The sequence below is a fragment of the Streptomyces amakusaensis genome (assembly GCF_039532665.1).
Taxonomy (GTDB): domain Bacteria; phylum Actinomycetota; class Actinomycetes; order Streptomycetales; family Streptomycetaceae; genus Streptomyces; species Streptomyces amakusaensis.
This window is the reverse complement of record NZ_BAAASB010000007.1, coordinates 113,621-227,077: the sequence shown is the minus strand read 5'-3', so window position 1 is coordinate 227,077 and position 113,457 is coordinate 113,621. Positions and strand designations below refer to the sequence as shown.

The 113,457-nt window shown below is 71.4% G+C and carries 103 protein-coding genes and 2 pseudogenes (2 of these 105 only partly in view); 62 read left to right on the top strand and 43 right to left on the bottom strand.

What is annotated here, in order from left to right; all coding sequences use genetic code 11:
• The 4 genes and pseudogenes from ABD371_RS15035 to ABD371_RS15020 form a co-directional block, all read right to left on the bottom strand.
• On the bottom strand, window positions 1-756 hold the 5' portion of the coding sequence (locus ABD371_RS15035) for a catalase (protein ID WP_344476932.1). The gene continues 708 nt to the left of window position 1, outside the view; the window shows 756 of its 1,464 coding nt (coding positions 1-756); its start codon is at window positions 754-756; its stop codon lies off the left edge, out of view.
• A gap of 145 nt (window positions 757-901) precedes the next feature.
• Window positions 902-2,777 (bottom strand): annotated as a pseudogene (locus ABD371_RS15030) (SpoIIE family protein phosphatase).
• A 345-nt stretch (window positions 2,778-3,122) separates the two neighbouring features.
• Window positions 3,123-3,803, bottom strand: coding sequence for a cytidylyl-2-hydroxypropylphosphonate hydrolase (fomD, locus tag ABD371_RS15025; RefSeq protein ID WP_344476930.1), 681 nt, complete (start codon window positions 3,801-3,803; stop codon window positions 3,123-3,125).
• Window positions 3,804-3,847: 44 nt separating this feature from the next.
• Window positions 3,848-5,245: a class II fumarate hydratase gene (locus tag ABD371_RS15020; RefSeq protein WP_344476928.1), complete on the bottom strand. Its 1,398-nt coding sequence runs from the start codon at window positions 5,243-5,245 to the stop codon at window positions 3,848-3,850.
• A gap of 177 nt (window positions 5,246-5,422) precedes the next feature.
• On the opposite strand from ABD371_RS15020, the gene ABD371_RS15015 reads away from it, so the two are divergent.
• Window positions 5,423-6,964, top strand: a complete 1,542-nt coding sequence (locus ABD371_RS15015) for a ricin-type beta-trefoil lectin domain protein (protein ID WP_344476926.1) — start codon at window positions 5,423-5,425, stop codon at window positions 6,962-6,964.
• A gap of 60 nt (window positions 6,965-7,024) precedes the next feature.
• Here the strand turns inward: ABD371_RS15015 and ABD371_RS15010 are convergent, their stop codons facing one another.
• A complete protein-coding gene (locus ABD371_RS15010; protein WP_344476924.1) occupies window positions 7,025-8,692 on the bottom strand; it encodes a fumarate hydratase in 1,668 nt (555 codons plus the stop codon).
• Between the two features lie 186 nt (window positions 8,693-8,878).
• On the opposite strand from ABD371_RS15010, the gene ABD371_RS15005 reads away from it, so the two are divergent.
• Both ABD371_RS15005 and ABD371_RS15000 read left to right on the top strand, forming a co-directional pair.
• Window positions 8,879-9,556, top strand: coding sequence for a DUF1707 SHOCT-like domain-containing protein (locus ABD371_RS15005; RefSeq protein WP_344476922.1), 678 nt, complete (start codon window positions 8,879-8,881; stop codon window positions 9,554-9,556).
• A gap of 153 nt (window positions 9,557-9,709) precedes the next feature.
• The gene (locus tag ABD371_RS15000; RefSeq protein ID WP_344476921.1) at window positions 9,710-10,063 is read left to right on the top strand and encodes a WhiB family transcriptional regulator; all 354 of its coding nucleotides are present in this window, start codon (window positions 9,710-9,712) and stop codon (window positions 10,061-10,063) included.
• A gap of 78 nt (window positions 10,064-10,141) precedes the next feature.
• Here the strand turns inward: ABD371_RS15000 and glpX are convergent, their stop codons facing one another.
• Entirely contained in the window at window positions 10,142-11,170 is a 1,029-nt protein-coding gene (gene glpX, locus ABD371_RS14995) for a class II fructose-bisphosphatase (RefSeq protein WP_344476920.1), read from the bottom strand.
• Window positions 11,171-11,330: 160 nt separating this feature from the next.
• On the opposite strand from glpX, the gene ABD371_RS14990 reads away from it, so the two are divergent.
• Window positions 11,331-11,879, top strand: coding sequence for a DUF4245 domain-containing protein (locus ABD371_RS14990; protein WP_344477234.1), 549 nt, complete (start codon window positions 11,331-11,333; stop codon window positions 11,877-11,879).
• Window positions 11,880-12,007: 128 nt separating this feature from the next.
• Here the strand turns inward: ABD371_RS14990 and ABD371_RS14985 are convergent, their stop codons facing one another.
• From ABD371_RS14985 to ABD371_RS14970, 4 genes are all read right to left on the bottom strand, one after another.
• The gene (locus ABD371_RS14985; RefSeq protein ID WP_344476918.1) at window positions 12,008-12,598 is read right to left on the bottom strand and encodes a malonic semialdehyde reductase; all 591 of its coding nucleotides are present in this window, start codon (window positions 12,596-12,598) and stop codon (window positions 12,008-12,010) included.
• A gap of 141 nt (window positions 12,599-12,739) precedes the next feature.
• Window positions 12,740-13,000 (bottom strand): exodeoxyribonuclease VII small subunit, encoded by a 261-nt coding sequence (locus ABD371_RS14980; RefSeq protein WP_344476916.1) that lies wholly within the window; start codon window positions 12,998-13,000, stop codon window positions 12,740-12,742.
• A 79-nt stretch (window positions 13,001-13,079) separates the two neighbouring features.
• On the bottom strand, window positions 13,080-14,288 hold the full coding sequence (xseA, locus tag ABD371_RS14975) for an exodeoxyribonuclease VII large subunit (protein ID WP_344476913.1): 1,209 nt from the start codon (window positions 14,286-14,288) through the stop codon (window positions 13,080-13,082).
• 110 nt (window positions 14,289-14,398) lie between these two features.
• Complete coding sequence (locus ABD371_RS14970) at window positions 14,399-15,811, bottom strand: APC family permease (protein WP_344476910.1); 1,413 nt, start codon at window positions 15,809-15,811, stop codon at window positions 14,399-14,401.
• A gap of 109 nt (window positions 15,812-15,920) precedes the next feature.
• Between ABD371_RS14970 and ABD371_RS14965 the strand changes: the two genes are divergently transcribed.
• Together ABD371_RS14965 and ppgK are read left to right on the top strand one after the other, a co-directional pair.
• Window positions 15,921-16,958 carry a 4-hydroxy-3-methylbut-2-enyl diphosphate reductase gene (locus tag ABD371_RS14965; RefSeq protein ID WP_344476908.1) on the top strand — a complete coding sequence of 346 codons (1,038 nt, stop codon included), beginning with the start codon at window positions 15,921-15,923 and terminating at the stop codon, window positions 16,956-16,958.
• 30 nt (window positions 16,959-16,988) lie between these two features.
• Window positions 16,989-17,738 (top strand): polyphosphate--glucose phosphotransferase, encoded by a 750-nt coding sequence (gene ppgK, locus ABD371_RS14960; RefSeq protein ID WP_344476906.1) that lies wholly within the window; start codon window positions 16,989-16,991, stop codon window positions 17,736-17,738.
• A gap of 51 nt (window positions 17,739-17,789) precedes the next feature.
• On the opposite strand, the gene ABD371_RS14955 is transcribed toward ppgK, so the two are convergent.
• Window positions 17,790-18,359: a DUF6542 domain-containing protein gene (locus ABD371_RS14955; protein ID WP_344476903.1), complete on the bottom strand. Its 570-nt coding sequence runs from the start codon at window positions 18,357-18,359 to the stop codon at window positions 17,790-17,792.
• 224 nt (window positions 18,360-18,583) lie between these two features.
• Between ABD371_RS14955 and ychF the strand changes: the two genes are divergently transcribed.
• The gene (gene ychF, locus ABD371_RS14950; RefSeq protein ID WP_344476901.1) at window positions 18,584-19,672 is read left to right on the top strand and encodes a redox-regulated ATPase YchF; all 1,089 of its coding nucleotides are present in this window, start codon (window positions 18,584-18,586) and stop codon (window positions 19,670-19,672) included.
• A gap of 131 nt (window positions 19,673-19,803) precedes the next feature.
• Here ychF and ABD371_RS14945 read toward each other — a convergent pair whose 3' ends face one another.
• On the bottom strand, window positions 19,804-20,067 hold the full coding sequence (locus ABD371_RS14945) for a type II toxin-antitoxin system RelE family toxin (RefSeq protein ID WP_344476899.1): 264 nt from the start codon (window positions 20,065-20,067) through the stop codon (window positions 19,804-19,806).
• Window positions 20,060-20,329 (bottom strand): type II toxin-antitoxin system Phd/YefM family antitoxin, encoded by a 270-nt coding sequence (locus ABD371_RS14940; RefSeq protein ID WP_329583153.1) that lies wholly within the window; start codon window positions 20,327-20,329, stop codon window positions 20,060-20,062. Before ABD371_RS14940 ends, ABD371_RS14945 begins: the two co-directional genes overlap by 8 nt.
• Before the next feature lie 194 nt (window positions 20,330-20,523).
• On the opposite strand from ABD371_RS14940, the gene ABD371_RS14935 reads away from it, so the two are divergent.
• Together ABD371_RS14935 and ABD371_RS14930 are read left to right on the top strand one after the other, a co-directional pair.
• Window positions 20,524-20,805: a type II toxin-antitoxin system Phd/YefM family antitoxin gene (locus tag ABD371_RS14935; protein ID WP_344476896.1), complete on the top strand. Its 282-nt coding sequence runs from the start codon at window positions 20,524-20,526 to the stop codon at window positions 20,803-20,805.
• A complete protein-coding gene (locus ABD371_RS14930; RefSeq protein WP_099889683.1) occupies window positions 20,802-21,056 on the top strand; it encodes a Txe/YoeB family addiction module toxin in 255 nt (84 codons plus the stop codon). The genes ABD371_RS14935 and ABD371_RS14930 overlap by 4 nt, the downstream gene beginning before the upstream one ends.
• A gap of 47 nt (window positions 21,057-21,103) precedes the next feature.
• Here the strand turns inward: ABD371_RS14930 and ABD371_RS14925 are convergent.
• Window positions 21,104-21,390 (bottom strand): annotated as a pseudogene (locus ABD371_RS14925) (Uma2 family endonuclease); the annotation flags it as partial.
• 82 nt (window positions 21,391-21,472) lie between these two features.
• On the bottom strand, window positions 21,473-22,342 hold the full coding sequence (locus tag ABD371_RS14920) for a hypothetical protein (protein WP_344476891.1): 870 nt from the start codon (window positions 22,340-22,342) through the stop codon (window positions 21,473-21,475).
• Window positions 22,343-22,947: 605 nt separating this feature from the next.
• On the opposite strand from ABD371_RS14920, the gene ABD371_RS14915 reads away from it, so the two are divergent.
• The gene (locus ABD371_RS14915) at window positions 22,948-24,531 is read left to right on the top strand and encodes a S8 family peptidase (protein ID WP_344476889.1); all 1,584 of its coding nucleotides are present in this window, start codon (window positions 22,948-22,950) and stop codon (window positions 24,529-24,531) included.
• A 176-nt stretch (window positions 24,532-24,707) separates the two neighbouring features.
• A complete protein-coding gene (locus ABD371_RS14910) occupies window positions 24,708-25,946 on the top strand; it encodes a DUF4190 domain-containing protein (protein WP_344476887.1) in 1,239 nt (412 codons plus the stop codon).
• Between the two features lie 146 nt (window positions 25,947-26,092).
• Here ABD371_RS14910 and ABD371_RS14905 read toward each other — a convergent pair whose 3' ends face one another.
• On the bottom strand, window positions 26,093-27,517 hold the full coding sequence (locus ABD371_RS14905) for a glycoside hydrolase family 18 protein (protein ID WP_344476885.1): 1,425 nt from the start codon (window positions 27,515-27,517) through the stop codon (window positions 26,093-26,095).
• A 247-nt stretch (window positions 27,518-27,764) separates the two neighbouring features.
• On the opposite strand from ABD371_RS14905, the gene ABD371_RS14900 reads away from it, so the two are divergent.
• The 5 genes from ABD371_RS14900 (at window position 27,765) to ABD371_RS14880 (ending at window position 32,930) form a co-directional block, all read left to right on the top strand.
• Window positions 27,765-28,517, top strand: coding sequence for a GntR family transcriptional regulator (locus ABD371_RS14900; RefSeq protein ID WP_344476883.1), 753 nt, complete (start codon window positions 27,765-27,767; stop codon window positions 28,515-28,517).
• Window positions 28,518-28,680: 163 nt separating this feature from the next.
• The gene (locus ABD371_RS14895; protein ID WP_344476881.1) at window positions 28,681-28,863 is read left to right on the top strand and encodes an SPOR domain-containing protein; all 183 of its coding nucleotides are present in this window, start codon (window positions 28,681-28,683) and stop codon (window positions 28,861-28,863) included.
• A gap of 102 nt (window positions 28,864-28,965) precedes the next feature.
• Window positions 28,966-29,379 (top strand): (deoxy)nucleoside triphosphate pyrophosphohydrolase, encoded by a 414-nt coding sequence (locus ABD371_RS14890; protein ID WP_344476878.1) that lies wholly within the window; start codon window positions 28,966-28,968, stop codon window positions 29,377-29,379.
• 187 nt (window positions 29,380-29,566) lie between these two features.
• Entirely contained in the window at window positions 29,567-29,986 is a 420-nt protein-coding gene (locus ABD371_RS14885) for an ATP-binding protein (RefSeq protein ID WP_344476875.1), read from the top strand.
• Between the two features lie 148 nt (window positions 29,987-30,134).
• Entirely contained in the window at window positions 30,135-32,930 is a 2,796-nt protein-coding gene (locus tag ABD371_RS14880; protein WP_344476873.1) for a SpoIIE family protein phosphatase, read from the top strand.
• A gap of 8 nt (window positions 32,931-32,938) precedes the next feature.
• Here the strand turns inward: ABD371_RS14880 and ABD371_RS14875 are convergent, their stop codons facing one another.
• The 6 genes from ABD371_RS14875 to ABD371_RS14850 all read right to left on the bottom strand — a co-directional run bounded on the left by ABD371_RS14875 (window position 32,939) and on the right by ABD371_RS14850 (window position 39,830).
• Window positions 32,939-33,670, bottom strand: a complete 732-nt coding sequence (locus ABD371_RS14875; protein ID WP_344476871.1) for a PspA/IM30 family protein — start codon at window positions 33,668-33,670, stop codon at window positions 32,939-32,941.
• A gap of 50 nt (window positions 33,671-33,720) precedes the next feature.
• Complete coding sequence (locus ABD371_RS14870) at window positions 33,721-35,877, bottom strand: TPM domain-containing protein (RefSeq protein WP_344476869.1); 2,157 nt, start codon at window positions 35,875-35,877, stop codon at window positions 33,721-33,723.
• Window positions 35,878-36,003: 126 nt separating this feature from the next.
• A complete protein-coding gene (locus tag ABD371_RS14865) occupies window positions 36,004-36,774 on the bottom strand; it encodes a succinate dehydrogenase/fumarate reductase iron-sulfur subunit (RefSeq protein WP_344476867.1) in 771 nt (256 codons plus the stop codon).
• Entirely contained in the window at window positions 36,771-38,720 is a 1,950-nt protein-coding gene (locus ABD371_RS14860) for a fumarate reductase/succinate dehydrogenase flavoprotein subunit (protein ID WP_344476865.1), read from the bottom strand. The genes ABD371_RS14865 and ABD371_RS14860 overlap by 4 nt, the downstream gene beginning before the upstream one ends.
• Entirely contained in the window at window positions 38,720-39,541 is an 822-nt protein-coding gene (locus ABD371_RS14855; protein WP_344476863.1) for a hypothetical protein, read from the bottom strand. Before ABD371_RS14855 ends, ABD371_RS14860 begins: the two co-directional genes overlap by 1 nt.
• A gap of 40 nt (window positions 39,542-39,581) precedes the next feature.
• On the bottom strand, window positions 39,582-39,830 hold the full coding sequence (locus ABD371_RS14850) for a hypothetical protein (RefSeq protein WP_344476861.1): 249 nt from the start codon (window positions 39,828-39,830) through the stop codon (window positions 39,582-39,584).
• 336 nt (window positions 39,831-40,166) lie between these two features.
• Between ABD371_RS14850 and ABD371_RS14845 the strand changes: the two genes are divergently transcribed.
• From ABD371_RS14845 to ABD371_RS14765, 17 genes are all read left to right on the top strand, one after another.
• Window positions 40,167-42,704, top strand: a complete 2,538-nt coding sequence (locus ABD371_RS14845) for an ABC transporter family substrate-binding protein (protein WP_344476858.1) — start codon at window positions 40,167-40,169, stop codon at window positions 42,702-42,704.
• Window positions 42,705-43,009: 305 nt separating this feature from the next.
• Window positions 43,010-44,911 (top strand): translational GTPase TypA, encoded by a 1,902-nt coding sequence (gene typA, locus ABD371_RS14840; RefSeq protein ID WP_190124575.1) that lies wholly within the window; start codon window positions 43,010-43,012, stop codon window positions 44,909-44,911.
• An 867-nt stretch (window positions 44,912-45,778) separates the two neighbouring features.
• Window positions 45,779-46,810, top strand: coding sequence for an ABC transporter permease (locus ABD371_RS14835; RefSeq protein WP_344476855.1), 1,032 nt, complete (start codon window positions 45,779-45,781; stop codon window positions 46,808-46,810).
• A 103-nt stretch (window positions 46,811-46,913) separates the two neighbouring features.
• Window positions 46,914-48,710 (top strand): ABC transporter substrate-binding protein, encoded by a 1,797-nt coding sequence (locus ABD371_RS14830; protein WP_344476853.1) that lies wholly within the window; start codon window positions 46,914-46,916, stop codon window positions 48,708-48,710.
• Between the two features lie 122 nt (window positions 48,711-48,832).
• The gene (locus tag ABD371_RS14825) at window positions 48,833-49,810 is read left to right on the top strand and encodes an ABC transporter permease (protein ID WP_344476850.1); all 978 of its coding nucleotides are present in this window, start codon (window positions 48,833-48,835) and stop codon (window positions 49,808-49,810) included.
• Window positions 49,811-49,820: 10 nt separating this feature from the next.
• On the top strand, window positions 49,821-50,882 hold the full coding sequence (locus tag ABD371_RS14820; RefSeq protein WP_344476848.1) for an ABC transporter ATP-binding protein: 1,062 nt from the start codon (window positions 49,821-49,823) through the stop codon (window positions 50,880-50,882).
• 14 nt (window positions 50,883-50,896) lie between these two features.
• Window positions 50,897-52,012: an ABC transporter ATP-binding protein gene (locus ABD371_RS14815; RefSeq protein WP_344476846.1), complete on the top strand. Its 1,116-nt coding sequence runs from the start codon at window positions 50,897-50,899 to the stop codon at window positions 52,010-52,012.
• A gap of 156 nt (window positions 52,013-52,168) precedes the next feature.
• Entirely contained in the window at window positions 52,169-53,164 is a 996-nt protein-coding gene (locus ABD371_RS14810) for a GNAT family N-acetyltransferase (protein WP_344476844.1), read from the top strand.
• Window positions 53,165-53,286: 122 nt separating this feature from the next.
• Window positions 53,287-54,912, top strand: coding sequence for a peptide ABC transporter substrate-binding protein (locus tag ABD371_RS14805; RefSeq protein WP_344476842.1), 1,626 nt, complete (start codon window positions 53,287-53,289; stop codon window positions 54,910-54,912).
• A gap of 75 nt (window positions 54,913-54,987) precedes the next feature.
• Complete coding sequence (locus ABD371_RS14800; protein ID WP_344476840.1) at window positions 54,988-55,911, top strand: ABC transporter permease; 924 nt, start codon at window positions 54,988-54,990, stop codon at window positions 55,909-55,911.
• On the top strand, window positions 55,904-56,881 hold the full coding sequence (locus tag ABD371_RS14795; protein ID WP_344476837.1) for an ABC transporter permease: 978 nt from the start codon (window positions 55,904-55,906) through the stop codon (window positions 56,879-56,881). Before ABD371_RS14800 ends, ABD371_RS14795 begins: the two co-directional genes overlap by 8 nt.
• A gap of 10 nt (window positions 56,882-56,891) precedes the next feature.
• A complete protein-coding gene (locus ABD371_RS14790; protein ID WP_344476835.1) occupies window positions 56,892-57,941 on the top strand; it encodes an ABC transporter ATP-binding protein in 1,050 nt (349 codons plus the stop codon).
• Window positions 57,934-58,974, top strand: coding sequence for an ABC transporter ATP-binding protein (locus ABD371_RS14785; RefSeq protein ID WP_344476833.1), 1,041 nt, complete (start codon window positions 57,934-57,936; stop codon window positions 58,972-58,974). Before ABD371_RS14790 ends, ABD371_RS14785 begins: the two co-directional genes overlap by 8 nt.
• 530 nt (window positions 58,975-59,504) lie before the next feature.
• Complete coding sequence (locus ABD371_RS14780; RefSeq protein WP_190124587.1) at window positions 59,505-59,699, top strand: hypothetical protein; 195 nt, start codon at window positions 59,505-59,507, stop codon at window positions 59,697-59,699.
• 84 nt (window positions 59,700-59,783) lie between these two features.
• Window positions 59,784-60,677, top strand: coding sequence for an N-acetyl-1-D-myo-inositol-2-amino-2-deoxy-alpha-D-glucopyranoside deacetylase (mshB, locus tag ABD371_RS14775; protein WP_344476830.1), 894 nt, complete (start codon window positions 59,784-59,786; stop codon window positions 60,675-60,677).
• A complete protein-coding gene (locus ABD371_RS14770) occupies window positions 60,674-61,111 on the top strand; it encodes a DUF6113 family protein (protein WP_344476828.1) in 438 nt (145 codons plus the stop codon). Before mshB ends, ABD371_RS14770 begins: the two co-directional genes overlap by 4 nt.
• Window positions 61,112-61,414: 303 nt before the next feature.
• Window positions 61,415-63,838 carry a hypothetical protein gene (locus ABD371_RS14765; RefSeq protein WP_344476826.1) on the top strand — a complete coding sequence of 808 codons (2,424 nt, stop codon included), beginning with the start codon at window positions 61,415-61,417 and terminating at the stop codon, window positions 63,836-63,838.
• Window positions 63,839-63,931: 93 nt separating this feature from the next.
• Here ABD371_RS14765 and ABD371_RS14760 read toward each other — a convergent pair whose 3' ends face one another.
• A complete protein-coding gene (locus ABD371_RS14760) occupies window positions 63,932-64,771 on the bottom strand; it encodes a transglutaminase family protein (protein ID WP_344476824.1) in 840 nt (279 codons plus the stop codon).
• 28 nt (window positions 64,772-64,799) lie between these two features.
• Window positions 64,800-65,798, bottom strand: a complete 999-nt coding sequence (locus tag ABD371_RS14755) for a GNAT family N-acetyltransferase (RefSeq protein ID WP_344476822.1) — start codon at window positions 65,796-65,798, stop codon at window positions 64,800-64,802.
• Between the two features lie 115 nt (window positions 65,799-65,913).
• Between ABD371_RS14755 and fdxA the strand changes: the two genes are divergently transcribed.
• Window positions 65,914-66,231, top strand: a complete 318-nt coding sequence (fdxA, locus tag ABD371_RS14750; RefSeq protein WP_190124593.1) for a ferredoxin — start codon at window positions 65,914-65,916, stop codon at window positions 66,229-66,231.
• Window positions 66,232-66,351: 120 nt separating this feature from the next.
• Window positions 66,352-67,449 carry a succinyldiaminopimelate transaminase gene (dapC, locus tag ABD371_RS14745; RefSeq protein ID WP_344476819.1) on the top strand — a complete coding sequence of 366 codons (1,098 nt, stop codon included), beginning with the start codon at window positions 66,352-66,354 and terminating at the stop codon, window positions 67,447-67,449.
• Between the two features lie 70 nt (window positions 67,450-67,519).
• On the opposite strand, the gene ABD371_RS14740 is transcribed toward dapC, so the two are convergent.
• Both ABD371_RS14740 and ABD371_RS14735 read right to left on the bottom strand, forming a co-directional pair.
• Window positions 67,520-67,963: an ATP-binding protein gene (locus ABD371_RS14740; RefSeq protein WP_344476817.1), complete on the bottom strand. Its 444-nt coding sequence runs from the start codon at window positions 67,961-67,963 to the stop codon at window positions 67,520-67,522.
• A gap of 358 nt (window positions 67,964-68,321) precedes the next feature.
• Window positions 68,322-69,245, bottom strand: a complete 924-nt coding sequence (locus ABD371_RS14735; protein WP_344476815.1) for a VldE C-terminal domain-containing protein — start codon at window positions 69,243-69,245, stop codon at window positions 68,322-68,324.
• A 300-nt stretch (window positions 69,246-69,545) separates the two neighbouring features.
• On the opposite strand from ABD371_RS14735, the gene dapE reads away from it, so the two are divergent.
• Both dapE and ABD371_RS14725 read left to right on the top strand, forming a co-directional pair.
• On the top strand, window positions 69,546-70,625 hold the full coding sequence (dapE, locus tag ABD371_RS14730; protein WP_344476813.1) for a succinyl-diaminopimelate desuccinylase: 1,080 nt from the start codon (window positions 69,546-69,548) through the stop codon (window positions 70,623-70,625).
• Between the two features lie 71 nt (window positions 70,626-70,696).
• Window positions 70,697-71,446: an LOG family protein gene (locus ABD371_RS14725; protein WP_344476811.1), complete on the top strand. Its 750-nt coding sequence runs from the start codon at window positions 70,697-70,699 to the stop codon at window positions 71,444-71,446.
• Between the two features lie 60 nt (window positions 71,447-71,506).
• Here ABD371_RS14725 and folP read toward each other — a convergent pair whose 3' ends face one another.
• Window positions 71,507-72,367, bottom strand: a complete 861-nt coding sequence (gene folP / locus ABD371_RS14720; RefSeq protein WP_344476809.1) for a dihydropteroate synthase — start codon at window positions 72,365-72,367, stop codon at window positions 71,507-71,509.
• Between the two features lie 116 nt (window positions 72,368-72,483).
• Here folP and ABD371_RS14715 point away from each other — a divergent pair, with 116 nt between their 5' ends.
• Together ABD371_RS14715 and ABD371_RS14710 are read left to right on the top strand one after the other, a co-directional pair.
• Window positions 72,484-72,855: a DivIVA domain-containing protein gene (locus ABD371_RS14715; RefSeq protein ID WP_344476807.1), complete on the top strand. Its 372-nt coding sequence runs from the start codon at window positions 72,484-72,486 to the stop codon at window positions 72,853-72,855.
• Window positions 72,852-73,442 (top strand): DNA-3-methyladenine glycosylase I, encoded by a 591-nt coding sequence (locus ABD371_RS14710; protein WP_344476805.1) that lies wholly within the window; start codon window positions 72,852-72,854, stop codon window positions 73,440-73,442. Before ABD371_RS14715 ends, ABD371_RS14710 begins: the two co-directional genes overlap by 4 nt.
• 38 nt (window positions 73,443-73,480) lie before the next feature.
• Here the strand turns inward: ABD371_RS14710 and chcB are convergent, their stop codons facing one another.
• Window positions 73,481-74,281, bottom strand: coding sequence for a 2-cyclohexenylcarbonyl CoA isomerase (gene chcB, locus ABD371_RS14705; RefSeq protein ID WP_344476803.1), 801 nt, complete (start codon window positions 74,279-74,281; stop codon window positions 73,481-73,483).
• A 327-nt stretch (window positions 74,282-74,608) separates the two neighbouring features.
• On the opposite strand from chcB, the gene ABD371_RS14700 reads away from it, so the two are divergent.
• The gene (locus ABD371_RS14700) at window positions 74,609-74,776 is read left to right on the top strand and encodes a DUF3117 domain-containing protein (RefSeq protein WP_009997451.1); all 168 of its coding nucleotides are present in this window, start codon (window positions 74,609-74,611) and stop codon (window positions 74,774-74,776) included.
• A 137-nt stretch (window positions 74,777-74,913) separates the two neighbouring features.
• On the opposite strand, the gene ABD371_RS14695 is transcribed toward ABD371_RS14700, so the two are convergent.
• Window positions 74,914-75,615: an O-methyltransferase gene (locus tag ABD371_RS14695; protein ID WP_344477233.1), complete on the bottom strand. Its 702-nt coding sequence runs from the start codon at window positions 75,613-75,615 to the stop codon at window positions 74,914-74,916.
• A gap of 107 nt (window positions 75,616-75,722) precedes the next feature.
• On the opposite strand from ABD371_RS14695, the gene sigE reads away from it, so the two are divergent.
• The 5 genes from sigE (at window position 75,723) to ABD371_RS14670 (ending at window position 80,696) form a co-directional block, all read left to right on the top strand.
• Complete coding sequence (sigE, locus tag ABD371_RS14690) at window positions 75,723-76,490, top strand: RNA polymerase sigma factor SigE (RefSeq protein WP_344476801.1); 768 nt, start codon at window positions 75,723-75,725, stop codon at window positions 76,488-76,490.
• Window positions 76,487-77,443, top strand: coding sequence for an anti-sigma factor family protein (locus tag ABD371_RS14685; protein WP_344476799.1), 957 nt, complete (start codon window positions 76,487-76,489; stop codon window positions 77,441-77,443). Before sigE ends, ABD371_RS14685 begins: the two co-directional genes overlap by 4 nt.
• Window positions 77,444-77,549: 106 nt before the next feature.
• A complete protein-coding gene (locus ABD371_RS14680) occupies window positions 77,550-79,178 on the top strand; it encodes a S1C family serine protease (protein WP_344476798.1) in 1,629 nt (542 codons plus the stop codon).
• Between the two features lie 101 nt (window positions 79,179-79,279).
• A complete protein-coding gene (locus ABD371_RS14675; RefSeq protein ID WP_344476797.1) occupies window positions 79,280-79,756 on the top strand; it encodes a sec-independent translocase in 477 nt (158 codons plus the stop codon).
• Between the two features lie 223 nt (window positions 79,757-79,979).
• Window positions 79,980-80,696, top strand: coding sequence for a hypothetical protein (locus ABD371_RS14670; protein WP_344476796.1), 717 nt, complete (start codon window positions 79,980-79,982; stop codon window positions 80,694-80,696).
• An 83-nt stretch (window positions 80,697-80,779) separates the two neighbouring features.
• Here ABD371_RS14670 and ABD371_RS14665 read toward each other — a convergent pair whose 3' ends face one another.
• Genes ABD371_RS14665 through ABD371_RS14655 form a run of 3 tightly spaced genes read right to left on the bottom strand, consistent with a single transcriptional unit; the run spans window position 80,780 to window position 83,862 of the window.
• Complete coding sequence (locus tag ABD371_RS14665) at window positions 80,780-81,913, bottom strand: Mrp/NBP35 family ATP-binding protein (protein ID WP_344476795.1); 1,134 nt, start codon at window positions 81,911-81,913, stop codon at window positions 80,780-80,782.
• Window positions 81,914-81,955: 42 nt separating this feature from the next.
• Window positions 81,956-82,552, bottom strand: coding sequence for a DUF1003 domain-containing protein (locus ABD371_RS14660; protein WP_344476794.1), 597 nt, complete (start codon window positions 82,550-82,552; stop codon window positions 81,956-81,958).
• A gap of 47 nt (window positions 82,553-82,599) precedes the next feature.
• Entirely contained in the window at window positions 82,600-83,862 is a 1,263-nt protein-coding gene (locus ABD371_RS14655; protein WP_344476793.1) for a magnesium transporter MgtE N-terminal domain-containing protein, read from the bottom strand.
• A 204-nt stretch (window positions 83,863-84,066) separates the two neighbouring features.
• On the opposite strand from ABD371_RS14655, the gene ABD371_RS14650 reads away from it, so the two are divergent.
• Complete coding sequence (locus ABD371_RS14650; RefSeq protein ID WP_344476792.1) at window positions 84,067-84,951, top strand: hypothetical protein; 885 nt, start codon at window positions 84,067-84,069, stop codon at window positions 84,949-84,951.
• A gap of 46 nt (window positions 84,952-84,997) precedes the next feature.
• Here ABD371_RS14650 and ABD371_RS14645 read toward each other — a convergent pair whose 3' ends face one another.
• Window positions 84,998-85,510 (bottom strand): hypothetical protein, encoded by a 513-nt coding sequence (locus ABD371_RS14645; protein WP_344476791.1) that lies wholly within the window; start codon window positions 85,508-85,510, stop codon window positions 84,998-85,000.
• Window positions 85,511-85,557: 47 nt separating this feature from the next.
• Window positions 85,558-86,673 (bottom strand): magnesium and cobalt transport protein CorA, encoded by a 1,116-nt coding sequence (locus ABD371_RS14640; RefSeq protein WP_344476789.1) that lies wholly within the window; start codon window positions 86,671-86,673, stop codon window positions 85,558-85,560.
• 498 nt (window positions 86,674-87,171) lie between these two features.
• On the opposite strand from ABD371_RS14640, the gene ABD371_RS14635 reads away from it, so the two are divergent.
• The 4 genes from ABD371_RS14635 (at window position 87,172) to ABD371_RS14620 (ending at window position 90,190) form a co-directional block, all read left to right on the top strand.
• Entirely contained in the window at window positions 87,172-87,798 is a 627-nt protein-coding gene (locus ABD371_RS14635; RefSeq protein ID WP_344476787.1) for a suppressor of fused domain protein, read from the top strand.
• Between the two features lie 104 nt (window positions 87,799-87,902).
• Entirely contained in the window at window positions 87,903-88,541 is a 639-nt protein-coding gene (locus ABD371_RS14630; RefSeq protein WP_344476785.1) for a DUF6758 family protein, read from the top strand.
• Window positions 88,542-88,653: 112 nt separating this feature from the next.
• Window positions 88,654-89,517 carry a PHP domain-containing protein gene (locus ABD371_RS14625; protein ID WP_344476783.1) on the top strand — a complete coding sequence of 288 codons (864 nt, stop codon included), beginning with the start codon at window positions 88,654-88,656 and terminating at the stop codon, window positions 89,515-89,517.
• Window positions 89,518-89,584: 67 nt separating this feature from the next.
• Entirely contained in the window at window positions 89,585-90,190 is a 606-nt protein-coding gene (locus ABD371_RS14620) for a MarC family protein (RefSeq protein ID WP_344476781.1), read from the top strand.
• Window positions 90,191-90,275: 85 nt separating this feature from the next.
• On the opposite strand, the gene ABD371_RS14615 is transcribed toward ABD371_RS14620, so the two are convergent.
• The gene (locus ABD371_RS14615; protein ID WP_190124615.1) at window positions 90,276-90,428 is read right to left on the bottom strand and encodes a hypothetical protein; all 153 of its coding nucleotides are present in this window, start codon (window positions 90,426-90,428) and stop codon (window positions 90,276-90,278) included.
• Between the two features lie 292 nt (window positions 90,429-90,720).
• On the opposite strand from ABD371_RS14615, the gene ABD371_RS14610 reads away from it, so the two are divergent.
• Complete coding sequence (locus tag ABD371_RS14610) at window positions 90,721-91,554, top strand: NYN domain-containing protein (protein ID WP_229869246.1); 834 nt, start codon at window positions 90,721-90,723, stop codon at window positions 91,552-91,554.
• Window positions 91,555-91,596: 42 nt separating this feature from the next.
• Here ABD371_RS14610 and ABD371_RS14605 read toward each other — a convergent pair whose 3' ends face one another.
• Together ABD371_RS14605 and ABD371_RS14600 are read right to left on the bottom strand one after the other, a co-directional pair.
• A complete protein-coding gene (locus tag ABD371_RS14605; RefSeq protein WP_344476778.1) occupies window positions 91,597-92,451 on the bottom strand; it encodes an alpha/beta fold hydrolase in 855 nt (284 codons plus the stop codon).
• 116 nt (window positions 92,452-92,567) lie between these two features.
• Entirely contained in the window at window positions 92,568-94,736 is a 2,169-nt protein-coding gene (locus ABD371_RS14600; RefSeq protein WP_344476776.1) for a DEAD/DEAH box helicase, read from the bottom strand.
• Window positions 94,737-95,283: 547 nt separating this feature from the next.
• Here ABD371_RS14600 and ABD371_RS14595 point away from each other — a divergent pair.
• Window positions 95,284-96,093 (top strand): ferritin-like fold-containing protein, encoded by an 810-nt coding sequence (locus ABD371_RS14595; RefSeq protein WP_344476774.1) that lies wholly within the window; start codon window positions 95,284-95,286, stop codon window positions 96,091-96,093.
• A gap of 87 nt (window positions 96,094-96,180) precedes the next feature.
• On the opposite strand, the gene ABD371_RS14590 is transcribed toward ABD371_RS14595, so the two are convergent.
• The 4 genes from ABD371_RS14590 to ABD371_RS14575 all read right to left on the bottom strand — a co-directional run bounded on the left by ABD371_RS14590 (window position 96,181) and on the right by ABD371_RS14575 (window position 98,072).
• Window positions 96,181-96,447: a hypothetical protein gene (locus ABD371_RS14590; protein ID WP_344476772.1), complete on the bottom strand. Its 267-nt coding sequence runs from the start codon at window positions 96,445-96,447 to the stop codon at window positions 96,181-96,183.
• A gap of 208 nt (window positions 96,448-96,655) precedes the next feature.
• Window positions 96,656-96,883 (bottom strand): DUF3107 domain-containing protein, encoded by a 228-nt coding sequence (locus tag ABD371_RS14585; RefSeq protein WP_344476770.1) that lies wholly within the window; start codon window positions 96,881-96,883, stop codon window positions 96,656-96,658.
• A 129-nt stretch (window positions 96,884-97,012) separates the two neighbouring features.
• A complete protein-coding gene (locus ABD371_RS14580; RefSeq protein ID WP_344476769.1) occupies window positions 97,013-97,666 on the bottom strand; it encodes a TetR/AcrR family transcriptional regulator in 654 nt (217 codons plus the stop codon).
• Window positions 97,667-97,811: 145 nt separating this feature from the next.
• Window positions 97,812-98,072, bottom strand: coding sequence for a hypothetical protein (locus ABD371_RS14575; protein WP_344476768.1), 261 nt, complete (start codon window positions 98,070-98,072; stop codon window positions 97,812-97,814).
• A 189-nt stretch (window positions 98,073-98,261) separates the two neighbouring features.
• On the opposite strand from ABD371_RS14575, the gene ABD371_RS14570 reads away from it, so the two are divergent.
• The 10 genes from ABD371_RS14570 (at window position 98,262) to moeZ (ending at window position 110,211) form a co-directional block, all read left to right on the top strand.
• A complete protein-coding gene (locus ABD371_RS14570; protein WP_344476766.1) occupies window positions 98,262-99,227 on the top strand; it encodes an alpha/beta fold hydrolase in 966 nt (321 codons plus the stop codon).
• 9 nt (window positions 99,228-99,236) lie between these two features.
• Entirely contained in the window at window positions 99,237-100,655 is a 1,419-nt protein-coding gene (locus ABD371_RS14565) for a DUF3152 domain-containing protein (protein ID WP_344476764.1), read from the top strand.
• 126 nt (window positions 100,656-100,781) lie between these two features.
• On the top strand, window positions 100,782-100,877 hold the full coding sequence (locus ABD371_RS14560) for an Ms4533A family Cys-rich leader peptide (protein ID WP_344476763.1): 96 nt from the start codon (window positions 100,782-100,784) through the stop codon (window positions 100,875-100,877).
• 214 nt (window positions 100,878-101,091) lie between these two features.
• The gene (locus tag ABD371_RS14555; RefSeq protein ID WP_344476762.1) at window positions 101,092-102,816 is read left to right on the top strand and encodes an ABC transporter substrate-binding protein; all 1,725 of its coding nucleotides are present in this window, start codon (window positions 101,092-101,094) and stop codon (window positions 102,814-102,816) included.
• Window positions 102,813-103,796 (top strand): ABC transporter permease, encoded by a 984-nt coding sequence (locus tag ABD371_RS14550; RefSeq protein WP_381733015.1) that lies wholly within the window; start codon window positions 102,813-102,815, stop codon window positions 103,794-103,796. Before ABD371_RS14555 ends, ABD371_RS14550 begins: the two co-directional genes overlap by 4 nt.
• Window positions 103,793-104,782: an ABC transporter permease gene (locus ABD371_RS14545; RefSeq protein ID WP_344476760.1), complete on the top strand. Its 990-nt coding sequence runs from the start codon at window positions 103,793-103,795 to the stop codon at window positions 104,780-104,782. The genes ABD371_RS14550 and ABD371_RS14545 overlap by 4 nt, the downstream gene beginning before the upstream one ends.
• A complete protein-coding gene (locus ABD371_RS14540; RefSeq protein WP_344476758.1) occupies window positions 104,779-106,467 on the top strand; it encodes a dipeptide ABC transporter ATP-binding protein in 1,689 nt (562 codons plus the stop codon). Before ABD371_RS14545 ends, ABD371_RS14540 begins: the two co-directional genes overlap by 4 nt.
• Before the next feature lie 661 nt (window positions 106,468-107,128).
• Window positions 107,129-108,097: an NAD-dependent epimerase/dehydratase family protein gene (locus ABD371_RS14535; RefSeq protein WP_344476756.1), complete on the top strand. Its 969-nt coding sequence runs from the start codon at window positions 107,129-107,131 to the stop codon at window positions 108,095-108,097.
• Window positions 108,085-108,969, top strand: coding sequence for a spherulation-specific family 4 protein (locus ABD371_RS14530; RefSeq protein WP_381733007.1), 885 nt, complete (start codon window positions 108,085-108,087; stop codon window positions 108,967-108,969). Before ABD371_RS14535 ends, ABD371_RS14530 begins: the two co-directional genes overlap by 13 nt.
• A gap of 63 nt (window positions 108,970-109,032) precedes the next feature.
• Window positions 109,033-110,211 carry an adenylyltransferase/sulfurtransferase MoeZ gene (gene moeZ / locus ABD371_RS14525; RefSeq protein WP_344476753.1) on the top strand — a complete coding sequence of 393 codons (1,179 nt, stop codon included), beginning with the start codon at window positions 109,033-109,035 and terminating at the stop codon, window positions 110,209-110,211.
• Window positions 110,212-110,311: 100 nt separating this feature from the next.
• On the opposite strand, the gene ABD371_RS14520 is transcribed toward moeZ, so the two are convergent.
• Both ABD371_RS14520 and ABD371_RS14515 read right to left on the bottom strand, forming a co-directional pair.
• Window positions 110,312-111,892: an alpha/beta hydrolase gene (locus ABD371_RS14520; protein ID WP_344476751.1), complete on the bottom strand. Its 1,581-nt coding sequence runs from the start codon at window positions 111,890-111,892 to the stop codon at window positions 110,312-110,314.
• A gap of 85 nt (window positions 111,893-111,977) precedes the next feature.
• Window positions 111,978-113,457 carry the 3' portion of an alpha/beta hydrolase gene (locus ABD371_RS14515; protein WP_344476749.1) on the bottom strand. It continues 107 nt past the right edge of the window, so only the last 1,480 of its 1,587 coding nucleotides appear in the window; the start codon falls outside the window, past its right edge; its stop codon occupies window positions 111,978-111,980.

Here is a 113,457-nt window from a genome sequence, read left to right as displayed (position 1 = left end):
GATCGCCTCGTGCAGATCCCTGCGGTGCCGGTCCGCGTCGTGCCCGGCCAGCTCGTCCGCCTCCGCCTGCGGGAGGAAGTCGATGCCCTGGTCGGTCTTGAAGTGGTACTTCACCCAGAACCGCTCACCGCCGCCGTTCACCCACAGATAGGTGTGCGAGCTGTAGCCGTTCATGAACCGGTACGACCTGGGGATGCCCCGGTCGCCCATCAGCCAGGTGACCTGGTGGGCCGTCTCGGGGGAGAGGGTCCAGAAGTCCCACTGCATCTCGTTGTTCCGCAGCCCGGTGACCGGATGGCGCTTCTGCGAGTGGATGAAGTCCTGGAACTTCTGCGGGTCCCGGACGAAGAAGATCGGCGTGTTGTTGCCGACCATGTCGTAGTTTCCGTGGTCGGTGTAGAACTTCAGCGCGAAGCCGCGCGGATCCCGCCAGGTGTCCGGGGAGCCCTGCTCGCCGGCGACCGTGGAGAACCGGGCCAGCATCTCGGTGCGCCTGCCCGGCTGGAAGAGATCGGCCTTGGTGTACTGGCTGATGTCCTGGGTGACCTCGAAGAAGCCGTACGCGCCCGCGCCCTTGGCGTGCACCACCCGCTCCGGGACCCGTTCACGGTTGAACTGGGCCATCTTCTCGATCACATAGTGGTCGTGGAGCAGGATCGGGCCGTCGGGGCCCACGGTGAGCGAGTGCTCGTCGCTCTCCACCGGGATCCCGGCGTTGTTGGTCGTGTACGCGACCTTGGGGGATGACTCGGTCACGAGCGTCCTCCGTCCTTGAGGGATGAGGGTGCTGTCGCTTCGGCCGTGTTCCCCAGTCAACGCCGCCGACACGTTGTCGGCAACATTTGAGCGCCGGTGCGGGCTCTCCCCGCACCGGCGCTCACATGTGTCTTTCCGCGGCCTCCTAGGGCCGGGTCGGCAGCTCGAACCAGACGACCTTGCCGCTGGAGAGCCGGGTCGCGCCCCACCTCCGCGCCAGCCGGTTCACCAGGAAGAGCCCTCGCCCGCCCTCGTCGGTGTCCCGCGCCTTGCGCTGTCTGGGCAGCTGCGGGGAGTCGTCACCGACCTCGCAGCGCAGTACGTCGGTCTTCAGCAGCCGCAGGGTCACCGGCCGCTCCGCGTACCGCACCGCATTGGTGACCACCTCGCTGACCAGCAGCTCCACCGCGTCGCTCAGCTCCTCCAGACCCCATCGGGCGAGCGCCCTGCGGGCGAGCCGCCTGGCCCGGCCCGGAGCGGCGTCCTCCGGCTCCAGGAACCAGTAGGCGACGTCACTGGGCGCGATCCCGTCGAAACGGGCCGCGAGCAGCGCGATGTCGTCGTCCCGGTCGCCGGGGCCGAGCATGTCCAGGACGTCGTCGCAGAGCGCCTCCAGCGGCGGCGAGTGGTCCGGGCCGGTGAGCTGGGCGGCCGCGGCCAGCCGCTCCCGCAGCTGCTCGATGCCGGTCCACACGTCCCGCAGCCGGGACTCCACCAGACCGTCCGGTGTACAGCAGCAGGGTCGCGCCCGCCGGAGCGTCCAGCTCCACCGCCTCGAAGTCCACCCCGCCGACACCGATCGGCGCGCCGGGCGGCACCCGCAGCACCTCGGCCCGCCCGCCCAGATGCAGCAGCACCGGCGGCGGATGGCCCGCGTTGGCGATGGTGATCCGGTGCGATACCGGGTCGTACACCGCGTACATGCAGGTGGCCATCCGGTCGGTGCCCAGCCGCTGGGCCTGCTCGTCCAGATGGTGCAGCACCTCCTGCGGCGGCAGATCCAGACCCGCCAGGGTCTGCGCCGTGGTCCGCAGCTGGCCCATGATCGCGGCCGAGGTCATCGAGTGGCCCATCACATCGCCGACGACCAGCGCCACCCGGCTGCCGGGCAGCGGGATCGCGTCGTACCAGTCGCCGCCGACCCGCGCGGTCTCGGCGGCGGGCAGATACCGCGAGGCGAGGCGCACCCCGGTCGGCTGCGGCAGCGAGTCCGGCAGCATGGTGCGCTGGAGCTCGTCCGCGATGTACGCCTCCCGGCCGTACAGCACCGCCTTGTCGATGCCGAGCGCGGTGTGGGTCGCCAGCTGGGCGGCGACCAGCAGATCATTGGGCTCGAACGCGGGCCGGTCGGGCCTGCGCAGGAAGACGGCCGCGCCGATCACCCGGCGCCGGCCGCGCAGCGGAGCCAGTATGGCGCGATGGCCGTTGGGCACCGTACGGTCCGCGCCGAGCAGCTCGGGCAGGGCCGCCCGGGCCGCGGCGGAGTCGCCGAAGACCGGCCGCACCCCGCGCAGCACCTCGGAGAGCGCCCCGCCGGAGCGCACCTCGCACAGCTCGGCGGCCGGGGTGAGGTCGTTGTGCGGATCGATGACCGGGATCGCGGAGGCCGCGCCGAAGTCGGCGATGTCTTCGGCTAAACGCAGCCGGTCGGTACGGCGCAGCCGTAGCACGAACGGCGAGACCGGGCGCTCGTCGCCGACCGGCAGCGGGTCGCGCAGATAGACCAGGATCGCGTCGGAGAAGGTGGGCACGGTGGCCCGGCACAGCCCCAGCACGATCTCGTCCAGGTCTATCCCGCGGGCGATCCGACGGGTGGCGGCGCCGACGAAACGCAGTCGGTCCCCCTCGCGCCGGGCCGTCGCCGCGAGATCCTGGAGATCCTGCGGCGGCCCGTTGGGCGCGGGGACGGCCGGCCCGGGCACGGCCGTGGCACCGGCCGCCTCGGCCCGGGGCCGGGTGCGTTCCTGCGGCCGGGCAGCCAAGGGCTGCCGGCCTTCGTGGGAGGTGGGCTGCTCCGTCACGCGTGGGCTTCCGTCCGTCTGGGCCGGGTGTGCGATGCAAACGCCTCGTGAGGCGGTATACCCGCTCTACGGGTGGCGTCGACAGGGTGGCGGGCATCCGGCACGGCTCCACCCCCTAGAAGTGACTCGTGATGACTTGCGGTCAGATCCGGTGCTGCGCTCAATGATTACCGAACACCTGCCGAACGGCGCAGCCTGCGGACGACGATCCTACGTTTGCCCCCAGGGGGCGTATCAAGAGTCTCACGACGCCGTATACGCCGGAGCGTCTTCCCGTACGGGAGTCGGACATCTTGCGCGGGCCGCCCGGCGGCCCGCCCGGACCCGGCCGGGCCCCGGCACCGCTCATGACGCCAGCCGGGCCGGGACACGGCTCCAGTCCTCGGGCAGCTCGGGCACCCGCCACGAGGGATCGGGCCGCCACTCCTCCCAGCCGTCCGGGAAGGGGCTTTCCCAGGCCCTGATGGCCGCGACCGCCGCGTCGCCCGCCTCCCGCACCCGGCGGGCCTTCTCCGGGCCCATCAGCCCCACCCGCTGCGCCTGCTCGAACTCGTCCTCGTCCCGCCAGAGCCAACTGCGGTCGGGGTAGACCGAGATGTCCAGAAAATGATCCTCGGAGTCCACTCCGCCAGCCCATCGGGTACGAGGCTCCTCCAGGTTGACGTACCAGCTGCGGAACTCCCAGCCGGCGTCCCAGAAGAGCCAGACCGACCACGGCACCCCGGGCCGGGCGAGCTTCAGCACCCCGTTGCCGAACCAGCGGTCCCGCACGATCTTGCGCGGGGCCGTGTAGCGGGTGGCGAGGGGCTGCTGATGGACGGGGGTGCCGTCGGCGAGGACCGGTTTGACGCACTCCGTGCCCGGGGCCATCCACACCGCGAGTATCTCCTCGGTGTCCTGGACAACGGTCACGGGACGGCAGATGTCCACGTGTTCACGCCCCGAGCGGTCCGGGGCATGGCCGCGATAGCGCCAGAGGATGTGGTCCCCCGGGCTCCAGCGTGCGGTGCGATCCGTGCCTGTCATGAGCAGATATTAGGAGTACCCGTCCGTTCGCGCAGCGACGCGGATCACGGGCGCGTCATCCGGAGCACGTCCAGGGCCTGATCGAGCTGCTCCAGAGTGAGGTCCCCGCGCTCCACGTACCCCGATTCCAGGACGACTTCACGGATCGTCCGGCGCTCGGCGAGCGACTTCTTGGCGACCTTGGCGGCCTCCTCGTAGCCGATGTACTTGTTGAGCGGGGTGACCACGGACGGGGAGGACTCGGCGTACTCCCTGGCCCGTTCGACGTTGGCGGTGACGCCGTCGACGGTACGGTCCGCGAGCAGCCGGGAGGCGGCGGCCAGCAGCCGGATCGACTCCAGCAGATTCCTGGCGATCACCGGGAGCATCACGTTCAGCTCGAAGTTGCCGGCCGCGCCGGCGATCGCGACGGTGGTGTCATTGCCGGTCACCTGGGCGGCGACCATCAGCACCGCCTCGGGGATCACCGGGTTGACCTTGCCGGGCATGATCGAGGAACCGGGCTGGAGGTCGGGGAGATTGATCTCCGCGAGGCCGGTGCGCGGTCCGCTCGCCATCCAGCGCAGATCGTTGGCGATCTTGGTGAGCGAGACGGCGACGGTCCGCAGCTGGCCGGAGGTCTCCACCAGCCCGTCCCGCGCGCCCTGCGCCTCGAAGTGGTCGCGGGCCTCGGTCAGCGGCAGCCCGGTGGCGCGCGCGACCTCGGCGATGACGGCGGCCGAGAAGCCGGGCGGGGTGTTGATCCCGGTGCCGACGGCGGTGCCGCCCAGGGGCAGTTCGGCCAGCCGGGGCAGGGCGGAGCGCAGCCGCTCCACCCCGTACCGGATCTGCGCGGCGTAGCCGCCGAACTCCTGGCCCAGGGTGACCGGGGTGGCGTCCATCAGATGGGTCCGCCCGGACTTCACGACCTCGGCGAACTCGGCCGACTTGCGCTCCAGGGCGGTCGCGAGATGCTCCAGCGCCGGGATCAGGTCGGCGGTCACGGCGGCGGTGGCCGCGATGTGGATCGAGGAGGGGAAGACGTCGTTGGAGGACTGCGAGGCGTTCACATGGTCGTTGGGGTGGACCGGGCGGCCCAGCCGCTCGGTGGCCAGCGTCGCCAGCACCTCGTTGGTGTTCATGTTGGACGAGGTGCCCGAGCCGGTCTGGAAGACGTCGACCGGGAAGTGCTCGTCCCAGCGCCCCTCGGCGACCTCGTCGGCCGCGCCGGCGATGGCGTCCGCGATGTCCTTGTCGACGACTCCCAGCTCCGCGTTGACCCGGGCGGCGGCGCCCTTGATCCGGGCGAGCGCCTCGATGTGGGACCGCTCCAGCCGCTGCCCCGACACCGGGAAGTTCTCCACGGCGCGCTGTGTCTGAGCCCGCCACTTGGCGTGCGCGGGCACCCGGACCTCGCCCATGGAGTCGTGCTCGATGCGGTGGTCGTCGCCGGCGTCGGTCATGGCCGCTCTGCCTCCTGGCTGGGTCCGGTACGGGGCGCACCCCCGTACCGAGCTTGAGCATTCGTCGTGACGAGCCTATTCCCATCTTGGCTACCGGCCAGTAAACATCTGGGGTCAACCGATGACGTCAACCGATGAGGCCGGCCGACGCGGCCGGCCGATCGCCGGGGAGGCGCTGTGAGACGCACCGCACGTACCACCGGGCACCGACTTCGCTGTACGGCGGCGGTCGCCGCCGCCGCGCTGACCGCCGGGCTGCTGGGGCTGACGGCCCCGGCAGCCGCCGCCGACGAGGGCGCGGGGAACCCCGTACGGAGCGCGGCCGTGCCGCTCGCGCCCCCGCTGGAGGCGGTGCGCGCCGCCGAGGCCGTGAGGCTGTACGGCAGCCCCGGCGAGCGCCCGCTCGCCGAGCGCAGGACCGCGCTGATCTCGCTCGGCGACAGCGAGATCTCCGGCGAGGGCATCGGCTCCTACGAACCGGGCACCGACGGCCCCGGCAACTGGTGCCACCGCTCGCCCGAGGCGGCGATCCACCGGACCGGGATCCCCGCCGACGTGACGTACAACGTCGCCTGCTCCGGGGCGGACACCGGGAACATCCGCATCGGCGGCGTCCGGCAGTACGCGGACGAGCCGGTCCAGAGCGACAGCCTCGCCGTGAAGGCGCGCAACACCCGCATCAAGATGGTCCTGCTGGTCGCCGGGGCCAACGACGACCTCGAATTCGCCCCGGTGATGACCGACTGCGTCACCCGCTATGTCACCCTCCAGGGGCCCTGCGAGCCGAAGTACGCCGGCGGCTGGCAGGCCCGGGTGGACGCGCTGGTCCCCAAGGTCGAGGCGACCGTCCGCGATCTGCGCACGGTGATGCGGGACGCGGGGTACGCGGACGGCGACTACAAGCTCGTGGTGATGGGCTACCCCAGCCCGATCGGCCCGGACTTCCGCGACAACCCGAACTTCCCCGGCAAACTGATCTGCGGGGGACAGGGGTACGACTCCGACACCGCCTGGGGCCGGAACACCGCCGTCCCCGTCTTCGAGCGCGGAATGCGCCGGGCGGCGGCGGCCACCGGGGCGGTCTACCTCGACAACTCGCGGCTCTTCCACGGCCACGAGGTCTGCTCCGACAACACCTGGGCGCGCGGGCTCTTCATCGACCTCGGCCACTTCCCGCCGGACGAGAACTCCGTCCGCCAGTCCTTCCACCCCAACGCCCGGGGCCACGGGGCCTTCGCCTCCTGCCTCACCCAGCTGTACGCCTCCGGCGCGCGCGAGGCGAGCTGCGCCGACGGCGCGTCCACCGGGCGGGCCGAGCTGGTGACCGGGGCGTGGGACGACCTCTACCGGCCGCTGCGGAACGCCGGGACCGGGGCCTGCGCGGACGTCACCGGCTCGGTGACGCGCAACGGGACGGCCGCGGTGGGCTGGGAGTGCCACGGCGGGCGCAACCAGGGCTGGTGGCACGATCCGGCGCGCGGCTCGATCCACACCGAACTCAGCCACGACCGCTGCCTCGACGTCCCCGGCTCCGACTACCGCGCCGGGGCCGCGCTGATCGTCTGGAACTGCTCCGGCTCCGCCAACCAGCGCTTCCTCGCCTCCGGCGGCACCCTGCGCCCGGCCGACGCGCAGCAGCTCTGCGTCACCCACAGCGGCGCGCGCGAGGCGCTGCGCCTCCAGCCCTGCTCGGGCGGCTCGAACCAGCGCTTCGCCTGAGTTCCCGTCGCTGTTCCCCCGGCCGGGCCCCGGCCGGGGGAACAGCGACGGAGCCCCGCGTCAGCCGAGACCCGGGCCCCGCACCGGGATCGAGGTGAAGGTCGGGGCGGGCGCGGGCTCGGTGAAGAAGTCGTTGCCCTTGTCGTCGACGACGATGAACGCGGGGAAGTCCTCCACCTCGATCCGCCACACCGCCTCCATGCCCAGCTCCTCGTACTCCACGACCTCGACCTTCTTGATGCAGTCCTGCGCCAGCCGCGCCGCGGGCCCGCCGATGGACCCCAGGTAGAAGCCGCCGTGCGCGCCGCACGCGTCCGTCACCTGTCGCGAGCGGTTGCCCTTCGCCAGCATCACCTTCGACCCGCCGGCCGCCTGGAACTGCTCCACGTACGAGTCCATCCGGCCCGCCGTGGTGGGCCCGAAGGAGCCGGAGGCGTAGCCCTCGGGGGTCTTGGCGGGACCGGCGTAGTAGACCGGGTGGTCCTTCAGGTACTGCGGCATCTCCTCGCCCGCGTCCAGCCGCTCCTTGATCTTGGCGTGGGCGATGTCCCGCGCCACGACCAGGGGGCCGGAGAGCGAGAGCCTGGTCTTGACCGGGTACTTGGTCAGCTCCGCCAGGACGTCGTCCATCGGGCGGTTGAGGTCGATCCGGACGACGTCGCCGTCCGTTTCGAGGTGCTCGTCCGTGGTCTCGGGGAGGAACCGCGCGGGGTCCTTCTCCAGCTGCTCCAGGAAGACGCCCTCGGCGGTGATCTTCGCGACCGCCTGGCGGTCCGCCGAGCACGACACCGCGATCGCCACCGGCAGCGAGGCCCCGTGCCGGGGCAGCCGCACCACGCGGACGTCGTGGCAGAAGTACTTGCCGCCGAACTGCGCGCCGATCCCGATCCGCTGGGTCAGCTCGAAGACCTTCTCCTCCAGCTCCTTGTCCCGGAAGCCGTGTCCGGTGGGGGAGCCCTCGGCGGGAAGCTCGTCCAGATAGTGCGCGGAGGCGTACTTCGCGGTCTTGAGCGCGAACTCCGCCGAGGTCCCGCCGACGACGATCGCCAGGTGGTACGGCGGGCACGCGGCCGTCCCCAGCGAGCGGATCTTCTCCTCCAGGAACTTCATCATGGAGGCCTCGTTGAGGACCGCCTTGGTCTCCTGGTAGAGGAAGGACTTGTTCGCCGAGCCGCCGCCCTTGGCCATGAAGAGGAACTTGTACGCGCCGCCGTCGGTCGCGTACAGCTCGATCTGCGCGGGCAGGTTCGAGCCGGTGTTCTTCTCCTCCCACATGGTGAGCGGGGCCATCTGCGAGTAGCGGAGGTTGAGCTTGGTGTACGCGTCGTAGATGCCGTGCGAGAGCGCCGCCTCGTCGCCGCCCGCCGTCAGCACCTGCTGGCCGCGCTTGCCCATCACGATCGCCGTGCCGGTGTCCTGGCACATCGGCAGCACGCCCGCCGCCGCGATGTTCGCGTTCTTCAGCAGGTCGAGCGCGACGAACTTGTCGTTGGACGAGGCCTCCGGGTCGTCCACGATCCGGCGCAGCTGCGCCAGATGGGCGGGGCGCAGATAGTGCGAGATGTCGTGCATCGCCTCGGCGGCGAGCGTGCGCAGCGCTTCCGGCTCGACCTTGAGGAATGTACGTCCGTCCGCCTCGAAGGTGGAGACGCCTTCGGCGGTCACCAGCCGGTAGGGCGTGGTGTCTTCTCCCAGGGGGAGCAGATCTGAGTACGTAAACTCTGGCATCGCGGCCATTCCTCACTCGGCAGACTTGACGGACATAACACATTTGACGGGCTGCGGGGCGGCTTCCAGCGTAGAGCGCGCCCGGCGGTGGGCTGCGGTGAGGTAAGGCTCAGTCGCCGAGGCCCGGGGCCCGGTGTGCCGTGTGGCCCCTGGTCGCGATCTATCGCGTTTCGCTACCCTGGCTCCGTGGACCTCGAAAAGCAGCCCCAGAAGCCTGTCGTCCCCCTGGAGCCCGGCGCGCCCTCCCGTGCTTCCGATGCCCTTCGCGCGTCCGACGCCGACCGTGACCGGATCGCCGACATTCTCCGGGACGCCCTGGCGGAGGGCCGGCTCGATCCCGAGGAGCACTCCGAGCGGATCGACCGCGTGTACCGGGCCAAGACGGTGGGCGAGCTCCAGCCCATCGTCCAGGACCTGCCGGCCGCCCCGGAGGGGAAGAGCTCCGAGGCCTACGCGTACGGCCCCGAGGCCGAGGGGGAGGCCGGCGAGAACCTGGTCGCCGTCTTCTCCTCCTCCGTCCGCAAGGGCCGCTGGCGGGTCGGCCGCCGCACCAACGCCTTCGCCCTCTTCGGGAACATCGAGCTGGACCTCACCCAGGCCCTGTTCGAGCAGCGGACCACGGTGATCAACGCGACCTCGGTCTTCGGCAATGTCGAGGTGCGCGTTCCGGAGAACATCACCCTGCGCGGCAATGGGAACGGGATCTTCGGGAACTTCGAGGTCAGCACCTTGGAGGCGGCCAATCCGGATGCTCCGGTGGTGATCGTCAACGGATACTCGGTTTTCGGAAATGTCGAGGCCCGGCCCAAGCGGGGGCACAGGGTCTCCGACCTCCAGCGTCGCCTGCGCAAATACCTCGGCTGACGGTCGCGCGCTCCGGAGCGGTTTTCGGCCTTGAGCGCCCACGCGCGGTTTCGCGCCCCCGGCGTCTGCGCCACTCAGTGCATAGGAGTGCGTACAGCGGGTAGGGAGTGCTGCATCGTCTCTCGCTCGCGAAGCCGTCGTCAGGAGTAGACCGTGCTGCAACTGCCGTACCAGTCCTTGCAGGTGACCGCTGTTCCGTCTCAGCGTGTCCCCGTGAGGGAAGACCAGGACGGACCCTGGCACGCGGAGGCGGTGTGCCGTCGGGACGAGGCCGGGCTGTTCTTCGCCCCGTCCAAGGAGCCGACGGCCGCGCGGCTGTCCCGTGAGGAGGCCGCGAAACAGGTCTGTGCCCGCTGCCCGGTGATGGTCGAGTGCCAGGAGCACGCGCTGCTCCAGCCCGAGCCGTACGGGGTGTGGGGCGGGCTGACGGCCGCGGAGCGCCGGGTGGTGCTCGCCCGGCGTCGGCGGCGCGATGTCGAGGTCAAGAAGACCCAGTCCGCGGCCTGAGCCGGAACCCCGGCCAGGGGTCGCCCACCGCACTGGGCGACCCCTTTCGTCTGTCGTCGTCCCTTCCGGGCTCGTTCGCTACTGGGCGCGGTCGAAGTCGACCTGGCTGTAGGCGCGCAGCTTCGACAGCCGGTGCGTGGAGTCGATCTGGCGGATGGTGCCCGACTTGGAGCGCATCACCAGCGACTGGGTGGTGGCCGTGGCGCCGCCGTACCGCACCCCGCGCAGCAGCTCGCCGTCGGTGATCCCGGTCGCGACGAAGAAGACGTTGTCCCCCTTGACCAGGTCGTCCGTGAGGAGCACCCGGTCCAGGTCGTGGCCCGCGTCCAGGGCCCGCCGGCGCTCGGCCTCGTCCTTCGGCCAGAGCTTGCCCTGGATCGTGCCGCCGAGGCACTTGATCGCGCAGGCCGTGATGATGCCCTCGGGGGTGCCGCCGACGCCCATCAGCAGATCGACGCCGGTGCCCTCGCGCACCGCCATGATCGCGCCGGCCACATCGCCGTCCGAGATGAACTTGATGCGCGCGCCGGTCTCGCGGATCTCCTTGACGACGGACTCGTGGCGCGGGCGGTCCAGGACGACGACGGTCACATCCTCGGGGGCGACGCCCTTGGCCTTGGCGACGCGGCGGATGTTGACCTGGACGGGGGCGTTGATGTCGACGAAGTCGGCCGCCTCCGGGCCGGTCACCAGCTTGTCCATGTAGAAGACGGCCGAGGGGTCGAACATCGCGCCCCGGTCGGTGGCGGCCAGCACCGCGATCGCGTTCGGCATGCCCTTGGCCGCCAGGGTGGTGCCGTCGATCGGGTCCACGGCGATGTCGCACTCGGCCCCGGTGCCGTCGCCGATGCGCTCCCCGTTGAAGAGCATGGGCGCTTCGTCCTTCTCGCCCTCGCCGATGACGACGACGCCGTTCATCGAGACGGTGTGGACGAGGGTGCGCATGGCCCTGACGGCCGCGCCGTCGGCGCCGTTCTTGTCGCCGCGCCCCACCCAGCGGCCGGCGGCCATGGCGGCGGCCTCGGTGACCCGGACCAGCTCCAGGGCGAGGTTGCGGTCGGGGGCCTCGGGCGAGACCTCCAGCTGGGACGGCATGTGCTCGGTCATCGGAGCGCACCTTTCTGTACGACGACGGCCGGAATGAGGGTTTTGAGGGGGTTTCCGGGGGTGCCCCCAGGAAGACACAGTATCCGCCCATCGACAGAATGAGCAGCGGGGCCCACGTTTGAGCGCGCACCTCGGATGCGACGATGGTGTCGTGGCAGGTATGCGAGGCAGACAGACGATCCGCGACATGATTCTTTCGATGCTGGCCATCGGAGGCGTCGTCGGCGTGATCTACTACACGGCTCTTCCGAATGACGACGAGGGTGATCCGCTCAAGCGGGTCGACTACCGGGTGGAGCAGGTGACGGCACAGCGCGCCGCGCCGTATCCGATCGTCGCGCCGAAGGGCCTGCCCGAGGAGTGGAAGGCGACCTCGGTCTCCTACAAGGGGTACGACGGCGACGCCTGGCACCTCGGGTTCCTCGACCCGGACAAGGAGTACGTGGCGGTCGAGCAGTCGACCGAGGTCAAGGGCAAGTTCATCCCCAAGGTCACCCACCGGGCCGAGAACACCGGCAAGACGCAGCAGGTGAACGGCGAGGCCTGGCAGCGCTGGGAGGGGTCGAAGTACGACGCCCTGGTGCGCGAGGAGAAGGGCGCGATCACGGTCGTGACGGGCACCGCCCCGCTGGCCCGGCTGACGGAGATGGCGGCGGCGCTGGAGTCGAAGCCCGTGCCGAAGCCCTCCCCGGCGATCCCCAAGGCCTGAGGCTCTCCCGTACGGACTCGTACGGACTCGTGCGGACTCGTGCGGACTCGTACAGAAGGGCCGCCGCACCCGGCAGGGGTGCGGCGGCCCTTGTGCGTACCGGCCGGCGGGCCGGTGGCGTCGATCGGTCAGACGGTGGTGACCACGTCGTCGTAGTCGAGGCGCGGCAGGCGCGGGAGGGAGGCGTCCTCGCCCGGCCGGCCGATGTTGACGATCATCAGCGGGGTGTGGTCGTCGTCCAGGAACTCCTTCTGGACACCGGCGAAGTCGAAGCCGGTCATCGGGCCCGCGGCCAGACCGGCGGCGCGCACGCCGACGATGAAGTACGCGGCCTGGAGCGCGCTGTTCATGCCGGCGTTCGACTCGCGGGTCGAACGCTCCGAGAAGAAGACGTCCTTCGCCTGCGGGAAGTGCGGGAGCAGCCGGGGCAGCTCCTCGTGGAACTCGTTGTCCGCGGCGAGGATCGCGACGAGCGGCGCGGTGCCGGTCTTCGCCCGGTTGCCCTCGCTCATGTGGGGGAGCAGCCGGGCGCGGGCCTCCTCCGAGCGGACCAGGACGACCCGCAGGGGGGTCTGGTTGAAGGCGGTCGGCCCGTACTTGACGAGGTCGTAGATCGCCTGGACCTGCTCATCGGTCACCTGCTCATCGGTGAACGTGTTGGCGGTACGAGCCTCGCGGAAGAGGAGGTCCTGGGCGACGGGGTCAAGGACGAGAGACATGCGGCGCACCTTTCAGGGCGGTGGGGGTGTACGACCGGGTGCAACCGTAGCGCAGTAGATTAAATTTCAACTAATCCGCTGTTGTGAGTCGCCTCACATCGGACGCTCGCCGTGCCCGGCCCGTCCCACCTGCTCCTTCTCTCACTCCGAGGTTACTTCGTCGCTCTCCGTCCCAGTCTCCGGCGCGGTCTCCGTCCCGGGGCCGCGCAGCGCCGCGTCCAGCCGGGCGCGCGCGCCCTCCAGCCAGTGACGGCAGATCCGGGCCAGCTCCTCGCCGCGCTCCCAGAGCGCGAGCGACTCCTCCAGCGTGGTGCCGCCCGCCTCCAGCCGGCGGACGACGTCGATCAGCTCGTCCCTGGCCTGCTCGTATCCGAGTGCGGTCTCGTCCGTGTCAGCGGTCATGCGATCCATTCCTGCCTGTGGCTGATGATTTCCGCGGGATGCGGGGCTTCCTGGGGGTGCGGGGACGGCGGGGCGGGGCTCAGTCCGTCACCCGTACGGCGAACTCGCCCTCCGAGACCCGGGCCCGCAGCTCCTCGCCCGCCGTCACCTCGCCGGCCGAGCGCACCACCGTGCCGTCGTCGCGCCGCAGCACCGCGTACCCCCGCTCCAGGGTCGCGGCGGGGGAGAGCGAGACCACGCGCGCCCGGGTGTGCGCCAGCTCCGAGTCCGCGCGGTCCAGCAGATGCCCCAGCACCCGCCGGCTGCGGGCGACCAGGGCGTCGGCCTCCGCCTCCCGCTGGTCGACCATCCGGTGCGGATGCTCCATCGAGGGACGGGACAGGGCATGGGCCAGCCCCCGCTCCTCGCGCTCCAGCAGTGCCCGGACCGTCCGCAGCGAACGGTCCCTGAGCTGCCGCACCCGCTCCAGCTCCTCGCCCACGTCCGGCACCACCTTCTTGGCGGCGTCGGTCGGCGTCGAGGCCCGCAGATCGGCGACCAGGTCGAGCAGCGGGGCGTCCGGCTCGTGCCCGATCGCCGAGACCACCGGCGTACGGCACTCGGCGACCGCGCGCACCAGCCGCTCGTCCGAGAACGGCAGCAGATCCTCCACGCTGCCGCCGCCCCGCGCCACGATGATCACATCCACCTCGGCCAGCTCGTCCAGCTCCTGGACGGCCTGGACCACCTGGCTGACCGCGCGCACCCCCTGGACCGCGACATTGCGCACCTCGAAGCGGACGGCGGGCCAGCGCCGCCGCGCGTTCTCCAGGACATCGCGCTCGGCGGCGGAGGCCCGGCCGCAGACCAGCCCCACCCGGTGCGGCAGGAACGGGAGCGGCTTCTTCCGGTCGGCGGCGAAGAGACCCTCGGCCCCGAGGAGGCGCTTCAGCCGCTCCAGCCGGGCCAGCAGCTCGCCGATGCCCACCGGCCGTATCTCCACGGCCCGCAGCGACAGCTGCCCCCGGGGCGCGTACCACTCAGGCTTGGCGTGCACCACGACCCTGGCGCCCTCGGTCACGATGTCGGCGACGGCGTCGAACACCTGCCGGTAACAGGTGACGCCCACCGAGATGTCGTGCGCGGGATCCCGCAGGGTCAGAAAGACCACGCCCTGCCCGGGCCGCCGCGACAACTGGGTGATCTGCCCCTCCACCCAGACCGCCCCGAGCCGGTCGATCCAGCCGCCGATCAGCCGGGACACCTCGCCGACGGGGAGCGGGGCGTCCGGGGACGTGTTGAGAGCCATACGAGCGAGCGTAACGGCCGGGTCCGACAATGCCCCGACGACCTGCGCGCCCCTGCGGGACCGGCCCCGGCCGCGGGCGCACCCGTCACGGAACCCGCCTCGTGGCCGCCTCAGAGCCTCCGGGCCCGCCGGGGCTCCCCGGGCCCCCGGGGCCCGTCCCCGCCCCCTGGGCGCACCGCACGCCCCCACAGCACCGCGAGCACCACCAGACCCACCCCCAGCCACACCACACCCACCAGCTGCGCCGTGCCGGACGCCTCCACGATCACCGCGATCAGGATCGCCGCGCCCAGCGCCGGGGCCACCAGATGGCGCAGCCAGTGCGGCGGACCCTCCATCCGCCGGACCACGAACCAGCCGATCACGCTCGCGTGCAGCAGCACGAACGCCGTCAGCGCGCCGATGTCCACCACCGACACCAGCAGACCCAGACCGTCCGCCCGGCGCGCCGCCCACACCGCCGCCACCAGGTTCACCGCCGCCGCGAGCAGCAGCGCGACCCGGGGCGTACCGCCGTCCGTACGGGCCAGCACCCGCGGCAGCCGCCGCTCCCGCGCCATGGCGAAGAGCAGCCGGCCCGCCGCCGCCTGCCCCGCCAGCGCCGCGAAGGCCGCCCCGATCGCCTTGCTCACCGCGATCAGATCGTGCAGCCAGGAGCCGACCGACGCGTCCACCGCGTCGTAGAACGCCGCGCCCTGCCCGGCCGGATTCGCCGCCAGCTCCGCCGAGGACACCGGCTCCAGCAGCGCCGCCAGATACGTCTGCACGAAGAAGAGCACCCCCGCCAGGGCCAGACAGAGCAGCACCGCCCTCGCGACCTTCCGCGAGCCGCCGGTCACCTCCTCCGCGAAGGAGGCGATGGCGTCGAAGCCCAGATACGACAGCACCGCCACCGACACCGCGCCGAACACGGCCGCCATCGAGAACGCGGTGTCCCCGGTGAGCGGCGAGAGCCACTCCCGCTGCGCCCCGTCCCGGGCCAGCACGACCACCGCCGACACCACGAACACCACCAGCACCACGATCTCCATCGCCAGCACCGCGAAGCCGACCCGGGCCGCCGCCCGGACGCCCCACAGATTCAGCAGCGTGGTCACCACGACGGCGATCCCCGTCCACACCCACCGGTCGACCTGCGGTACCAGCGCCTCCATCGCGATCCCCGAGAAGAGGTACGCGACGGCCGGGATGAGGAGATAGTCGAGCAGCGCCATCCACCCGGCGATGAACCCGGGCCCCTCGCCCAGCGCCTTGCGGGCATAGGTGAAGACCGACCCGGCCTGCGGCGCGACCCGCACCATCTGCGCGTAGCTCAGCGCCGTGAACGCCATGGCGACCGTGGCGACCGCGTACACCAGCGCCACCGCGCCGTGCGACTTGGCGTCGAGCGTGCCGAAGACCCCGACCGGGGCCATCGGGGCGATGAACAGCAGCCCGTACACCACCAGATCGCGGAAGCCGAGGGTCCGCCGCAGCCGGCCGCCCTCCCCGGCCGGGCCGGGGCCCTCCTCAGCTGTGGCCATCGGCCCTCCGTCCGTCGCGGGCGGCGCGTCCGCGCCGTCGTGCCCGTCGCGTGCGTCCTCAAGTCTTCCCCCGGGCGGTGAGATCCCGCCTCTTCTGAGCGGCCTTACGATGGGAGGCATGACTTCTACGTCTCCGGCCCGCCGCGTCCTTCTCGCCGCTCCCCGCGGCTACTGCGCGGGCGTGGACCGCGCCGTGATCGCCGTGGAGAAGGCCCTGGAGCAGTACGGCTCACCGGTCTATGTCCGCCACGAGATCGTCCACAACAAGTACGTCGTCCAGACGCTGGAGCGGAAGGGCGCGATCTTCGTCGACACCACGGCGGAGGTCCCCGAGGGATCCATCGTCATGTTCTCCGCGCACGGCGTCGCCCCCGTCGTCCACGACGAGGCCGCCCGGCGCAACCTGGCGACCATCGACGCGACCTGCCCCCTGGTCACCAAGGTGCACAAGGAGGCCGTCCGCTTCGCGGCCGAGGACTACGACATCCTGCTCATCGGCCACGAGGGCCACGAGGAGGTCATCGGCACCTCCGGCGAGGCCCCCGACCACATCACCCTGGTCGACGGCCCCGACGACGTCGACAAGGTCGAGGTCCGCGACGAGTCCAAGGTCGTCTGGCTCTCCCAGACCACCCTCTCGGTCGACGAGACCATGGAGACCGTGGACCGGCTGAAGGAGAAGTTCCCCCAGCTCATCGCGCCGCCGAGCGACGACATCTGCTACGCCACCTCCAACCGCCAGACCGCCGTGAAGCAGATGGGCGCCGAGGCCGACCTGGTCATCGTCGTCGGCTCGAAGAACTCCTCCAACTCGGTCCGGCTGGTCGAGGTGGCCCTGGGGGCCGGCGCGAGCGCCGCCCACCTGGTCGACTACGCGAAGGAGATCGACGAAGCCTGGCTGGAAGGCGTCTCCACGGTCGGTCTGACCTCGGGCGCGTCCGTGCCGGAGGTGCTGGTCGAAGAGGTGCTGGAGTGGCTGTCCCAGCGCGGCTTCGAGGACGTCGAGCTGGTGAAGGCCGCCGAGGAGACGATCACCTTCTCGCTGCCCAAGGAGCTGCGCCGCGATCTGCGCGCCGAGGCGGCACGGCTGATGGCCGGCGCGTCCGCCAACGCGTCCACCGGTGCGTCCGAGGCGTTCGACAAGTAACAGCCGGGGGCTGCCCTTAACGTTGACTCCATGAACGTCTTCGGAGTGGACATCGGCGGCTCGGGCATCAAGGGCGCTCCCGTGGATCTGGAGCGCGGCGACCTGGCGCAGGAGCGCCACAAGGTGCTGACACCGCATCCGGCGACGCCGGACGCGGTGGCGGACGGGGTCGCCGAGGTGGTGCGGCACTTCGAGTGGTCCGGTCCGGTCGGCATCACCTTCCCGGGCGTGGTGACGGACGGCGTCACCCGCACCGCGGCCAATGTCGACAAGGGCTGGATCGACCGGGACGCGGCCAAACTGCTGAGCGACCGGCTCGGCGGCGCTCCGGTCACCCTGCTCAACGACGCGGACGCGGCGGGCGTCGCCGAGATGACCTTCGGCGCCGGCCGGGGCCGCAAGGGCACCGTGATGCTGTTGACCCTCGGCACCGGCATCGGCAGCGCCGTCTTCATCGACGGGCGGCTCGTGCCCAACACCGAGCTGGGCCATCTGGAACTGCACGGCCGGGAGGCCGAGAAGCACGCCTCGACCAAGGCCAAGGAGGACGAGGACCTCAGCTGGCCCCACTGGTCGCGGCGGCTGGAGAAGTATCTGGCCCATGTGGAGATGCTCTTCTCGCCGGAGCTGTTCATCATCGGCGGCGGGGTCAGCCGAAAGGCCGAGAAGTTCATTCCGCATCTGGAGGGGATCCGGGCGGAGGTCGTCCCGGCGCAGCTCCAGAACAACGCGGGGATCGTGGGCGCGGCGATGGCCTCCTCGTCCGACAGCCGCCGCTAGGCCGTCTCTTACGGATCTTGCTGGGGCTCAGCCTGATCCGTGGGAAACGCCCTAGCGGCGGCTCGGCGACGGCGGTCCGGGGCGGGTCCGCCGTCTGCGGCGGCCCATCTGCCGCACCTTCCGTACGGAGGCGATCACCCCGGCGATCAGCGTCCCGCCGTACAGCCAGCCCGCGTGCACGGCCAGCGACGTGACCACGGCCATGATCTGCCCGCCGAGCCCGCCCTCCCCGCCGGAGATCGGCACGATCCCGGCGGCGAAGGCGATCGGCACGCCGATCGGCGCGGTGACGATGTCCGCCTCCCGCACCCAGAGCGCCGTCAGCGCGCACACCGGCAGGAAGAGCAGCCCGTACGCCACCGGCGAGCCGTCCAGCAGCAGCCAGTCCAGCGTCCCGATCACCACCATGGCCACCGAGGCGAAGAGCCCGCCCCCCAGACCGGTCAGCCGGGGACTGGGCAGTCTCCGCAGCGCCAGCACCACCGGGGGCACCGGGCGGCCGGGCCGCGCGGGGGGCCGTACGCCGTACACGGCGGGGCCGTCGGCGAGTGCGCTCTGCGACGACAGCGGCGGCTGAGGCCGCTGTCGGCTCTGGGGGTGACGGGTCCTGGGCTGCTCCACGCGACCAACGTAGGCGGGGAGCGGGGAGTAATCAGGCACAGGACACGCCCTTTGGGTGACCTTGGCGAAAGGTTCGACTGCCCGCTGCCGTCGCTGCCCGCTTCCCCCCGCCCGTAAACTGGGGGATCGGCCCCCGTTCGGGCCGCTGCCGTACGGCCCCCGGCCGGCCTCACCGCCCGGCCTCCCGCCGCCCACACCCAGCTCTCACTCAGGAAGTCGCCAACGTGTCGCTCACGATCGGAATCGTCGGTCTGCCGAATGTCGGCAAGTCGACCCTGTTCAACGCCCTGACCAAGAACGACGTGCTGGCGGCCAACTACCCGTTCGCCACCATCGAGCCCAACGTGGGCGTCGTCGGCGTCCCCGACCCGCGCCTCGCCGTCCTGGCCGGCATCTTCGGGTCCCAGCGCATCCTCCCGGCCACCGTCGACTTCGTCGACATCGCCGGCATCGTGCGCGGCGCGAGCGAGGGCGAGGGCCTGGGCAACAAGTTCCTGGCGAACATCCGTGAGTCGGATGCGATCTGCCAGGTCATCCGCGCCTTCAAGGACGAGAACGTCGTCCACGTCGACGGCAAGGTCTCGCCCAAGGACGACATCGAGACCATCAACACCGAGCTGATCCTCGCCGACCTCCAGTCCGTCGAGAAGGCGATCCCCCGTCTGACCAAGGAGTCCCGCCTCCAGAAGGAGAAGGTCGCCGTCCTCGCCGCCGTCGAGGCCGCCCAGAAGATCCTCGAGGCCGGCGACACCCTCTTCTCCGCCGGCATCACCCACGGCACCGAGCAGGGCACCCTCCTCCACGAGCTGCACCTCCTCACCACCAAGCCCTTCCTCTACGTCTTCAACGTCGACGAGGACGAGCTGGTCGACGAGGACTTCAAGAACGAGCAGCGCGCCCTCGTCGCCCCCGCCGAGGCCATCTTCCTCAACGCCAAGATCGAGTCCGAGCTGATCGAACTCGACGACGAAGAGGCCCTCGAACTCCTCCAGTCCATGGGCCAGGAAGAGCCCGGCCTCGCCGTCCTCGGCCGCGTCGGCTTCGACACCCTCGGCCTCCAGACCTACCTCACGGCAGGCCCCAAGGAGACCCGCGCCTGGACCATCAAGAAGGGCGCCACCGCCCCCGAGGCCGCCGGTGTGATCCACACCGACTTCCAGAAGGGCTTCATCAAGGCCGAGGTCATCTCCTTCGCCGACCTGGTCGAGACCGGCTCGGTGGCGGAGGCGCGCGCGAAGGGGAAGGCGCGCATGGAGGGCAAGGAGTATGTGATGCAGGACGGGGACGTCGTGGAGTTCCGCTTCAACGTGTAGCCGTGCAGCTACTGCGTGTTGGCTATTGAGTCAAACGTACACGTCAAGGGGTCGGGCTCTGTCGGGCCCGACCCCTTCGTCGTCCCCGTGCTGGACGGGTGCTGGATATTCTGACGTGTGGTCAGCGGTGGTCAGGTGTCGTAAACGGTGGACCGGTGCCCCACATGAACGACCCAGACCACCAGTTCCCCGTTGTCGATCGTGTAGACGATGCGGTAGTCGCCAACCCGTAGGCGTCGGCGATCTGGCTGGGACACGAGTGCCGTGGTGTTGCAGCCGAGCGGATCGCTTTCCAGCTCGGTCAGCTTGGCCAGGATGCGCAGTGCCATCTCGCGCGGGATCTTCCGAAGCTCGGCCTGTGCCTCGGGGCGGAAGACGGTTCGGTACTCACTCACTGCGCGCCAGCGTCTCCCTCATGATGTCCTCGATCGGGATGCCGGGTGCCGGGTTGGCCATGCGCTCGTCGATGATCCGGTTGATCTCGCGCTCTTCCCACTCCTGGTACTTGCGCAGCACTTCGATGGAGACCACGGCGGCCACTTCCCTGCCTCGGCGAGTGATCACCGTGGGCACGTCGTCGCGGTCGGCGCGCTCCACGACCTCGGCCAGGTGGGCGCGCACGTCACGGATGGACTCTATGGGCAGTGGCTGCGTCATGCGCTCAAGTGTACCTAGTGTCCCATGTGTACACAATGGCTGGAACGCGCGATGATCCCTTGCTGCGTGCTGGGTGACGTCGCACCGTGCTGGGACGATGCCGGGTGCGTGACAGCCTGCCAGGCGCTTCTTCCTCCTGGGCGGCACTGAGAGTGGTACGTTATTGAGTACCACTTGATGGAAGGGGTCAGGTTATGTCCATAACCGCGAGTGAAGCCCGTAAGGAACTCTTTCCGCTGATCAAGAAGGTCAACGAGAACCACGAGGCGATCGAGATCGTCTCCAAGCACGGCAATGCGGTGCTCGTCTCGGCCGAGGACTATGCGGCGCTGCGCGAAGGCTCGTACCTGCTGCGTTCCCCGGCGAACGCCCGGCGGCTGCTCAAGGCTTACGAGAATGCCCTGGCCGGCATCAATGTGTCGGAGCGCGAGCTGATCGATCCGGATTCCGCGGGTGCGGGTGCGGGCGCCGCGTGAGGCTTGTCTTCGAGGATCAGGGCTGGGAGGACTACACGTCCTGGCTCAAGAACGACCGCAAGATGCTCGCCCGGATCAACAAGCTCATTGAGGACGTCAGACGTGACCCCTTCTCGGGGATCGGCAAACCTGAACCCTTGAAGTACCACTTGCCCGGAGCGTGGTCGCGGCGGATCGACGACGAGCACCGGCTCGTCTACCTGGTGACCGACAAGGAGATCGTCATTCTCGCGGCTCGATACCGCTACTGACCGCTCGCGCGGTGAGGGTGGCGCTGGGAGAGTGCTCCTCCGGAGTCGGCCGTCGCCACCACCAGATCCGGCTCGGGCCGATTGCGTTGATCGAGCTTGATGGTCATCTCCCGTCCGACTCCTACGTCGCCCGGAGCCTGCTCCATGAGGGCCACGGTGAGCATCGTGATGAGATGGCCGTGCCACCACCCTTGCGGCGACAACATGAATGCGTGGGATCCGTCGATCAGCTCGGTGTGGCGCGGCGCTTCCGGGAGGCGGTCCGGATCCTCTCCGAACCAGCCTTCCGCGCGGGGCGGGTGCACGGGCGCATCCAGTCGGGCAGTGCGGTCATGCCTTCGCGGTAGCGGCCCACGGCTCAAGCCGGAGCACTGCCAGCCACCCGGCTGGAATCCGGCCGCTGGTGACTCGCTGGTTCAGGTCGCCTCCATGACGTTCGGGAGGAAGCCGTCGGGGCGGGGGCCGTCGGGGACGGCCGGGCCGCAGAGGTAGTGGGTGCCGCCCGCGTTGCAGCCGGCGATGGGCTCCACCGGCAGTCCATTGGGCAGGGCGACCGATTCGATCGGGTCCCTGCGGGCAAGGTCGAACTCGCCGTCGCAGGACAGATAGGAGACGACCTCGGGATGCGCGGCGATCCTCTGGAGCAGCGTGCTGTCCGAGAGGGCGACAGGGTTGAGGGCCTCGGTGATCGCAAGGGTCAGGGGATGCCCGGCGAGGACATGACGGACGGCATCGAGGGGCACGGGGCGTTCGTAGTAGTCCTCGAAGTGGGCCTGGACGGCCTCGGGGGAGCGGTCGGTGAGGAGGGAGAAAAGGAAGCCGGAGCCATCGGGACTCTCATTGCCGGAGGGAAAGCCGATGGCTGAGCCGGTGCGCCAGGCCGTGTCGCCGGTCTCCCGCCACAGGCAAGCGGTGACGAGAGGAGTGCCCGTGTCCTCGTCGCGGAAGGCGGGTTCGTCCAGGAGCGGGCTCAGCGCGGCGGGCACTTCGTCGATCACACCGGGCCAGACCTGCTCGTCACCCGTGCTGTACGGGCTCATCTCCGACTCGTGGTCGAAGCCGCGTATGAGCACGCCGACCGGGGTGAAGAGGACGGAGAAGTCGTCTCCCGAGCCGTTCTGCATCAAGGCCGCTTCCTCACCGGGCCCCCAGGCGGCGTCGAAGGTGTAGCGGCAGAACCGCGGATCGTCGCTGATGGCGGCGTCCAGGACGGCCAACGCGCGCAAATGGATACGGAGATCGGCAGGGCCGGGGAGGAGGGCGGCGGTCTCGTGCACAGTGCTCATGACGCCATGGAAGCAGCCACTACTGACAGTCGGGCGCGGTCGCCCGGACAGTGGTGCTACCCCTTCCAGCGGATTCTGACCGACCACGGCCGGCATGGGCGCAGACGTCGGCGGGGCGACGGATGAGGCGTCGTCGGACCATGCCGGCATGGCCGGGAGTTTCATGGCGCGGGTTCGGCGGCTGGCGGAAGACGCGGTGGAGTTGGGCGCGTTGGTCAACCGGCTTGAGGCGGCGGCCGACCCGGCTCCATTGGGCAGGGAGGATGCCGAGGACGCGACCCAGTCCGTACTCGCTACAGCCACCGACCCTGCGCCGACTGGTGGGACGCGGCCCCGGGGCATCCACCGGGGCCCGCGCCCCTGCCAGGGGGCTTCTGTGTCCCCGGTGTGGACGGGGGAGACAGCGAGCTTGCGGGGCGTGACAGGCGCATGACCTGTGTGGCGCACGTGTTACAGCATCACAGGCGCTCTTGTGTCATTCCTATGGATCGGCCAATCTTTCGCTGGCAGGCAAGACATGGACATGGCAGATCCAGGGGCCATTTCATGTCATGTACCTGACGATTTGCTCGGTGATGTGTCATCCAACGAGGAGGACCCCCCACATGTCAGTGATGCGCAACTCGCGTCGAGTACTCACCACGGTCAGCGCGGCGGCCGTCGCCGCCCTCGCGCTCGGTGCGGTCTCCGCGTTACCGGCCACCGCCGCCACAGCGGCCGGCCGGGCGGCGGAGGGAGTGATTCAGAATGCGGGCGCTCCGGGAGCGGTGAAGGACAGTTACATCGTGACGCTGAAGGAGTCGGCGGTGGATGCCGGCTCGAAGGCGGGGAAGGCGCTGGCGGCCGGGTACGGGGCGAAGATCGACCGGACGTACGAGGCGGTGCTGAACGGTTATGCGGTGAGCCTGTCGGAGGCGCGGGCGAAGGAGTTCGCGGCGGACCCGGCGGTGGCGTCGGTGGCGCAGAACAGGGTGTTCAGGACGACGGCGACGCAGACGAACCCGCCGTCGTGGGGGCTGGACCGGATCGATCAGTCGGCGTTGCCGCTGAATCAGAGCTATACGTATCCGGACACGGCGGGTGAGGGGGTGACGGCGTACGTCATCGACACCGGTGTGCGGATCTCGCACGGTGACTTCGGCGGCCGGGCCAGCTACGGCTATGACGCGATCGACAACGACAACACCGCGCAGGACGGCCACGGCCACGGCACGCATGTGGCCGGCACCGTGGCGGGCACGGCGTACGGGGTCGCGAAGAAGGCGAAGGTCGTCGGGGTCAGAGTGCTGAACAACCAGGGCTCGGGGACGACCGCGCAGGTCGTGGCGGGCATTGACTGGGTGACCCAGAACGCGGTCAAGCCGGCGGTGGCGAATCTGAGCCTCGGCGGCGGGGCGGACGCGACGCTCGACGCGGCGGTGCGGAACTCGATCGCCTCGGGCATCACGTACGCGATCGCGGCGGGCAATTCCAACGCCGACGCGAACAACTACTCGCCCGCCCGGGTGAGCGAGGCGCTCACGGTCGGCTCGACGACCAATACCGACGCGCGCTCCAGCTTCTCCAACTACGGCAGTGTGCTGGACATATTCGCCCCGGGCACGGGGATCACCTCGGCCTGGAACACCAACGACTCGGCGACCAGCACCATCTCCGGCACCTCGATGGCCGCGCCGCACGTCGCGGGCGCGGCGGCGCTGCATCTCGCGGCGAACCCGACCGCGAGCCCGGCGCAGGTCGCCACCGCGCTGACCACGGCCGCCACCAGCGGTGTCGTGACCTCTCCGGGCAACGGTTCGCCGAACCGTCTGCTCAAGGTCGGGGCGGGCGACACCCAGCCCCCCGGTGACCGCTTCGAGAACATCAACGACTACGCGATCAGCGACAACACCACCACGGAGTCCCCGATCACGGTCAGCGGGGTTTCCGGGAACGCTCCCGCCGCCCTGAGCGTGCCGGTCGACATCAAGCACACCTACATCGGCGACCTCCGGATCGACCTGGTCGCGCCCGACGGCACCGTCTACAACCTGAAGGCGCACGGGACCGGCGGCAGCGCCGACAACGTGATCACCACCTACTCGGTGAACGCCTCCTCCGAGGTCGCCAACGGTGTCTGGAAGCTGCGGGTCAACGACAACGCCGCGCAGGACACCGGGAAGATCGACTCCTGGGCGCTCCAGTTCTGAGGCCCTGAAGCTCTGACACTCGTACGGCCCTGAGAGACGGGGGCGGTCGCCCAAGGCGACCGCCCCTCCTCCGTGCGCGCGCTTTTTACGGAACCCGGCGTATCGGGAGTGTCGGTCGGTTTATACGATCGCGGACTGTCCCCGAAGCCCCCACTCCGACGAGGAGCACTCCACCCGTGGACCCAGCGCAGCCGGGCGAGAACCCGCCGCCCCAGCCGGACCCCGTACCGAGTCCCGCACCCAGTCCGGCACCGCCCTTCGCGCCGCACCTCGCACCCCGCCCGGCCCAGCACCCCGCGTACCAGGCGTACCCACCGCACCAGCAGCCTCCCGGGTATCCCGCGCCCCCGGCGGTCCCTCCCCTCAGCGGGCTCTCGGTCGGCTCCCTGGTCGCCGGGCTGGTCTGCTGTCTGCCGCCGCTCGGGCTCGTCCTGGGGCTGGTGGCGCTGGCGCGGATCAAGAAGCACGGGCAGCGCGGGCGGGGGATGGCGATCGCGGGAGCGTCGCTGTCGGCCGTGAGCACGGCGCTGGTGGGAGTCCTGCTGGTCAGCGGTGTGGCGGGGGAGGCCTGGGACGGGCTCCAGGAGGGGATGGAGGACGTTTCCCGCACCCGGAGCACGCTGGATCTGCGCAAGGGGGAGTGCGTCAATCTGCCGGGCGGCGTCGCGGCGGCCAGCGGGGAGGCCGAGACGGCGGAGGTGGTGGACTGCGCCGAGAGGCACGAGCTGGAGATCACGGGCACCTTCAAGGTCACGGGGTACGAGAAGTTCCCCGGCGAGGGACCGATCGAGACGCTGGCCTCGGAGCGCTGCGACGGGATCAACAGTGCGTACGCCCTGGACCCCTGGGCGGTCGAGGGCAAGCTGGACGGCTACTACCTCATGCCCACCAAGCAGAGCTGGCGGCTCGGCGACCGGGGTGTCACCTGCGGTCTCGTCAGCTCCGACAGCGGCCGGACGGCCGGCTCCGCACGGCGGGACGCCACCACCCTCGACGCGCACCAGCTGCTCTATCTGAAGGCCGAGCGGGCGGTCGAGGAGGCCTCGGGCAAGATGCCCGAGGCGGAGTACGAGGACGATCCCGAGGCGCACCGGAGCTATGCGCGGGAGGCGTCCGAGGTCTTCGGGGACCAGGCGCGCGCCCTGCGGGAGCACGACTGGCCGGGGAAGGCGGCCGGTGCGGTGACCGCGCGGGCGGCGCAGCTGGAGAAGGCCCGGACGGAGTGGGACAAGGCGGTCCGGGGCGGTGTGGACGACTACTGGATCCACGCCAGTGCGGCCCTGGAAATGCCGGGGGACGGGCCCAAGGGGATCGCGGCACGGCGAGCGCTGGGGCTGGCCCATGTGCCCCCGCCGGAGGAGCCGGAGGGGTCCGAGTCCTCGGAGGCACCGGAGGAAGGCGCTCCGCAGGCCTGAGGGAATAGGACGGAAGAGGCCGGCGTCCCGGGGCCACCGACAGCCCACGGAACACCGGCCTCGCTCAGGGCGCGCCTCCCGGGCCGGAAGGGCCCGGGACGCGCGGTCGCGGTCGCGGTCGCGGCGGCGCCGCGTGCCGCGTGCCGCTAGCGGCGCTTCAGCCCGCGGTCGACGGCCTTGACCAGCTGGCCGTCGGCGGTGTCCCCGTCCAGGGACCAGAACATCGCGCCGCCGAGACCCAGGTCACGGATGTACGAGGTCTTGGCGTTGAGCACCTTGGGGTCGTCGTACGTCCACAGGGTGTTGCCGTCGAACAGCCAGGCCTGGCCGTACTTCCGGTGGACCTTGTACTTGCCCGAGTCGGCGAGCCCCTTGAGGACCTTGTAGTCCTCGAAGCCCGGCTGGTGGATCGCCGGCGCGGGCCGCTCGGCGGGCTGCCCCATGCCGTCGCCGCCGCCGGTCACACCCGTCCAGCCCTGGCCGTAGAAGGGCATGCCGACCACGAGCTTGTGGGCCGGCGCGCCGCGCTTCAGCCAGTCGCCCACGGTCTGGTGGACGCTGAAGTCGTTCTTGGCGTAGAGCGCGGACTGCTGCGCGGTGGTCTTCTCGCCCGAGACATGGAAGTCGTAGCCCTGGAGGTTGACCCAGTCGAAGTCCTTCATGATCTTGCGGACCTCGAAGCCCGCGTCGATCTTCGCGGGGGCGGTGGGCACGAACGCGGAGAGGTCGTAGTGCTTGGCCTTCTTCACCCCCGTCCGGCGCGCCTCGCTCTTGGCGTATGCGTCGAGCTGGACGCGGAACTCCCGGATGAGGGCGGTGAAGTTCTTCTTGTCCTCCGGGCGGTACGGGGTGTCCGCCTCGCCCGAGGAGCCGGGCCACTCCCAGTCGACGTCGATGCCGTCGAAGAGCCCGGCCGCCGCGCCCTGGCCGCCGCGCGCGCCGTCCACGGGCAGATTGCCCTTGATGTAGATGTCGATGCAGGAGGAGACCAGCGCCTTGCGCTTGGCCTCGGTGAGCACCGCGTCGGAGAAGTGGGTGGACCAGCTCCAGCCGCCCAGCGAGATCAGAACCTTGAGGTTCGGGTTCTTCGCCTTCAGCTCGCGCAGCTGGTTGAAGTTGCCCGCGAGCTTCTGGTCGGCGGTGTCGCCGACGCCGTCCACCGATCCGGCCGCGTCCACCGGGCGCACGTAGTCGGCCCAGGAGTCCGCCTCGCCGAGGGGGCCGGTGATGAAGCACTTGCCCTCGGCGCTGACATTGCCGAAGGCGTAGTTGATGTGGGTCAGCTTCGCCGCCTGGCCGCTGGTGTCCAGGTTCTTGACGTGGTAGTCCCGGCCGTAGATGCCCCACTGGCTGAAGTAGCCGACACGCTTGTACGAGCGCTTGCCGTCGTCATCGTCACCGTCCCGGTCGGGGACGGCGGCCTGCGTCGCGCCCGGGGCGGGCGCGGCGGGCCGCGTCGCGCGCGGACCGGGTTCGGCGGACACGTCGGCCGTGGCGGCGGGGGCGATCGTCGCGAGGAGCGCGAGGGAGCTGACTCCGACGGCCGTACGTACGAGGGTTTTTCGACGCATGGGACTCATTCCTGTGCGTGCTCGCGGCATGCGGGGATGCCGGAACATTTCCGTGAACGGGGCGTCGTGCAGCTCAGGACCGTATTGGTCTGGACCATTGAGGTCAATGGTCTTGCGCGCAGTACCCGGGGTAACCGCCGCTGGAGTCCCAACTCATCACTTCGGGTGAAACTTTGGCCCATGGTTGCGGCCAACAACCCACCGTTGTCAGTCTGTTGCCGTCTGTCAAGGTGATGGGAGTGATTCAGTGGCATTCGGTGAGCAGCCCGCGTATCTGCGCATTGCGAGCGATCTCCGTCATCAGATCGTCAACGGCTCGCTGCCGCCGCACACCCGGCTCCCCTCCCAGGCCCGTATCCGCGAGGAGTACGGGGTCTCCGACACGGTCGCCCTGGAGGCGCGCAAGGTGCTGATGGCGGAGGGCCTGGTCGAGGGCCGCTCCGGCTCGGGCACCTATGTGCGGGAGCGCCCCGAGCCCCGCCGCATCTCCCGTTCCGGCTACCGCCCGGCCGCCGGGGCCAACCCCTTCCGCCAGGAGCAGTCGGTCGGCGGCGCGCGCGGCACCTGGGAGTCCAGCAGCGAGCAGGAGCAGGCCCCGCCGGAGATCGCGGACCGGCTCGGCGTCGAGACCGGCGCGCGGGTGATGCGTACGCGCTATGTGTTCCGCGACGGGGGGGAGCCGATGATGCTCTCCACCTCCTGGGAGCCGCTCGCCGTCACCGGGCGCACGCCGGTGATGCTGCCCGAGGAGGGGCCGCTCGGCGGCTGCGGGGTGGTGGAGCGGATGGCCGCGATCGACGTCGTCGTGGACAACGTGTCGGAGGAGGTCGGGGCCCGGCCGGGGCTGGCCGAGGAGCTGCTGGCGCTCGGGGGGGTGCCGGGCCATGTGGTGATGGTCGTGGAGCGTACGTACTACGCCTCGGGGCGCGCGGTGGAGACGGCGGACATCGTCGTCCCCGCGGACCGCTTCCGGATCGGCTACCGCCTTCCGGTGCGCTGACCCCTTCAAGGGGGCGCGTTCAGCCGAGTGCGCCCCCTCATTTCTCTCTCTTTGTGTAAACCCGTATCCGCTGAGTGAAGGTCAGGCGTAGGCTCCGGCATATGCGTAGTGCGGTTTCCGGGCCATTGCCGATGACATGCGGACCCACTGAGGGAGGGGTGCGATGAACGACGGAAGCCCTGTGCTGCCCTGGCTCGTCATACGTCAGGACGACAACGACAACTGCTATCGGGTCGGCCGGTACGCCACCGAGGAGGAGGCGCGGCAGCTGGCCGACACCCTTGAGAGCAAGGGCCACAAGCAGCTCTACTGGGTGGAGCGGGCCGCTCGGTCGACCCCTCTCTAGGCCGCGGCCCGGCCGCGCCCGGGGGTGGCTCCCGGTCGGCCCCGGGCCGGTCCGCAAACCCCGGGGGCGCACCGGACGGCGCGGCACAGTACGCTCCGGCGCATGACGGATCGCGTGGTGGTGGTCGCCGGAGCCCTGTACGACCGAGGGCGGCTGCTGGCCGCGCGCCGCAGCGCCCCCGAGGAAGTCGCCGGCCGCTGGGAGCTGCCCGGCGGCAAGCTGGAGCCGGGCGAGAGCGCGCCGGAGGCCCTCGTCCGCGAGTTGCGCGAGGAGCTGGGCGTCGAGGCGGAGCCGCTGGAGCGGATCCCCGGCGAGTGGCCGCTGAACCGCCCCGGCTCCGTGCTTCAGGCGTGGACCGCCCGGCTGGTCTCCGGCGAGCCCCGGCCGCTGGAGGACCACGACGAGCTGCGCTGGCTCGGCCCCGACGAGATCGATTCCGTCGACTGGCTGGATCAGGACCGCCCCGCCGTGGCCGAGGCCGCCCGCCGGCTGCGCGAAGCCACGAGGAAGACATGACGCCCGTACGGACCGGCGCGACGGGGCCGTCCGCCGGGGAGCGCGGGGGCGCGGAGACGCGGTCCGTACGCCGTTCGCGTCAACCACGCACCTCTTACCGGGCCGCGCACGGTACCCCGGACCGATTATCGGGTATGTCCTGATTGAGCCCCTGAAAAGGGGTCTGTGTCTGCTGCTGGTTCTGGAAGTGAGCGGCGTGATCGACACCGATGGCGCGCGCGCCGAATGGACCTTCCCCGCCGAGCCCGGCGCGGTGCGCACCGCCCGGCACTCCGTACGGGACGCCCTGCGGGCCTGGGGGCTCGATCCGGTACTCGGCGATGTGACGGTCCTGCTGGTCAGCGAGTTGGTGACCAACTCGCTGCGCTATGCCTCCGGCCCCATCGGAGTGGGTCTGACGCTCTGTGAACCACCGGGCGAGAACGCTCCCTTTCTGCTGGTCGAGGTCTCCGATCCGCTTCCGGATCCGCCGACCGAGCGGATCGCGGCACCGGATGACGAAGGGGGGCGCGGGCTCCAGCTGGTAGCCGGATCCGCGCGCCGCTGGGGTACCCGGCGCGGCAGGACGGGCAAGACGGTGTGGTTCGAGCTGCCACTTCCTGGTTAAGAGTCTGAAGAGATAACGATCACCGCTGTGGGCGGCGCAAAATGAACGAGACCGTGCTGTGATCGTGAACGCCGTGTGCCTCGGAGCCGTAGTGCTGAATACTGCGGTCATGGCCGGTCCGGTGCGGTGAGCTGGAGGGGACGGTCGCGTGAGCGAGATATCCGGGACGACGGGCGGCGTCGTGTGGCAGAGCAGCCCGCCTGGCTCGATCTATGACTACATCAGGGCTGCCGCCTTCTCGATAGGCCCCGACGGCCGGGTCGACCAGTGGAGCCGGCGCGCCGCCGATCTCTTCGGCGTGACTGCCGCCGAGGTCAGGGGCAAGGACCCGGTCGAGGTCTTCCTCGCGGCGGAGCTGCGCCCGCGTGGCCGCCGCCATGTCGCGGAGATCCTCGACGGCAAGGAGTGGACGGGGCTGGTCCCCTTCCGGATTCCCGGCCGCCGGGAGGACCGCGACCACGGGGTCGCCGAGGTCTATGTGATGCCCAGCGAGACGGAGGCCGGCGAACGCGCCGCGCTCTGTATCGTCGTCGACGTCCACGCGCTGCGGCAGATCGAGACCGACCTCGCCGCTTCACAGGCCATTTTCGGCCAGTCTCCTTTCGGGTTCCTTCTCTTCGGCACCGATCTCCGGGTCCAGCGCGCCAATCAGCGGTTCGCCACTGTCTTCGGCGGCGGGGTCGACGACCACCGGGGACGCACCGTCCACGACTATCTCTCCCGGCCCGAGGCCGACCGGATGAACGCCTCGCTGCGCCGGGTGCTGGAGACCGGGGAGCCCGCCGTCGAGCTCCAGCTCGTCGGCACCGCGCCGAACAGCGCGGAGCGCAGGCACTGGTCGGTCAACCTCTACCGGGTGCACAGCGGATCCGGCCGGCCCATCGGAGTGGCGGGCGTCGGCACCGATGTGACCCGCCGCAATGTCGCCGCCCGCGAGGCGGCCAGCGCCCGGCGCAATCTCGCCCTCCTCAACGAGGCGAGCGCCCGCATCGGCAACTCCCTCGATCTGGAGACCACCGCCCGGGAACTGCTCGACGTGGCCGTCCCCGGCTTCTGCGACCTCGCCTCCGTCGATCTCTACCAGTCCCTGGTGACCGGCGACGAGGCGCCGCCCGGCCGGTGGGGCTCACCCGGCTCCGAGGCCCACGGCGGCAGCGCCGCCCTGCGCAGGGTCGCCTTCGCCAGCGCCGTCTCCGACTCCCCGCTGGTCACCACCCCGGGCTGCGGCTCCCGGGACGGCCACCCCACCGCGGTCGGCGAGGTCCACCGCTACAGCTTCCACTCGCCCTGCGCCGAAGCCCTGCGCACCGCCAGGGTGCGGTCCATCCCGGGCGAGGAGGGCAGCCTCGTGCACTCCACGCTCGCCGTGCCGATGGTGGCCCACGACAGCGTCGTCGGGCTGGTCCAGTTCTCCCGTACGAAGGGCAGCGAGCCCTTCGGCGAGCGCGACCGCGCGCTCGCCGTCGAGCTGGCCGCCCGCGCCGCCGTCTGCATCGACAACGCCCGGCTCTACCGCAGGGAGCACGAGCGCGCGCTGATCCTCCAGCGCAGCCTGCTCCCGCCCGGCGACCCGGAGGCGGCGGGGCTCACCATCGCCGCCCGCTATCTCCCCGCGAACGCCGCGACCGAGGTCGGCGGGGACTGGTTCGACGTCATCGAACTGCCCGGCCACCGGACCGCCCTCGTGGTGGGCGATGTGATGGGCCGGGGGCTGCGCGCCGCGGTCGCCATGGGCGAACTGCGCACCGCCGTGCGGACCCTGGCGCTGCTCGACCTGGAGCCCGCCGAGGTGCTCTCCGCGCTCGACGAGATCGCCCGCGGCCTGGGCAGCCCCAGCGGCACCCAGCAGGCCTCCCGGGTGGCCCACAAGTCCCGCGAGGCCGACCTCTCCGAGGTGTATCTCGCCACCTGCGTCTACGCGGTCTACGACCCGGTCACCCGCCGCTGCACCTTCGCCAACGCCGGGCATCTGCCGCCCGTGGTGGTGGAGCCGGGCCAGGAGGCGCTGCTGCTCGACGTGCCGCCGGGGATGCCGCTCGGAGTGGGCGGCGAACCCTTCGAGGAGGTCGAGGTGGAGCTTCCCGAGGGCGCGCTGCTCGCCCTCTACACCGACGGTCTCGTCGAGTCCCGGCACCACCCGCTGGACGAGGGCCTCAGCGCCTTCCGCACCGCCCTCACCGCCACCCGCGCCAGGCCGGAGGCCCGCCCGGAACCGGCGGGGCCGAATGCCGCGCAACCCCCGGGCCCCCGGCCCGGCCGCCCCGGACCCCTCGTCCCGAGGCCGGGACTCCCCGGGCTCCCCGGACTCCCTCGGCGGCCCGAGAACCCCGGCCCCGCGGCGGCGAGGCCCGCGCCCGCCCGGCCCGCGGGCCCGCGCCGCGAGCAGCCCCCGGCGGAGCCGGCCCCCGCCGGACTCCCCAGGTCGCTGGAGGGCATCTGCGACCACGTGCTGAGCACCCTCGACACCCGGCACGGCGAGGACGACATCGCCCTGCTGATGGCCAGGGTCCAGGGCCTGCCCGCGGAGGCCGTCGGGGACTGGCAGCTGCCGCGCGAGCCGCGCTCGGTGGGCAGGGCCCGCGAGCTGGCCCGCGCGCTGCTGGCCTCCTGGGAGCTGTCCGCCCTGGTCGACACGGTCGAACTGCTCGTCAGCGAGCTGGTCACCAACGCGCTGCGGTACGGCGAGGGCGAGATCAGGCTGCGGCTGCTGCTCGACCGCACCCTCGTCTGCGAGGTGTGGGACGCCGGTCTGGTCCAGCCCCGCCGCCGAAGGGCCCGTGACACCGACGAGGGCGGCCGGGGGCTCCAGCTGGTCGATCTGATGAGCGCGGCCTGGGGCTCGCGCCGCACCCCGCGCGGCAAGACGGTCTGGTTCGAACTGGCCCTGCCCGGCGACGGCTCCCCGTCCGAACCCACGGTGGAACAGCTGCTGAGCATGTACTGACGGCGGCCTCAGCCCCCGGAGCCGGACCCGGAGCCGGCCTTCAGGGCCGCCAGCCGCGCCTCCACCTCCGCCGTGTCGCCGAGGCTGTCCAGCTGCTCGAACTGCGCGTCCAGCGAGGAGGCGGCCAGCTCCTGCTTGCCCAGCGCCCTCGCCTCCTCCCGGCGCACCTTGTCCTCGAACCGGTGCAGCTCGCTCGTCGGGTCGAGCACATCGACGCTCTTCACCGCGTCCATCATCCGGTTCTGCGCGTGCGCCGTCCGCGAGCGGGCCACCAGCTCGTCCCGCTTGGACCGCAACTGGGCCAGCTTGGACTTCATCCGGTCGAGCCCGGACTTGAGCTTCTCCACGACTTCCGTCTGGGAGGCGATCACCGGCTCCGCCGTCCTCGCCTCCCCCTCCGACGCCAGCTGCCGCTGGAGCGCGACCTTCGCGAGATTATCGAATTTGTCCGCCTCCGCGATCTGCCCGGCCGCCCTCAGCCCGTCCCCCTTGCGGCTGGCCGCCAGCGCCTTGCCGCCCCACTCCCGCGCCGCCTCCACATCCTCCTGATGGTCCTGCTCCAGCAGCCGCAGATTGCCGATGGTGCCCGCCACCGCCTGTTCCGCGTCGGCGATGTTGTCGGTGTAGTCCCTGATGAGCTGATCGAGCATCTTCTCCGGATCCTCGGCCTGGTCGAGCAGGGCGTTGATATTCGCCTTCGCCAGCTGGGTGACCCGGCCGAGTACGGTCTGCTTGGTCATCGCGCTTCTCCTTGTGCGTGCGTGGGGTACGAAAAGGGGCCCAGGTCGTCTCAGAACCGGCCGCCTCCCATCCGGCCGCGCGTCCCCCCGCCGCCGAAGCTGCCGGGACCGCCGCCGCCGAAGCCCCCGCCCCTACCGCCGCCGCCTCCACCGCCCCCGCCGCCGAAGAGTCCGCCGAGGATGATCCCGCCGAGCACCGCGCCGCCGAGCCCGCCGCCGGGGCCGCCCGCCCGGCCCCCGCCGAAGCCGCCGCCCGGACCGAAGCCGCCGCCGCCCCCGTACCCCCGTACATCGTTCTCGGCGAGGCTCTGCGCCTGCCGCGCCAGCGCGTCCGCCTGCTGCGCCTCGGCCAGCGCGCCCTGGACGTCGCTCTGGTCCGCCGCGGCCCCGGCCAGCTCGCCGGAGCGGCGCAGCCGCCGCTGGGCCTCCGCGAGCCGGGTCCTGGCCTCGCTGCCGACGGCCCCGCGGTGGGTGGTGATGTAGTCGGCCGCCGCGCCGATCGCCGAACCGGCGGTGAGCGTCGCCTGCTCCAGCAGCGCCCTGGCCCGCCGGGTCCCGCGCTCGTTCTCCCGCGCCCCGGCCAGCGCCTCGTCCAGCCCCGCGTCCGCCTCCTCGACCCGGCGCAGCGCGTCGATCGGGTCGTAGGGACCGGCCGCCAGCTCCGTACGCACCTCGGCCGCGACCGTCTCGGCGCGGGCGATCCGGCCCTGGAGGGCCGCGGTCGGAGTGCCGGTCGGAACGCCCTTCAGCAGCCCGCGCGCCTCGGCGAGATCGCTGTCGGTCTCGGTGAGCGCGCCCGGCAGTCGGCCCACCGCCTCGGCGAGTTCCCCGGCGCGCCGCTCCACCGCGTCCATCAGCTGCCCGGCCTGGGCGAGCGCCCCCTCCGCCGCGCGCACCCGCACGGCCGCCGCCCCGTTGTCGCCGGCCGCGACCGCCTCCCGGGCCCGGTCCAGGCCCTCGCGCGCGAAGTCCAGGCGCTCCTTCGCCTGTACGGCGCTGTCGGCGACGGGCGCGGCGGCGGAGGGGGCGTACCGCTCGCGCATCACCGAGAGGGTCGCCTCGGCGGTGATCAGCCGTCCGTCGAGCCGGGTGAAGGCCGCGGCGGCCTCGGCGAGCGCGGCGGGGGCGTTCCGCTCCAGGTCGCGCAGCCGGTCGAAGGCGGCCGACTCCGAGTCGAGGCGGCGGTTGGCGTCCGCGCAGCGGGACAGGATCTCGTCGAGCATCCGCCGGCGGGTCCCGTCGTCCTCCGGGTGGGCGTCGTCGAGCTGCTGCCGCAGCCGGAAGGCGGCCATCAGCTGGGTCTTGGCGTATCCGGTCGCCTCCTGGAACGGTCTCGCCGCGTCGTCGCCGAACTGGGCGGCGGCGAAGCCCAGCTCCTCCTGGCTGGTGCGCAGGGCGTCGTCCGTGTCGACCAGCGCCTGCCGGGCGTCCGCGTCCAGCTCGGCGAGCGGCTTCGGCGGGGGCGGCCCGCCGCTCCAGCCGCCGTCGCCGCGCGGGGTGGTCCGGGCCGTGGCGCGCCTGCGGCGCCGGGTGTACGCGTACGCCCCGATCGCGGCGGCCCCGCCGAGCAGGGCGACGGGGAGCACCAGATCGCCCGCGCCCGCCCCGGAGCCCGGCCCGCCGGGGTCGCGCGGACCGGGGGTGACGGCGGGCGTCGGCACGGGCCGGCCGCTCAGCACCGCCGCGTAGCCGTCGGCCGCGCCAATGGCCGCGCCGGCCCAGTCGCTCCGCCGGAGCGCGGGTTCGACGGCGGTGCTCGCGACCTCGGCGAGCTGGGCGTCGGTGAGGCGGGACGAGGCGTCCACCCGGTAGGCGTACTGGCGGTCGTGGGTGGCGATCGCGAGGAGTACGTCGTTCTGGCCGAGGCCGTTCTTCCGGGCGGTGGCGTCGGCCCACTCCTGGGCGGAGCGGCCGGAGAAGTCCCGGACGTAGACGGTGAAGAGCTGGATCCGCTGCTCGCCGTAGAGGCGGTCGAGGGCCGCGGCGACCTCGGGTTCGCGGTCGCCGAGCGCGTTCACCCGGTCGGTGATCTGTCCTTCGCGGGAGAGGGCCACCGGCTCGTCGGCGGGCAGCGCCCGGACGGCGTTCCCCGGGGTCGTGTTCCCCGTGGCGGCGGCCGGGGCGGCCGGGGCGGGAGCGGCGGGCACGAGCAGCCAGCACGCCGCCACCAGCGAGGCAGACAGGGTCCGGGCGGCTGTTCGTGTCACATCTGGGAGGCTATGTCCGCCACTCGGGCCGCGCGACCCGGCCGCACGGCGGACGGGCCGCCCGCCGGGGCGGACGGCCCGTCACTGTCAGTGGTGGCGTCTCACGTGGTGCGTGAAGGCCGGAGCTCACTCACCCCGCCGTCTGATCTTGTTCCCCAGCCACACCAGAGGGTCGTACTTCCGGTCCGCGGCCCGTTCCTTGAGAGGAATCAGCGCATTGTCCGTGATCTTGATCCCTTCGGGGCACACCTCGGTGCAGCACTTGGTGATGTTGCAGTAGCCGAGTCCGTGCTCCTCCTGCGCGGTCTTCTTGCGGTCGAGGCCCGACTCGGCCGCCGCGTCCAGGGGGTGCATGTCCAGCTCGGCCACCCGCATCAGAAAGCGCGGACCGGCGAAGGCCGGTTTGTTCTCCTCGTGGTCGCGCACCACATGGCAGGTGTCCTGGCAGAGGAAGCACTCGATGCACTTGCGGAACTCCTGGGAGCGGTCCACATCGACCTGCTGCATCCGGTAGTCGCCCGCCGCCACCCCGGGCGGCGGGACGAAGGAGGGCACCTCCCTGGCCTTGGCGTAGTTGAAGGACACGTCCGTCACCAGATCGCGCACCACGGGAAAGGCCCGCAGCGGGGTCACGGTGATCGTCTCCTCACGCGTGAAGACGGACATCCGGGTCATGCACATCAGCCGCGGCCTGCCGTTGATCTCCGCGCTGCACGAGCCGCACTTGCCCGCCTTGCAGTTCCAGCGGACCGCGAGATCGGAGGCCTGGGTGGCCTGGAGCCGGTGGATGATGTCCAGGACCACCTCGCCCTCGTTGACCTCGACGGTGAAGTCCTCCAGCTCCCCGCCGTCCTGGTCGCCCCGCCACACCCTGAAGCCGGCTTGGTACGAACTCACTCGTAGAGCTCCTCTTCGGCGAGGTACTTGACCAGCTCCTCCTTCTCGAAGAGAGCGAGCAGGTCCGGACGGATGGGCTCGGTGGTGCGGCGCTCCAGCGCGATCCGGCCGCGCGCCGGTTCGTCCCCGGGGGTGTCGGGGCCGTTCAGCCGGCAGAGCAGATTCACCCGCCGCCAGTCGCGTTCCATCGTGGGGCAGTCCTCCCGGGTGTGCCCGCCCCGGCTCTCGGTGCGCTCCCGGGCGGCCCGGGCCACGCACTCGCTGACCAGCAGCATGTTCCGCAGATCCAGGGCGAGGTGCCAGCCGGGGTTGAACTGCCGGTGCCCCTCCACCCCGGCCCGCCCGGCCCGTACGCGCAGCTCGGCCAGGCGTTTCAGGGCCTGGGTCATCTCGCCCTCCCGGCGGATGATCCCGACCAGGTCGTTCATGGTCTGCTGGAGCTCCTGATGCAGGGTGTACGGATTCTCCGGGGCGGCGCCGTCCGCCGTGTCCGGGGCGCTGAAGGGGCGCAGCGCCTCGGCGGCGGCGGTCTCGATCTCGGCCTCGCTCACTTCCGGCCGGACGGCTGAGGCCGTCGCGAAGCCGGCCGCGTGCAGCCCGGCGCGCCGGCCGAAGACCAGCAGATCGGAGAGGGAGTTGCCGCCGAGCCGGTTCGATCCGTGCATCCCGCCCGCGACCTCGCCCGCCGCGAACAGCCCGGGGACCCCGAGGGCGGCCGCGCTGTCGGAGTCGACCGCGATACCGCCCATGACGTAGTGGCAGGTGGGGCCGACCTCCATGGCCTCGGCGGTGATGTCGACGTCCGCCAGCTCCTTGAACTGGTGGTACATCGACGGCAGCCGCCGCCGGATCACCTCGGCCGGCATCCGGGTGGAGACATCGAGGAAGACCCCGCCGTGCGGGGAGCCCCGGCCCGCCTTCACCTCGGAGTTGATGGCGCGGGCGACCTCGTCGCGGGGGAGCAGCTCGGGCGGGCGGCGGTTGTGGTCCGGGTCCTCGTACCAGCGGTCGCCCTCGTCCTCGGTCTGCGCGTACTTCTCCTTGAACACGTCCGGCACATAGTCGAACATGAACCGTTTGCCCTCGGAGTTGCGCAGCACCCCGCCGTCGCCGCGCACCGACTCGGTGACGAGGATGCCCTTGACCGAGGGCGGCCAGACCATCCCGGTCGGATGGAACTGCACGAACTCCATGTTGAGCAGCGGCGCTCCGGCGAGCAGCGCCAGCGCGTGTCCGTCGCCGGTGTACTCCCAGGAGTTGGAGGTCACCTTGAAGGACTTGCCGATCCCGCCGGTGGCGAGGACGACCGCGGGGGCCTCCAGCACGAAGAAGCGGCCGGACTCCCGCTCGTAGCAGAACGCCCCCGAGACCCGGCCCGCGTCCCCGTCCCCGTCCCCGGGGCCGTGGTCCTTGAGGATCCTGGTGACGGTGCACTCCTGGAAGATCTTGAGCCGTGCCTCGTGGTCGCCGAACTCCTTCTCGTCCTCCTGCTGGAGCGAGACGATCTTCTGCTGGAGGGTGCGGATCAGCTCCAGACCGGTCCGGTCGCCGACATGGGCGAGCCGGGGGTACTCATGGCCGCCGAAGTTGCGCTGGGAGATCCTTCCGTCGGAGGTGCGGTCGAAGAGCGCTCCCCAGGTCTCCAGCTCCCAGACCCGTTCCGGGGCCTCCTGGGCGTGGAGTTCGGCCATCCGCCACTGGTTGAGGAACTTGCCGCCGCGCATGGTGTCGCGGAAGTGGACCTGCCAGTTGTCCCCGGAGTTCACATTGCCCATGGAGGCGGCGATGCCGCCCTCCGCCATCACGGTGTGGGCCTTGCCGAAGAGGGACTTGCAGATCACGGCGGTGCGCGCGCCGCGCTCCCGGGCCTCGATCGCGGCCCGCAGCCCGGCCCCTCCCGCGCCGACCACGACGACGTCCCACTGCTGTCGCTCGAGCCGCGTCATCAGAAGAACCTCGGATCGTCGAAGGCGCCGGAGGCGACGAGATACACATAGAAGTCGGCGAGTCCGACGCTGATCAGCGATGCCCAGGCCAGCTGCATATGACGTGCGTTCAGCTTGCCGACCCAGCCCCACAGCCGGTAGCGCACCGGGTGCCGGGAGAAGTGCTTCAGCCGTCCGCCGACGATGTGCCGGCAGGAGTGGCAGGAGAGGGTGTACGCCCAGATCAATACGATGTTCACCAGGAAGACGAGGGTGCCGAGGCCCATGTGGCCCCAGGCGTAGTGCTCGTCGCGGAAGGTGAGCACGGTGTCGTAGGTGAGGATTCCGGCGACCAGCAGAGCCGCGTAGAAGAAGTACCGGTGGAGATTCTGGAGGATCAGCGGGAAGCGGGTCTCCCCGGTGTACTTCTTGTGCGGCTCGGCGACCGCGCAGGCCGGCGGTGAGGCCCAGAAGCCCCGGTAGTAGGCCTTGCGGTAGTAGTAGCAGGTCAGCCGGAAGCCCAGCGGGAAGATCAGGATCAGCAGCGCGGGGGAGAGGCCCCACCAGCCGCCGATGATCTCCCAGTTCGGGCCACCTCTCATCGGTGCGCAGTTCTCCGAGAGGCAGGGCGAGTAGAAGGGCGAGACATAGGGCGCGGCGTAGTAGTCCGCGTTGGCGAACGCCCGCCAGGTCGAGTAGAGGACGAAGGCGAGCAGTCCGCCGGCGGTCAGCGCCGGGGAGAGCCACCATCGGTCCGTCCGCAGATGGCGGGCCCCGATGGTGGCGCGCGTCGCGCCGTGCACGCCCGAGTGAGTAGGAGGTGGTTCGGTACCAGTGGCCAACGAGTTCTCCTCGAGTCTGCCGTTCAGGCAGAGCAGCGGATCAGGGAGCGTGCCGGTCGCGGACGCCCAGACCCTCGTCGTCCGAGTCCGTCCACAGTGCGGTGTTGTAGGGCGTGTCGGGGATGGTGACCAGCTCCGGGCGTTCCTGCCGGGTCTTCCCGGCCGCTTCGCGGACCGGCAGCTCGCCGCCGCCGGGCAGCCGGCCGACGGTCCGTTCCAGCTCTCCGACCCGCTGTGCCAGCTCGTCGAGGCGGTTTCTCAGTGTGTCCAGGTCTGCCTGCTGGGACATGACTTGCCCTCACTTCCGCAGGGTGCGGGTGGCGTCGCTCATGCGCCTGCGAGTGTTGCGCCTCACATCCCCCTTGGGAAGGGGATGCGCGGGATTCTCATCCCCTCTCATGCGCTCTCATCGCCTGCGCCCGACGCTCCCCTGATGGGTTCTGTCGTGGTGACCCCATTTTCACCGTTTCTACCGGAACATGTGGCGCTGGTCATTGCACCGCACGGGTGGTTTCGCGTTCGGGCGCGCCGTGTCTGCGGTGGCGGCGCGCCTCCGTCCCCTTCAGTGAAGTGAGACCAGTGTGATCATCCCAATTCCGTAAAACAGGATGAAGAGGTATAGACCATGTCCCAGGTCGACGAGCCAAACGGGAGGCCCGGCTCCCGGACCTCGCGGGCCACCGGCGGCATCCGGGCCTCCCGGGCGCTCCGCTCCGTCGCGCTGCTCGCCGGCGGAGCGCTCGCGCTGCCCGCCCTGTCGGGGTGCGCGGCCGACGACTCAGCCGGCCGCGCCGCCGCCCAGGACATCGCGGCGGCGAAGCGGGACAAGGTCGCCGACGGGGGGACGCTCCGCTGGGCGGTCGACGCGACCCCCGCCACCCTGAACGCCTTCCAGGCCGACGCCGACGCCGCCACCGCCCGGGTCGCCGGGGCCGTACTCCCCTCTCTCTTCACGATCGACAGGGCCGGCCGCCCGCAGCGCAACCCCGACTATGTGGAGTCGGCCGAGATCGTGGAGCGCGAACCCAAACAGGTCGTCCTCTACAAGCTCAACCAGAAGGGGGTCTGGAGCGACGGCCGGGAGATCGGCGCCCCCGACTTCGTCGCCCAGTGGCGCGCCCTCAGCGGCCGGGACACCGCGTTCTGGACCGCCCGCAACGCCGGGTACGACCGGATCGAGGAGATCCAGAAGGGCGCCAACGACCTGGAGGTCAAGGTGACCTTCAAGAAGCCCTACGCGGACTGGCGCTCCCTGTTCACCCCCCTCTACCCCAAGGACGTGACCGGTTCCCCGAACGCGTTCAACGACGGGGCGCGGAACAGGCTCAAGGCCACGGCGGGCCCGTTCCAGCTGGCGGCGCTCGACCGCAAGGCGGGCACCACCACCCTCGTACGCAACCCCCGCTGGTGGGGCGAGCAGGCCAAACTCGACTCGCTGGTGCTCACGGCCGTACCGCGCGAGAAGCGGGCCGCCGCCCTCGCGAGCGGAAAGGTCGACCTCGCGGAGGTCGACCGGACGACGGTGAACCGGATCGCCCTGGCCGAGCGGGACGCCGAGGACGCCAGGAACGCCGCGGCCCGGGCCGCCCGGGCCGCCGAGGGCCGCGAGGAGGAAGAGGGCGACACGAGCGCCGCCCGGCCCGCCCACGGCCCCGCCGCCGCGCTCACCACCTCGGCCGTCCTGCGCTCCTGGGCGCTGGCCAACGGCTCCGACGAGGAGAAGGCCGAAGCCGCGCAGGCCGCCCGCGCCCGGCACGCCAAGGCCGTCACCGTCTACGCCGGGGAGCAGCAGGGGCTGCGCGGCCTGGTGGTCCGCAAATCCCTGGAGCCCGCCTTCACCCAGCTCGCGCTGAACGGGGAATCGGGCCCGCTCGCCGACGACCGGGTGCGCCGGGCCATCGCCCGCGCGCTGGACCGCGAGGAACTCGCCGAGACCGTGCTGGGGCCGCTCGGACTGCCCGCCGCCCCGCCCGGAAGCCATCTGGCGCTCGCGGGCCAGCGCGCGTACACCGACAACAGCGGGGCGCTCGGCGAACAGAACACCCAGGAGGCGCAGGCCCTCCTCGCCGACGCGGGCTGGGTGCCCGGCGGCGCGCTCAAGAAGCCCCAGCCCGCCAAGGCGGGCGGCGAGGCCGGGGAGAGCACCTCCCCCGAGGACGAGGACGGAGAGGGCACGGAGGACACGGAGGACGGAGAGGACGGCAAGAACGCGGACGGCAAGAACACCGGACGCGCGGCGAAGGCCGAGGAGGCCGACGTCCCCTCCAGCGACGGTCTGTACATCGTCGGTGACGACGAGGCCGGCGGCGAGGCCAGGGCCGCCCACGGCAGCGGCTCGGGCACCGCGCACGTCCTCGCCCCGGCCCCGGTGACCTTCCAGGAGCTGGCCGTCCAGCCCCGGACCGCGGCCTCGCGCGAGAGCCGCGTCAGAGCGGCGGCGGCCCAGCGGCCGGGCGGCGACGCCCGGGGCGGCGTCGCGGGGGCCTACGCCCCCGCCGGTACCGCGGCCCCCGCCGGCTCCGCCGCTCCCGTCGCCGCCGGAGGACGGCTGGGCAAGGACGGCAAGCCGCTCACCCTGCGGTTCGTCCTGCCGGCCGGCCCCGGCTCGGAGTCGCTGCGCGCCGTCGGGAGCAAGATCGCCCGGATGCTGGACCGCATCGGCATCCGTACGGAGATCAGCAAGGTCCCGGACGAGAACTACTTCAAGGACCACATCGCCTCGGGCCGCTACGACCTGGCGCTCTACTCCTGGCCCGCCACCGCCTACCCGGCGACGGACGCCCGCCCCATCTACGCCAAGCCCGAGCCCGCGGGCGACGGCTCGCTGCTGGTGGAGCAGAACTACACCCGGGTGGGAACCGACTACATCGACCAGCTCTTCGAGCAGGCGGCGTCCGAGCTGGACGAGGAGGAGGCCCGGGACCTGGTGCGCCGGGCCGACGCCCGGATCTGGGCCGCCGCCGGGTCGATCCCGCTCTACCAGCGGCCCGAGCTGGTCGCGGCCCGGCCCGCCGTACGCAACGCCGGGGCCTTCGGCTTCGCGGCTCCCCGCTACCAGGACATCGGCTTCGCCGCCCCGAAGCCCAAGGCGAAGGCGAAGGCCGCAGCCGCCCACTCCGCCCACCGCGTCGAAACCGGCCAGAACCGCTCTGACCAGCACTGACCGGGCCCCGCCCACTTCCGCAACCTCTTTGCCAAAACCTCAGAACTGGCTCAACTCCCTTGCCCGCCGGATTCTCCGGCGGGCAAGATCGTGTCCACCCGTTGACCACGGTTCACGCACTCCGGCCAGGCCCCCCACCCCCCTCTCCCGCCCGTGTTCCGGGCCCCGAAACCGGACCGGGAGGCCCCGCGCGCGCGGGCCCCGTACCATGGGACAGAGCCGCGGCGCGTCCGCCCCGGCGGGGCGTACGAGGAAATCGCCGCATTCGACGCCGCATCCCACGATCGAGAGAAGCGCCAGCCAGCATGCCCACGCGCCATGACATTCGTAACGTCGCCATCGTCGCCCACGTCGACCACGGCAAGACCACCCTGGTCGACGCCATGCTGAAGCAGGCCGGAGCCTTCGCAGCGCACCAGCAGGTCGATGACCGGGTCATGGACTCGAACGACCTGGAGCGCGAGAAGGGCATCACGATCCTCGCCAAGAACACGGCGGTGAAGTACCACCCCAAGGCCGGCGGGGCGCCCATCACGATCAACATCATCGACACCCCCGGCCACGCCGACTTCGGTGGCGAGGTGGAGCGCGGTCTGTCCATGGTCGACGCGGTCGTCCTCCTGGTCGACGCCTCCGAGGGCCCGCTTCCGCAGACCCGCTTCGTGCTGCGCAAGGCCCTCCAGGCCCGGATGCCCGTCATTCTCTGCATCAACAAGACGGACCGTCCCGACTCCCGTATCGACGAGGTCGTCAACGAGACCTACGACCTCTTCCTCGACCTGGACGCCGACGAGGACCAGATCGAGTTCCCGATCGTCTACGCCTGCGCCCGTGACGGCGTCGCGTCGCTGACCAAGCCGGCCGACGGCACGGTCCCCACCGACAGCGACAGCCTGGAGCCCTTCTTCTCCACCATCCTGGAGACGGTCCCGGCCCCCGAGTTCGACGAGTCCGCGCCGCTCCAGGCCCATGTCACCAACCTGGACGCCGACAACTTCCTCGGCCGTATCGCGCTTCTCCGCGTCGAGCAGGGCGAGCTGCGCAAGGGCCAGACCGTCGCCTGGATCAAGCGGGACGGCACCATCGCCAATGTCCGCATCTCCGAGCTGATGATGACCGAGGCGCTCACCCGCAAGCCGGCCGAGGTGGCCGGTCCCGGCGACATCTGCGCCGTCGCGGGCATCCCGGACATCATGATCGGCGAGACGCTGGCCGACCCGGAGAACCCGATCGCGCTGCCGCTGATCACGGTGGACGAGCCCGCCATCTCCATGACCGTCGGCACCAACACCTCGCCGCTGGTCGGCCGGGGCGGCACCGGCAAGGGCGCGGACAACAAGGCCGCGGTCAAGGACCGCAAGGTCACCGCCCGCCAGGTCAAGGACCGGCTGGAGCGCGAGCTGGTCGGAAACGTCTCGCTCCGTGTTCTGGAGACCGAGCGTCCGGACGCCTGGGAGGTGCAGGGCCGCGGTGAGCTGGCGCTGGCCATCCTGGTCGAGCAGATGCGCCGCGAGGGCTTCGAGCTGACCATCGGCAAGCCCCAGGTGGTCACCAAGCTGGTCGACGGCAAGGTCCACGAGCCGGTCGAGCGCCTCACGGTCGACGTCCCCGAGGAGCACATGGGCGCGGTCACGCAGCTCATGGGCACCCGCAAGGGCCGGATGGACAACATGTCCAACCACGGCTCCGGCTGGGTCCGCATGGAGTTCGTCGTCCCGTCCCGGGGCCTCATCGGCTTCCGTACGGAGTTCCTGACCAACACCCGCGGCACCGGCATCGCCCACTCCATCCACGAGGGCCACGAGGCGTGGTTCGGCGAGCTCAAGACCCGTAACAACGGCTCGCTGGTCGCCGACCGCTCGGGCGCGGTCACCGCCTTCGCGATGACCAACCTCCAGGAGCGCGGTGTGCTCTTCACCGAGCCCGGCACCGAGGTCTACGAGGGCATGATCGTCGGCGAGAACTCCCGCGCCGACGACATGGACGTGAACATCACCAAGGAGAAGAAGCTCACCAACATGCGCTCCTCCTCGGCCGACTCCTTCGAGGCGATCGTTCCGCCGCGCAAGCTGTCGCTGGAGCAGTCGCTGGAGTTCTGCCGCGACGACGAGTGCGTCGAGGTGACCCCGGAGGCCGTGCGCATCCGCAAGGTCAACCTGGACGGCCGCGAGCGCGCCCGCGCCGCCTCCCGCGCCAAGCACGGCTGACAGACACGGCCACAGGCTCCGGACACCCCCTGACGCGCTCCGAGCGCGTCAGGGGCCCTTCTGGCTGAAAACGGCCCGGGTGACCCCTCCACGAGGGGCCACCCGGGCCGTTCTCGTTCGCCCGTCCCGTGGGAAACTGACAGTTTGGGCCAGCGGTCGCCGGAAGCCCGTCAACAGGTTTTCCTACCCCGTCTGTCCGACTATCGGGCGTAGCTCACCGGAAACCTGCATTAACAGTCCGTTTCGGGGGTGTCTGTCTGCGATCCCTTTGTCCGAATTGTGGTCCCCGGGCCTGCACTGATGTTGCCAAAACGAGATGCTTTAAGTGTGGTTTACAGCCCGAACTTACCCAATAGTTGGCTTCACTGAGCTCGGGTCAACGGGTCATGCGCTGTGGGGAGCGCCGACTCACGAGCACACGGGGTACAGCTCTTCGCCGTCAGGGGTGTCGGTGGGTGTCTTGTGCCCAGCCTTGCAGTGAACACGTGGACTCATGAGGAGGAACCCATGCGCGGTGCCACGAGCGCCAGTGGGGTCGGGTCGTCACAGATGGCTTGTACGGCCGGTTTCCAGCGCATTCCATCCGGTCAGGCCGCCGACGTCGGCCGCCGATCCTGAGCCCCGGTCAACCGCTCGGCTCGCGCTCCTGAGGGTGGAATCTATCCCCATTGACGCACTTTCCAGCTGATACGCCCGTGGCTGATCCACAGGCGTAGGCAGTACGGCCGGCCGCCCGCCAAGGGCGGTGCGGCCGGCGAGGGGATCGTCATACGGCGGCGGAACCGACGGTACGAGTGCACCCACTCGACCGTCACCGCCGACGTGCGCAGGATCGCGGGTCACCCGACACCCGTGAATGGACACATCATGACCAGTCCAATCGAGGCCGAGGTCACGGAAGCCTCTGTCGCCTTGGACAAAGAGACCGCGACCAAGAACGACGCCGCGGACGGCAACAACCACACCGGTCGCTCGCCCGGTCAGCTGATGTGGTCGCGCTTCAAGCGCGACCGTGTCGGCATGATCTCCGCCGGCGTCGTCATCTTCTTCTTCGCGATCGCCGCACTGGCGCCCGTGATCTCCAAGCTGTACGGCAAGGATCCGTACACGCTCTACCCGGACGAGTTCCCCGAGCTGCTCGACGACTTCTCGATGCCCGTGGGCACCTTCGGCGGAGTCTCCGGGGACTTCTGGTTCGGCATCGAGCCGGAGCTGGGTCGCGATGTGTTCACCATGCTGCTCTACGGCATGCGCACCTCGCTCTACATGGCGCTCGTCATCACCTTCCTGGCCGTGATGACCGGCGTGATCATCGGCATGGTCGGCGGCTACTTCGGCGGCAAGGCGGACTACTGGATCGGCCGGACGACGGACTTCTTCCTCGCCTTCCCGAACCAGCTGTTCTTCATCGCCTTCATGCCCGTCGTGACCGCGCTGTTCGTCTCCCCGACGGACGAGACCCCCACCTATCTGCGCGCCGTCTCGATCATCCTGGTGATGTGGTTCCTGGGCTGGATGGGCATGGCCCGTCTGGTGCGCAGCTCCGTACTGTCCCTGCGTGAGCGCGAGTTCGTGGAGGCCGCCAAGGTCTCCGGAGCCTCCCGCTGGCGGATCGTCCGCAAGGAGATCCTGCCCAACATCGTCACGCCGATCCTGGTGCAGGGCACCTACACCCTTCCGAGCTCCATCCTGACGATCGCCTTCCTCTCGTACGTAGGCGTCGGCTTTGTGGAGCCCACCCCGGACTGGGGACGCATGTTCGCCATCGGTGCCAAGGTCTACGAGCAGAACCCCGCGTTCATGTTCTTCCCCGGCGTCGCCATGGTGATCTTCGTTCTCGCCTTCAACCTTCTCGGCGACTCCGTCCGGGACGCGTTCGACCCCAAGACCGGACGATGACGTCCTTGGGCGGGGGTGGCTGCCGCCCCCGCGTCGCCGGGCAACCGGTCGGTCATGGCAGCTCTTGATGGATAACAACGGACAGGTAGGTGCAACGCGCATCATGAAGCCCCTTCGCTCACGTTCCGCGCGCGTCATAGTCGTGGCCGCCGCGGCCGGCTCCCTGGCGCTCACCGGGTGCTCCAAGAACGAAGCCGACAACACCAAGGACGAGTCCAAGAGCCAGAAGGACGCGGCCTCGCAGTCGAAGCCGGTTGTCTACGCCAAGGCGGCGGAGTCCACCGGCCCCGCGGCCGAGGTTCCGGGCGCCAAGTCGGGCGGCACGATCAACGTGCTGATGGAGTCCGACATGAGCCACATGGACCCGGGTCAGATCTACGTCAGTGACGCGGGTCAGCTGGCCAACCTGCTCCACCGGGGTCTGACCAACTTCCAGGAGGACGACAAGGGCAACCTGACCGTCGTCGGCGACATCGCCACCGACTCGGGCACCCCGTCCGAGGGCGGCAAGGTCTGGACGTACACGCTCAAGGACGGCATCAAGGACCAGAATGGCAACGCCATCACGTCCGCCGACGTCCGTCACTCCATCGAGCGCATGTACTCGAAGGTGATCTTCGACGGCCCGCCCTACGTCCAGAGCTGGCTCTCCGGCGACGACTACCGCAAGGCGCTCCCGGACGGCCCCTACAAGGGCAAGCACCTCCCGGACAGCGTGCTCGCGACCCCGGACGCGAAGACCGTGGTCTTCAAGTTCAAGCAGGCGCAGCCCGACCTGCCGCAGGCCCTCGCGATGGCCGGCTACTCCGTCGTTCCGGAGAAGGCCGACACCAAGGCGAAGTACGACAAGGCCCCGGTCGCCCTCGGCCCCTACAAGATCGCCGAGTACAAGCCGGGCAAGTCCCTCAAGCTGGTCAAGAACACCAACTGGGACCCGAAGACCGACTCCGTCCGCCACCAGTACGTGGACGGCTACGACTTCTCGCTCACCATCGACCAGGCCAGCCAGAGCAAGCGCCTGATCGCGGACCAGGGTGACGCCAAGAACGCCATCCAGTGGACCGACCAGGTCGACCCGACCATGATCAAGGACGTCATCTCCAAGCCTGACGTCAACAAGCGCAGCATCAAGGGCTACCAGCCCTACGTCTGGCAGCTGTCCTTCAACCTGGACAAGATGAAGGACAAGAAGGTCCGCGACGCCATCACGCACGCGATGCCGAGCCAGCGCATGATCGCGCAGGACGGCGGCAAGTACGGCGGCGAGCTGGCAGGCGGTCTGATGGGTCCGACCCTGCCGGGCTTCGACCCCTCGTACGACCCCTTCGGCAAGCTGAAGAAGCCGAACGGTGACCTGGCCAAGGCCAAGGAGCTGCTGAAGGAGGCGGGTGTCAAGGCCGGCACCAAGCTGACCTACGCGTACTCCAGCGCCCCGCGCAGCCAGAAGCAGATGGTCGTCGTCCGTGGCATGCTGGAGAAGCTCGGCTTCGACGTGCAGGCCAAGGAGATCGACCGCGCGACGTACTACCAGCAGATCGGCAAGCTGGACAACCCGTTCGACCTGTACATGAGCGGCTGGGGCCAGGACTGGCCGTCGCCCTCCACCGTCATCACCCCCGTCTACGACGGTGACCTGATCTCCGACGGTGCGTCGAACTACTCGCACATCAACGACGAGCAGGTCAACAAGGGCATCGACGAGGCTCTGACGCTGGAGCCCGCGGCTGCCGCGAAGAAGTGGACCGAGATCCACAAGCGCATCGTGGAAGAGATCAACCCGGCTGCCCCGGTCTACTACTCGAAGCAGATCCAGCTGACCGGTTCGAATGTCGGCGGCGTCAAGTACAGCGTTGAGTCGAGCTACATCGACATCAACGACCTGTTCCTGAAGAACCCGTAACCCCGGTCCACACCTCACCGGCTCACGGTTGATCCGTGGGGGTGCGCGCCAGGCGGAGCGCACCCCCACGGGCCCTTTTTCTCACAACCCCCGCCGCCTACCGAAGAGAGCAGCCTCCCGCGATGCTTCAGTTCCTTCTCCGCAGGTTGACCGGCGCCGTAGTGATCATGTTTCTGATCGGCGCGTTCACGTTCTTCCTGTTCTACACAATTCCTCAGGACTTCGCCGAGCTCGCCTGCGGCAAGAACTGCTCGCCGCAGAGCATCGCGGTCATCCGTGAGAATCTCGGCCTCGACAAGCCCATCACCACCCAGTTCTGGGAGTTCATGGGCGGCATCCTGACCGGCCGTGACTTCGCCACCGGGCACTGCCCCGCGCCGTGTCTGGGTGTCTCTTTCGAGACGAGTGAATTCGTCTGGGCCTCCATCGTCGACCGTTTCCCGCTGACGCTCTCCCTGACCGTCGGTGGTCTGGTCATCTTCCTGGTGCTCGGACTCGGATCGGGTCTGCTCGCCGCCTGGAAGCGCGGCACCTGGATCGACAAGCTGGTCAGCAGCACCTCGATGGTCCTCAGCTCTTTCCAGATCTACTTCCTGGGGCCGATCGTCCTCGGCATCTTCGTCTACAGCACGGGCTGGCTGGAGAATCCCAAGTACGTGCCGTTCACCGAGAATCCGGCGGCCTGGGCCCTGGGTCTGCTGATCCCCTGGGCGGTCATGGCGACCATCTTCACCGCCCAGTACACGCGTATGGCGCGCTCGACCATGATCGAGCAGCTGCAGGAGGAGCACGTCCGCACCGCCCGGGCCAAGGGCATGAAGCAGGGCTACGTATTCTTCCGTTATGCCTGGCGCGGTTCGCTGACTCCCATCGTGACCATCCTCGGCATGGACCTGAGCGGTCTGCTCGCCGGCGCGGTCGTCACCGAGTTCACCTTCGACCTGGCCGGCATCGGCCGTCTCGCCGTGAACTCCTCGCTCAGCAAGGACCTGCCGCTGACGATGGGGGTGATGCTGTTCGGAGCGTTCTTCATCCTGATCCTGAACATCATCGTCGACCTCGCCTATGCCTACATCGACCCGCGCGTGCGCCTCGCCTAGGAGAACGACCGTGACCACACTGACCAAGACCGAAGACACACCGGCCCCGACCGGGCCGGAGGCCTTCCTCTCGGTTCGCGACCTGCGGGTGCGGTTCTCCACCGAGGACGGCATCGTCAACGCGGTCAGCGGCCTCTCCTTCGACGTCGAGCGCGGCAAGACCCTGGGCATCGTGGGCGAGTCGGGCTCCGGAAAGTCCGTGACCAACCTCGCGGTGCTCGGACTGCACAACCCGAAGAGCTCCGCCGTCGAGGGCGAGATCATCCTGGACGGCCAGGAGCTGGTCAGCGCCTCCGAGAAGGAGATGGAGAAGATCCGCGGCAACAAGGCCGCGATGATCTTCCAGGACCCGCTGACCGCGCTCTCGCCGTACTACACGGTCGGACGGCAGATCGCCGAGCCGTTCATGAAGCACACCGGCGCCTCCAAGAAGGAGGCGAAGGCACGGGCCATCGAGATGCTCGACAAGGTCGGCATCCCGCAGCCCGCGACGCGCTTCAACGACTACCCGCACCAGTTCTCCGGCGGTATGCGCCAGCGCGCGATGATCGCCATGGCGCTGATCTGCGACCCCGACCTCCTGATCGCCGACGAGCCGACCACCGCGCTCGATGTGACCGTCCAGGCCCAGATCCTCGATCTGCTCAAGGACCTTCAGCAGGAGTTCGGCTCGGCGATCATCTTCATCACCCACGACCTGGGCGTCATCGCCAACATGGCCGACGACCTGCTGGTGATGTACGGCGGCCGGGCCGTGGAGCGCGGCAGCGTCCGCGAGGTGCTCCAGACGCCCAAGCACCCCTACACCTGGGGCCTGCTCAGCTCGATGCCGCGCCTCGGGGGCGACCTCGACGAGCCGCTGGTGCCGATCCCCGGATCCCCGCCGAGCCTTCTCAACCCGCCTCCGGGCTGTGCCTTCCACCCGCGTTGCGCCTTCACGGACGAGGTGGACGGCGGGCTGTGCTCGAGCGAGAAGCCGCAGCTGGCCACCGGACGGGCCGCTGCCTGCCACCTCTCGGCCGAGCAGAAGCAGACCATCTTCATCGATCAGATCAAGCCCAGGCTGGGCTAGGGAGACGCAGAGACATGAGCAAGAATGTCACCCTGCCGCATCAGCAGGGATCAACGGACGCCGGGCCGGGCGAGCCGCTTCTCTCCGTCGAGGGACTGGAGAAGCACTTCCCGATCTACGGCGGTTTCCCCTTCCGCAAGCAGGTCGGCGCGGTCAAGGCGGTCGACGGTGTCGACCTCCAGATCTACCCGGGCGAGGCTCTCGGCGTCGTCGGCGAGTCCGGCTGTGGCAAGTCCACCACCGGACGGCTGGTCACCCGGCTGCTGGAGCCCACCGGCGGCAAGATCACCTACGCCGGTCAGGACATCACCCACGCGGGCCGCAAGCAGCTGGCGCCGATCCGGTCCGAGATCCAGATGATCTTCCAGGACCCGTTCTCCTCGCTGAACCCGAGGCAGACCGTCGGCACCATCATCAAGAGCCCGATGGAGGTCAACAACATCAACCCGCCCGGCGGTCGTGAGACCCGGGTGCGGGAGCTGCTGGAGACCGTCGGTCTCAACCCCGAGCACTACAACCGCTTCCCGCACGAGTTCTCCGGCGGTCAGCGGCAGCGCATCGGCGTGGCGCGGGCCCTCGCGCTGGAGCCGAAGCTGATCGTCGCGGACGAGCCCGTCTCGGCGCTGGACGTCTCGATCCAGGCACAGGTCGTCAATCTGCTCCAGAAGGTGCAGAGCGAGCTGGGCATCGCCTTCATGTTCATCGCCCACGACCTGGCGATCGTCCGGCACTTCTCGCAGCGCGTGGCCGTGATGTACCTGGGCAAGGTGGTGGAGGTCGCCGACCGCGACTCCCTCTACACCCGGCCCCGGCACCCGTACACCCACGCCCTGCTCTCGGCCGTGCCCGAGGCGGACGTGGACGCGTCGAAGAAGGACCGCATCCGGCTCTCCGGGGACGTCCCCTCGCCGATCATGCCGCCGTCCGGCTGCCGCTTCCGCACCCGCTGCTGGAAGGCGACGGAGAAGTGCGCGTCGGAGGACCCGCCGCTGGTGCAGATCTCCGGCAACCGCGAGGGTCACCTGACCGCCTGCCACTTCCCGGAGGAGCCCACGCTCTCCCGCGGCAAGGACGTCGTGATGGACCCCGCGCTCGCCGCGCTGGAAGAAGGACACACCGCCAAGGACTGATTCCGGGGCGGGGAAGGGCCCCGGGCCGCCGTACGGGCGGCCCGGGGCCCTTCGCCATGTCCGGGAGCCTCCGGCGGGCCCAGACGGGCTTCCGGCTGGCTCCGGCGGGCGGAAAACGCGTTGCACGGCCGGTCGCGCACCCCCGACAGTGATCCGATGGACGATCTCACCATCAGACCTGTGGTCCCCGGGGACGCGCCGGCGATCTGCCGCCTCCTCAACGCCGTGGACATGATCGAGATCGGCCGGGCGGAGACCGACCTGCGCTCCGTCGAGGCCGATCTCTCCCACCCCGAAGCAGGCCTCCCCGACAACTCCTGGCTGGCGCTCGCCGGCGGCGAGCCGGTCGGGTACGGACTGATGTGGGACGACTCCGGCGCCGAGCGCATCGACATGGACCAGTACATCCTCCCGGACCACCAGGACGCGGCGGAGCGGCTCTTCGAGCTGATGGAGGCCCAGGCGGCCCGGCGGGCGGCGGGCAACGGCGCGGACCGGGCCGTCGTCCATCTGCATCTGAACGCGCACCCCACCCTGGACACCGCGATCCCCCTCCGCCGGGGCTGGCGCACCGTGCGCCGCTACCACGTGCTCACCCGCCCGCTCGACCCCGCCGCCGAACCCGTGCCCGCGCCCCCGCCGGGCCTCACCCTGCGCGACTGCCGCGACGAGGCCGACCGCGTCATCGCCCACGAGCTGATCCAGGACACCTTCGCCCGGCACTTCGACCACCAGCCGCGCACCTATCGGCAGTGGCTCGACGACCTCGGCGAGCTGATCGACTGGTCGCTGGTGTGGATCGCCTCTCTCGACGGCGACGGCGACGGCGACGGCCAGGCTTCCGGCCCCGGCCCCGGCTCCGGTTCCGGTGACGTCGCCGTGATGGTGACCTCGAACCACCGCGAGGCCCAGGGCTGGATCAACAGCCTCGGGGTGCGCGAGCGGGCCCGGGGCCGGGGCATCGCCTCGTATCTGCTGCGCCACGCCTTCGGGGTGTACGCGGGGCTGGGCCGCGCCGAGATCGGCCTCGGCGTGGACACCGGGAACGAGACGGGCGCGCTGCGGCTGTACGAGGCGCACGGCATGGCGCAGCACTTCGCCGCGGACACCTGGGAGGTGACCCTGCCGGTCACCCCGGCCCCCGCCCCCTGACGCCCCCCTGCGCCCCCGCGCTCGTCCGTCCGGCGGTGTCCGGCATGCGGATCGCCATACTTCGGGGTGATATTCGGTCCAACGGCAGGCCCTGAGCGACACCGCGGACCGAGGAGGCATCCATGCGTGGAGCCAAGCACGCCACCTGGGCCGTCTGCGCGGTGGCCGCCGCCCTCACGGCGACGGCCTGCGGCGGGGGCGGCGCGAGCGGCAGCGGGGTGAACGGCGTCGTCAGCGCCTCCTGGGGCGACCCGCAGAACCCGCTGGAGCCCGCGAACACCAATGAGGTGCAGGGCGGCAAGGTCCTCGACATGGTCTTCCGGGGGCTCAAGAGATACGACCCCAAGACCGGCGAGGCCAAGGACATGCTCGCCGAGAGGATCGACACCTCCGACTCCGTCAACTTCGCCATCACCGTCAAGGACGGCTGGACCTTCAGCAACGGCGAGAAGGTCACCGCCCGCTCCTTCGTCGACGCCTGGAACTACGGCGCGGACCTCCGCAACAACCAGCGCAACGCCTACTTCTTCGGCTACATCGACGGCTACACCGCGCTCCACCCCGACTCCGGCGACCCCACCGCCACCACCCTCTCCGGCCTCAAGATCACCGGCGAGCGGACCTTCACCGTCAAACTCAGCCAGAAGTTCTCCACCTGGCCCGACACCCTCGGCTACGCCGCCTTCGCCCCGCTGCCCAGGGCGTTCTTCGACGACCACGCCGGCTGGCTCGCCAAACCCGTCGGCAACGGCCCGTACACCGTCGACGCGTACGCCAGGGGCTCGCAGATGTCCCTGCGGAGATGGGACGGCTACCCCGGCTCCGACAAGGCCCTCAACGGGGGAGTCGACCTCGTCGTCTACACCGACAACAACACCGCCTACACCAATCTCCTCGCCGGCAACCTCGACCTCGTCGACGACGTACCCGCCGCCCAGCTCAAGAACGTGAAGACCGACCTGGACGGCCGGTACATCAACACCCCCGCCGGCATCATCCAGACCCTCGCCTTCCCCTACTACGACCAGGCATGGAACGCCCCCGACGGCGCGAAGCTCCGCACCGGGCTCTCCCGGGCGATCAACCGGCAGCAGATCACCGACACCATCTTCCAGAAGACCCGCACCCCCGCCAAGGACTGGACCTCCCCCGTACTCGGCACCGAGGGCGGCTTCCAGGACACCCTCTGCGGCGACTCCTGCGCGTACGACCCCGCCGAGGCGAAGAAACTGATCGACGAGGCAGGCGGCATCCCCGGCGGCCAGATGAAGATCACCTACAACGCGGACACCGGCTCCCACAAGGACTGGGTCGACGCCGTCTGCAACAGCATCAACAACGCCCTCGGCGAGGACCAGGCGTGCGTCGGCAACCCCATCGGCACCTTCGCCGACTTCCGCGGCCAGATCACCCAGTCCAAGATGCCCGGCCCCTTCCGGGCCGGCTGGCAGATGGACTACCCGCTGATCCAGAACTTCCTCCAGCCGCTCTACTACACCAACGCCTCCTCCAACGACGGCAAGTGGAGCAACAAGGACTTCGACCGCCTCGTCGACCGGGCCAACGCCGAGAGCGACACCGCCAAGGCCGTGGCCCTCTTCCAGCAGGCCGAAGAGGTCCTGCGCGATCAGATGGCGGCCATCCCGCTCTGGTACCAGAACGGCAGCGCCGGCTACTCGCACCGCATCTCCAACGTCGCCCTGAACCCGTTCAGCGTCCCGGTCTACAACGAGATCAAGGTCGCCTGACCGGAAGGCCCCGGCCCCCGCGCCCGCCCCGCCGGACCACCCCTTCCACCGTGACCACGACCCCGGGAGCCCCTGATGGGACGTTATGTGATCCGGCGGCTGCTGCAGATGATCCCCGTCTTCTTCGGCGCCACGCTGCTGATCTTCCTCATGGTCAATGTGATGGGCGACCCCGTCCAGGGCCTCTGCGGCCAGCGGGCCTGCGACCCCGCCACCGCCGCCCAGCTGCGCAAGGAGTTCGGCCTCGACAAGCCGGTGTGGCAGCAATACCTCACCTACATGGGCAACGTCTTCACCGGCGACTTCGGCACCGCCTTCAACGGCCAGCCCGTCATCGAGCTGATGGCCGACGCCTTCCCGGTCACCATCCGGCTCACCCTGGTCGCGATCTTCTTCGAGATCGTCATCGGCATCACCCTCGGAGTGATCACCGGACTGCGCCGGGGCCGCCCCGTCGACACCTCCGTCCTCCTGCTCACCCTCGTCGTCATCTCCGTCCCCACCTTCGTCACCGGCCTGCTGCTCCAGCTCCTCCTCGGCGTCGAATGGGGCATCATCAAGCCCGCCGTCTCACCCGCCGCCCCCCTCGACGAGCTGATCGTCCCCGGCCTGGTCCTCGCCTCCGTCTCGCTCGCCTACGTCACCCGGCTCACCCGGACCTCCATCGCCGAGAACGCCCGCTCCGACTACGTCCGCACCGCCAAGGCCAAGGGCCTGCCCCACCGCCGGGTCATCACCCGCCATCTGCTCCGCAACTCCCTCATCCCCGTCGTCACCTTCATCGGCACCGACATCGGCGCGCTGATGGGCGGAGCGATCGTCACCGAGCGCATCTTCAACATCCACGGCGTCGGCTACCAGCTCTACCAAGGCATCCTCCGCCAGAGCACCCAGACCGTCGTCGGCTTCGTCACCGTGCTGGTGCTGGTCTTCCTCCTGGCGAATCTGCTCGTGGACCTGCTGTACGCCGTACTCGACCCGAGGATCCGCTATGCCTGAGCCGCCGTTCGACGACCAAGGAGCCATCGCGCCGACCGGCGCGGGCGGCACGATGGACCTCGCCACCGGCGAGGGCGAGAGCCTGGAACACCTCCCCGGCGGACCCCTCGGCACCGGCCCGGAGAAGGCCCGCAGCCTCTGGTCCGACGCCTGGCGCGATCTGCGCCGCAACCCCGTCTTCATCCTCTCCGCGCTGTTCATCCTCTTCCTGGTGACCATCGCGATCTGGCCCTCCCTGATCGCCTCCGGAAACCCCCTCCAGTGCGATCTGGCCAAGGCCCAGGAGGGCTCCCAGCCCGGCCACCCCTTCGGCTTCAACGGCCAGGGCTGCGACGTCTACACCCGTACCGTCTACGGCGCGCGCACCTCCGTCACCGTCGGCGTCTGCGCCACCCTCGGCGTCGCGCTCCTCGGCTGCGCCCTCGGCGGGCTCGCGGGCTTCTACGGGGGAGCGCCGGACGCCGTGCTCTCCCGGCTCACCGACGTCTTCTTCGCCATCCCCGTCATCCTCGGCGGACTCGTCCTCCTCTCCGTCGTCCAGTCCACCACCGTCTGGCCCGTCGTCGGATTCATGGTGCTGCTCGGCTGGCCCCAGATCTCCCGCATCGCCCGGGGCTCGGTCATCACCGCCAAACACAACGACTACGTCCAGGCCGCCCGCGCCCTCGGCGCGTCCAACGCCCGGATGCTGCTCCGCCACATCGCGCCCAACGCGATCGCCCCCGTCATCGTCGTCGCCACCATCGCGCTGGGCACCTACATCTCCCTGGAGGCGACCCTCTCCTACCTCGGCGTCGGACTGAGACCGCCCACCGTCTCCTGGGGCATCGACATCTCCTCCGCCTCGCCCTACATCCGCAACGCCCCGCACATGCTGCTCTGGCCGGCCGGCGCGCTGGCCGTCACCGTGCTCGCGTTCATCATGCTCGGCGACGCGGTGCGCGACGCCCTCGACCCCAAGCTGCGCTGAGGAGCCCGCGATGCTGCTCGAAGTACGAGATCTTCACGTCGAGTTCCGTACCAGGGAAGGGGTCGCCCGGGCCGTCAACGGCGTCGACTACACCGTCGAGGAGGGCCGGACCCTCGCCGTCCTCGGCGAGTCGGGATCCGGGAAGTCCGTCACCGCCCAGGCCGTCATGGGCATCCTCGACACGCCCCCGGGCCGGATCACCGGCGGCCAGATCCTCTTCCAGGGCGAGGACCTGCTGAAACTCAAGGAGGAACAGCGGCGGAGGATCCGCGGCGCGGGAATGGCGATGATCTTCCAGGACGCCCTCTCCTCGCTCAACCCGGTGCTCAACGTCGGCGACCAGCTCGGCGAGATGTTCACCGTCCACCGGGGACTGTCCCGCAAGGCGGCCCGCGCCCGCGCCGTCGAGCTGATGGAGCGGGTCGGCATCCCCGGCGCGGAGGAACGCGTACGGCAGTACCCCCACCAGTTCTCCGGCGGCATGCGCCAGCGCATCATGATCGCCATGGCGCTGGCCCTGGAGCCCGCCCTGATCATCGCCGACGAGCCCACCACCGCCCTCGACGTCACCGTCCAGGCCCAGGTGATGGAGCTGCTCGCCGGGCTCCAGCGCGAGCTGAACATGGGGCTGATCCTCATCACCCACGACCTCGGAGTCGTCGCCGACGTCGCCGACCGGATCGCGGTGATGTACGCGGGCCGGATCGTGGAGACCGCCCCCGTCCACGACATCTACCGCGCCCCCGCCCACCCCTACACCCGGGGCCTGCTCGAATCGATCCCCCGCCTGGACCAGAAGGGCCGGGAGCTGTACGCCATCAAGGGCCTGCCGCCCAATCTCACGCGCATCCCGCCCGGCTGCGCCTTCAACCCCCGCTGCCCCATCGCCCAGGACATCTGCCGCACCGACGAACCACCGCTGTACGAGGTCGCCCCCGGGCGCCGCAGCGCCTGCCACTTCTGGCGGGAGACGCTCGGCCGGGAGAAGCCCGGCGAAAAGCCCGGCGAAAAGCCCGGGGGAGAACCCGGGGCCACGAGCGAGGAGCAGGCCGATGACTGAGCCGATCCTCGAAATGCGCGGACTGGTCAAGCACTACCCGCTCACCCGGGGCATCCTGTTCAAGAAGCAGATCGGCGCGGTCAAGGCCGTCGACGGCGTCGACCTCGATCTGCTGCCCGGCGAGACCCTCGGCATCGTGGGCGAGTCCGGCTGCGGGAAGTCCACCCTCGCCAAGATGATCGTCCACCTCGAACGCCCCACCGCCGGGGTGCTCCGCTACAAGGGCGAGGACGTCACCAAGCTCTCCGGCCGCGCCCTGAAGCGCGTGCGCCGCAATATCCAGATGGTCTTCCAGGACCCGTACACCTCGCTCAACCCCCGGATGACCGTCGGCGACATCATCGGCGAACCGTTCGACATCCACCCCGAAGTGGCCCCCAAGGGCGACCGCGGGCGCAGGGTGCGCGAACTGCTCGACGTGGTCGGACTCAACCCCGAGTACATCAACCGCTATCCCCACCAGTTCAGCGGCGGCCAGCGGCAGCGCATCGGCATCGCCCGGGGACTGGCGCTCCGGCCGGAGATCATTGTCGCCGACGAGCCCGTCTCGGCGCTCGACGTCTCCGTCCAGGCCCAGGTCATCAATCTGCTCGCCGCGCTCCAGCGGGAACTGGGCCTCAGCCTCGTCTTCATCTCCCACGACCTGTCGATCGTCCGCCACATCTCCGACCGGGTCGGTGTGATGTACCTCGGACGGGTGGTGGAGCTGGGCCGCGACGAGGAGATCTACGACCACCCCACCCACCCGTACACCCAGGCCCTGCTCTCCGCCGTGCCCGTGCCGGACCCGCTCGCCCGTGAGCACCGTGAACGGATCCTGCTCGGCGGCGACGTCCCCTCGCCCGCGCACATCCCCTCCGGCTGCCGCTTCCGCACCCGCTGCTGGAAGGCGCGGGAGAGATGCGCCCTGGAGGTGCCCCTGCTCGCGGTCCCCGCCGAGTTCAGGCTCGCCGAAGGCCCGGCGAAACACCCCTCGGCCTGTCACTTCGCCGAGGAGAAGCGGGTCGTGCCGACCGCCGGCCCGAGCGACTGAGCGGTCCGAGCGGCTGAGCGCCCGAGCCCGCCCGAGCGCCCGCTCCCCCTCGCGCCCGAGCGTCTGAGCGGCCTCTTTTACGCCGGGGCAACGCGCCCGTCGCCGGCCCGACACACGGACTCGCCAGGCTGGGGCGCGTACGGCCGTGCGGGTGCCGTGGACCGTCCGGAAGTCCGTCATGTCACTTCCGGACGGTCGGGCCCGCCCGGGGCCGTGGCCGGGTCCCGGCCCGGGTCCGGAGTCAGGGAAAAGATTCGGCCAGATCTGAGAGCTCGCCGAGGAGGCCCGACCGGGCCCCGGCGGGGACGGTCCGCCCTGCGCCCAACTCCCCTTCCCGCCACCGGCGCTCGTATTCCGGTCGGACGACGTCACATTGAAGACACTCCCGTCGGTCGTGCGCCCCCGTGTGCTGCCGTGCACCGATCAATGCGTTCGCACGGATAGTTATGATCCGTAGCGCAAGGTGGGTAGAACCATCTGGCACATGCAAGCTGCCTGTCCCGACCGAATATCTGTGGAGGTGAACCGCCGTGGCACTCTCGATTTCGGCGGTGCTGCTGCTGGCGATCATCGTCTTCCTGCTGATCCGGAAGTCCGGACTCAAGGGGGGACATGCCGCGGTCTGCATGTTGCTCGGGTTCTATCTCGCCAGCTCGTCCATCGCGCCGACGATCGCCGATCTGACGTCGAACGTGGCGGGGATGATCGGCGACTTCAAGTTCTGACCCGTCCCACCCGCAAACACCCGTAAGGACCGCCGGCTCGCCGAGCCGGCGCGGCGGCACCCCCTTGCCTCGTAGGGTGTCCCCATGAAGGATCCTTCCGCCCGTCGTCTGCTCCTGGTGCACGCGCACCCCGACGACGAGTCGATCAACAATGGCGCGACGATGGCCAGGTACGCCGCATCGGGCGCCCAGGTCACCCTGGTGACCTGCACCCTCGGAGAAGAGGGCGAGGTCATCCCGCCGGAACTCGCCGCCCTCACCTCCGACCGCGAGGACCGGCTGGGCCCGTACCGGGCGACCGAACTGGCCGCCGCGATGAAGGAGCTGGGCGTCACCGACCACCGCTTCCTCGGCGGGCGGGGACGCTTCCGCGACTCCGGGATGATGGGCGTCGGACAGAACGAGCGCGAGGGCGTCTTCTGGCGCACCCCCGTCGAGACGGCCGCCGCACCCCTCGTGGAGATCATCCGATCGGTGCGTCCCCAGGTCCTGGTCACCTACGACCCCGACGGCGGCTACGGCCACCCCGACCACATCCAGGCCCACCGGGTCGCCACGCTCGCCGCCACGCTCGCCGCCGACCCCGGCCACCGGCAGGACCTCGGCGAGCCCCACACCATCGCGAAGATCTACTGGAACCGGGTGCCGCGCTCGGTGGCCGAGGAGAGCTTCGAGCGCCTGCGCGCCCAGCCGCTGACGGGGTTCGCGGACGGCGTCGCCCGCGTCGACGACGTCCCCGGAGTCGTGGACGACACGCTGATCACCACCGAGATCGACGGCACCGCCCACGCGGGGGCCAAGGCGGCGGCCATGCGCGCCCACGCCACCCAAGTCGTGGTCGACGGCGACCGTTTCGCGCTCTCCAACCATCTCGCCCAGCCGATCTTCACGACCGAGTACTACGAGTTGGTCCAGGGCGCGCCCGGCGCGCCCACCGGCGAACGTGAGCGCGATCTCTTCGCGGGAATCGCCGGATGAGCGCCGACAGGACCCCCGGCGGGGCCTCCGGCGAGACCCCCGGCGGGAACGGGCGCGCCAAGGCGGCGGGACCTCTGCGGATCGCCGCGTACCTCGGACTTCTGCTGCTCGGCGCGGTGGTCGGCACGGCCGGATCCCTGGTCCAGGGAGCCTGGTTCCCCGGCGGTCTGCTGCTCGCGCTGCTGGCCTCGGCGGGCCTCTTCCTGGGCTCGGCCCGGGCCGTCGGAACCCAGCTCGCGGTCTTCGCGTCCGCCGCCGGATGGCTGGTCACCGTCCTGTGGCTGAGCGGCGGACGCCCGGAGGGGGACGGGGTCTTCTCCGCCGGGATCGGACCGATCGTCTACATCATCGGAGGGATGACCCTCGCTGTGATGTGTGCCACCATGGCGCGTTCGACGCAACCGGGCGGCATCATCACCCGACTTGACAGATAAAGGACGTGCGGCACCCCCGGGGGGCCGGCGTTCGCCGGGTCCGCCCGGGAGTGTCGTCGAAGTGGCGTCGCCCGCCTCGCAGGGGGGCAGGCGGAACGTTGAGGACACGAACTAGGGTGTCGCCACGGAGAGCGTCGCATTCCCGTGCCGGCCATGCCCGTACGGCCGGACGTCATGGCGCTCCGTACCGTCGCAGAGATCAGTGTCCGTGGCGGCCAGTATGGTGGTGCGCGCCGCCGAGCCGCCCACAGCAGTAGCTATCCAGTAAGAAACGGGCGGCGAAGCCAACCGGGAGAACCTGCTTTGAGTCGTGAAACTGACAGTTCGTCCTCCGGGCCCCAGGGGCGCGGTGGAGCCGCGTACCCCTCGGGGACACCGCCGTACGGATCGCGCCAGTATCCGTCCCCGCAATCGACGCAGGACACTCCTGACGGCGCGGCGGCCGGTGTCGCCGACGGGTCCCCCGAGCAGCGGGCGGACGGCGCCAGGACCAAGTCCGAGCCGAAGACCGAGACGACGCTGACGACGCGCATCCGGATCAACATTCCGGGATCGCGGCCGATTCCGCCCGTGGTGATGCGCAAGCCGATGGCCGACGCGGATTCCGCGGCCGGTTCCGCGGCCGGTGCTCCCGGGGCTCCGGGAGCCGCCGAGGCGGACATCGAGCGTACGGCGGCGATGCCGGTGATAGGCGGTCCGGACGCCCCGGGCTCCGCCGTGCCCGCGCCCGCACCGGCCCCCGGCCCCGCGCCGGTCGCCGCTGCGCCGGCTGAGGAGAAGGCCGCGCCCAACGACTGGTTCGCGCCACGGCGGGGCTCCACCAATGGGGCCGGCATGCCGTCCCCGGCGGCCGGGGCCGACGCTTCGGCGGCGCAGCCCGCTCCGCCGGGCGTCCCGGCCGCTCCGCAGCCTCCGACGCCCGCCCAGGGCCTTCCGCCGACCCCGCACGGGCTGCCGCCGGGTCCGCTGGACATTCCGTCCGGCTACCAGGGCACGGTCCCGGGCGACGCTTTCGCGGGTACGGCCCCCGGCCCTCAGGACCCCTTCCAGGCCCAGGCCCCGGCCGGCCCCGACGCGCTGCCCTCCCCCCGGCGTCCCGCGCCCGGTGCGCAGGGCATGATGGCGGGCCTCCAGGGCACCGCGCCCACGCCGCCCGCCGCGCAGGACGGGCTGCCCGCGCCCCGGGGCCCGGTCCCCGGTCCGCAGGGCGGCGCTCACCCGGCCGAGGCCTCCCAGCCCCGCAGCGCGCTGAGCGATCTGGCGACGGGCAGCGGTGTCCCCGCCGACGGCCCGGCGGCTCCGGCCGGAGCCACCTCGGGACCGGCGCGCGGCACCATGCCGCTGGGCCGGCGCCCCGGCAAGGGCGCTCCGGCGGGCCCCGGCGGCTCGGCGGGCGGCCCGCCCCGGATGTCCGACGACACCGCCGTGCTGACCCCGCAGAAGCCCGCTCCCGGACCGGCGGCCGGACCCGGCCCCGGCGGCCAGGTCTCCGGGGACACGCTCACCAGCGGCATCCCGGTCGTCCCGGCCGAGCACCGGGGTCCGGGCGCGCGCGGTCCCAAGACCAAGGGCGGTCCCAAGGCCAAGGGCGGCGGCGCTTCCCCGGCGTCGGCGTTCCCCGGCGGTCCCGGCCCCGGCCCCGGCCCCGGCTCGGCCGGTGGCCCCGGGGGCTCCGGCGGTCCGGCGGGTCCCGCCGGTCCTGAAGGGTCCGCCGCCCCCGCGTTCCCGTTCCCGGCCCCGACCCCCGCGCCCGCGCGTTCCGCCCCGCCCGCCAAGAAGAAGAAGGGCCGCTCCAAGCTGGTCCTCCTCGGCGCGGCCGTGGTCGGTCTCGCCGGTGTCGCCTACGGCGCCGGTCTGCTGCTGAACCACTCCGAGGTGCCCAAGAGCACCACGGTCCTCGGCGTGGACATCGGCGGCGGCACCAAGGAGCAGGCGGTCGTCAAGCTGGAGCAGGCCCTCGGCAAGCGGGCGGCCACCCCCCTCCAGCTCACCGTCGGCGGCAAGAAGGCGCAGCTCGCCCCGGACAAGGCCGGTCTGGTGCTGGACAGCCAGGAGACCGTCCGCAAGGCGGCCGGCAGCGACTACAACCCCGTCTCGGTGATCGGTTCGCTCTTCGGCGACGCGCGGGTCGTGGAGCCGGTGATCCCGGTGGACGAGGAGAAGCTGAGCGTCGCGCTCACCGACCTCGCGGGCGAGTCGGGCTCGGCGGTCGAGGGCACAATCACGTTCGAGCCGGGCAAGGCCGTCGCCGTCCCCGGGAAGCCGGGCCAGGCGCTGGACGTCTCCCGTTCCATGATCTCGGTGAAGGACGCGTTCCGCGCCCAGGTCGAGACGGGGAAGCCGAGCGCGGTCCAGCTGCCGGTCGCCAAGCGCGAGCCGGCGATCGGCCAGGACGAGATCGACCGGGCCATGAAGGAGTTCGCCGAGCCCGCGATGTCCGGTCTGATCACCATCAAGGCCGGCGGCCGGGACATCCCCTTCGGCCCCTCGATCTCGCTGCCGCAGATCCTCTCCATGAAGCCGGTGGACGGCAAGCTGGTCGAGGTCTACGACAAGGAGGCCATCGAGCGGCTCATGGGGCAGACCTTCGTCGGTGTGATGATCACCAAGGGCGACGGCAAGCAGCACCAGCTCAGCCCGACCGACATCGCCCAGGCGATGGGACCGGCGCTGCGCGGCAAGACGCCTCAGGAGCGCACGGTGGAGATTCCGCTGAACCCGAGCTGAATCGAGTTCAATCCGAGCTGATCCGATGCCCGGCCGGGCCGTCAGGCCCCGGCCGGGCATCGCGCTCTCCCGGTACGGCAGCGGCGTGAGCGCTCAGTTCAGCCTCGCGCGGGCCGCCCTGGCCCGTCCCCGGATCGACTCGGCGGCCGACGGCTCCACCGCCGCCACCAGCTCGGCGTACGCCTCCAGCTCCGCAGCGCCGGTCAGGAAGTCCCCGCGCCGCACCAGCAGTTCCGCCCGCTCGTAGCGCAACCGGGCCGGATGGGAGGGCAGCAGCAGCGCCAGCTCCACCGCCCAGAGGCCGACCTCCGAGCGCTCCGGCCGGGCCGCCGCCCAGGCGCGGATGTTGTTCAGGATCCGCAGCACCACATCGAGCGTGGACGCCGGGGCCAGCGAGGCGGGGTCGAGCGGCGCGCCCGTCGCCCCCGTCACCAGCAGCTCGGCGTCGGTCCCGGACAGCGGCCTGCCGCCGGCGAAGGGATCCGCGAGCACCGGCCCCTCGGGGGCGTCGCTCTCCCCGAAGCCGACCACGAAGTGGCCGGGGAGAGCCACCCCGTACACCGGGGCCCCGGCCCGCCGGGCCACCTCCGACCAGACCACGGAGAGCAGGATCGGCAGTCCCCGGCGGCGCCGCAGCACCTCGTGGAGCAGGGAGGACTCCAGGTGCTCGTAGTCGCCGGCGGTGCCGTGGAAGCCCTCGCGACCGCCGAGCAGCTCGGCCAGGGCCGCGGCCCAGGCGTGCGGGCTCTTCGGCCCGTACGGCAGCTGTCCGGCGAGCCGGTCCAGTTCGATCTGGGCCGCGTCGATCCCGGTCTCGCCCATCGCCGGATCGGCGACCGCGCCGATCAGCAGGGCGAGCAGCGAGAGATCGGGGTGCTCCGAGCGTGCCTCCTCGGCGAACCGGTTCCGGTGCTCGGCGCGATCGTCGTGCATGTTCACTCGTACCCGTCTGTCGGAGGCTTCAGGGGCCGGGCCGGAAGTGGTGATAGCTGTGGTGGGTCTCGAAGCCCATGCCCCGGTACAGCGCGCGTGCCCCTTCATTGTCCGTCTCCACCTGGAGCCAGGCGGCGGACGCCCCCTCCGCCAGCGCCCGCCGGGCGAGCGCGGTCATCACGGCCGTGGCGAGCCCCTGCCTGCGGTGGGCCGGGTCGACCTCCACCGCCATGAACCCCGCCCACCGGCCGTCGATCACGCACCGGCCGATCGCCGCGGGCACGTCGCCGCCGCCGGACACCGAGGCGAACCACACGGAGGGGCCGCTGCCCAGCACCTTCAGCACATGCGCGCCGGCCTCGCCGGAGCGCTGGTAGCGGCGCAGCCACGCCTCGTCGAAGGAGCGCGCCAGGGTCACCCGGTCCGCATCGGCGTCGAGATCGGCGACGGGCGCGAGCCCCGCGATCCGTACGTCGGCCGAGACCTCGCGCCGCCAGCCGCGCGCCTCCAGTTCGGCGGCGAGTGCCTCCTGGGTTCCGGCGGCCCCGGTCGCGGCCTGTACGTACGGGGGCAGATTCCGGGCCCGGTACCAGTCGCTCACCTGTGCCAGCGCTTCGATGAGCGGGACTCCGGGATCGCCGGTCGGCAGCGCCGAGTTCGCCCGCCGGGTGAAGCCTGCGGCGGCCCGCAGCCGCCACTCGCCGAGCGGTTCGCTCTCCACCGGCTGCCAGGCCCTCGCGGTCACCCGGGTCAGCTCCGTGAAGTCCGTCGCGGGCCCCCGTCTGCGGGCGGGTGCGGCGGGGACGACCTTGCCCGCGACCAGGGATTCTTCCGGGACGCTGACGACCTCACCGGTCTTCCGTGTGATCAGCAGCACACCGTTGTCCCAGGATGTGAGAACGCCGACCGCGTCGGTGAAGGCGGGGCTCTCGGTCGCCATGTCGACAAGGCGTCTGATTGATACCCGTTTGCCCACGTCAAGGGGTGTAATACGGACTTCGAGTCGTCCGGAGCCGATGAATTCCACAGGTCTGCGAGCCCCTCCTGTTCGGATCGTCCTCAGGAACGGAGATACTAGAGGCGGGCATCGACGACGCCGCGCTCCCGCGCAAATGCCAGCCCTACCGAGGAGGAACGACAGCGTGACCTACGTCATCGCGCAGCCTTGTGTCGACGTCAAGGACAAGGCATGCATCGAGGAGTGCCCCGTCGACTGCATCTATGAGGGTTCCCGGTCCTTGTACATCCACCCGGACGAATGCGTCGACTGTGGAGCGTGCGAGCCGGTGTGCCCCGTTGAGGCGATCTTCTACGAGGACGACACTCCGGAGGAGTGGAAGGACTACTACAAGGCGAACGTCGAGTTCTTCGACGAGCTGGGTTCGCCCGGCGGCGCTTCCAAGCTGGGGCTGATCGAGCGCGACCACCCCTTCGTGGCCTCGCTGCCGCCGCAGGCCTAGCGTCTCGGCGAGTCCGTCCCCCTTCCGGTCCCGTACGGTCGTCGTCCGTGCGGGACCGAGGTGTTCGGGGCCGTGTGCGGCCCCGGGCCCACTGTCACGCGTACGAGAGAGAGAAAGCCCGTGTCCGCAGTCTCTTCCCGCCTTCCCGTCTTCCCCTGGGACCGGCTGGAGCCTTATAAGGCGACGGCCGCGGCGCACGCCGACGGCATCGTGGACCTCTCCGTGGGGACGCCGGTCGACCCGGTCCCGGAGCTGATCCAGAAGGCGCTGATCGAGGCGGCCGACTCGCCCGGCTATCCCACGGTGTGGGGGACGGTCGCGCTGCGGAACGCGCTCACCGGCTGGGTGGGGGAGCGTCTCGGCGCGACCGGCGTGACGCACGCCAATGTGCTGCCCGTCGTCGGCTCCAAGGAGCTGGTGGCCTGGCTGCCGACCCAGCTGGGCCTGGGCCCCGGGGACACGGTGGCCCACCCCCGGCTCGCCTACCCGACGTACGAGGTCGGCGCGCGGCTCTGCGGCGCGAACGCGGTCGCCTACGACGACCCGACGACCCTGGACCCGGCCGGCCTGAAGCTGCTCTGGCTGAACTCGCCCTCCAACCCCACCGGTCGCGTCCTCGCCAAGGACGAGCTGGTCCGGATCGTCGCCTGGGCCCGTGAGCACGGGGTGCTCGTCTTCAGTGACGAGTGCTATCTCGAACTGGGCTGGGAGGCCGATCCCGTCTCGGTGCTGCACCCCGAGGTGTGCGGCGGCGGGTACGAGGGCGTGGTCGCCGTCCACTCGCTCTCCAAGCGCTCCAACCTGGCCGGGTACCGTGCCGCCTTCATCGCCGGTGACGAGCGGGTGCTGGGCGAGCTGCTCCAGATCCGCAAGCACGGCGGGATGATGGCCCCCGCGCCGGTCCAGGCGGCCACCGTCGCCGCCCTCGGCGACGACGCCCATGTCGCCGAGCAGCGGGCGCGGTACGCGGCCCGCCGGGCCGCGCTGCGCGGCGCGCTGGAGGGGCACGGCTTCCGGATCGAGCACAGCGAGGCCAGCCTGTATCTGTGGGCCACCCGCGACGAGCCGTGCTGGGAGACGGTGGCGCACCTGGCCGGGCTGGGCATCCTGGTCGCGCCCGGGGACTTCTACGGGCCCGCCGGCGACCGGTTCGTCCGGGTCGCCTTCACCGCGACCGACGAGCGGGTGGAGGCGGCGGTCAAGCGCCTCGGCGGCTGAGAACGCGTACGCGAAGGGGCCCGGGAGTGTGCGGCTCCCGGGCCCCTTCGCGTGTCCTTCGGCCCGTCGCTCAGCCCAGCGGCAGGGCGTCCACCGGCAGCTGGCCGGTGGGCAGGCCGCCCTTCGGGCCGGCGGAGGCGCTGCCAAGGGCCCCGGTCGCGCCGCTCGCGGTGTCGCCGATGACGCCGCCCGCCGTGGCCGCGGTCTCCCCGGCGGCCTTCTGGGCGGCGGGGGTGGCCGTCCTGCCCGCCCTGCCGACGGTCTTGCCCGCGGTCGGCACGGCCTTCTTGACCGCGTCGCCGCCGGTGTTCCCGACCAGCTGCGAGCCCTGCGACGCGGTGCCGTCGGCGGTGGCGGCGACGCTCCCCGCGTCGACGGCGGAGACACCGCCGAGCGGGTTGCCCGGCGAGAGCTCCACGGCGCTCGCGGACGAGGCCGCGCCGATCACGGGAGCCGCGCCCGCCGCGACGATCAGCGCGACACGGGCGATCCGACGGGTCAGGGGGAGGGACATGATGCTCCTTGGGACGAGAAGGGCACGGGAAGTGCCGGGAGGGTCTCTGTCGTCCGGCGAGCGGATGGACCGGCCCCCGGGTGGCGCCGGTCCGTGCCGTCGGACGCCGTGACAACCGCTCGGGGGGCGGGGGAAGTTGCGGTGGGCCAAGGTAAAGAATGAGCAATGCGTCGCATTATCAGTCATGGATAAAAACGGGCAAACGCCACCCTTTCGCCAAGGCTCGCCGAAGGCCGCCGAAGCGTTGCTCCCCAGTGCCGCCAAGGGGTGCGGCCCGAACCGGGCCGGTCCCCGCGCCCGGTTCGGCCGGGCGGCCGGCGGCGCGGGCGAAGCTCCCTCCTGAGGGGGAGCGTCCGTATCAGCGTGCGACGCGCAGCCGGACGCCGCCGTCCGGCCCGGAACGGTCCTCGGTGCGCCAGCCCTCGTCGGCCCTGGCGGCGCTCCAGACCCGGTTCCCGTGGACGATCTCCTCGATCCGGAGCCCGCCGGAGCGGGCCACCGCCCAGTGCGCCAGCTCCCAGCCGCGCCTGGCCGCGGCCCCGTCGTCCCCGCCGCCCGCCGCCGGCACCGGGACGCTGATCTCCCGTACGCCGGACGCCGCCGCCGTACGGTCCGGCCCGCCGGAGACGGCGGGCAGCACCTCGGGGCCGAACGCCCGCACCAGCTCCGAGCGGACCCGCGCCGGATCGCCCGCCTCGGCCGCGCCGTCGCTCCCGGTGCAGTTCAGCGTCGCGCCCGCGCGCCCGGTGAGCGCGGCGGCCAGCAGCGCGGCGTCCGGCTCGTGCTTCGCGTACGCCTGCGGGAAACCGCTGCGCTGCACCCGCTGGGCGGCGACCGTCAGCGGCAGCCGCGAATAGCCGGGCACCTGGACGAGATGCTCGTAGAACTTCCCCGCCGAGTACACCGGGTCGAGGATCTGCTTCGGAGTGCCCCAGCCCTTGGACGGCCGCTGCTGGAACAGCCCCAGCGAGTCCCGGTCGCCGTGCTCGATGTTGCGCAGCGCCGACTCCTGGAGGGCGGTCGCCAGCGCGATGGTCACCGCCCGCTCCGGCAGGCCCCGGGTGGTGCCCACGGCCGAGATGGTCGCGGCGTTCGCCGCCATCTCCGGCTGGAGTTCATAGCGCGGACCGCCGCCGGAGCCCGCGCGGACGACACAGCCCGGGGGCGACCCGTCCGAGACGTGCTGCACCACGACATAGCCGATCAGCGCCAGCAGTACGACGAACGCAGCCGTGAAACGCGTGAGACGGCTGCGCCGGACGGGAGAGACGGGCTCGGACACCCGCCCACCGTACTAGGGAGTGTCTTCGAAGTGGCGTCGTCCTCCCGTAGGGAGGGTCTGGCGGGGTCTGGTGCGTGCGGTCGCAAGGCGGAGGAAGGAGCCCACGCGGTGGGGGTACCTCCCGGGCGAAGCCCAGGGGGCCGTAGGCGACTGACGACAACGCGGCGAGCGTGCGTGCCAGGGCACGACAGGCAGACGGGACTTCGAAGACACGACCCAGGGTCGGGCCGCCTTGGACCCGGGCCGGTGCCGGGAGTCGGCCCGGGCCCGGTCGGGGAGGGCCGCGCTATCGTCGTGGGCATGTCCCACACCGCGCTTGACCTCACCCTCGACGCTCCCGCGCTGACCGCCGCACTGGTCGACTTCCCCTCCGTCAGCGGCCAGGAGAAACCTCTCGCGGACGCCATCGAGCAGGCCCTGCGCGCGCTGCCGCACCTCACCGTCGACCGGCACGGGAACAATGTGGTCGCGCGCACCCGGCTCGGCCACGCCGAGCGGGTGGTGCTCGCCGGGCACATCGACACCGTGCCGATCGCCGACAACGTCCCCTCGCGGCTGGACGAGAACGGCGTGCTCTGGGGCTGCGGCACCAGCGACATGAAGTCCGGTGTCGCGCTCCAGCTGCGGATCGCCGCCACCGTGCCCGCGCCCAACCGCGATCTCACCTTCGTCTTCTACGACAACGAGGAGGTCGCGGCCCACCTCAACGGTCTCGGCCATGTCGCCGAGGCCCATCCCGACTGGCTGGAGGGCGACTTCGCCGTACTCCTGGAGCCCTCCGACGCCGAGGTCGAGGGAGGCTGCCAGGGCACCCTGCGCGTCCTGCTGCGGACGCGGGGGGAGCGCGCGCACTCCGCGCGCTCCTGGATGGGCTCCAACGCGATCCACGCCGCCGGGCCGATCCTGGCCCGCCTCGCCGCGTACGAGCCGAGGCGGCCGGTGATCGACGGGCTGGAGTACCGGGAGGGCCTCAACGCGGTACGGATCGAGGGCGGCGTCGCCAACAACGTCATCCCCGACGAGTGCGTCGTCACCGTGAACTACCGGTACGCGCCGGACCGCGGCGAGGCCGAGGCCATCGCCCATGTGCGGGAGGTCTTCGAGGGCTGCGGCGTCGCCGCGTTCACCGTGGACGACCACTCGGGCGGCGCGCTGCCCGGACTCTCGCACCCGGCCGCCGCCGCCTTCATGGCGGCCGTCGGCGGCAGCGCCCGGCCCAAGTTCGGCTGGACGGACGTCTCGCGCTTCAGCGCGCTCGGCGTGCCCGCCGTGAACTACGGACCGGGGGACGCGCTCTACGCCCACAAGCGGGACGAGCACGTGGCCGTGGAGAAGATCACACACTGTGAAAATCGGCTACGGGAGTGGCTGACGTCCTGAGTTTCCCCTCTTGTCGCCTTCGTCGACCTACGCTGGGGACCGGCAACGATGTTCGGCGGAGGGAGCAGGTCATGGGCAACCCCGAGGGTGCGCGATCGTTCGAGGAGCGGAGGCAGGGACCGGTGCTGCGCCGCAGGGAGCAGGTACAGCCCGGGACCACGGACCAGCGGCTGCTGGACACCGAGGGCGACTCCGAGTGGGTGCACACCGACCCCTGGCGGGTCATGCGCATCCAGTCCGAGTTCGTGGAGGGCTTCGGCGCGCTCGCCGAACTGCCCAGCGCGATCAGTGTCTTCGGCTCGGCCCGCACCCCGGTCGGCACTCCCGAGTACGAGGCGGGCATCCGCATCGGCAAGGCCCTGGTGGACGCGGGCTTCGCGGTGATCACGGGCGGCGGCCCGGGCGCGATGGAGGCGGCGAACCGGGGCGCCCGGGAGGCCAAGGGCATCTCGGTGGGCCTGGGCATCGAGCTCCCCTTCGAGCAGGGGATCAATCAGCATGTCGACATCGGGGTGAACTTCCGCTACTTCTTCGTCCGCAAGACGATGTTCGTGAAGTACGCCTCGGGCTTCGTGGTCCTCCCCGGCGGCCTGGGCACCCTCGACGAGCTGTTCGAGGCGCTCACCCTGGTGCAGACGGGCAAGGTGACCCGCTTCCCGATCGTGCTGTTCGGCACGGAGTACTGGAGCGGCCTGGTGGACTGGCTGCGGAACACGGTGGTGGCGCAGGGGAAGGCCTCGGAGCGGGATCTGCTGCTCTTTCATGTGACGGACGACGTGGACGAGGCGGTCTCCCTGGTGACGAAGGAGACGGGGCTCTAGAGCCCTCGTCCCGCCGGCGCGGGCCGGGGCGGCGTACGGCCCGGCCCCCGCCGGGTGGTCTCAGGCGAGGCCCCGGCGGGCCACCGAGGGTTCGCGGTGGCCGGCGATCGTGGCGACCATGTCCAGCACCTGACGGGTCTCCGCGACCTCGTGCACCCGGTACACCTGTGCCCCCAGCCACGCCGAGACGGCCGTCGTCGCGAGCGTCCCGATCACCCGCTCCTTGACCGGGCGGTCCAGCGTCTCCCCGACGAAGTCCTTGTTCGACAGCGAGACCAGCACCGGCCACCCCGTCTCCACCAGCTCCCCGAGGCGGCGCGTGGCCTCCAGCGAGTGCCGGGTGTTCTTCCCGAAGTCATGACCGGGGTCGATCATGATCCCGTCCCGTCGCACCCCCAGCTCCACGGCCCGCTCGGCCAGCCCGAGCGTCACCCGCAGGATGTCCGACACCACGTCGTCGTAGGCGATCCGGTGCGGTCTGGTCCTCGGCTCGGCGCCGCCCGCGTGGGTGCAGACCAGCCCCGCGCCGTACCGCGCGGCGACCTCCGCGAGTCTCGGGTCCACCCCGCCCCACGCGTCGTTCAGCAGATCCGCGCCCGCCTCGCAGACCGCCTCGCCCACATCGTGCCGCCAGGTGTCCACGCTGATCACCACATCGGGGAAGCGCCTGCGCACCTCGGCCACGAAACCGACCGTCCGGCGCGCCTCCTCCGCCGCCGTGACCTCCTCCCCGGGACCGGCCTTGACCCCGCCGATGTCGATGATGGCGGCACCCTCCGACACCGCCCGCTCGACCCGGGCGAGCGCCGGCTCGTCGTGGAACGTCGCGCCCTGGTCGTAGAACGAGTCGGGCGTACGGTTCACGATCGCCATGATCACCGGCTCACGCGTGTCGAATTCACGCTGTCCCAGCCGCAGCATCAGCGGTATTCCTCCTCAGGTCGTCCGGCTGCGACCCTAACTGTCACACCGGCGTGGCACGATCAGCCGGGACAGTTTCCGTCCGGCGACCCGCCGGAGGCCGGGGAGGATCGTTCGTGTTCTTGTTCTTGCTGATCGCGATGGTCGTGGTCGTCGGGGCGGTCACGCTGGCCGTGGTCGGCGGCGGCGACAGCGCCGCGCTGCCCGAGGTCGCGCCCGAGCGGCTGGTGGACCCGCTGCCGGAGAACCGGCCGGTCGGCCGCGCCGATGTGGAGGCGCTGCGGCTGCCGGTGACCGTGCGCGGCTACCGGATGGCGGACGTCGACGACGCGCTCGGCCGCCTCGGGGCCGAGCTGGCCGAGCGGGACGCCCGGATCGCCGAGCTGGAGTCCGCCCTCGCCGGGGCGCGGGCCACCGCCGTGGCCGGGCCGGACCTCTTCACCAAGCCGGGCGGGCTCACCGAGCGCGACGGGGAGCCGGGCCGATGACCGACGGCGGCACCGCGGCCGGGCCCGACGGAAAGCCCCGCTGCCCCTGGGGGCTCTCCACCGAGGACTACATCGCCTACCACGACACGGAGTGGGGCCGCCCGGTCCACGGCGACGACGCGCTCTTTGAGCGGCTCTGTCTGGAGGCCTTCCAGTCCGGGCTCTCCTGGATCACCATCCTGCGGCGGCGCGAGGGGTTCCGCCGCGCCTTCGACGAGTTCAAGATCACCTCGGTGGCGGAGTTCACCGAGGCCGACCGGGAGCGGCTCCTCGCCGACGAGGGCATCATCCGCAACCGCGCCAAGATCGACGCCACCCTCGCCAACGCCCGGGAGCTGGCCGGCTGGGCCCCCGGCGAGCTGGACACCCTCATCTGGTCGTACGCGCCGGACCCCGCGAAGCGCCCGGCGCCGAAAACCGTCGCCGACGTGCCCGCCGTCACCGACGAGTCCACGGCCCTCGCCAAGGACCTCAAGAAGAAGGGCCTGCGCTTCATCGGCCCCACCACCGCCTACGCCCTGATGCAGGCCTGCGGCCTGGTCGACGACCACCTGGCGGGCTGCGTCGCCCGCGGAGCCCGCACCTAGGGCTTCCCCGGGGCCCGCGAGCCCCGGGGGAACGGGTGCTACCGGCCCAGATAGACCGGCTTCTCCTTCGCGATGAAGGCCTCGACCGCGATCGTGTGGTCCTCGGACGCCCCCGCGCGCGCCTGGAGGTCGCCCTCCCGCTCCAGGGCCTCGTCGAGCGAGTGATCGGCCCCGAAGGCGAGGGACTCCTTGATCGCGGCATAGGCCAGGGTCGGGCCGTCCGCCAGCGCCCGGGCCACCGCGGCGGCCTCGGCGGCCAGCTCGGCGGCCGGGACCAGCCGGTTGGCGAGGCCCCAGTCGTACGCCTCCTGAGCGGAGAACGAGCGCGGGAAGAGCAGCAGCTCGGCGGCCCTGCTCCGGCCGACCAGCCGGGGCAGCGCCCAGGAGACCCCGGAGTCGGCGGTCAGCGCGACCCCCGCGAAGGCCGTGGTGAAGGTCGCGGTGTCGGCGACCACCCGGTAGTCCGCCGCGAGGGCGAAACCGAGGCCCGCCCCGGCGGCCACCCCGTTCACCCCGGCCACCACCGGCTTCGCCATCCCCGCCAGGGCCCGGACGATCGGGTTGTAGTGCTCCCGGACGGTGTTCATGGTGCCGCCCGCCCCGGACCTCCGGTCCTCGGCGAGGAGCGACACATGCTCCTTCAGATCCTGGCCGACGCAGAAGGCGCGCCCGGCGGCGGTGAGCAGCACCGCGCGTACGGCGCAATCCCCGGCCGCGGCCTCGGCGGCCTCCCGGAGGGCCTCCTTGGCCTCGATGTTCATCGCGTTCATGGCCTCGGGCCGGTTGATCGTGATTGTCGCGAGCCCGTCGCTCACCTCGTACAGCACGGAGTCGGCCATGTCTGTCAGCTCCCCTTCGCGGCTCTGCGGTGGTGTCCGGGCCCAGCATGGCGGAGATCTTCGGCCCCGGGCATGTGACCTGCGTCAAACCGGGACCGGCCGGACTTTGGCCGCAAAGTCTTGGCAGGGCGGCGAAGTATCGCAGGCGGATCGCCGAATTGAGTGGTTTTGCGAGAGCGCGTTGCCTAAGCGATGCCGGCCGATGTTGGTCATCGGGTCCCGCGATGCGGGATAATGACCTGGAAGCAATGTGTTCGATGCCGGTGCGAGCGCCTACCCGGGCGGCCGTCGGCTGACGATGAGCTGGTTTCAGGAAGGGGAACGAGCATGGCGGCCATGAAGCCGCGGACGGGTGATGGCCCGCTCGAGGTGACCAAGGAGGGGCGGGGCATCGTCATGCGCGTTCCGCTCGAAGGCGGCGGTCGGCTAGTCGTCGAGCTGACTCCCGACGAAGCCGAAGCGCTGGGCGATGCTCTGAAGAAGGTCGTCGGCTGACGAGCGCGCGACGCGCCACAGTCATCCCGCCCCGGTGCCGTACAGGTGCCGGGGCGGTTTGTTTTCCCGGCCGGCCGGGAGAACCGCCCGGCCCGGCCCTCCGGCCGCCCCGGGCCGCTCCCGGCTCTCCGCCCGGGTCAGCCGCGGCGGACCGCGCAGAGCAGCCCGTCCCCCACCGGCAGCAGCGAGGGCAGCAGCTCCTGGCTCTCCCGCACCGCGCGCAGCAGCTCCCGCAGCCGCAGCACCTCGGCGGGCTGCGCCGCCGAGTCGACCGTACGGCCGCGGGCGAAGACGCCCTCGAAGCAGACCAGCCCGCCGGGCCTCAGCAGCCGCAGCGACTCCGCCAGACACTCCAGCGACTCCATCCGGTCGCCGTCGCAGAAGACCAGGTCGTACCCGCCGTCCGCGAGCCTCGGCAGCACATCGAGGGCACGGCCGGGGATGAAGCGCGCCCGGTTGCCCGCGAAGCCCGCCGCGCGGAACGCCTGTTTGGCGAACTGCTGGCGCTCCGGTTCCGGGTCCACCGTGGTCAGCACCCCGTCCGGCCGCATGCCCTGGAGCAGGTAGATGCCGGAGACGCCCGTCCCCGTGCCGATCTCCGCCACCGCTTTCGCATCAGCGGTGGCGGCCAGCAGTCGCAGCGCGGCGCCGGTCCCTGGCGACACCGAGGGGAGCCCTGAGTCACGGGCCCGCTCACGGGCCCAGTGCAGCGCGTCGTCCTCGGCGACAAAGGCGTCGGCGAACGCCCAGCTTGTCTGCCGGTTGGCGGTAATGGGCCTCTCCTGTCCCCGTAGTTGAACGCGACGTTGACTGTATCCGCTGCTCCCGGGAACCCGCAGATGGGACCGGGCGTTGTACGGGGCAGGGGGTAGCGATGGAGCAGAGCTGGAAGCGGCACCCAAATTCGCGTAAAGATTCTTATCCGGAGCTAACGGGCGAGGTGGCTATGGTAGGGGCTCCGCTGGACACCACCAGAGCCGATAGGGGAGGTGCGGCTGCACCTGCGGATCGTAAGGGAGTGCTCCGGCGCTTCCTCAGGTCACCGGGTGAGCCGAAATCCGTGACCAACACCGCTGACCGCTCCCGCACCACCGACTCCGCGGCAACCGCGACCTTCGCACCGGATGCGGAATCGCCGGCGTGGACCCCTCCCACCTGGGAGGAGATCGTCAGCACGCACAGCGGCCGGGTCTACCGTCTCGCCTACCGCCTCACGGGCAACCAGCACGACGCCGAGGATCTGACCCAGGAAGTCTTCGTCCGGGTCTTCCGCTCGCTGTCCACCTACACGCCCGGCACCTTCGAGGGCTGGCTCCACCGCATCACCACCAATCTCTTCCTGGACATGGTCCGCCGGAAGCAGCGCATCCGTTTCGATGCCCTCGGGGACGACGCGGCCGAGCGGCTGCCCAGCCGTGAGCCCTCCCCCCAGCAGGTCTTCAACGACACGCACTTCGACGCCGATGTGCAGCAGGCGCTGGACACCCTCGCGCCCGAGTTCCGCGCCGCCGTGGTCCTCTGCGACATCGAGGGCCTGTCGTACGAGGAGATCGCCGCGACCCTGGGCGTCAAGCTCGGCACGGTCCGCAGCCGTATCCACCGGGGCCGCTCGCATCTGCGCAAGGCCCTCAAGCACCGTTCCCCCGAGGCCCGCGCCGAGCAGCGCACCCTGGCGGGAGCGGTCGGATTGGCAGGGGAGGGCGGAGCCGCGTGAGTGGATTCGGTCCGACCCCGGCGGAACAGCATCTGGGGGACCGGCTCGCCGCCCTCGTCGACGGCGAGCTGAAACACGACGCCAGGGACCGGGTGCTGGCGCATCTGGCGACCTGCCCCAAGTGCAAGGCCGAGGCCGACGCCCAGCGGCGGCTGAAGGACGTCTTCGCGCAGTCGGCCCCCCCGCCCCTCTCCGAAGGGCTGCTCGCCCGGCTCCAGGGCCTGCCCGCGGGCCCCGGCGGCGAGGACCGGGGCGGTCCCTTCGACGGGGGCCGGGTCATCGATTCCGTGTTCGCCGGGGTGACTCCCCCGTCGGGAAGACCCGGCGGCCGGCCGGAGACCTTCGGATACGTCCCCGGTGGCCCGTCGGGTCCGTCGGGGGTGCCGGCGCTGCCCGGTCGTTCCGGGGGCTTCCGCATCCATGAGGTGGGCCGTCCGGAGGGCGAGCGCTCTCCCTGGCGTGCCCGGAGATTCGCCTTCGCCGCGGCCAGCGCGGTCTCCTTCGCCGCGATCGCCCTCGGCGGGGCGTTGCCCGCGGCCGACACCACGGCCACCGCCCGGGGCGGTGCCCCGGGCAACGCTGTCACTCCCATGCAGGCGGGCACCGGCACGGGATCCACCGGCGCCGCCGGCGGTCTCCCCACCACCTCCGCCAGCGCCAGGAGCGCCGACTACGAGCGCCGCCGCACCGCGGGCCAGGCCTCGGGCCGGTCCGAGGAGCGGGCCATAGGCCGCTCCGTCACCGGGCCGCTCACCCCCGGGGAATCGCCGCACCGGCCGCCTGCCGTCCCGGCCACGCTCGGGGCGGCCTTCGCCCCGCCGCCGCTGATACATCCCACCGGCACGGCGCTCCACCTCACCCGGGCCCCCGTGCTCGCTCCGCCGGCAACGCCCGCTCCCACCCACCTCGTTGCCCCGGCGCACCCCACACCGCCGCTCGCGTCCACCCGCTGACGCGGCACCCTGTCCGGCCCCCTGCGCGGAGATTCGCGAACCTGGTTGAATCCTCGATAGGGGTGCCCGCGGGGCGCCGCGGCGGACGGCAGTAGGCGGGGAGAGCATGGACGACGGGAAGCCCACCGGAGCCAAGGCCAAGTGGTGGAGCCGGCCCAGCGCGGAACAGCCTCCGCAGCGGCCGGAGCAGCTTCCGCCGGCGCCCGGCCCCGTCGTGCCCCCGCCCGCCCGGGCGGGGGAGGACGAGCCGGGGACGGCCGCCGCCCCGGCCGGGGACGCCCCGTCGGTCCAGGACGCCCCGCCGGCCACGGACGAGCCGGCTCCGGCCGCCGCCGAGGCGGCCCCGCCCCGGCCGCTCCACGAGCCCGACGAGTACGGCACCCCGCCCTACGGCGGCCCGGGCCCCTGGGCCCCGGCCCCGCCCGTGCAGCGGCCCGTGCCCACACCCGCCGGAGGCACCCCCGTACCGCCGCCCGTGCCCCCGCAGTACGCGGGGCACCAGCCGCACCCCCAGGACGCCTCCACCGGCCCTCAGACGCCGCAGTGGCTCCAGTACGACCCCTGGGGATCACCGGCGGCCCCCGCGCCGTTCACGCACCCCGGTGAGCCGCCCCGGGGCAAGCGCCGCCGGGGCGCGCTGCTGGTCGGCGCGGTGGTGCTGGCGCTCGCCTCCGGCGCGGTCGGCGGCGGCGTCGGCGCGTACGTCGAACGCCGGGGCGGCATCACCCAGGTCGAGCTGGACCAGGCGCCCCGGGAGAGCCGGGACCGCGCCCCCGACAGCGTCGCCGGGATCGCCGCCAGTGCCCTGCCCAGCGTCGTCACCCTCCATGTCAGCGGCGGCGGCGAACAGGGCACCGGCACCGGCTTCGTCCTCGACCGCCGGGGCCACATCCTCACCAACCACCATGTCGTGGCCCCCGCCGGACCCGGCGGGGAGATCTCCGTCACCTTCAGCGGCGGCGAGACCGCCAGGGGGACCCTCGTCGGCAAGGACAGCGGCTACGACCTCGCCGTCGTCAAGGTCTCCGGCGTCTCCGGCCTCACCCCGCTGCCGCTGGGCAACTCCGACAATGTGCGGGTCGGCGACCCCGTCGTCGCCATCGGCGCGCCCTTCGACCTCCAGAACACGGTCACCTCCGGCATCATCAGCGCCAAGGAGCGGCCCATCACCGCAGGCGGCGAGAAGGGCGACGGCAGCGATGTCAGCTATGTCGACGCGCTCCAGACCGACGCCCCGATAAACCCCGGCAACTCCGGCGGCCCGCTGGTGGACGCCAAGGCCCGGGTCATCGGCATCAACAGCGCGATCCGCGCCGCCGACACCGGCGGGGGCGGCGGCGAGGGAGCCCAGTCCGGATCCATCGGCCTCGGCTTCGCCATCCCCATCAACCAGGGCAAACGCGTGGCCGAGGAGCTGATCAACACCGGCCGGGCCACCCATCCCGTGATCGGCGTCAGCCTCGACATGAAGTACACCGGCGACGGCGCGCGCGTCGGCGAGAAGGGCAAGGACGGCACCCCCTCGGTCACCCCGGACGGTCCCAGCGCCAAGGCCGGGGTCCGCCCCGGCGACGTGATCACCGAGGTCGACGGCCGACGGGTGCACAGCGGCGAGGAGCTGATCGTCAAGATCCGCGCCCACCGCCCGGGCGACCGGCTGAAACTGACCCTCACCCGTTCCGGCGACGAGCGGACCGTCACCCTCACCCTCGGCAGCGCCGGCGGGGACGACTGACCTCCTGCGGCACGTGACTCACCCGAGACCCGGCGGGTACCGTGGAACGGGTCCTGAACCGACCAGGCCCGCGGGCCGCCGAGAGCACGAGGAGCGACAGGGTGTTCAACGACATAGGCGCACTGGAGCTGGTGACGCTGGTGGTGCTCGCCGTGCTCGTCTTCGGTCCCGACAAACTGCCGAAGGTCATCCAGGACGTCACCGGATTCATCCGCAAGGTCCGGCAGTTCTCCGACAACGCCAAGCAGGACATCCGCACCGAGCTGGGCCCCGAGTTCAAGGACTTCGAGTTCGAGGACCTGAACCCGAAGACCTTCGTCCGCAAGCACCTCGGCGAGAACGACGACCTCAAGGAGCTGAGAGAGCTCGGCACCTCCTTCGACCTCCGCAAGGAGATCAACGAGGTCGCGGACGCGGTGAACGCCAAGGAGTCCCCCGACCCGGTCCCGGCCGCCGCGGGCGGCTCCGCCGGGAACCCGGACCTCCTCAAGAAGCCGGCCGCCGCTCCCGACCCGTTCACGAAGCGCGACAAGGTCGACCCGGACGAGCGCGCGCCCTTCGACGCCGACGCCACCTGATCCGCGTACCCGGCCCCGTCCTGACCGCCTCCCCGTACCCCTGAGCCGTCCCGCCATATACACCAATGGGTGCCGACCGAGCCGGGTGTACACGCCGCCGGGCGGCGGTCAATCCGTGTGAGCCGGGCCGGGGTGGCTATTCTCTCCATCTGTCAGGACGCGAGGACGCCCGAGGGGGGCGGGTCCGCTCCGGACCCCGGACACAGAGGAGGCGGCCGGCCAGATGGAGACGACCAGTCGAACAGCGGCGGAGAGCGCGGTCGGCGATTCCCCCGACCCGGACGCGCCCGGCTCGCCCGAGACCGGGGCCGAGACCGGGGCCCCGGACGCGGGCCAGGCCGCCGCGGCGCGCCGTACGGCCGAGGCCTACGCGGGGGCGTCCTTCTCCTGGTACGCCCTGGACGAGGCCTTCACCGGCCCGCGCCGGCTGATGCAGATCGCCGCCGAGCCCGACGGCGCCGTCCAGCACGGCTCCATCGGCCACGGCGACGAGCCGTCGATACGGTCCGAGGCGGGCACCGCCGAGAAGGAGCGCTTCGCGGTGGTCATCACCGTCGCCGCCAGCCCGCTCCGCCGCACCGACGACGGCACCGGCGTGCTGGAGGCCACCACCGCCTCCTCCGCCGCCTGGCTGGCCGGCTCCGGGCTGCTCGCCCACACCTGGCCCGCCCAGCTGGACCACTCCCTGCGGGACGACTGGCTGGACCAGCAGACCGAGGCGGCCTTCGAGCTCGCCGACGACCTCCACGGGCCCGAGTGGTCCGCCCTCTCCCTGCCCGTCGACGGGGAGCCCACGCCGTTCCACTACCGGGAGTCGGAGTTCGGCTGGGTCCTCGCCGGATCGGCCGCCGGCGGAGTGCACATCGGCGCGTACGGACGGGGCATGAGCGCCTTCGGCCTCGGCTTCAGCGCGGTGGACGACCTCGCACCGTACGCCTGACGGCCGGTGCGCCGGGGGCGCGGGCCGGGCTGCCGAAGCCCGCCCGCGCCCCCGTACGCGCTTCCCCGGGAGAGCCGGGCGGGCTAGAACTTGTTCCGCGGGGTGATCCCCAGGCTCATCCCGGACAGACCGCGCTGACGGCCGCCCAGCTTGCCCGCGATCGCCCGCAGCGCCGCGCCCGCCGGGGAGTCGGGGTCGGAGAGGACCACGGGCCTGCCCTCGTCGCCGCCCTCCCTCAGCCGTACGTCGATCGGGATCGCTCCCAGCACCGGCACATGCGCCCCGGTCGTCTGCGTCAGCCCCTCGGCGACCCGCTGGCCGCCGCCGGTGCCGAAGACGTCGATCATCTCGTCGCAGTGCGGGCAGGGCAGGCCCGACATGTTCTCCACCACGCCCACGATCTTCTGATGCGTCTGCACGGCGATCGAGCCCGCCCGCTCGGCGACCTCGGCCGCGGCCTGCTGCGGGGTGGTGACGACCAGGATCTCCGCGTTCGGCACCAGCTGGGCCACCGAGATCGCGATGTCGCCGGTGCCCGGGGGCAGGTCGAGCAGGAGTACGTCCAGATCGCCCCAGTACACATCCGCCAGGAACTGCTGGAGCGCCCGGTGCAGCATCGGGCCGCGCCACACCACCGGGGCGTTGCCCGGGGTGAACATGCCGATCGAGATGACCTTCACGCCGTTCGCCGACGGCGGCATGATCATGTTCTCGACCTGGGTGGGCCTGCCGTCCGCGCCCAGCATCCGGGGCACCGAGTGGCCGTAGATGTCCGCGTCCACGACGCCGACTTTCAGCCCGTCGGCCGCCATCGCGGCGGCCAGGTTCACCGTCACCGAGGACTTGCCGACGCCGCCCTTGCCGGAGGCCACCGCGTACACCCTGGTCAGCGACCCGGGCTGAGCGAAGGGAACCTCGCGCTCGGCGGTGCCGCCGCGCAGTGAGGAGGCCAGCTCCCGCCGCTGCTCGTCGCTCATCACATCGAGCGTGACATCGACGCGGGTGACTCCCTCGACGCGTGCCACCGCGTCCGTCACATTGCTGGTGATCGTCTCTCGCATCGGACATCCGGAGACGGTCAGATACACGGTGACCGCGACTGTCCCGTCCGCCCCGATCTCCACTGATTTGACCATGCCGAGGTCGGTGATGGGTCGGTGGATCTCGGGGTCGTTCACCGTCGCCAGTGCTGCGAGCACCGCGTCTTCCGTAGCCATACGACGATGGTACGGCGCTGACTCCCGGGCCCGGGAAGACCTTCACCGGTCAGCTTCGTCACTCCCCGGACCGGCCTCCGGCGGGAATACCGCGCGGCGCTCCTGCATCTCCCGGACGAGGTCCTCCAGTTCCGAGCGGATCCAGTCCCGGGTCGCGACCTCGCCCAGGCCCATCCGCAGCGCGGCGATCTCCCGGGTCAGATACTCGGTGTCCGCGATCGACCGCTCGTTCTGCTTGCGGTCCTGCTCATGGGTGACCCGGTCCCGGTCGTCCTGGCGGTTCTGCGCCAGCAGGATCAGAGGGGCCGCGTACGAGGCCTGGAGCGACAGCATCAGCGTCAGGAAGATGAACGGGTACTGGTCGAAGCGCAGCTCCTCGGGGGCCGCCACATTCCACACCACCCACACCACGACGATCAGCGTCATCCAGACGATGAACCGGCCGGTGCCCAGGAAGCGGGCGGTCCGCTCGGAGAGCCGCCCGAAGGCCTCGGGGTCGTACTCCGGCAGCAGGGTGCGCCGCCGCGCCAGCGGCAGATCGAGCCGTACCCGGGTCCGGGGCGCGGCGGTCGCCCCGGAGGGGACCCGCTCCCGCTGCGGCTCGCCCCGCTCGGGCGTGCCGGGGTCGCCGCTACCCATGGCCGCGCTCCCCCCGGCGGCCGGCGACGGCACCGTTGACGACGGCGCTACTCATGGGCCGACTCCTCGAACTCCGTCTCCCGCCAGTCGTCGGGGAGCAGATGGTCGAGCACGTCGTCCACCGTCACCGCGCCCAGCAGCGAGCCGCTCTCGTCCACCACCGGGGCCGCGACCATGTTGTACGTGGCGAGATAGCTGGTCACCGCCCGCAGCGGGGTGTCCGGCGCCAGCGGCGGCAGATCGCTGTCCACCACCGCGCCGACCAGGGTGAACGGCGGATCCCTCAGCAGCCGCTGGAAGTGCACGGTGCCCAGGTACTTGCCGGTCGGCGTCTCGTCGGGGGGCCGGCAGACATACACCTGGGCGGCGAGCGCGGGCGACAGGTCCTGCTGGCGCACCCGCGCCAGGGCGTCGGCGACCGTCGCGTCCGGGCGCAGCACGATCGGTTCGGTGGTCATCAGCCCGCCCGCCGTGCGCTCCTCGTACGACAGCAGCCGGCGTACGTCGGCGGCGTCGTCCGGGCGCATCAGGGTGAGCAGCCGCTCCTTGTCCGCCTCGGGCAGCTCGGAGAGGAGGTCGGCCGCGTCGTCGGGGTCCATCGCCTCCAGGACGTCGGCGGCGCGCTCCTCCTGGAGCTTGCCGAGGATCTCCACCTGGTCGTCCTCCGGCAGCTCCTCCAGCACATCGGCGAGCCGGTCGTCGTCGAGGGCCGCCGCGACCTCGGCGCGCCGTTTGGGCGTCAGATGGTGCAGCGCGTTGGCGAGGTCGGCGGGGCGCAGCCGCTCGAAGGTGGCGATCAGGCTCTCGGCGCTCTGGGCGTCCTCCTCCAGGGAGAAGCCGGTGACCGCCGACCACTCGACGGTCAGCGTCTCCCCCCGGCGGCGGAGCGCCCCGGCGCGGCCCCGGCGGACGAAGACCTTGTCGATCTCCCAGTCGCGGCGGGCGGGCAGCCGCCGGATCGACACGTCGAGGACGGTGGCCTCCTCGTCGCCGTCCACCAGCCGTACGCCACGGTCCAGCAGCTGGCCGAGGACCAGCCGTTCGGTGGGGCGCTGTTCAAAGCGGCGGACGTTCAGCACTCCGGTGGTGATGACCTGGCCGGATTCGATGCCGGTGACCCGGGTCATCGGGAGGAAGATGCGCCGCCGGCTGAGCACCTCGACCACCAGGCCGAGCAGCCGGGGCGGACGGCCGCCGACGCGCAGCATCGCGACCAGATCGCGGACCCGGCCGACCTGGTCGCCGTTGGGGTCGAAGACGGGCACACCGGCGAGATGGGAGACGAAGATCCGGTGCGCGCTCGTGACCATGGTCCCCACCTCCCGCCTCGCTCTGTGGTCCTCTGGGCCCTCCTGTCGGAAAAGCCGTTGTTCAAGGGCTTAAGGCTAGCTCGTACCGTTCCGTGCCGCTGTCGGCCCTGGTCCGTACGGCGTCGGTACGACGGGCTGCGTAGGGGTGTCTCCGGCACCGGTACGCTGCGGACTGCGCTCCCGTACCAAGCGGATGACAAGCAGATGAGAGGCAGTGTGCTGGTGGCTTCCCTCCCCTCGGTTTCCCCGGATTCTTCGGATTCCCGGGGCTCCCGGACCCGCAGGGCCGTGCTCGCCCTGGCGTTGTGCGCCGGTCTGGTCCTCTCGGCGACGGCCTGCGCCGCCGAGGAGAAGCCGGATCCCGACAAGGGGACCAACGGCATCGGGAAACTGACCGCCGAGGAGATCGAGAGCAAGGCGCGCGCGGCGGCGGAGGCGGCGACCGCGGTGCGCCTCTCGGGGACGCTGGTGAGCAAGGGCGGCACCTTCAAGCTGAACATGCGGCTCAAGGAGGACGGCGGCTCGGGTTCCGTGACGTCGAAGGAGAACACCTTCGAACTGCTGAGGGTCGCCGACGACCTCTATCTCAAGGCCGACGCGGGCTTCTGGACCCACGACGACGGGGCGGGGAGCGGCGCGGGCGGCCCCGGGGGCGAGGGCGGCAAGGACGGCAAGGCCGCGCCGGGCGGCACGAGCGCCCCGCTCAGCGAGGCCGACGCGGCGGCGGCGGGGAAGCTCGGGGACAAGTACGTGAAGGTGCCTCAGGGCGATCCGGCGTACAAGGAGTTCCGGGGCTTCACCGAGATGGACGCCATGCTGGACGGGCTGCTGGGGATGCAGGGCGAGCTCAGCAAGGGGGAGCGCACCAAGGTCGGCGGCATCCAGACGATCAAGGTGCAGGCGGCGGACGGCGTGGGCGGCGTGCTGGACGTCTCGCTGGAGGGCGAGCCGTATCCGCTCCAGTTCGCCAGGGCCGGCGGGAAGGGCGTACTGACCCTGGGGGAGTGGGACGCGGAGTTCGAGCTGGCCGCGCCCGCCAAGGGGGAGACGGTGGACTACGGCGGGCAGCTCCCCAAGAGCAGCGACTGACGGCGGGCCCGGGGCCCGCCGTGCCGACGGCCGCCGCGGAGCCGGCTCAGCCCCGGTTCCGCTTCTTCTTCCGCAGCAGCCGGGGCAGGGCGGCCGGGACGGCGTTGCGGGTGGTGGCGGGTGTGGCGGGCGGGACGGCGGCGAGGGAGCCGGTCGGGTGGTCGGTGGTCGAGGACACCGGCTCCAGGCGCAGCACCCGGCACTCGCGGGCCCAGCGCTCGGGCACCTGCTCCGCGTCGGGCGCGTTGAGGCGCTTGCCCTTCAGCTCCGGGAGCACCTCCTCCCACTGCTCGGAGCCCGGCTTCAGCTCGGTCACCGAGGCCGTCCAGGCGACGAGCCGGCCGCCCTTGTCCTTGCTCCGTACGGTGACCGTGGCCGTACCGCCGTCGACGAGGCCGGTGAGCGGCTGCTCGCCCGGGCCGTCGCCGACCAGATGGGCGGCGCCCTCGTGCCACACATGCCACAGTGCCCGCTCCGGGCCCTCGCCCCGGACCCAGACGAGGCCTGACTTCTTGGTGGCCTCCTCGACGAGGGCCTGGCCGAGCAGCTGATCTGTCATGCCCGCACCCTACCCACACCCGCGCGTACGCCCGTCCGCACCCGCGCTCAGAGCCAGCCGTTGCGCTTGAGCGTGCGATGGATCGCGAAGCAGATCCCGGCGATGGCGGTGAGCACCGCCGGGTAGCCGTACTCCCACTGCAGCTCGGGCATGTGCTCGAAGTTCATCCCGTACACCCCGCAGACCGCCGTCGGCACGGCGATGATCGCCGCCCAGGAGGTGATCTTGCGCATGTCCTCGTTCTGGGCCACGGTCGCCTGGGCCAGATTGGCCTGGAGGATCGAGTTCAGCAGCTCGTCGAAGCCGATGACCTCCTCCTGCACACGGGCGAGGTGGTCGGCGACGTCACGGAAGTACTTCTGGATGTCGGGGTCGATCAGCCGCATCGGCCGCTCGCTCAGCAGCTGCATCGGCCGCAGCAGCGGCGAGACCGCCCGCTTGAACTCCAGCACCTCCCGCTTGAGCTGGTAGATCCGCCCGGCGTCGCTGCCGCGCTGCCGGCCCTTGGAGGGGGCGGAGAAGACATCGATCTCGACCTCGTCGATGTCGTCCTGGACGGCCGCCGCGACCCCGATGTAGCCGTCGACGACATGGTCGGCGATCGCGTGGAGGACCGCCGACGGTCCTTTCGACAGCAGTTCGGCGTCCTTCTGGAGGCCGTGGCGCAGGGCCCGCAGGGAGCCCTTGCCGCCGTGCCGGACGGTGATGACGAAGTCCCGTCCGGTGAAGCACATGACCTCGCCGGTCTCCACGACCTCGCTGGTCGCGGTGAGTTCGGCGTGTTCGACGTAGTGGATCGTCTTGAAGACGGTGAAGAGCGTGTCGTCGTACCGCTCCAGCTTGGGTCGCTGATGGGCGTGGACCGCGTCCTCGACGGCGAGCGGGTGGAGTCCGAACTCGGCGGCGATGCCCGCGAATTCCTCCTCGGTGGGCTCGTGCAGCCCGATCCAGGCGAAGCCGCCGCCCTCGCGCACCTTCAGCATGGCCTCGCGCGGCGAGGGGCAGCCCCGGCTCTCCAGCCGGCGGCCGTCGCGGTAGACGGCGCAGTCGACCACGGCGCTGGAGGCGGAGGGATCGCGGGTGGCGTCGTACGAGTGGTAAGGGGCGCTGGTCTTGCGCAGCGCGGGGCGGACCGCCGCCCGCAGGTCACGGATCATCGACATGGCTGGCTCCTTCACGGAGAGGCCGTCGGCGAGGGGCGTGGCACAGCCCGGAATGGGGACGTGAGCATTACGTCCGCAAAGCGGGCGGCACCGCGGGGTCGCGGTGACGGCGTTCGCTACAGACAGGCAAAAACGAAGTGCTCTTCCGTCGTGCGAGATTCCGCTGGACGGGACGCTGCCGGACGGGATGCCGGGGTACGGTGCGCCGCGTACGGAATGCCGTGGGCCCTGTGCTGGAAGGCCTCAGATCACCGGGAAGTGATGCCGTACGGAAGAGCGGTCAGTACTGCACGGTCGACTTCGATCCACCGCGGACCCCACCTCCTCCGGCCGGTCCCCCGTAGGGGATAGACGTGTCGCCGGGAGTGGAGATCGCCGCTTTCGCGTACCGCCTCCGCGTGCTCCAAGCACGCCACCCCGGCCAGCGGCCAAGACTATCAGTCAACTGAGGGCCAATCCCTGGGTTTGCCCGTTCGCCGTGCGATTTATGCTCGCCGGATGGGAGAAGTTCTTGAGCTGGTCGAGGCCAGGCTGTTCACGGCGCTCGGCGAACCGGACGCCCGCGCCGCGGTGACCTTTCTCGGGACGGATCGGATCGAGGTACTCCGGTTCATCGACCCGGCCGGAGACCCGGCCGGAGACCCGATCGGCGGCGCGGCCGGTGGCGTGGTCCGCTATGCCACGCTCGGCATGTCCGCCCACCCGATGAGCGATCCGACAGCGCCCCTCGCGGACCCCGTGAAGGGCCCCCGCGCCGAGTTGGTCCTGTCGGTACGGGCCGGACTCGCCGACACCGACAAGGTGCTGCGCCCGCTGGCCGTGCTCGCCGCCTCGCCCCAGGTCGAGGGCCTGGTGGTGGCCCCCGGGGCCTCCCTGGACGTCGGCGGTCCGCTGTGGCCCTCCGCGCCCTTCACCTCGGTCCTGGTCGCGGAGCCCGGCGGGCTGGTGGCGGACCTGGAGACGCCCGCCCCGATGGACCCGGTGCGCTTTCTGCCGCTGCTGCCGATGACCCCGAACGAGGCCGCCTGGAAGCGGGTGCACGGGGCCCAGGCGCTCCAGGAGCGCTGGCTGGCCCGGGGGACGGATCTGCGGGACCCGCTGCGGGCCTCCGTGGCCCTCGACTGAGCCCCGCCCGTTCGACGCGCCGGGCGGCTGCGGAGCGTACGCGCACACGCCGGACGGGTGATCGTCCTTGACGCGGCGGCGGCCTGGTAGGACCGTTGAGCGCTATGAGGGGCGAACCCAGTTGCCCGAAGTGCGGTGGCCGGGTCAGGGCGCCCGGTCTCTTCGCCGAGTCCTGGCAGTGTGATGTGCACGGCACGGTGCATCCGCTCCAGCCGGTGATCCCGCCCAGTGTCGAGGCCCTCAATGTCGTGGTGCACCGCGCCAGGGTCCCGGTGTGGATGCCCTGGCCGCTGCCGGTCGGCTGGCTCTTCACCGGTGTCGCCTACGCGGGCGACGACCGCAGCGGCGGGCGTGCCACCGCCGTCGCCTGCTCGGGGCCCGGACCGCTCGGCGGCATCGGCGAACTGCTGCTGGTCGCCGAGGAGTTGGGCGTCGGCCTCGGCGCGCGGTACGCGGGCATCGACGGGCCCGACCCCGGGCCGTACCTCAATGTCTCGGGACCGCCGCACACCAAGGTGCTCGCCGCCGGCCGCCCCACCCCTCTGTGGCACGTCGCCGCCGCCCCCGACGACCGGGCCGTCTTCGCCGGCGAGGCGCGGGGGCTGTGGCTGTGGGCCATCGTCTGGCCGGAGCAGTCCGGGCTCCTGATGTACGACGAACTCGTGCTCACCGATCTCCGGGACGCGGGCGCGGAGGTGGAGCTGGTGCCCTGCGGGGCGCTCTCGCCGAGACTGCTCTCGTAGCCCGTCCCCGGGACCGTGCGCGCCCGCCCTCCCCGCGCGGGACCGGACGGTTCCGGTTGCCCGATACACTCGTTCCGTCCTCTGTCCGGCCTCAGCATCTGGAGTCAGCGTCGTGCGCATCGATCTGCACACCCACTCCACCGCTTCGGACGGTACGGACACCCCCGCCGAGCTGGTGCGCCACGCGGCCGAGGCGGGCCTCGACGTCGTCGCCCTCACCGACCACGACACCACCCGGGGCCACGCGGCGGCGCTCGCCGCGCTCCCCGAAGGGCTCACGCTGGTCACCGGGGCCGAGATCTCCTGCGCGCTCGACGGGGTGAGCCTGCACATGCTGGCGTATCTCTTCGACCCCGCCGAGCCCGAGCTGCTGCGCGAGCGCGAACTGCTCCGCGACGACCGGGTGCCGCGCGCCCGCGCCATGGTCGGCAAGCTCCGGGAACTGGGCGTACCCCTCAGCTGGGACCGGGTCGCCGAGATAGCGGGCGACGGCTCCGTCGGCCGTCCGCACATCGCGACCGCGCTGGTCGAGCTGGGCGTCGTGCCGACCGTCTCCGACGCCTTCACCGCCGACTGGATCGCCGACGGCGGCCGGGCCCATGTCACCAAGCACGAACTCGACCCGTTCACCCTGGTCCGCCTCGTCAAGGCGGCCGGCGGGGTCGCCGTCTTCGCCCACCCCGGAGCCGCCAAGCGCGGCCGTACGGTGTCCGAGGAGGCGATCGCCGAGCTGGCCGCCGCCGGTCTGGACGGCATAGAGGTCGACCACATGGACCACGACGGTCCGACCCGCGCCCGGCTGCGCGCTCTCGCCGCCGACCTCGGGCTGCTCACCACCGGGTCCAGCGACTACCACGGCAGCCGCAAGGACGTCGCGCTCGGCGCGTACACCACCGACCCGGAGATCTACGGCGAGATCACGCGGCGCGCCACCGGGGCCTTCCCGGTCCCCGGCGCGGGGGGAATCCGCGCGTAACGCGCGTGAGCGACCGCGCTCCGCCCCTCCTTCTCCTTCTTCCGCTTCTCCTCGCAAGGCCCTCAACGTGTTCGACGCTGCCGTCTTCGGCTCCCTCTTTCTGACCCTTTTCGTGATCATGGATCCGCCCGGGGTCACTCCGATCTTCCTCGCCCTGACCTCCGGCCGACCCGCCAAGGTGCAGCGCCGGATGGCCTGGCAGGCCGTCGCGGTCGCCTTCGGCGTGATCACCGTCTTCGGCCTGGTGGGCCAGCAGATCCTGGACTATCTGCATGTCTCCGTCCCGGCGCTGATGATCGCGGGCGGTCTGCTGCTCCTGCTCATCGCGCTGGATCTGCTCACCGGCAAGACCGACGAGCCCAAGCAGACCAAGGACGTCAATGTCGCGCTCGTACCGCTGGGCATGCCCCTGCTGGCCGGGCCCGGCGCGATCGTCTCGGTGATCCTGGCGGTGCAGAACGCGGACGGCGCATCGGGGCAGATCGCGGTCTGGTCGGCGATCGTGGCGATGCACGCGGTGCTCTGGGTGGCCATGCGCTACTCGCTGCTGATCATCCGGGTGATCAAGGACGGCGGTGTGGTGCTGGTGACCCGGCTCGCCGGAATGATGCTCTCCGCGATCGCCGTGCAGCAGATCATCAACGGCGTCACCCAGGTCGTCCAGGGCTCCTGAGCCGACCGCCGCCCCAGTACCACAAGGACGCCCCCGTACGGATCATCCGTACGGGGGCGTCTCACATCATGAGCGCGTTTACGCGTTACAAGGCCGATGATTCGACCGGTCGGATATAAATGCGCTGGCCGGTTGCGGCGGCCTGCTGCACGATCCGATTGACGGAGGCGGCGTCCACGACGGTACTGTCCACGGCGCTGCCGTCGACGTCGTCCAGGCGCATGATCTCGAAGCGCAAGGCTTCTCCCTTCGTCTGATCCTCCTGAGGAGAACTGGGTGTCACCAGGCACAACAGCGATGTAGCCTGCAAATATTCCCTACACTAAAGAAAATCTTTCCTTGTCTAACTACTGGCGGGTACCCGCGAACGGCCGGAAAATGGGCTGTGTATGAACGACGACCCCGAGTACGGCCCTGCCACCGGTTCGGACCACCACGTGGACCACCACCCGGACCACCCTCTGGAGACGAGCGACGCACTGGCTGCGCTCGCCGCCCGGGTGGAGCACACCAACGAGCTGCTTCAGCGCATGCTCGCGGAGGTCGCCAAGACGCCCTCCACCCACGCGATCTTCGTCGACGCGGGCTATGTCTACGCCGCCGCCGGCCTGTTGGTCACGGGCACCGAGGACCGGCGCTCCTTCGACCTCGACGCCGAAGGCATGATCGACGCCTTCATCGACAAGGCCCGCACGATCTTCGCGGACAGCAGACTGCTCCGCGTCTACTGGTACGACGGCGCCCGGCGGCGCATCCACACCCCCGAGCAGCAGTCCATCGCCGAACTGCCCGATGTGAAGGTCCGGCTGGGCAACCTCAACGCCAACAACCAGCAGAAGGGCGTCGACTCCCTCATCCGCACGGATCTGGAGTCCCTCGCCCGCCAGCGCGCGATCAGCGACGCGGCCCTCGTCGGCGGCGACGAGGACCTCGTCTCGGCGGTGGAGGCGGCGCAGGGGTACGGGGCCCGCGTCCATCTGTGGGGCATCGAGGCGGGCGACGGCCGCAACCAGGCGGAGCCGCTGCTGTGGGAGGTGGACAGCCAGCGCACCTTCGACCTGGAGTTCTGCCGCCCGTACATCACCCGCCGTCCCGTGACGGTCTACGAGAACGAGGGCGCGCCGCCGCCCTCGCGCGACGAGGTGCGGTTCGTCGGCGCGCAGATCGCGGCCACCTGGCTGGTGGAGCGCGGCCGGGAGGCGATGGCGGAGCTGCTGCCGGGCCACCCCTATCTGCCGGGGCCGGTCGACCAGGATCTGCTGAATGAGGCGGAGCGGCTGCTCCAGCGCTCGCTGCGCGGACACGGGGTGCTCAGAAGGGCGCTCCGGGACGGCTTCTGGCAGCACCTCCAGGCGCAGTTCTGAGCCTTCGCGGTTTCCTGTGGCCGTCGCCACCCGGGCCGCGGATCAGTGCCGGTCCCAGAAGGCCGTGACCGCCGCCGCCGTCTCGTGCGGACGGTCGGTGTTGGGGGAGTGCTCCGCCCCGGCGATCACGGTTCTGGGCGCGCCGAGCCGCAGCGCCATCTCGTCCAGCAGCGGTACCGGCCAGGTGTCGTCGCGCTCGCCGCTGATGACGTGCTTGGGCAGGGTCCGTACGGCGTGCAGCTCCTCGACCCGGTCGGGCTCGGCCGTCAGCTGCCGGCCGGTGACGACCAGCTGTACGGGGTTGTGGCGCAGCCAGCGGAGCCGCAGATCCTCCCGGCCCTCCAGGGCCGCCTGCTCGGGCGGCTCGGCCGCCCGCATCGCGTCCCAGACCGCGTCCATCCCCATCCCCAGCACCGTCAGCGCGTCGCGGAGCAGCCGGATCCTCTCCTGCTGCGCGGGGCTGACCCGGGCGGGTCCCGAGGACATGGCCGTGTACGTACGGAACGGCGCGTGGTCGAGGAGTACGGCGGCGCGGGCGATCTGGCCGCCGAGGGAGTGCCCGAGCAGATGGACCGGGCCGTCGCCGACGGCCTCGGCCTGGGCGAGCACATCGAGCGCCAGCTCGGTCCTGGCGTAGGCGTCCTCGTCGGCGGAGCCCTCGGTCTCGTACTGCCCGCGCCCGTCGACGGCGACCGCCCGGTAACCCGCGAGGGTGAGCGGTTCGAGCATCGCGATGAAGTCCTCCTTGCTCCCGGTGAACCCGGGGAGGAGGAGTGCGGTGCCCCTGGCCGGCCCGCCGTCGGGGACCGCGTCGAGCACGGCGAAGCCGCCGCGCGAGGTGTGCAGCGTACGGGCTCGCGCGCAGGCGGGGGGCAGGAAGGTCGGCGGCCGGCTCATGCCCCCGAGGCTACCGATCCTCTCCCGCCCCGGCCGCACGGGGGAGCCGCGCGGGCACGGGGGTACGCCGAAGGCCCGGCCCCCGGATCGGGGACCGGGCCTTTCGGCCGTACGGATCAGGCGTCGGGCGCGGCGACGGCCTTGACGGCCGCCTTGCGGGTGCGGCGGCGCGGCTTGGCCTCGGCCTCGGCCTCCGCCGCCTCGGCGGCGACCGGCTCGGCCTTGGCGGCGGCCTTGCGCGTACGGCGGGGCTTGACCTCCGCCTCGACCGTCTCCGTCTCCGTCCCGGTGGCGGCGACGGCCTTGACGGCCGCCTTGCGCGTACGGCGCGGCTTGACCTCCGCCTCGGCCTCGACCGTGACGGGCTCGGCCGCGGCGACGGCCTTGACGGCGCGCGTACGGCGGGGCTTGGTCTCGGTCTTGACCTCGGCCTCGACGGCCTCCACCGTGGCGTCGGGTGTGGCGACGGCCTTGCGGGTGCGACGGCGCGGCTTGGCCTCGGCCTCGGCCTCCGCCGCCTCGGCGGCGACGGGCTCGGGCGCGGCGACGGCCTTGACGGCCGCCTTGCGGGTGCGGCGGGGCTTGGTCTCGGCCGTGACCTCGGCCTCGACCGTTTCCGTCTCGGCGACGGCCTTGACGGCGCGGGTGCGACGGCGCGGCTTGGTCTCGGCCTCGATCGCGACGGGCTCCGCCACCGGTGTCACCACCGGCTCGACGAAGGCCACGACCGCCGGGGCGGCCTCCACCGGCTCCACGGCCTTCACGGCGCGGGTGCGGCGGCGGCGCGGCTGCCTGACCTCGGTCTCGGCCACGGCGTCCGCGACGACCTCGGCGACGGCGGCGACCGGGGCCTGAGCCTGGGGCTGGGCGACGGCCTCCGACGAAGCGCCGACCCGGGTACGGCGGCGACGCCTCGGGGTACGGGGCTCCGACACCGTCTCCGGAGCGCTCGGGGCGTCCGTGGTGACGGCGGCGGGGGCCGGGGCGGCCGAGTCCGCGCCGCCCCGGGTGCGACGGCGCTGACGCGGCGTCCTGGTGCGCGCGGGGCGCTCCTCCTGGACCGGGGCGGCGGCGGGCCGGCGGTTGCGCGGACCCGTCTCGCCCAGGTCCTCGACGGCCTCGGCGGCCAGCCCGGCCCGGGTCCGCTCGGCACGCGGCAGCACACCCTTGGTGCCCGCCGGGATGCCCAGCTCCTCGAAGAGGTGCGGCGAGGTCGAGTACGTCTCCGGCGGGTCCGGGAAGCCCAGGTCCAGCGCCTTGTTGATCAGCTGCCAGCGCGGGATGTCGTCCCAGTCGACCAGCGTGACCGCGGTGCCGGACTTGCCGGCGCGGCCGGTGCGGCCGACGCGGTGCAGATAGGTCTTCTCGTCCTCGGGGGACTGGTAGTTGATGACGTGCGTCACACCGTCGACGTCGATGCCCCGGGCGGCGACGTCGGTGCAGACGAGGACGTCGACCTTGCCGTTGCGGAAGGCGCGCAGGGCCTGCTCGCGCGCGCCCTGGCCGAGGTCGCCGTGGACCGCGCCGGAGGCGAAGCCGCGCTGGGCGAGCTGGTCCGCGATGTCCGCCGCCGTGCGCTTGGTACGGCAGAAGATCATGGCGAGCCCGCGGCCCTCGGACTGGAGGATCCGCGAGACCATCTCGGGCTTGTCCATCGAGTGCGCGCGGTAGACGCGCTGCGTGATGTTGGCGACGGTCGCGCCCTCGTCGTCCGGCGCGGTGGCGCGGATGTGCGTGGGCTGCGACATGTAGCGACGGGCCAGGCCGATGACCGCGCCCGGCATGGTCGCCGAGAACAGCATCGTCTGACGGCGCGGCGGCAGATGCTGGATGATCTTCTCGACGTCCGGGAGGAAGCCCAGGTCGAGCATCTCGTCGGCCTCGTCGAGGACCAGCACCCGCACCTTGGAGAGGTCGAGCTTCTTCTGGCCCGCGAGGTCGAGCAGCCGGCCGGGGGTGCCGACGATCACGTCGACGCCCTTGCGGAGCGCCTCGACCTGGGGCTCGTAGGCCCGGCCGCCGTAGATCGCCAGCACGCGCACATTGCGCACCTTGCCGGCGGTCAGCAGGTCATTGGTGACCTGGGTGCACAGTTCGCGGGTGGGAACGACCACCAGGGCCTGCGGGGCGTCGGTCAGCTGCTCGGGCTTGGCCCGGCCCGCCTCGACGTCCGCCGGAACGGTGACGCGCTCCAGGATCGGGAGGCCGAAACCGAGCGTCTTGCCGGTGCCGGTCTTGGCCTGGCCGATCACATCGGTACCGGAGAGCGCTACGGGGAGCGTCATCTCCTGGATCGGGAAGGGGTGCACGATGCCGACGGCTTCGAGCGCTTCGGCGGTCTCGCCCAGGATGCCGAGATCCCGGAACGTCGTTTGCTGCGTAGTCAGGGTATTGCCTCTTCTGTGAGACGCGGCGCGAGGCGAACGAAGGGGGTCGTACCGCACCCGGGTATCGGGCCGGCCGTGGGTTGGCCGGACGGTGCGGGACCACTGCCGTCGCTCTAGCGCTTTCGCCGCTGAGGGGGCCCCTCATCCACGGTCGTGCGCGACTGGCGCACGGTCCGCGTGGAGGGCGGTCGGTTCGGAGCCGATCGTGCTACCGACCGGGCATCCTCATGAGAGATCAGAAGGAATGAATCCCTCAGTCAAACACTGTGATCGCCCACCGAGAATCAGAAAAACGCTCAGCGGGCGCAATACCACTGTACCCCGGATTCGCGCATGTGTGTTGGGCGATTTCGTAGGAACCGTGGTGCCGAAGGGGTACGGGAGAGCCCCTGGCCCGGCTGACCAGCCCCTTACGAGGAGGTGCGGGCGGGCTATTGTGCGCTTCATGGAGACGCCTGACAACGCCGCTCGGCCCATTGACCCCGTAAAGCCCGAGGACCCCGCAAAGCCCGCGGAGACCACTGACTCCTCCGCAGACACCGCAGACACGGTGGTGCACACCGGTATCGCGGCCCAGAACTGGGACACGGCCTCCGTCGAGCCCCAGTACCGGGCCGCCGTCGTCGATCTCCTGGGCGCGCTCGCCTATGGAGAGCTGGCCGCTTTTGAACGGCTCGCGGAGGACGCCAAGCTCGCGCCGACCCTCGGCGACAAGGCGGAACTGGCGAAGATGGCCTCCGCCGAATTCCATCACTTCGAGCGGCTGCGGGACCGGCTCTCCGCGATCGACACCGACCCGACGGCCGCCATGGAGCCCTTCGCCCAGGCACTGGACGACTTCCACCGCCAGACCGCGCCGTCCGACTGGCTGGAGGGCCTGGTCAAGGCGTACGTCGGCGACTCGATCGCCAGTGACTTCTACCGTGAGGTCGCCGCCCGGCTCGACTCCGACACCCGCGCCCTGGTGCTCGCGGTGCTCGACGACACCGGCCACGGGAACTTCGCCGTCGAGAAGGTGCGCGCGGCCATCGAGGCCGACCCCCGCCTCGGCGGCCGGCTCGCGCTGTGGGCGCGGCGGCTGATGGGCGAGGCGCTCTCCCAGGCGCAGCGGGTCGTGGCGGAGCGCGACGCGCTCTCCACCATGCTGGTGGGCGGGGTCGCCGACGGCTTCGACCTGGCGGCCGTCGGCGAGATGTTCGCCAGGATCACCAAGGCCCACACCAAGCGGATGGCGGCCCTGGGGCTCGCGGCCTGATCCACCGGGGCGGTCCGGCCGGGAGGTCACCCGCGCGGCTTCGGCTGCTGAGGACGGCATGTCGAGGACGGGGAGGCCGGCGGCCGCTCAGTGACGCAGCGCCCCGCGCAGCCGCGCCGGGGGTCTCAGCAGCAGCGACAGCAGGACGGCCCCGATGAGCAGCGCGCCCGCCAGGGTCCCCAGCAGCTGTCCGGGGCCGAGCGCCAGATGCGTCACCCAGGCTCCGAAGAGCGCGCCGATCGGACCGGCGAGGAAGACCGCCCGGCGGGCCGGGAGCCGGGCGGAGAACTGACGATCGGCCGCCCAGGCGAGGCCGAGACCCAGCAGAACCGAGCCGAGCACTTCCAGCAGCACTGCTGATCACCTCGCGGACACGGGTGGGGATGGGACGGTCACAGCCCGTACTACCCGCTGACCTCGACAGGCAACCCTCCGGCGACCACCGGCGTGTCGGATCCCGCCCCGGCACGCGCCAGGGGCCCGGGCGGAATCACTTCCGCCCGGGCCCCTTGGCCGTACTTCTTCTCCCGCGTGGTGCGCCCAGGAGCGCCCAGGACGTTCCCTAGAGCGCGCCGAAGCCCACACGCCGTGTCGCGGGCTCACCGATCTCGACGTAGGCGATCCGGTCCGCCGGGATCAGGACCCTGCGGCCCTTGTCGTCCGCGAGGCTGAGCAGCTGCGCCTTGCCGGCGAGCGCGTCACCCACCGCGCGCTCGACCTCCTCGGCGGACTGCCCGCTCTCCAGAACGATCTCCCGGGGTGCGTGCTGCACGCCGATCTTGACCTCCACGGCTATGTCCCTCCGAACGGTCAGCGTTGCGCGGTCGGCCGCGCCGTACCCAGCACACATTAGCCGGGCCGGAGCACTCGCCCACCGCCCAGGGGAACGCCAAGAGCGAACAACCGGGCCCTTCCGGGGTCAGTGCTCCTCGTCGCCGGCGTCCGCGCCGTGCAGCGGGAAGCCCGCGATGCCCCGCCAGGCGAGCGAGGTGAGCAGTCGCACCGCCTGCTCGCGCGGGATGGCCGACTCGCTGGAGAGCCAGTATCTGGCCACCACCTGGGAGACTCCGCCCAGGCCCACGGCCAGCAGCATGGACTCGTCCTTGGAGAGGCCCGTGTCGCCGGCGATCACGTCGGAGATCGCCTCGGCGCACTGGAGCGAGACCCGGTCGACGCGCTCGCGCACGGCCGGCTCATTGGTCAGGTCCGACTCGAAGACCAGCCGGAAGGCCCCGCCCTCGTCCTCGACATACGCGAAATAGGCGTCCATGGTGGCCGCCACCCGCAGTTTGTTGTCGGTGGTGGACGCGAGCGCGGTGCGCACCCCCTGGAGCAGCGCCTCGCAGTGCTGGTCGAGCAGGGCGAGATAGAGGTCCAGTTTCCCCGGGAAATGCTGATAGAGAACCGGCTTGCTGACCCCCGCCCGCTCGGCGATGTCATCCATGGCGGCCGCGTGGTAACCCTGCGCCACGAATACTTCCTGGGCGGCCCCCAGAAGCTGATTCCTGCGGGCTCGGCGTGGCAGGCGCGTGCCCCGCGGGCGCGTCGCCTCTGTCTGCTCGATGGCTGTCACGCCGCCTCCCAAATTCGTTCCGTGCGCGCTGTGCGCCGCGCCGCCATCGTACTTTTGGGTAACCCGGGCACGCGCGTCGCGGACGCAGAATTTCACGGACCGGACAGCCGCGGTAGTTCCCTATTGGTGGGCAAAGAGGGGCAGGTCACCGATAGTCGTCCTCATCGAGACCTACCACGCGTGCCTGTTCGACCGCGTCCGCCTCGCTGGCGGTGTCCAAATCGATGTGCGCCGGGGGCTCGTCCGGCTCGGGGTTCACCTCCGTCCGCTGCTCGGCGGCATCGGCCTCCGGGACCTCCGTGCCGAGCGCCTCGGTCTCCCCGCTCTCGCCTCCGGAGCCCGCGCCGTCCCCGGCGCTCTCGTCGAAGCCGTAGGGGATGTCCGGGTCGGTGGGGTCGACAGCCATGCGGCACCGCTTTCCCTGAAGGGGGGAAGACACGTCCCCTCAGTGGCCCGTCCACGGTCCGGCGAATCCGGTCGGCGGACTGTGCGTACGGCCCTACTTAAGAGCGTAGAAGCTGAAGGGGCCGGGCGCTATGCGGTCTGTGACGCCGAACACACGATTCCCGGTGTGATCGTCTCGTAACATTGGCGCATGTCTTCGACCGAGCTGCCCGGCGTCCGCGCCGTCACCGCCGCCGCGGATCCCGTGGTGGCGGCCGTGCGGGTCGCCGAGGGCGAGACGCTGCGCTCCGTGACGCTGCCGGGGCTCACCCTCAACGTACGGTCGCGCCCGCCGGCGAGGACCGGGCTGCCGCCCGCGCTCTACGTCCACGGTCTCGGCGGCTCCTCGCTGAACTGGTCGGCGCTGATGCCACTGCTCGCGGACGTGGTGGACGGCGAGGCGGTCGATCTGCCGGGCTTCGGGGACTCCCCGCCGCCGGCGGACGGCAATTACTCGATCACCGGTCACGCCCGCGCGGTCATCCGCCATCTCGACGCGGCTGGCCGCGGCCCCGTCCATCTGCTGGGGAACTCCCTGGGCGGCGCGGTCACCACCCGGGTCGCCGCCGTCCGGCCCGATCTGGTGCGCACGCTCACCCTGATCTCTCCCGCGCTGCCCGAGCTGAGGGTGCAGCGCACCGCCGTGCCCACGGCGATGCTGGCGCTGCCGGGCGTCGCCCGGCTCTTCGGCCGCATCTCCCGGGACTGGACGGCGGAGCGCCGCACCCGGGGGGTGATGGCGCTCTGTTACGGGGATCCCGGGCGGGTCTCCGAGGAGGGGCTGCGCCACGCGGTGGCGGAGATGGAGCGGCGCGGCCGGCTGCCCCACTTCTGGGACGCGACCGCCCGTTCGGCGCGCGGCATCGTCGACGCCTACACCCTCGGCGGCCAGCACGGGCTGTGGCGTCAGGCCGAGCGGGTGCTCGCGCCGACCCTGCTGGTGTACGGCGGGAGGGACAAGCTCGTCGCGTACCGTATGGCGCTCAAGGCGGCGAACGCCTTCCGGGACTCCCGGCTGCTGACCCTGCCGGACGCCGGACACGTGGCGATGATGGAGTATCCGGAGGCCGTCGCGCAGGCCGTCCGGGAACTGCTCGACGACACCGGTAGGAGCTGATCGAAGCTCGTGGGACGACACAGCCGCAAGGGCCCCGCGCCCAAGGCCGCCCCGGTGGACCCCGGCCCGGCCCCCCGGGAGAGCGCCGGGCCGCCCGCGGCCGAGGCCCACACGTATCAGCGGCCCGCCCCCTCGTACGGCACCGATCCGGCGTACGGCACGGATTCCTCGTACGGCACCGCCCCGGCCCCCGCGCCGGGGACGGATGAGCGGTACGGGGCCGTCGCCCCCGGCAGCGGACGCCGCAGGCGCTCCGGGCAGCCGGGCGGCGAGCACACCGGCCCCGCCGGGCAGCCCGGGGCGCGGACCCGCGGCGGCCATCCCGAGCAGCATGAGGCGGGCGGCGGCTGGGGCGGCTCCGAAGCCGCCGCGGCGGCCGGGACCCAGCCGCCCGCGCCGGGCGGCCGAAGGCGGCAGCGGCCGGACACGCCCCCGGCCCAGGCCCGGATACCGGGACCGCGCGGCCGGTCGGCGGCCGAGGCCGGGCCCCCGGCTCCGGCCGGCGGCTCGATCCCCGGCCAGCGCCATCCCGGCGACGGCGCGAGCGACGCCGGGCCCGGCGAGGGCGGCGGCAGCGGTGACGCGGGCGGTGCGGGCCGGAGCGGCAGGGCGGGCGGCAAGGGCCGCACCTTCACCGGGATCGCCGCCGCTGCCGTGACCACCGTGCTCGCCGTCGTCGTGGCCGGGCAGGTCGCCGACGAGAGTGGCCGGAAGAAGCCCCCGACCACCTCCGAACCCGACCGCCCCAAGAGCGCCCCCGCCTCCGGGCCGGACATCCACTCCGGCCCCGTGCCCTCGCCGGCCGTGCAGAAGGTCGCGCCCCGCCCGACCTATGCCCAGCTGATGGCCAAACGATTTCCCATCAGCCGCGACGAGAAGGCCGACGGCGTATTCGAGGCGGTTCCCGGCAACGACCGGGCCCCGGGCCGCGGCGAGAAGATCCGCTATCGCGTCGACATCGAAAAAGGGCTCGACATGGACGGCGCATTGTTCGCCAATGCCATTCAGCGGACTCTGAACGACGAGCGCAGCTGGGCCGGAAAGGGCGCGGTGACATTCGAGCGCATCTCCTCCGGTGAACCGGAATTCGTCGTCACGCTCGCCAGTCCGGGCACGACGAACGTGTGGTGCGCGAAATCCGGATTGAACACCGACATCGAGGATGTCAGCTGTGATTCCGCCTCCACCGACCGCGTGATGATCAACGCCTATCGCTGGGGCCAGGGCTCCGAGACCTACGGCCCCGACGCGATGCACGCCTACCGCCAGATGCTCATCAACCACGAGGTGGGGCACCGGCTCGGCCACGGCCATGTGAACTGCGGCACCGAGGGGGCCCTCGCCCCGGTGATGCAGCAGCAGACGAAATCCCTGAACATCGGCGATATCGAATGCCGGCCCAACCCCTGGCCCTACCCCGGAAGTTGAGGGCTCACGCCCCCTCCGGGAGGGGATGTCCCCGGCTCCACCCGCTGTCCGCTCCGTGAGACAGCTGTCTCACGTTTGGCCGTCAAAGCTTTGACATCGGCGGCGGGGTCGTCCATATTTCTCGGCATGTCGCACCGTCACGCCGCCTTCGAACGCGCCGCCATTGAGCTGGCGCTCATCGGCGTGGCCGGGCACAGCGTGGCCGACATCCACTGTCGCTGAAGCCTGCCCCGGTGCCCGCCGGCCCTTTCTGAGCCGGCCCCTTCAGTCGATTCGCTTCATCCGAAGTCGAATTCCCCTGACGGCCGCGCCCGGGCGTTCCCCACGTCCGCAGGCGCGGCTTCCGGCCTTTCCGTGTGCTTGATGCACGCACCCCTCGTCGACGCCTGTGCGGACATTTCCGTATTTCCCGCGCTCAATGAGAGGTCTTCTTCCGATGCGTCAACTGTCCGTCATATCCCGCCGTGTGGCAGCGGCCGCCGTCAGCCTCGTCGTGGTCTCGTCCGCCGCCGCCTGCGCCGGACCCCAGGACGACGGCGCGAAGAAGAGCGACGCGGCCGGCGACGGCAAGCCCGCCCGGGGCGGCACCCTCACCGTGCTCAACAGCGAGCCGCAGACCGACTTCGACCCCGCCCGGCTCTACACCTCCGGCGGAGGAAACGTCCCCTCACTCGTCTTCCGCACCCTGACCACCCGCAACCGCGAGGACGGCCAGGCCGGCACCGAGGTGGTGCCCGACCTCGCCACCGACCTCGGCCGTCCCGGCAAGAACGCCACGGAGTGGACGTACACCCTCAAGGACGGGCTCAAGTACGAGGACGGCACCCCGATCACCACCGCCGACATCAAGTACGGCATCGAGCGCTCCTTCGCCGCCGAACTCTCCGGCGGCGCGCCCTATCTGCGGGACTGGCTCATCGGCGGCGACACCTACCAGGGCCCCTACAAGGACAAGAAGGGCCTCGCGTCGATCGTCACGCCCGACGCGAAGACGATCGTCTTCAAGCTGAGGAAGCCCGTGGGCGAGTTCCCCTACCTCGCCACCCAGACCCAGTTCACCCCCGTGCCCAAGGCCAAGGACACCGGGGCCAAGTACGAGGAGCACCCGATCTCCTCGGGCCCGTACAAGGTCGTGAAGAACGAGGGCGACGGCGAGCGGCTGGTCCTGGAGCGCAACCCGCACTGGTCCGAGAAGACCGACCCGGAGCGCAAGGCCTACCCCGACACCATCGACGTCACCTCCGGCCTCGACTCCGCCGTCATCAACCAGCGGCTCTCCACCGGCTCCGGGGCCGACGCCTCCGCCGTCACCACCGACACCAACCTCGGCCCCGCCGAGCTGGCCCGCATCGGCGGCGACAAGGAACTGGCCGGCCGCGTCGGCACCGGCCGCTTCGGCTACGTCAACTACCTCGCCTTCAACCCGAAGGTGAAGCCGTTCGACGACATCAAGGTGCGCCAGGCGATCTCGTACGCCATCAACCGCACCAGCGTGATCAACGCCGCCGGCGGCTCCGCCCTCGCCGAGCCCGCGACCACCTTCCTGCCCGAGACCAAGGCCTTCGGCCACATCCCGTACGACCACTTCCCGGCCGGGAGGACGGGCGACCCGGAGAAGGCGCGCCAGCTGCTCAAGGAGGCCGGGCACGAGAACCTCACCATCACGCTGACCCACTCCACCGAGCAGAACCGGCAGACCAGCCCCGAGGTCGCCACCGCCGTACAGCAGGCCCTCAAGAAGGCCGGCATCAACCTCAAGCTCGAAGGACTGGAGAACAACGCCTTCAACGAGGCCCGCTGGAACGCCAAGAGCGGCCCCGGCTTCTTCCTCTCCCGCTGGGGCGCGGACTGGCCCTCCGGAGGTCCCTTCCTCGCGCCGATCTTCGACGGCCGCCAGATCGTCAAGGACGGCTCCAACTACAACCACGCCCAGCTGAACGACCCCGCGGTCAACAAGGAGATCGACGAGATCAACAAGCTGACCGATCTGGACGCCGCAGCCGCCCGCTGGGGCGCGCTCGACAAGAAGATCGGCGAGCAGGCGCTCGACGTCCCGCTCTTCCACCCCGTCTACAAGCGGCTCTACGGCAAGAACGTCAAGAACATCGTCATCAGCGACTGGACCGGCGTCCTCGACATCTCGCAGGTCTCGGTCAAGTGAGCACCACCACCCTCGACCTCCCGGCCGCGGACGCCCACCGGGCGCCCGCGGCCGGGAGCGCCCTGCGGCGGCTCGCCGCCCGCCCGTCCGCGCTGATCTCCGCCGGGGTGCTCGCCCTGCTGGTCGTGGCCGCGCTCGCCGCGCCGCTGCTGACCGCCCTGGAGGGCCAGGACCCCCACACGTACCACGACTCGCTCGTGGACTCGGCGCGCGGCGGGGTCCCGATCGGCTCCTTCGGCGGAGTCAGCGCCGACCACTGGCTCGGCGTCGAGCCCGGCACCGGGCGCGATCTGTTCGCCCGGCTGCTGTACGGGGCCAGGATCTCGCTGCTGGTCGCCGTCGGAGCCACGGCGGTGCAGGTCGCGATCGGCGTCGCCGTCGGCCTCGCGGCCGGACTCGGCAACCGTTTCGTGGACTCCCTGCTCAGCCGCGTCACCGATGTGATGGTCTCGCTCCCGATGCTGGTCCTCGGCATCGCGCTCACCGCCGTCGTCCACCCGGACTTCCCCCGCCCGCTGCTGCTGATCCTGATCATCGGCGCGCTGGGCTGGGGCGGCACCGCCAGAATCGTCCGGGCGCAGACGCTCAGCCTGAAACGGCTCGACTTCGTCGCCGCCGCCCGGCTCGGCGGCGACGGCCCCTGGCGGGTGGCGCGGCGCGAGCTGCTGCCCTCGCTGGCCGCCCCCGTGATCACCTACGCGGCGATCCTGCTGCCGGTGAACATCGTGGTCGAGGCCTCGCTGTCCTTCGTCGGCGTCGGAGTGAAGCCGCCGACGCCCTCCTGGGGCCAGATGCTCTCGAACGCCCAGACCTGGTTCCGCGCCGACCCGATGTACGTCCTGCTCCCCGCCGGACTGCTCTTCGTGACGGTCCTCGCGTTCACCGTCCTCGGCGACGCGGTCCGCACGGCACTGGACCCCCGGGAGGCGAGCCGGCTGCGGATCGGCACCCGCAAGGAGCGGAGGAAGACCTCATCATGACGGGATTCGTCGTCAAACGTCTCGGCGGCGCGGTATTCGTCCTGCTGGTGCTCTCGGCACTGGTGTACGGGCTGTTCTATCTGGCCCCCAGCGACCCCGCCCGGCTCGCCTGCGGGGAGCGCTGCTCGCCCGCGCAGATCGCCCAGGTCCGCGAACAGCTCGGACTCAACGAGTCGGTGCTGACCCAGTACGCGCAGTTCCTCCAGGGCGTGTTCACCGGCCGCGACTACAGCACCGGCGTCTCGACGCTGCGCTGCGACGCCCCCTGCCTCGGCTTCTCGTACCAGAGCGACCAGCAGGTCACCGAGCTGATCCTGGACCGGCTGCCCGCCACCGCCTCGCTCGCGCTGGGCGCGATGGTCATCTGGCTGACCGTCGGCGTCGGCACCGGGCTGCTCTCCGCGCTCCGGCGCGGCGGCCTCACCGAGCGGGCCCTGACCGTGGCCACCCTCGCCGCGACCGGCACGCCCGTCTTCATCCTCGGACTGCTGATGCTCATGGTCGTCTGCGCCTATCTCCAGTGGCTGCCCTTCCCGACCTATGTGCCGCTCGGCGAGGACCCCGAGCAGTGGGCCTGGAACATGCTGCTGCCCTGGCTGACCCTGGGATTCTTCGAGTCGGCGAAGTACGCCCGGCTGACCCGCTCCTCGACGCTGGAGACCCTGGCCGAGGACCACATCCGTACCTTCAGGGCGTACGGGGTGGGGGAGCGGGCCATCGTCGGACGCCACGCCCTGCGGGGCGCGGTACCGCCGGTGATCGCGCTCAGCGCGCTCGATCTCGGCACGATGTTCGGCGGCGCGGTCCTCACCGAGTCGCTGTTCGGCATCCCCGGTCTCGGCAAGACGCTGATCGACGGGGTACGAGTGATCGACCTGCCCGTGGTGGTGGGTGTGGTGCTGGTGATCGGCGCCGCTGTGGTGCTGGCGAACGTGGTCGCGGATCTGCTGTACGCCGCCGCGGACCGAAGGGTGGTCCTGTCATGACGACACCGCTGGTCGAGGTCGAGAACCTCGTCGTGGAGTTCCCCGGCGGCGGCGGTGCGCGAGCGGTCGACGGGCTGTCGTTCGTCCTCCCGCAGGGACGCGCGCTCGGCCTGGTCGGCGAGTCGGGCAGCGGCAAGAGCACGGTCGCGGGCGCGCTGCTGGGGCTGCACCGGGGGACCGGCGCGCTCACCTCGGGGAGCGTACGGGTCGGCGGCACGGACGTCGCCGAAGCGAGCCCGGCCGCCCTGCGCGAACTCCGTGGCGGGGTGGCGGCGATGGTCTTCCAGGACCCGCTCTCCTCCCTCGACCCGTACTACGCGATCGGCGACCAGATCGCCGAGGTGTACCGGGTGCACACCCGGGCCTCCCGGCGGGCCGCCCGCGCCCGCGCCGTCGAGGTGCTGGAGCGGGTCGGCATCCCGGACGCGCCCCGGCGCGCCCGCTCCCGCCCGCACGAGTTCAGCGGCGGGATGCGCCAGCGCGCCCTGATCGCGATGGCGCTGGCCTGCGAACCCCGGCTGCTGATCGCGGACGAGCCGACCACCGCGCTCGATGTGACCGTGCAGGCGCAGATCCTCGATCTGCTGCACGGGCTGCGCGAGGAGACCGGGATGGGGCTGCTGCTGGTCACCCATGACGTGGGGGTGGCGGCCGAGAGCGTGGACGAGGTGCTGGTGATGAAGGAGGGACGGGAGGTGGAACGGGGACCGGTCGGCGAGGTGCTGACCGCCCCCCGGCAGCCGTACACCAGGGCCCTGCTGGCCGCCGTGCCCCGCATCACCGCCGTACCCTCCCCGGCTCCGGCTCCGGCTCCGGCACCGGCACCGGTATCGGTATCGGCTGTGGCGCGGGAGGGCTCCGGGCCCGGGGACGCGCTCCTCGAAGTCTCCGGGCTGCGGCGCGAATTCGGGCGCGGGAAGAACCGGGTCGTCGCCCTCGACGGCGTCGACCTCACCGTCCACGCCGGAACCACCCTCGGCGTCGTCGGCGAGAGCGGCAGCGGCAAGACCACCCTCGGCCGTGTCCTCGTACGCCTCCTCGACCCCACCGCCGGACAGGTCCGCTACGACGGCACCGAGATCGGCTCCCTCTCGGAGAAGGCCCTGCGGCCCCACCGGCGCGAACTCCAGATGGTCTTCCAGGACCCCGTCGCCTCGCTCAACCCCCGCCGCTCCGTCGGCGAGTCCATCGCCGACCCGCTGCGCGCGGCGGGCGTCCGCGACGAAGAGCTGATCCGGCGGCGCGTCCGGGAGTCCCTGGAACGGGTCGGACTCGACCCCGACCGGTACGCGGCCTATCCGCACGAGTTCAGCGGCGGCCAGCGCCAGCGCGTCGGCATCGCCCGCGCCCTGATCGCCGAACCCCGGCTCATCGTCTGCGACGAGCCCGTCTCCGCGCTCGATGTGACGACCCAGGCCCAGGTGACCGGGTTGCTGCGGGAACTCCAGCGCGAACTCGGCCTGGCGCTCGTCTTCATCGCGCACGATCTCGCCGTCGTCCGGCAGATCAGCGACCGGGTCGCCGTCATGCGCCACGGCCGCATCGTCGAACAGGGCCCGGTGGACGAGGTGTACGGAGCGCCCCGCGACCCCTACACCCGGCAGCTGCTCGCCGCCGTCCCCGCCCTCGACCCGGCGCTCGCCCGCGCCCGCCGCTCCGCCCGCAGGGAGCTGGCCGCGGCCTGAGCCCGCGAGCCCGCGAGCCCGTGAACCCGCGGCCCGCGGACCCCTGGATCCGCGCCCGCGGTGACGGATCGTCCCCTTAGCGCGACAGAACGCTACCGGGGGGCGAAAGTTACGAGCATTCACCCCTTCCGGTGGCGCGACGGACAACCGTCCGTCGCGCCACCGCCGTACCGGCTTACGGTCTTTGCGCTGCGGGTCGCCGGACGGTGGCGACCCTGTCACCAGGGAGATCGGGGGTGCGATCAGTGTGGAACGAACCGCTCACCATCAGTGATCATTCGCATGCCCCGGGTGATCGCCCTGCCCGGTGCCACCGGATCGCACGCGGGCTCGCGCCCTCCGTGTTCGACCCCCGCCCCCCGGCCCGCGCCCGTGCACACACCGGGCTCCCCGGCGCGCCGCTCGCGAATAACCCGAGCACCCCTGGAACCGCCCGTCGCGCCCCCGGCGCACGCCGGGCGGTCCGCCCTGCCGTCGCCCAGGCCAAACGCTTCTTCGGGGCTCCGCCGCGGGCCGGCTGAGATCCCGGCCGCCCCGGCCGCACCACCACCGAAGATCCCTAAGGAGAGACCGAGATGACTGCCCGACCCCCGTCCCCATTCCCATCCCCGTCCCAACCCCGATCCCGAGCCGTGGCCCGTCGGTACAGAGGGAGCGCGCGATGAGGGTGCTGCTGCTCGGGGCCAACGGATTCCTCGGCCGGTTCGTCGCCGACCGGCTGCTCGCCGACCCGGCCGTCCACCTCACCGCGCTCGGCCGGGGCGACGACGCGGACGTCCGCTTCGACCTCGCCGGCGGCAGCCCGGGGGCGCTCACCCGCTTTCTGAGCGCCGTCCACCCCGGAGTCGTCATCAACTGCGCCGGAGCCACCCGGGGCGGAGCCCGCGACCTCACCCGGCACAACACCGTCGCCGTCGCCACCGTCTGCGAGGCGCTGCGCCGCAGCGGCTGCGGAGCCCGTCTCGTCCAGGTCGGCTGCGCCTCCGAGTACGGCCCCTCCCAGCAGGGCTCCTCCACCGCGGAGGACGCTGTCCCGAGGCCGGGCGGCCCCTACGGCGTCAGCAAGCTCGCCGCCACCGAGCTGGTGCTCGGCTCCGGCCTGGACGCCGTCGTCCTGCGCGTCTTCTCGCCCGTCGGCCCGGGCACCCCGGCCGGCTCCCCGCTCGGCCGGCTCGCCGAGGCCATGCGGCGCGCGATGCAGTCCGGCGACGGCGAGCTGAAGCTCAGCGGACTCGGCGTCCAGCGCGACTTCGTCGATGTGCGCGACGTCGCCCGCGCGGTCCACGCGGCCTCGCTCTCGGCCGCCCAGGGCGTGGTCAACATCGGCACCGGCCGCGCCGTACGGCTGCGGGACGCCGCCGCGGTGCTCGCCCGGGTCGCCGGGTTCGCGGGCGCGCTCCATGAGCTGGACACCCCTCCCGGCAGGCCCCTCGCCCCCGGCATCGGCGCGCCGCGCTCCGAAACCGTGCTCGAACATCTGGCCGCGACCCCGGTGCCCTACCCGGACGGCTGCGGCAGCTGGCAGCAGGCGGATGTGCGCACCGCCCGCGACCGGCTCGGCTGGCGTCCCCGGATCAATCTGGAGGAGTCGCTCGCCGACATCTGGATGGAGGCGGCGTGCCGCATCTGACCGGCGGGGAAACGGCGCTCTCCGCAGGGCCCCGCACCGGGCTCTCCACGGCGGACGGGCGGGGGACGGAGCGGGAGGGCGGCCGGGGCGGCGAAGGCGGCTGGGGCGGTCTCGGGATCGGCGTCCCCGGCTACGCCCACCCGCTGCTCGCGCCCGCCGAATGGACCGGGCTCACCCGGTCCAGGGCCCCGCTGCACTGGGTCGTCCTCAATGTCGCGGACGGGCCCGGGGACCGCCCCGACCCGCACTGTCTGGCGGCGGCGGGCACGCTCAGCAACGCGGGCGTGCGGGTGCTCGGCCATCTCGATCTGGCCGGGGGCGCGCGCCCCTTCGGCGAAGTGATCGCGGACGCCCACCGCTTCGCGGAGTGGTACCGCGTCGACGGCTTCCTGCTGGACCGCTGCCCCGGCGACCGGGCCGGACTGCCCGCCGTGCGGCGGATCACCGCGACCCTGGAGGCGGTGGTGGACGGCGGCCATGTGGTGCTGGGGCACGGCGTCCACCCGTACCCCGGCTACGCCGAGGCCGCCGACCAGCTGGTGACCTTCTCCGGGCCGTGGACCGACTACCGCTGGTCCCAAGTCGCCGAGTGGACGGCGGAGTACCCGCCGGAACGATTCGCGCACTTCGTCCACGGAGTGCCCCGCACACACCTGGCCGAGGCCACCCGGATCGCCCGCTGGCAGGGCGCGGGCACGATCTTCTTCACCGATCGCACCGACCGTGCCGACCGCACCGCCCCGGCCGGTGACGGCGCCGCCGCCGGCCCGATCGGCCTCCGCGGACAGAGGGCGCAGGTCGGACCATATGAGACGGTGCCCGGCTACTGGGACGAAATCGTCTCGCAGATCGGACCGGGTGTCTCGGAATGAGGGGACGCGTGGCAGTGTTACGAGGGAACAACCGTACTGACTTATCGACGCAACGGAGTCCCCGTGTCGCTGCCACCCCTGGTCGAGCCAGCCGATGAGCTCACCGTTGACGAGGTTCGCAGGTACTCCCGCCACCTGATCATTCCGGATGTCGGAATGGACGGGCAGAAGCGGCTGAAGAACGCGAAGGTGCTGTGTGTGGGTGCCGGGGGCCTCGGCTCCCCGGCGCTGATGTATCTCGCCGCGGCAGGTGTCGGCACCCTCGGCATCGTGGAGTTCGACGAGGTCGACGAGTCGAACCTGCAGCGCCAGATCATCCACAGCCAGGCCGACATCGGCCGCTCCAAGGCGCAGTCCGCCAAGGACTCGGTCCTCGGCATCAACCCGTATGTCAATGTCGTCCTCCACGAAGAGCGGCTCGAGGCCGAGAACGTGATGGACATCTTCGGTCAGTACGACCTGATCGTGGACGGCACCGACAACTTCGCGACCCGCTACCTGGTCAACGACGCCTGTGTGCTGCTGAACAAGCCGTATGTGTGGGGCTCCATCTACCGCTTCGACGGCCAGGCCTCCGTCTTCTGGTCCGAGCACGGCCCCTGCTACCGCTGCCTCTACCCGGAGCCCCCGCCGCCGGGCATGGTCCCCAGCTGCGCCGAGGGCGGTGTCCTCGGAGTGCTCTGCGCCTCCATCGGCTCCATCCAGGTCACCGAGGCGATCAAGGTGCTGGCCGGGGTCGGCGACCCGCTGGTCGGCCGGCTGATGATCTATGACGCCCTGGAGATGCAGTACCGCCAGGTCAAGGTCCGCAAGGACCCCGACTGCGCTGTCTGCGGCGAGAACCCCACCGTCACCGAGCTGATCGACTACGAGGCCTTCTGCGGCGTCGTGTCCGAGGAGGCCCAGGAGGCGGCGGCCGGTTCCACGATCACTCCCAAGCAGCTCAAGGAGTGGATCGACGACGGCGAGAACATCGAGATCATCGATGTCCGCGAGGTCAACGAGTACGAGATCGTCTCGATCCCCGGCGCGAAGCTGATCCCCAAGAACGAGTTCCTGATGGGCACCGCCCTGGCGACCCTGCCGCAGGACAAGAAGATCGTTCTGCACTGCAAGACGGGCGTCCGCAGCGCGGAGGTCCTCGCGGTGCTCAAGTCGGCGGGCTTCGCCGACGCCGTGCACGTGGGCGGCGGAGTGATCGGCTGGGTCCACCAGATCGAGCCGGGCAAGCCCGTCTACTAGACGAGCCGCACAAGGCCGACGGGCCGTTGGCCAGGGCCCCGTACCGCTTCGGCGGTCCGGGGCCCTCGCGCTGTCCGCCGGGGCTCGGCGGCCGAGCGGCTCAGGAGGAGCAGACCTTGCCGTTCGGCGGGACCTCGCCGTCCAGCAGATAGGCGTTCATCGTGCGGGTCGTGCACTCCGAAGTGCCGTACGCGCCGTGGGTGTCGCCCTTGTTGGTGACCAGCACGCCGACGCCCGGCCCCAGCTCGTCCGCCATCTTCTTCGCGCCCTCGTAGGGGGTCGCCGAGTCGCCCGTGGTGCCGACGACCAGGATCGGGGCCGCGCCCTTGGCGGAGACGTCCGGCGTCTCCCACTCCCCGGGCACCGGCCAGTCGGCGCACCAGCCGGCCAGGTCCCAGGCCAGGAACGGCCCGAAGACCGGCGACACCTCGGTGAACTCGGCCAGATAGCGGGAGGTGACCTGCTCCGGCGTCATCCGGTCCTTGCTGTCGGCGCAGGATATGGCGCGCTGCGAGTGGTCCTGGGTGGAGTACTTCCCGTTCTCGTCGCGGTTGTTGTAGGAGTCGGCGAGCATCAGCAGCTGGGTGCCGTCACCGTCCTCCGCGGCCTTGAGGGCAGCGGTCAGATAGGGCCACTGCTTCTCCGAGTACAGCGGGAGGATGATGCCGGTGAGCGCCAGGCTCTCGGTCAGCTCGCGGTCCGTGTCGGTGGGCAGCGGGTCGCGGTCCGCCTTCGCCAGCAGTCGCACTATGCGGTCGGTGCCGTCCTCGGCGGAGACGCCGCGGCTCTTGAAGTAGTTCTCCAGGGTGCGCTGGAAGCCGAGGACCTGATTGCGGGCTCCGCCGGCGAAGTCGGCGGTGGGGTCGACCACGGCGTCCAGGGCGAGCCGCCCGACCTTGGCGGGGAAGAGATGGGCGTAGACCGCGCCCAGCTCGGTGCCGTACGAGAAGCCCAGGTAGTGGAGTTTCTCGTCGCCGAGGACCTGGCGCAGCAGATCCATGTCCCGGGCGGTGCTGACGGTGCCGACGTGCGGCAGCACCTTGCCGGACCGCTCGGCGCAGCCCGCGCCGAAGGCGGCGGCGTTCTTCATGTACGCCTTCTGCTCGGCGGGGGTGTCCGGGGTGCCGTCCAGCCGGTGGGCGGCCTCCGTCTGCTCATTGTCGCGGCAGACCACGGCGGAGCTCTGGGCGACGCCGCGCGGGTCGAAGCTGACCAGGTCGTAGCGGGTGCGCAGATCGGCGAAGTCCTCGCCGGAGGCGGGCAGCGAGGCTACCCCGGAGCCGCCGGGCCCGCCGAAGTTGAACAGGAGGGAGCCGATCCGCTTGCCGGAGCCCTTCGCCTCGGCGCGGACCAGGGCGATGCCGATCGTCTCGCCGGCCGGCTCGCGGTAGTCGAGCGGGGCCTTGAGGGTGGCGCACTGCCACAGCTTTCCGGGGCGCTCGGCATAGCTGCCGTGCGCCGCCACGGGGGCCTCGCACCGCTTCCAGTCGAGCCGCTGGCCGGTGAGCCCGGCGGGCAGTGCCACCCCGGCCGTGTCCGAGGGAGCGGCGGGGGCGGCGGTGTTCTTGGCCGGGCTCTTCTCCGGCGCGCCCTGCCTGTCCCCGCCCGCGCCGCCGCAGCCGGTGACCGCCAGCAGCGCCGCCGCCGCGGCCAGGGCCCCCATCCGTACCCTCGTCGTCATTCCGCCCCCAAGACTCTCCGTACTGTCCCGCCATCCTAAGCAGGGGCACTGACAGCCGGCCGGGGACGCCCGTCGGCCCGGGGCGCTACGGGCAGACCTTGCCGTTCGGCGGGATCTCGCCGTCCAGCAGATAGGCGTTGACCACGTCGCGTACGCACTTGTCGCCGCTGTTGTACGAGCCGTGTCCCTCGCCCTTGTAGGTGAGTTCGACGCCCACGCCCTCGCCGAGCGCGTCGGCCATCGCCTTCGTCCCCTCGTACGGCGTCGCCGGGTCGCCGGTCGCGCCGATGACGACGATGGGGGCCGAGCCCGGCGCGGAGACGTCGGGGTGGGCCCACTCGCCGGGGACGGGCCAGCCGTCGCAGCCCATCAGGCCCCAGCCCAGGAAGTCGCCGAAGAGGGGGGAGGCCGCGCGGAATTCGGGAAGTCTGGCCTTCGTCTGCTCCAGGGAGTAGCGGCCCGTGAAGTCGGCGCAGGTGATGGCGGTGTTGGCGGCGGCGCTGTTGTCGTAGTGCCCGGTGTCGCCGCGTCCGTTCATGAGGTCGGCGAAGGTGAGCAGCAGTCCGCCGTTGCCGCCGTCGGCCTCGTCCAGCCCCTGTTCCAGGTACTGCCACAGCTCCTTGGCGTACAGCGTCTGCGCGATGCCGGTGGTGGCGAGGGACTGGGTCAGCTTCCGCTCCCCGATGGCGGGGATCGGCTTCTCGTCCAGCCGGTCGAGGAGTTCGACGACCCAGTCCTGGATCTCCCGCGCCGAGTTCCCCGGCAGCGGGCAGTCGTCGCCCCGGTCGACGCAGGCGTTCGCGAAGTTCTCGAAGGCCAGCTGGAAGCCCTTCGCCTGGCCGAGGGAGGCCTGTTCGGAGCTCTTGGTGGGGTCGATGGAGGCGTCGAGCACCGCCCGGCCCACGTTCTTCGGGAAGAGATGGGCGTAGACGCCGCCGAGTTCGGTGCCGTAGGAGATGCCGAAGTAGTGGAGTTTTCCGTCGCCGAGGACCTGGCGCATCAGATCCAGGTCGCGGGCCGCGTTGGCGGTGCCCACGTGCGGCAGCTCGGGGCCGGAGTTCCGCTCGCAGGCCTCGGTGTAGGCGCGCTGGCTGTCCTGGTACGCCTTCTCCTCGGCGGCGTCGTCGGGTGAGGAGTCCTTGGCGTAGTACGCGTCGAGCTCCCGGTTCCCCTCGCACTCCACGGGCACGCTGCGGCCGACCCCGCGCGGGTCGAAGCTGACCAGGTCGTAGCGGGTGCGCAGATCGGCGAAGTCCTCGCCGAAGCCGGGCAGCGAGGCGACTCCGGAGCCGCCGGGCCCGCCGAAGTTGAAGATCAGTGAGCCGATTCGTTTCTGCTGGTCCACGGCGGCGGCGCGGATCAGGGCCAGCTCCATGGTCTCGCCGTCGGGCTCCGCGTAGTCGAGGGGCACATCCATGAAGGAGCACTCCCAGGCGGTGCCCCCGGGGAGCGCCGAGGGCGCGGGGCCGCCGCCTTCCGCCTCGGAGGGTGCCGGGCACTTCTGCCAGGTCAGTTCCTGGGCGGCGAGCCCCTTCAGTCCGCCCGCGCCCGTGGTGTTCGTGTCC

What these genes read in the sequence shown, in the direction of transcription:
- ABD371_RS14875 (WP_344476871.1), bottom strand. Translation starts at nt 33,670, where the DNA reads ATGACCAAGCAGACCGTACTCGGCCGGGTCACCCAGCTGGCGAAGGCG.
- ABD371_RS14970 (WP_344476910.1), bottom strand. Translation starts at nt 15,811, where the DNA reads ATGGCCACAGCTGAGGAGGGCCCCGGCCCGGCCGGGGAGGGCGGCCGG.
- ABD371_RS14645 (WP_344476791.1), bottom strand. Translation starts at nt 85,510, where the DNA reads ATGACAGATCAGCTGCTCGGCCAGGCCCTCGTCGAGGAGGCCACCAAG.
- ABD371_RS14890 (WP_344476878.1), top strand. Translation starts at nt 28,966, where the DNA reads ATGACGGATCGCGTGGTGGTGGTCGCCGGAGCCCTGTACGACCGAGGG.
- ABD371_RS14595 (WP_344476774.1), top strand. Translation starts at nt 95,284, where the DNA reads ATGGAGACGCCTGACAACGCCGCTCGGCCCATTGACCCCGTAAAGCCC.
- ABD371_RS14520 (WP_344476751.1), bottom strand. Translation starts at nt 111,892, where the DNA reads ATGACGACGAGGGTACGGATGGGGGCCCTGGCCGCGGCGGCGGCGCTG.
- ABD371_RS14575 (WP_344476768.1), bottom strand. Translation starts at nt 98,072, where the DNA reads ATGGCTGTCGACCCCACCGACCCGGACATCCCCTACGGCTTCGACGAG.
- ABD371_RS14965 (WP_344476908.1), top strand. Translation starts at nt 15,921, where the DNA reads ATGGGAGGCATGACTTCTACGTCTCCGGCCCGCCGCGTCCTTCTCGCC.
- ABD371_RS14805 (WP_344476842.1), top strand. Translation starts at nt 53,287, where the DNA reads ATGCGTGGAGCCAAGCACGCCACCTGGGCCGTCTGCGCGGTGGCCGCC.
- ABD371_RS14895 (WP_344476881.1), top strand. Translation starts at nt 28,681, where the DNA reads ATGAACGACGGAAGCCCTGTGCTGCCCTGGCTCGTCATACGTCAGGAC.
- ABD371_RS14760 (WP_344476824.1), bottom strand. Translation starts at nt 64,771, where the DNA reads ATGCACGACGATCGCGCCGAGCACCGGAACCGGTTCGCCGAGGAGGCA.
- fomD (WP_344476930.1), bottom strand. Translation starts at nt 3,803, where the DNA reads ATGACAGGCACGGATCGCACCGCACGCTGGAGCCCGGGGGACCACATC.
- ABD371_RS15020 (WP_344476928.1), bottom strand. Translation starts at nt 5,245, where the DNA reads ATGACCGACGCCGGCGACGACCACCGCATCGAGCACGACTCCATGGGC.
- mshB (WP_344476830.1), top strand. Translation starts at nt 59,784, where the DNA reads ATGAAGGATCCTTCCGCCCGTCGTCTGCTCCTGGTGCACGCGCACCCC.
- ABD371_RS14555 (WP_344476762.1), top strand. Translation starts at nt 101,092, where the DNA reads ATGCGTCAACTGTCCGTCATATCCCGCCGTGTGGCAGCGGCCGCCGTC.
- ABD371_RS14920 (WP_344476891.1), bottom strand. Translation starts at nt 22,342, where the DNA reads ATGAGCACTGTGCACGAGACCGCCGCCCTCCTCCCCGGCCCTGCCGAT.
- ABD371_RS14845 (WP_344476858.1), top strand. Translation starts at nt 40,167, where the DNA reads ATGTCCCAGGTCGACGAGCCAAACGGGAGGCCCGGCTCCCGGACCTCG.
- ABD371_RS14640 (WP_344476789.1), bottom strand. Translation starts at nt 86,673, where the DNA reads ATGTCGATGATCCGTGACCTGCGGGCGGCGGTCCGCCCCGCGCTGCGC.
- ABD371_RS14980 (WP_344476916.1), bottom strand. Translation starts at nt 13,000, where the DNA reads ATGACCGCTGACACGGACGAGACCGCACTCGGATACGAGCAGGCCAGG.
- ABD371_RS14740 (WP_344476817.1), bottom strand. Translation starts at nt 67,963, where the DNA reads ATGTCCCTCCCCCTGACCCGTCGGATCGCCCGTGTCGCGCTGATCGTC.
- dapE (WP_344476813.1), top strand. Translation starts at nt 69,546, where the DNA reads ATGTCCCACACCGCGCTTGACCTCACCCTCGACGCTCCCGCGCTGACC.
- ABD371_RS14570 (WP_344476766.1), top strand. Translation starts at nt 98,262, where the DNA reads ATGTCTTCGACCGAGCTGCCCGGCGTCCGCGCCGTCACCGCCGCCGCG.
- ABD371_RS14830 (WP_344476853.1), top strand. Translation starts at nt 46,914, where the DNA reads ATGAAGCCCCTTCGCTCACGTTCCGCGCGCGTCATAGTCGTGGCCGCC.
- ABD371_RS14710 (WP_344476805.1), top strand. Translation starts at nt 72,852, where the DNA reads ATGACCGACGGCGGCACCGCGGCCGGGCCCGACGGAAAGCCCCGCTGC.
- ABD371_RS14610 (WP_229869246.1), top strand. Translation starts at nt 90,721, where the DNA reads ATGCTCGCGGAGGTCGCCAAGACGCCCTCCACCCACGCGATCTTCGTC.
- ABD371_RS14605 (WP_344476778.1), bottom strand. Translation starts at nt 92,451, where the DNA reads ATGAGCCGGCCGCCGACCTTCCTGCCCCCCGCCTGCGCGCGAGCCCGT.
- ABD371_RS14915 (WP_344476889.1), top strand. Translation starts at nt 22,948, where the DNA reads ATGTCAGTGATGCGCAACTCGCGTCGAGTACTCACCACGGTCAGCGCG.
- ABD371_RS14700 (WP_009997451.1), top strand. Translation starts at nt 74,609, where the DNA reads ATGGCGGCCATGAAGCCGCGGACGGGTGATGGCCCGCTCGAGGTGACC.
- ABD371_RS14800 (WP_344476840.1), top strand. Translation starts at nt 54,988, where the DNA reads ATGGGACGTTATGTGATCCGGCGGCTGCTGCAGATGATCCCCGTCTTC.
- ABD371_RS14815 (WP_344476846.1), top strand. Translation starts at nt 50,897, where the DNA reads ATGAGCAAGAATGTCACCCTGCCGCATCAGCAGGGATCAACGGACGCC.
- ABD371_RS14985 (WP_344476918.1), bottom strand. Translation starts at nt 12,598, where the DNA reads ATGTCTCTCGTCCTTGACCCCGTCGCCCAGGACCTCCTCTTCCGCGAG.
- ABD371_RS14850 (WP_344476861.1), bottom strand. Translation starts at nt 39,830, where the DNA reads ATGTCCCAGCAGGCAGACCTGGACACACTGAGAAACCGCCTCGACGAG.
- ABD371_RS14680 (WP_344476798.1), top strand. Translation starts at nt 77,550, where the DNA reads ATGGACGACGGGAAGCCCACCGGAGCCAAGGCCAAGTGGTGGAGCCGG.
- ABD371_RS14770 (WP_344476828.1), top strand. Translation starts at nt 60,674, where the DNA reads ATGAGCGCCGACAGGACCCCCGGCGGGGCCTCCGGCGAGACCCCCGGC.
- ABD371_RS14725 (WP_344476811.1), top strand. Translation starts at nt 70,697, where the DNA reads ATGGGCAACCCCGAGGGTGCGCGATCGTTCGAGGAGCGGAGGCAGGGA.
- ABD371_RS14905 (WP_344476885.1), bottom strand. Translation starts at nt 27,517, where the DNA reads ATGCGTCGAAAAACCCTCGTACGTACGGCCGTCGGAGTCAGCTCCCTC.
- ABD371_RS14545 (WP_344476760.1), top strand. Translation starts at nt 103,793, where the DNA reads ATGACGGGATTCGTCGTCAAACGTCTCGGCGGCGCGGTATTCGTCCTG.
- ABD371_RS14990 (WP_344477234.1), top strand. Translation starts at nt 11,331, where the DNA reads ATGCGAGGCAGACAGACGATCCGCGACATGATTCTTTCGATGCTGGCC.
- ABD371_RS14940 (WP_329583153.1), bottom strand. Translation starts at nt 20,329, where the DNA reads ATGACGCAGCCACTGCCCATAGAGTCCATCCGTGACGTGCGCGCCCAC.
- ABD371_RS14540 (WP_344476758.1), top strand. Translation starts at nt 104,779, where the DNA reads ATGACGACACCGCTGGTCGAGGTCGAGAACCTCGTCGTGGAGTTCCCC.
- ABD371_RS14630 (WP_344476785.1), top strand. Translation starts at nt 87,903, where the DNA reads ATGAGGGGCGAACCCAGTTGCCCGAAGTGCGGTGGCCGGGTCAGGGCG.
- ABD371_RS14635 (WP_344476787.1), top strand. Translation starts at nt 87,172, where the DNA reads ATGGGAGAAGTTCTTGAGCTGGTCGAGGCCAGGCTGTTCACGGCGCTC.
- ABD371_RS14935 (WP_344476896.1), top strand. Translation starts at nt 20,524, where the DNA reads ATGTCCATAACCGCGAGTGAAGCCCGTAAGGAACTCTTTCCGCTGATC.
- ABD371_RS15010 (WP_344476924.1), bottom strand. Translation starts at nt 8,692, where the DNA reads ATGCCAGAGTTTACGTACTCAGATCTGCTCCCCCTGGGAGAAGACACC.
- ABD371_RS14795 (WP_344476837.1), top strand. Translation starts at nt 55,904, where the DNA reads ATGCCTGAGCCGCCGTTCGACGACCAAGGAGCCATCGCGCCGACCGGC.
- ABD371_RS14860 (WP_344476865.1), bottom strand. Translation starts at nt 38,720, where the DNA reads ATGACGCGGCTCGAGCGACAGCAGTGGGACGTCGTCGTGGTCGGCGCG.
- ABD371_RS14810 (WP_344476844.1), top strand. Translation starts at nt 52,169, where the DNA reads ATGGACGATCTCACCATCAGACCTGTGGTCCCCGGGGACGCGCCGGCG.
- ABD371_RS14785 (WP_344476833.1), top strand. Translation starts at nt 57,934, where the DNA reads ATGACTGAGCCGATCCTCGAAATGCGCGGACTGGTCAAGCACTACCCG.
- chcB (WP_344476803.1), bottom strand. Translation starts at nt 74,281, where the DNA reads ATGGCCGACTCCGTGCTGTACGAGGTGAGCGACGGGCTCGCGACAATC.
- ABD371_RS14535 (WP_344476756.1), top strand. Translation starts at nt 107,129, where the DNA reads ATGAGGGTGCTGCTGCTCGGGGCCAACGGATTCCTCGGCCGGTTCGTC.
- ppgK (WP_344476906.1), top strand. Translation starts at nt 16,989, where the DNA reads ATGAACGTCTTCGGAGTGGACATCGGCGGCTCGGGCATCAAGGGCGCT.
- glpX (WP_344476920.1), bottom strand. Translation starts at nt 11,170, where the DNA reads ATGACCGAGCACATGCCGTCCCAGCTGGAGGTCTCGCCCGAGGCCCCC.
- ABD371_RS14835 (WP_344476855.1), top strand. Translation starts at nt 45,779, where the DNA reads ATGACCAGTCCAATCGAGGCCGAGGTCACGGAAGCCTCTGTCGCCTTG.
- ABD371_RS14665 (WP_344476795.1), bottom strand. Translation starts at nt 81,913, where the DNA reads ATGGCTACGGAAGACGCGGTGCTCGCAGCACTGGCGACGGTGAACGAC.
- ABD371_RS14650 (WP_344476792.1), top strand. Translation starts at nt 84,067, where the DNA reads ATGAGAGGCAGTGTGCTGGTGGCTTCCCTCCCCTCGGTTTCCCCGGAT.
- ABD371_RS14825 (WP_344476850.1), top strand. Translation starts at nt 48,833, where the DNA reads ATGCTTCAGTTCCTTCTCCGCAGGTTGACCGGCGCCGTAGTGATCATG.
- ABD371_RS14670 (WP_344476796.1), top strand. Translation starts at nt 79,980, where the DNA reads ATGGAGACGACCAGTCGAACAGCGGCGGAGAGCGCGGTCGGCGATTCC.
- typA (WP_190124575.1), top strand. Translation starts at nt 43,010, where the DNA reads ATGCCCACGCGCCATGACATTCGTAACGTCGCCATCGTCGCCCACGTC.
- ABD371_RS14660 (WP_344476794.1), bottom strand. Translation starts at nt 82,552, where the DNA reads ATGGGTAGCGGCGACCCCGGCACGCCCGAGCGGGGCGAGCCGCAGCGG.
- folP (WP_344476809.1), bottom strand. Translation starts at nt 72,367, where the DNA reads ATGCTGCGGCTGGGACAGCGTGAATTCGACACGCGTGAGCCGGTGATC.
- xseA (WP_344476913.1), bottom strand. Translation starts at nt 14,288, where the DNA reads ATGGCTCTCAACACGTCCCCGGACGCCCCGCTCCCCGTCGGCGAGGTG.
- ABD371_RS14655 (WP_344476793.1), bottom strand. Translation starts at nt 83,862, where the DNA reads ATGGTCACGAGCGCGCACCGGATCTTCGTCTCCCATCTCGCCGGTGTG.
- ABD371_RS14790 (WP_344476835.1), top strand. Translation starts at nt 56,892, where the DNA reads ATGCTGCTCGAAGTACGAGATCTTCACGTCGAGTTCCGTACCAGGGAA.
- ABD371_RS14600 (WP_344476776.1), bottom strand. Translation starts at nt 94,736, where the DNA reads ATGACGCTCCCCGTAGCGCTCTCCGGTACCGATGTGATCGGCCAGGCC.
- sigE (WP_344476801.1), top strand. Translation starts at nt 75,723, where the DNA reads ATGGTAGGGGCTCCGCTGGACACCACCAGAGCCGATAGGGGAGGTGCG.
- ABD371_RS14560 (WP_344476763.1), top strand. Translation starts at nt 100,782, where the DNA reads ATGTCGCACCGTCACGCCGCCTTCGAACGCGCCGCCATTGAGCTGGCG.